Raw genomic sequence first — 115,343 nt, 5'->3', positions numbered from 1 at the left:
CAGTTCTACCCGACCGACGCAAAAATTATCCAGGTCGACCGTAATCCGCAGGCGCTCGGGCGTCGGGCCACGCTGGACCTGGGCATCGCCGCCGACGTCAGCGAAACCATCAACGCGCTGCTGCCACGCTTGACGCGCAAAACCGATCGCAGCTTTCTCGAGACTTCGCTTAAGCATTACGAAAAAGCCCGCCAAGGCCTGGACGACCTGGCGGAACCCTCAAAGGCCGACCGGCCGATCCACCCACAGTACGTTGCACGCTTGCTCAGTGAGTTGGCGGACGACGATGCCATCTTCACGGCCGACGTCGGCTCGCCCACCGTGTGGGCCGCACGCTACCTGAAGATGAACGGCAAGCGCCGCCTGATCGGCTCGTTCAATCACGGTTCGATGGCGAATGCGATGCCTCAGGCCATCGGCGCTCAGGCGGCCTTTCCCGGACGCCAAGTGATTTCGATGTCCGGCGACGGCGGTTTCGCCATGCTGATGGGCGATTTCATCTCGTTGGCGCAACTGAAACTGCCGGTAAAAGTCATCGTGTTCGATAACTCCTCACTGGGTTTCGTCGCCATGGAAATGAAAGCCGCCGGCTACCTCGACACCGGCACCGAGCTGAAAAACCCGGACTTTGCGGCCATGTCCAACGCCATGGGCATCCTGGGCATCCGTGTGGAGCAATCCGAAGACCTTGAGCCGGCCCTGCGTCGCGCCCTTGCCCATGACGGCCCGGTGCTGGTGGACGTGGTCACGGCGACGCAGGAATTGGTCATGCCGCCGAGCATCAAGCTGGAACAGGCCAAGGGTTTCAGCCTGTACATGCTCAAGGCAGTGATGAGCGGGCGTGGCGACGAAGTGATCGAGCTGGCGCGCACCAACTGGTTGCGCTGAGCTTTAGTCGCAGGGTGTTTCAGTGGCGCCGGGCAGCGCCATAGCGGAGCACCACCTGGGTGACGACCTCGACCATGCGCGGGTCGGCATCCGGCGCGCTGAACAGGCGAAACTCGGCATCGGGCAATGCGGGCAACCCGTGCTCGGCGCCGAGGACCGCCAAGCCTGGGCCCACTTGGCTTTGCGCCATCGGGGCCACGGCAAAACCGGCCGATGCCGCGGCGTGCAACGCTGCATAGCTGGCGCACTGCATGGCCGTACGCTGAGCAATTCCAGCTTGAGCAAGCCTTGACAGCGCCGCCTCGCGGTACGGACAGGGCTCGGGAAACAAGGCCAGTGGCAACGGCGTCGGCAATGCCGCCAGCGGTTGTACCGACCAGGCCCACACCAACGGTTCGCGCCATAACGCCAGGCCCGGCTCACTGGACTCGCACAACGAACCCACCACCACATCCAGCTCGCCCTGTTTCATCAAACTCAGCAACGAACCGGGAATGCCCACCTGCACGCTGATATGCAGGCCAGGGTACTGCGCGGCAACGTCCTGCAGCTCCCGCAGCAAACGCGCCTCGGCGAACTCCTCCGACACGCCTACGCGAAGGCTTCCTTCAAACGCCGAACGCGTCAGTTCTGCCCAGGCATCACGATGCAGCGCCAGGATGCCGCGCGCATAGGCGATCAATCGCTGACCATCCGGCGTCAACTGTTGGGAACGCGTGGTGCGCGTCAGCAGCGGTTTGCCGACCTGTTCTTCGAGGCGGCGCAAATGCCCGCTGACGGCCGATTGCGTCAGGTGCAGGCGCTCACCGGCGCGGCTGAAGCCGCCTTCGTCCACGACCGCGACGAAGGTCTTGAGCAGCAAGGCATCAAACATATTCTGATAGGTGATCAATAGACGATGGAAATACGATTTATATTTCATCGAGCGCTATGTTGCAATGTTCAGATCATCTTTCCTGAGACCTGTCATGACCACTCTTCTGCACATTGAATGCTCGCCGCGCAAACAGCGCTCTGCGTCGCTGGAAATCGCCCGACAATTCATCGCGCGTTATCAGCACAACGCCCCGGACACCCGCGTGGTGACGCTGGACCTTTGGGCTCTGGACCTGCCGGAGTTCGATGGCCCGATCATGGAGGCCAAATATGCCGGCCTCAGCGGCACAGCATTGACCGAGGAACAGGCGGCAGCCTGGGACGCGCTGAGATCGCTGGCGGCCCATCTGCATCAGGCCGACTTGCTGGTGTTCTCGGTGCCGCTGTGGAATTTCGCGCTGCCCTACAAGCTCAAGCACTTTATCGACGTGGTTTCGCAGAAAGGCGTGCTGTTCGAGTTCAGCCCGGAGCATGGCTTGCGCGGGTTGCTGCATGACAAAACGGCGGTGAATGTGTATGCGCGGGGCATGGATTTTTCAGCGCCTGACGCACAGGCGATGGACTTTCAGAAACCGTACATGGAGGCCTGGCTGGGGTTTATCGGCGTGACCGATGTGCACTCGCTGTCTGTGGAAAAAACTATCTTGGGGCCGCAAGTGGATCAGGCGTCTCGCCAGGCAGCCACCGAGCAGGCCCTGGCGCTGGCAGACCGCCTCGCTTGACCACGGGGCGGCGGCAGGCGCCAGCTTGCCGGCGAAGGCGATGTGATTGGCAGCGCCAGGCGTGAGGGCCAATCGCCGGCAGGCAGGTTCCTACACAGGCAGACGCATCAGGCTGACTGCTTTTCTACCCACTTGCCGTAGGCGTCGATAAACGCCTGCAGGAACGGCCTGGTCTTTTCCGAGAGTTTTCCTGCGTCATCAAACACGCTGCCCGCGCCCCCCAGGTACGCTTCCGGTTGCTGCATGCACGGCACATCAAGGAACACCAGCGACTGGCGCAGGTGATGGTTGGCGCCGAAGCCGCCAATCGCTCCGGGCGACACACTGATGACCGCCCCCGGTTTGCCGCCCCAGACACTTTGCCCGTAAGGACGAGACCCTACGTCAATGGCATTCTTCAACGGTGCGGGCACGGAACGGTTGTATTCGGGCGTCACAAACAACACCGCGTCGGATGAGCGTACTTGCTGACGGAAACTACTGTAGGCTGCGGGCGGCGATGCTCCCTCGAGGTCTTCGTTGTAGAGCGGCAAATCGCCAATTTCCACAATGTTCAATTTGAGAGTGGCAGGGGCCAGATCGGCCAGGGCCAGGGCGACCTTGCGGTTGATCGAGTCTTTTCTCAAGCTGCCAACCAGGACGGCAATCGTGTAGACCTTGCTCATGGAGGTTTTCCCGACGTTTGACTAAGGAGCTTGCAGTTATAAAGTCTTCGCCGCAGGTTCACCAGAAGGTTTTGATAATTCCGCAGACGTTTGCCGGGCAGTGACTTGCGTAGGAAGACTCTGAAAACATCAGCGAATAGTATTTTTTTTCCATAGGTAAACTACCCCGCTCCATGACGGTCTACAGAACCGCAAATCGAGTGTTTATCTCCAGAGGTTCTAAACAGATGGCTGCAGTACTTGTCGGACAGTTTCATGCCAGAGACGCGGAAGGACGCGTGTATTCGGTGCATGAGTTTCAGGAATCCAACCCGGTGCAAGGCGACCTGGCTGGCTCGGCGCCTACCACTACCTACAAGCTGGCCATTGGCGATCGTGTAGAGAAACTGGAAGGCGATGAATTCAAATTGATCCAGTCGGGGACCATTATCGTCCGCGAATCGCAAACGACCCTCGCGTCATAAGATCTCGGCTTATCGACCTGCTCAGTCCTGGCCATTGATGGCATTGACTGGGCTGGGTGATCACGGCCGGCGTAGCTGCGTGACTTCAACGCCCTGCTCGCCCTCCACCTGCTTGAGCGTCACCATCAAACGCCCCCGCTCGCCCTCAACCGCATACAGCGAACGCTTGTAGCCCGGCGCGCCGTTAGCGGGATAGGCCACCACCTGCCTGATCAACACGACCTCCAGCACCGCCCCCACCTGCGCATCCACCTGTTCCTGGGAACGGATAAACGCCTCGAGTGCGCGGCTTTCCGGCGTGTGTTCATCGTGATTATCGAAGAGATAAGCAGCCACGCAACCCACGGTCACCAGCACCAGGAGTTGCTTGGCCGTTACCCCGAAGAAACGTGAGGGAATAGGCATTCGAGACCAGACCTGTTTTTGTTGTATTGGTCGTTATTGATCAGCGCAGCCATTCTAATCAGGTCGATGGCTAATGCCAGATGAATCAGTTGTCGCCGTAGGTAATGTCCTTGTTATCGCCGACCCCGCCCAGCGTGCGGTCCTTGCCGAACGAAAACAGGTCGAATGCCGTGTTGGGCTGGGTCGCCGGGTAGTGGTACTGATAGGCAACGCCCCACGGGTCGGTCAACAACTCGTCACTGACGTAGGGCCCTTTCCACTTGGCGTCCTGCGCAGGTGGCGTGGTCAACGCCTCCAGACCTTCCTCATCGGTGGGGTAGCGACCCGTGTCTTGGTGAAACTGTTCGACCGCCTTGCCCAGCTCGGCCACCTGGGCCTTGGCCGTCGCGATCTCTGCCAGCGTCACATCACCAAACAAGCGCGGCCCCACCGCCAGGGCCAGCAAGCCAATGATGACCAGTACCACCAGCACCGCCCAGCATGTAAAACCTTGCTGGGGTTGCGGTTTGCCTGTGACTGCGGTGTATCCGGGCATTGGAAGGGCTCCCTGTTGAACCTCGGTTGATACGCTCTTTATATGACCCGCTCGTTGCAGCGCACGCAAGGTGAACGTTAGACGACTCGCATCAAGGCCCGCGCTGTTTTTTTCCCAGCCATTGAATCCCCGCCCCACTGACCCTAGACTCCGGCGATGCGTTTACGTCATATCGAAGTGATTCAGGCCATCTTGCAGACCGGACACCTCGGCACGGCCGCCGAGTGGTTGCAACTCCCCGTGGGCGATGTAGACGCAACGCTCAAGGATGCCGAGCAGCAACTGGGCTTCATGCTGTTTGCCAGTGTGCGCGGGCGTTTGCAAGCGACGCGCGAAACACTCGAACTGCAGGCACACATCAGTCACCTCTATGAGGCGCTGGAGCCGGTGCAACGCCTGGCCAGCCGCTTGAAACTCCATCACGCTCCGGCCTTGCGCGCGCTGTGCACCCCACCGCTGGCCAATCAGCTGTTGCCGCAAAGCATCGCCGTACTGCGCCGGCGCTTCCAGGACACGCCGTGCAACCTGTCGAGCCAGCCGACCCGCGAGATCGTCAGAAGCCTGCTGCTGCACGAAGCCGATGTGGGCCTGAGCCTGCATGACCCGCAACACCCGCAAATCCAGAGCAGCGTGTTGGCCGAGGGCAAGCTGCAATTGCTCGCCCCCCATGGCTGGCTGAAACCCAAACAAAAGTACATCGCCTTGCAGGACCTGGCCGGGCAATCGCTGATCGGGCTTGAAGGGCATGACCCGTTGAGCCGCTTGCTGGACGCCAAGCTGCAGGCCCTGCGCCCGCTGCCGGTGGTGCAGACGCGGGTGCAGACCTACCAGATGATGCGCAGCATGGTGGAAGCCGGCGAAGGCCTGGCGATTGTCGACCCGTTCACCGCGTCCGGTGCGCGCGAGGCTGGGCTGGATGCATGCCCGGTGTCGCCGCCGATCATGGTCAGCCTGTACGCGCTGACTCTCAAGGACGCGGAGACGTCACCGGCACTCAATGCGTTGCTGGACATTGTCACGCAGAAGGCTGATAGCCTGCTGGCGAGTTAAACCTGTTCGAGCTCGGTCTTGAACAACCGGTACCAGAAAATCGCCACTTCACGGGTCTGCGGATCGATGCCGCGATAACGCAGCTGATCAATCCCGCCCATGACATAGCCGCAACGCTCATACAGACGACAGGCGCCGAGGTTGTTGTTCTGGGTTTCCAGCATCATGCCCGGCAGGTTTTTCTTGCGACTCCAGAACTGCGCCACGTCCAGCAAGGCCTTGGCCACCCCATGACGGCGCGCAGGCAAGGCCACCGCCAGTTCGTCGACATGGGCAAAGCCGTTCCAATTGGTGCTGACCACGATATGCCCCACCGCACGGTCATCCAGGTACGCCATGAAGATCGCGCTGTCAGGCGCATCGCGAAAACTGGCGAACTCTTCCGGGTCGATGCCATAACACTTGCGGTACGGCAGGATGCGTTCAACGGCCCACTGGTCGACGCGTTTGCCCATCTCCGGCACGCCGTAGGCACTGACCTCAAAACTGAAATCATTGCCCCACACGTAGGCATCAAAACCTTCGTCGGCGACCCGTACGCTGAGCCCCGGGTACTTCGGGTTCATTACAGCTTGCATAAACATCCTTTACCCTTTGATGCAATCGACGGTGTAACAACGACCACCGCCGTCGTCTTCGTGTTGCAACCCATGAACATCGGCGACAAAACCGGGAAAACTGCTATCGAACGTCCTCGCGAACGCCAGGTAGTCAATGATCGATCGGGTCGACTCGGTAAAGCGCTCACCCGGCATGATCAACGGAATGCCCGGCGGATAAGGCACCAGCATCACGGCTGCGATGCGACCTGGCAAGGCGTCAATCGACACCGCCTCCACTTCACCCCTGACCAACTGGTCGTAGGCGTCAGCCGGTTTCATCGCGATTTGCGGCAACACCGTGTACATGCGCTTGAGGTGTTTGGCCGTGGCATTGCTGCGATAACAGCCGTGCAGCTGGTCACACAGGTCGCGCAAACCGAGGTTCTGATAGCGTGCCGGCCCTTGTTTAAACACCGAGGGCAAGCAACTGGCCAGGCTGACATTGGCGTCGTAATTGCGCTTGAACTCCAGCAGTTCGGTGAGCAAGGTACTCCATTTGCCTTTGGTGATGCCCATGGAAAACAGCACAAGGAAGGAATACAGGCCGGTTTTTTCCACCACCAACCCGCGCTCCCAGAGGAACTTGCTGACCACCGCGGCGGGAATCCCGCAGTCGCTCAAGGCGCCGCCAGCGTTCAGGCCGGGCATCACCAGGGTCACTTTGATCGGGTCAAGCAACACATAGTCCTCGGCCACGTCGCCAAATCCGTGCCAGTCGTCCTGTGGATGCAACAGCCAGTCCGCGGTGACAACCCGATCGATACCCGCCACCGAGGGCGGTTGCCAGATGGAAAACCACCAGTCCTCGGCAGCGATGTGCTGGCGCAGGTTGGCCAGGGCGCGCCGAAAACTCAACGCCTCATCAAACATTTCCTGCAGCAGTGAACGCCCGGCGGGGCCTTCCATCATCGCCGAGGCCACGTCCAGCGACGCGATGATGCTGTACTGCGGCGAGGTAGAGATGTGCATCATGAATGCTTCGTTGAAACGATCACGGTCCAGCTGCCGCGCGCCGCCGTCCTGCACATGAATCATCGAGGCCTGGCTGAAGGCCGCCAGCAGCTTATGGGTTGAGTGCGTGGTAAACACCAGAGGGCTGTCGGGCGCGCGTGAAGTGCCCATGCCGTAACGCCCGGCAAAGAACTCGTGAAACGCCGCGTAGGCGTACCAGGCTTCGTCAAAATGCAACACCTCGACACTGTTGCCCAATTGTTGCTTGACCAGCTCGGCGTTGTAGCACAGGCCGTCATAGGTGGAGTTGGTGACCACCGCCATCTTCACTTTCGGTGGCCGGCCACGCGTCAGAGGGCTGGCTGCAATTTTGGCGCGGATCGACTCGGGGCTGAACTCGCTCAAGGGAATCGGGCCGATGATCCCCAGTTCGTTGCGTTCCGGGCACAGGTACAGCGGGATCGCACCGGTCATGATGATCGAGTGCAGCACCGACTTGTGGCAGTTGCGGTCCACCAGCACCAGGTCGTCAAGGCCGACCATGGAGTGCCAGACGATCTTGTTGGCCGTGGAAGTGCCATTGATCACAAAGAACGTATGATCGGCGCCAAAGTTACGCGCGGCGCGGGCTTCGGCTTCGGCCAAGGGCCCGGTGTGATCGAGCAGCGAGCCGAGTTCCGGCACCGACACGGACAAGTCCGAACGCAGCGTGTTTTCGCCGAAGAACTGATGAAACGCCTGCCCCACCGGACTTTTACGATACGCCACGCCGCCGCCATGGCCGGGCGTGTGCCAGGAGTAATTGGAGTCAGCGGTGTGTTGCACCAGGGCTTTGAAGAAAGGCGGCAGCAAGCCATCCAGGTAAGTGCGCGCCGCGCGAGCCACTTGTCGCGCCAGAAACGGCACGGTGTCTTCAAACAGATAAAGAATGCCGCGCAACTGGTTGAGCTCACTCATGGCATCGGCGGGCGCGTTTTCCAGAGTGACTTGCTCGCCCAGTGCAAAGATCGGCAGGTTGGGCGCACGCACCCGCGCCAGGCGGATCAGTTCGACCATGTTTTGCAGCAAGTGGGTATTTTCCCCGGCACCTTCGGCGGCGATCAACATACACGCCAGCCCGTGATGGGTAGAAGCCACCAGGCGGCCCTCGGCGTAATCCACTGCAGAAAAAATACTGAAGCCTTCCTGTTCCAGCTCGTGGGCGATGCCTCGAACCCGGTCACCGGCAACGGTGTCGGCCTTGATATCACGGTGCACAATCAGAACAGGAAACTTCAGGTCTTTGTACATGAGTGCGGGCAGTCCCCAGGGCTATGTACTCAGGGTAGAAGCTGGGAGCGGATGTGGCGAATGAAGATTTCCAAGGCGCTGCAAATCAACAGTGGGAGCTGGCTTGCCTGCGATGACGGTGGATCAGTCACAGATATGTTGGCTGGCCTACCGCTATCGCAGGCAAGCCAGCTCCCACATTTTTTAACCGTGTTCGACCGAGGCTATTGCTGGGTCAGCTGCGACCACAACGCCGGCGCGCCCGCCGACTTGGCAATCGCTTCCAGCCGCGCCGCGTGCTCAGCCAGATCCTGCTCACTGGCACGGATGATGGTGGTCGGCTTGCGATCAGCCGGCAGGCGGCGGATTTCCGAAGGGCGATTACCCGAGCCCTCTGCCGAGCCGGTGCCGTCGGAGGCGTTACCGGCCAGGGACAGGCTGGTTTGCCCGCCGGTCATGGTCAGGTAAACGTCGGCCAGAATCTCGGAGTCGAGCAAGGCGCCGTGGAGTTCACGGCCAGAGTTGTCGACGCCGTAGCGTTTGCACAAGGCATCCAGGCTGTTGCGCTGGCCCGGGTGACGCTCGCGCGCCATCATCAAGGTGTCGAGGATCGAGCAATGCCGGGAAATATCCGCACGCTCGGTCTGCCCCATCAGGGCAAATTCGTTATTGATGAAGCCGACGTCGAACGCCGCGTTGTGGATGATCAGCTGGGCGCCGTTGATGAATTCGAAAAACTCATCGGCCACTTCGGCGAAGCGCGGCTTGCCCTTGAGGAACTCGTCGGTGATGCCGTGGACGCCGATCGCGCCCTCGTCACTGTCACGGTCCGGTTGCAGGTAGACGTGGAAGTGACGCCCGGTAAGACGGCGACCCATCAATTCGACACAGCCGATTTCGATGATCCGGTGACCATCGGTCACCGGCATGCCGGTGGTTTCGGTATCGAGTACAACAGATCGGATGGCCATCAGGGTTCAGCTCTCAACGGTGGTATGCAGTGTGGTGTGCGTCAAAGGGCGCGATGTTAACACGTCAGTCGGCTCAGCTCTGTTTGTAGCCGCGCACTTCATCCACACCCCGGTTGGCCAACTGGTCGGCGCGCTCGTTGCCGGGGTGACCGATGTGCCCACGCACCCATTTCCAGGTGATGTTATGGCGATTGCATTGCTCATCGAGCAACTGCCAGAGGTCGGCGTTCTTCACCGGTTCCTTGGCCGCGGTTTTCCAGCCGCGCTTTTTCCAGTTGACCATCCACTCGTTGATGCCCTTCATCACGTACTGCGAGTCGGTCACCAACAGCACGTCACAACGGCGCTTGAGCTCTTCCAGGCCACGAATGGCACCCATCAGCTCCATGCGGTTGTTGGTGGTATTGGCTTCGCCGCCCCACAATTCCTTCTCCACGCCCTTGCACACCAGCAAGGCGCCCCAGCCGCCGGGGCCGGGGTTGCCTTTGCAGGCGCCATCGGTGAAGAGTTCTACGCTATCGGTCATCGGTTGCATCCATCAAAACGGGCTGGCGATCATCGACCGACAGTATCCCGAGGCCGAAAAATTCGGCGGTCATCAAAAAGGAGGTTTACGGTTCGCTTTGCTTGCGATTGACCTTGGCCATCGGCATCGGCACCAGCTTGCCCATGGGCTGGCGCTGCACCTGACGCACCGGCCGCAGCCCGACCACGATCTTGCGCGCGACCAATAAATAGAAGCCGCCGCCCGACAATTGCCAGGCGCCCGCCCGGCGCTCCCAGCCCTCCAGACGGCCTTGCCACTTGGCCGACGCAAGCGGCGGACGATAGCACCCGAAGCGGCGTTTCTCCAGCGCAAAGCCCAGCAGGTTCAGCCAGTCGCCCACCCGCGACGGCGAGATGCAGCGTGCCTGGCGCAGGCCATCATGGGCGAACACATGGCGAAGGCCCCAGCTGCTCCAGGGGTTGATGCCGACAATCAGCAAATGGCCCCCCGGGCGCACACTGCTGGCGGCTTCGCGCAACAAACCATGGGGCGACAGGCAAAAATCCAGGCCATGCTGCAACACCACCACGTCGGCGGCGTGCTCGCTCAAAGGCCAGGCCTGCTCCTCGCAGACGATCTCCACACCCGGCAACGGCGCACCGAGGCGCACATTGCGCTGCACCTGAGGCGCAGAAGGCGGCGTCTGCGCAGACGGGCCGTAATGCACCAGATAGCCACCAAAGAACCGGCCCAGCTCGTCTTCGAGCATGCGCCGTTCTTCATCCAGCAAAAATTGCCCGATCGGCCCGGACAGCCATTCACGGGCTGCGCCGATCAGGGCCAGCCACTCAGGATCGGCCTGGGCGAACGCTTTATCAGTCATTGCATTCTCCAACTCGCCTAGACGTTCTAAGATGCACCAATGTGTTCAGCTTGGCGAATCGAAGAATGATACAGATCAGTGCCCTACCCGCCTTCACCGACAACTACATCTGGTTGTTACAAGACCCGCAAACCCTGCGCTGCGCCGTGGTCGACCCCGGCGATGCCGCGCCGGTGCTGGCCTGGCTCGAACAAAATCCGCAGTGGGCCCTCAGCGACATCCTGATCACCCACCATCACCATGATCATGTCGGCGGCGTCGAGCAACTCAAACGCGTGACAAACGCCAAGGTCTACGGGCCGGCAAACGAGAACATCCCGGCGCGGGACGTCGCGTTGCAGGACAACGACCGTGTCAGCGTACTGGGCCTGGACTTCGACATTTATAGCGTGCCGGGCCATACGCTCGGCCATATCGCCTTTTACCATCAAGGCTTGCTGTTCTGTGGCGACACGCTGTTTGCCGCCGGCTGCGGCCGTCTGTTCGAAGGCACGCCGCAACAGATGTACACCTCGCTGGAACGCCTCGCCGCCCTGCCAGCCGAGACCCTGGTGTACTGCACCCACGAATACACACAAAGTAACCTCAAATTTGCCCAGGCAGTGGAGCCTGACAACGCCGATATTGCCGAACAGGTCGAGCAGGTCAAGCAATTGCGGGCCCGCGGCGAGATGACGCTGCCGTCCAACCTCGCCCTGGAAAAACGTACTAACCCTTTTTTGCGTACCTCCGAAACATCCGTTAAACAAAAAGCGGACGAACGGAATGGGCGCGATAACCGCTCTGGGGCCGAGGTGTTTGCTAGCTTGAGGGCGTGGAAAGATAAGTTCTAAGCGGATGCAATCTGATACGGATTTTCTGAATGGTTGACCGGAACCAAAGCGCTTTCTAGAATCGCCCGACATTTTTGCCCGGAACTTACTTCCAGCCAATGTCGTCATCTATTCGTAAATCCATTTCTTCAGACGCATTGACCCGCCTGGCTCAAGCCGTGGCGGTGGCTGTGTCCGCTACTCTGGCGGGCTGCCAATCGACTCATTTCGCTGCACAATCCACCGTGCAACCCAAACCCAATCTTGCCGCCAAGATCAAGCAAAAACCTATTTGGCTCTCAGAGAAGCCCAGCCCCGAAGTGCCCCAGGATGTCTGGGAACGCATGCGACGGGGCTTTCAATTGCAGGACGGCCTGGGCGTCAACCCGCGCATCGAGCAACAGCGTTTGTGGTTCGCCAGCAACCCGTCCTTTTTGGAGAACGCCGGAGAACGCGGCAGCCTCTATATTCATTACATCGTCGAACGCCTTGAAGAACGCAACATGCCCCTGGAGCTGGCGCTGCTGCCAGTGATTGAAAGTGCCTACAACCCAATGGCCTACTCGCGCAGCGATGCAGTCGGCTTGTGGCAGTTCATTCCCTCCACCGGGCGCTACTTCAACCTGCGCCAGACCCGCGCCTACGACGGGCGCCGCGACATCACCGCCTCCACCACCGCCGCCCTGGACTACCTGACACGTCTGCATGACATGTTCAACGGCGACTGGCTGCTGGCCCTGGCGGCGTACAACGCCGGGGAAGGCACGGTCAGCCGGGCCATCGAGCGTAACGAAAAGCTCGGCCTGCCGACCGACTACTGGAACCTGCCCCTGCCCCAGGAAACCAAGGACTACGTGCCCAAGTTCCTGGCATTGTCCCAAGTGGTGCTGGCCCCCGAGGCCTATGGCGTCAACCTGAGCCCGATCGCCAACACCCCGTACTTCGAAGTGGTTGAAGTCAAGCAAAGCATGGACCTTTCACGGGTTGCCGCACTGGCTGAAATCGACGAAGACGAACTGTTCCAGCTCAACCCGGCCCTGAAACAACGCACCACCCTCGACGGCCCTCAGCACTTGCTGGTGCCGAGTTCCAAGGCGCATCTGCTCACCAGCACGCTTTCGATGATGAAGCCCGAAGAACTGCTGGCCATGCGCCCGAAAAAGCAGGTGTTCGACGAAGTTGAGACCGCGCGCGTGGCCGGGCGCAGCCGCAGCTACAAAGTGCGCAGTGGCGACAACCTCACGCTGATCGCCAAGGCGAACAGGGTCGATGTGCATGACCTGCAGCGCTGGAACAAGCTCAACGGCCAGGCCCTCAAGGTCGGCCAGACTTTGGTGATGCAGGACACGCGCAAGCTGGTGGCCAAGGCTGACAGCAAGAAGCCGGTGCAATACAAGGTCAAAAAAGGCGACTCGCTGTACATCGTCGCCAAGCGCTTCAACGTTGAGATGCAACACCTCAAGCGTTGGAACCCGCGCACCGGCCAGGCACTCAAGCCAGGCCAGATGCTGGTGGTTTCCGGGCCAAGGTAAACCTGCGTAAACGCTGGCCCGTGTGGGAGCTGGCTTGCCTGCGATGCAAACACCTCGGTGCATCAGTTGCACCGAGCTGATGCTATCGCGGGCAAGCCCGCTCCCACATTTGTTCTGCACACCGTTCAATACCTTATCAGCCCCTGACCAGGAGCTTTCCAACAGCCTTTTTCCAGCCGGAACAAGCTGTTACTGTACCGATCATAAAGCCCAAGCCGCCTGGATCGGATCTCTGACTTGAAGCGTCCCCTCCTTCTACTAATAAGTCTGGCCTTGAGCTTTGCGGCGAACGCGACGATTACCGAGAGCCACGGTTATACGCAGTTCGGCACACTCAAGTACCCGGCCAAATTCACCCACTTCGATTGGGTAAACCCTGCAGCGCCAAAAGGCGGGACACTGCGGGTCATGGCATTTGGCACCTTCGATACGCTCAACCCCTACACCTTCAAGGGCTCAAGCCCGGTTTCCACGCCCAATTTCCTGCAATACGGCGTCAATGAGCTGAACGAGCCGTTGATGGTCGGCACCGGCCAGTACGCGCCGTCCGGCGACGAACCCACCTCCAGCTACGGGCTGATCGCCCAGTCGGTGGAATACAGCGAAGACCGCAGTTGGGTGGTGTTCAACCTGCGCCCCGAAGCACGTTTCCACGATGGCAAGCCGATCACCGCCTATGACGTGGCGTTTTCCTATCGCACGCTGCTGACCGAAGGGCACCCGCAATACCGCACCAACCTGCAGGAAGTGGCGCGGGTCGATATCCTCAACCGCCATCGCATTCGCTTTGTGTTCAAGCGCGCCGGCAACCCGCTGCTGATCCTGCGCCTGGGCGAGCTGCCGGTATTGCCCCAGCACTACTGGAAAAACCGCGACTTCAAGGCCACGACCTTTGAGCCGCCGTTGGGCAGCGGGCCCTATCGCATCACCAAGGTCACGCCTGGCCGGCAGTTGGTGTTCGAGCGGGTCAAGGATTACTGGGGCAAAGACCTGCCGGTGAACCAGGGTTTCTACAACTACGACAACGTCGAAGTGGAGTTCTACCGCGACAGCGACGTGGCGTTCGAAGCCTTCAAGGCCGGCGAATTCGATATCTATATCGAGCACCAGGCCAAGAACTGGGCCACCGGCTATAACTTCCCGGCGGTCAACCGCGGCGACGTGATCAAGGCGCAGATCGCCCACCAGATCCCGACCCAGAGCCAGGGCCTGTTCATGAACACGCGGCGGCCGACCTTCGCCCAGACCAAGGTGCGCGAGGCCCTGGGGTTGATGTTCGACTTTGAATGGACCAACCGCACCCTGTTCAGCAGCGCCTATAAACGCACCCTGAGTTACTACCCCAACAGCGAGTTTTCCGCGACTGGCGTGCCGGTGGGCCATGAGTGGCTGATGCTCTCGCCGTACCGCGACCAGCTGCCGCCCAACCTGTTTACGCAAGCCTTCAGCCTGCCGCAGACCGACGGTCGCGGCATTCCGCGCGACACCCTGCGCCGCGCCCTGGCCTTGCTGGGTGAAGCCGGCTGGAAGCTGTCGGGACAGCGCCTGCTCAACAGTGACGGGCAACCGCTGCGCTTCGAGATCCTGCTGGTCAACCCGAACCTGGAGCGCATCCTGCAGCCGTATGTCGAGAACCTCATCAGCATCGGCATCGACGCGCGCCTGCGTACCGTTGACCGCGCGCAATACAAACAGCGCCTGGATCAGTTCGACTTCGACATGATCCTGATCACCCTCAACCAGACCTTGAGCCCGGGCCTTGAGCAGTGGCAGTACTTCCACTCCAGCCAGGCCGGTATCAAGGGCAGCAAGAACTACGCCGGCATCGCCAACCCGGTGGTCGACCGCCTGCTGGAACAACTGCTGGCGGCGCAGACCCGCGAAGAACAACTGGCCGCCGGCCGCGCGCTGGACCGGGTGCTGCTGTGGCAGCACTACAGTATTCCCAACTGGTACCTCAACTATCATCGCTTGGCGTACCGCAACCGGTTCGCCTTTGTCACCACGCCGCCTTACAGCCTGGGCCTGAGCGCGTGGTGGCTGAAAGCTTCGGAGAAAGCCCAATGATGAATTTGCGCAACGCATTCCTGAGCGGCCTGTTGCTGTGCAGCGCGGCCAACGCCGCGCCGCAACACGCGTTGACCCTCTACAACGAGCCTCCCAAGTACCCCGCCGACTTCAAGCACTTCGACTACGTAAACCCCGACGCGCCCAAGGGCGGCACCTTTCGCGAATCGAGCATGGGCGGCTTCGACAGCCTCAACCCCTACATCAGCAAGGGCGTTCCCGCAGACAACCTGCCGTTGATCTACGACACCCTGGCCATGCAAAGCCTGGACGAGCCTGTGACTGAATACGGGCTGGTGGCCGGCAAGATCGAAAAGGCCCCCGACAACAGCTGGGTGCGATTCTACCTGCGCCCCGAAGCGCGCTTTCACGATGGGCACCCGATCCGCGCCGAAGACGTCGTCTTCACCTTCCAGACCTTGCTCAAGGACGGCTCGCCGCTCTACCGCACCTACTACGCCGATGTTGATGAAGTTGTGGCCGAAGACCCGCTGCGCGTGCTGTTCAAGTTCAAGCGCACCAACAACCGTGAGTTGCCACTGATCCTCGGCCAGTTGCCGGTATTGCCCAAGCATTTTTGGGCCACCCGTGACTTTGCCAAGGGCAACCTGGAAATACCGCTGGGCAGCGGGCCGTACAAGGTGGCGCAGGTCAAGGCCGGGCGCATGGTTCGCTATGAACGCGTGAAGGATTACTGGGCCAAGGACCTGCCGGTCACCCAGGGTTTCTACAATTTCGATAACCGCATCACTGACTATTACCGCGACAGCACGGTGGCGCTCGAAGCCTTGAAAGCCGGGCAATTCGACTACTGGCTGGAATTCAGCGCGAAGAACTGGGCCAACGCCTACAACATCCCGGCCGTCACCCAGGGAAGGCTGATCAAGGAAGAAATCCCCAACGGCAACCCCACCGGCATGCAGGGTTTTGTGTTCAACACCCGCAAGCCGATGTTTCAGGATGTGCGGGTGCGCAAGGCGATCAGCCTGCTGCTGGATTTCGAGTGGAGCAACAAACAGCTGTTCAACGGCGCCTACACGCGTACCCGCAGTTACTTTGAAAACTCGGAAATGGCCGCCACCGGCCTGCCGGGCCCGGATGAAACGGCAATCCTGGAGCCGTTTCGCGACAAGCTTCCCGCCGAAGTCTTCACCCAGGCGTTCGAGCCTGCCAAGACCGATGGCAGCGGCATGATCCGCACCCAGCAGCGCGAGGCCTACCAGTTGCTGCAGGAGGCCGGCTGGAAGATCGTCGACGACAAGATGGTCGACACCACCGGCACACCGGTGACCATCGAGTTTCTGCTGACCCAGACCGACTTCGAACGCGTATTGCTGCCGTTCAAACGCAACCTGGCGGACCTGGGCATCAATCTGGTGATCCGCCGCGTTGACGTCTCGCAGTACATCAACCGCCTGCGCTCTCGCGACTTCGACATGCTGGTGGGCAGTTTTCCGCAATCGACCTCACCGGGTAACGAACAACGCGAATTCTGGGCCTCTTCCAGTGCCGACAAGCCCGGCAGCCGCAACTACATGGGCCTCAAGGACCCGGTCATCGACCAACTGGTCGAACAGCTGATCGATGCAGACTCGCGCAAAAGCCTGGTGGCCCACGCCAAAGCCCTCGACCGGGTATTGCAGTTCGGCTACTACGTGATCCCCAACTGGCACATCAAAACCTTCCGCGTGGCCTATTGGGATCACCTGGGCCACCCCAAAGTCCCGCCACGCTACGACGTCGGCATCGCCACCTGGTGGGCCAAACCTGACGTAAAACCAGCCGTTACCCTGGACACAAGCGCCGATCCGGCGAGCGGAGGCGATTAAATGCTGGCTTATATTGTTCGCCGTCTGTTGCTGATCATCCCCACGCTGTTCGGGATTTTGCTGATCAACTTCATCATCATCCAGGCCGCTCCCGGTGGCCCGGTGGAACAGATGATCGCCAAGCTCGAAGGGTTTGAAGGCGCCACCAGCCGTATCGCCGGCGGCGGCGCCGAGGTGTCGGTGGCCGGTTCCAGCTACCGCGGCGCCCAGGGCCTGGACCCGGCGCTGATCAAGGAAATCGAGAAGATGTACGGCTTCGACAAATCGGCGCCGGAACGGTTGTGGATCATGGTCAAGAACTACGCCCGGCTGGATTTCGGCGACAGCTTCTTCCGTGACGCCAAAGTCATCGACCTGATCAAGGAAAAGATGCCGGTGTCCATTTCCCTCGGGTTATGGAGCACGCTGATCATGTACCTGGTGTCGATTCCGCTGGGGATCGCCAAGGCCACGCGCCACGGCAGCCACTTCGACGTGTGGACCAGTTCGGCAATCATCGTCGGTTATGCGATCCCGGCGTTCCTGTTTGCGATCCTGCTGATCGTGGTATTTGCCGGCGGCAGTTACCTGGACTGGTTCCCCTTGCGCGGGCTCACCTCGAACAATTTCGACGAACTGAGCTGGAGCGGCAAGATCCTCGATTACTTCTGGCATTTGGCCCTGCCCGTCACGGCACTGGTGATCGGCAACTTTGCGACCATGACGCTGCTGACCAAAAACAGCTTCCTCGACGAGATCAACAAACAATACGTGGTCACCGCCAAGGCCAAGGGCCTGACCCACCACCGCGTGCTCTACGGCCATGTGTTTCGCAACGCGATGCTGTTGGTGATTGCCGGCTTCCCGTCCGCCTTTATCGGCATCTTCTTCACCGGCTCGTTGCTGGTGGAAGTGATCTTCTCCCTCGACGGCCTGGGCCTGATGAGCTTTGAAGCGGCGATCAACCGCGATTACCCGGTGGTGTTCGGCACGCTGTTTATCTTCACCTTGCTGGGGCTGGTGGTGAAACTCATCGGCGACCTCACTTACACCCTGGTCGATCCGCGTATCGATTTTGCCAGCCGGGAGCATTGAGATGAACCTGTCCCCCCTCAATCGCCGTCGGTTCGAGCGTTTCAAGGCCAACAAGCGTGGCTGGTGGTCGCTGTGGCTGTTCCTGATCCTCTTTGTACTGAGCCTGGGCGCGGAGTTGATCGCCAACGACAAGCCCTTGGCCGTGCACTTTGACGGTGACTGGTACTTCCCGGCGCTCAAGCGCTACCCGGAAACCGCCTTTGGCGGCGAATTCCCGCTGGAGGCCAACTACAAGAGCCCGTACATCCAGGAACTGCTCAAGGCCAAGGACGCCTGGACGCTGTGGGCGCCGATCCCGTTCAGCTACCAGAGCATCAACTACGACCTGAAAGTGCCGGCACCCGCCCCGCCCTCCTCGGTCAACCTGCTGGGCACCGACGACCAGGGCCGCGATGTACTGGCGCGCGTGATCTACGGGTTCCGCGTGTCGGTGCTGTTCGCCCTGACCCTCACCGTGCTCAGCTCGATCATCGGCGTGATCGCCGGCGCCTTGCAGGGGTTCTACGGTGGCTGGGTCGACCTCGCCGGGCAGCGTTTTCTGGAGATCTGGTCCGGCCTGCCGGTGCTGTACCTGTTGATCATCCTCGCCAGTTTTGTGCAGCCCAACTTCTGGTGGCTGCTGGGGATCATGCTGCTGTTTTCGTGGATGAGCCTGGTCGATGTGGTGCGCGCCGAATTCCTGCGCGGGCGCAACCTCGAATACGTGCGCGCAGCCCGCGCGCTGGGCATGCAGAACGGCGCGATCATGTTCCGGCACATCCTGCCCAATGCCATGGTCTCGACCATGACCTTCATGCCGTTCATCCTCACCGGCGCCATCGGCACCCTCACCGCGCTGGATTTTCTCGGCTTCGGCCTGCCAGCCGGCTCGCCGTCGCTGGGCGAACTGGTGGCCCAGGGCAAATCCAACCTGCAAGCGCCGTGGCTGGGCATCAGTGCCTTTGCCGTGCTGGCGATCATGTTGAGTTTGCTGGTGTTTATCGGCGAGTCCGCTCGCGATGCCTTCGACCCGAGGAAATGAGATGAATCAGGACAATCTGATCGAAGTCCGCGACCTCTGTGTCGAGTTCGTCACCGGCGACCATCACCACCGGGTGGTCAATAACGTCAATTTCGATATCAAACGCGGCGAAACCCTCGCCCTGGTCGGCGAAAGCGGCTCGGGCAAATCGGTCACTGCCCACTCGATCCTGCGCCTGCTGCCCTACCCGCTGGCCCGCCACCCGGCCGGCACCATCACCTATTCCGGGCAGGACCTGCTGACGCTCAAAGAAAAAACCATCCGGCATATTCGCGGCAACCGTATTGCGATGATCTTCCAGGAGCCGATGACCTCGTTGAACCCGCTGCATTCGATTGAAAAGCAGATCAACGAAGTGCTCGGCCTGCACAAGGGGCTCACTGGCAAGGTCGCCACCCGGCGCACCCTGGAATTGCTTGAGCTGGTGGGCATTCCGGAGCCGCACAAGCGCCTCAAGGCCTTGCCTCACGAGCTGTCCGGCGGCCAGCGGCAGCGGGTGATGATCGCGATGGCCCTGGCCAACGAGCCGGAGTTGTTGATCGCGGATGAACCGACCACGGCCCTAGACGTGACGGTGCAGTTGAAGATTCTTGAGTTGCTCAAGGAGTTGCAGGCGCGCCTTGGCATGGCGTTGTTGCTGATCAGCCATGACTTGAACCTGGTGCGGCGCATCGCCCACCGCGTGTGCGTGATGCAGAAGGGTTGCATCGTCGAGCAGGCTGACTGCGAGACGCTGTTCCAGTCGCCCCAGCACCCTTACACCCAGGAGTTGCTGGCGGCGGAACCCAGTGGCGGGCCGGCGGCCAATGACGTCGGGCCGCCCTTGCTGGAGGTTGATGACCTGAAGGTGTGGTTTCCGATCAAAAAAGGTTTTTTGCGTAACACCGTGGATTACGTCAAGGCGGTGGACGGTATCAATTTCAGCCTGCCTCAGGGTCAGACCCTGGGCATTGTCGGTGAGAGCGGTTCGGGCAAATCCACCTTGGGCCTGGCGATTCTGCGTTTGATCGCCAGCAAAGGCGGGATTCGTTTTGAGGGCCAGCAGCTGGACCGGCTTACTCAGCAGCAGGTGCGCCCATTGCGGCGGGAAATGCAGGTGGTGTTTCAGGACCCGTTTGGCAGCTTGAGCCCGAGGATGAGCGTCAGCGAGATTGTTGGCGAGGGGTTACGGATTCACAAGATGGGCACAGCTGTTGAGCAGGAGGCCGCGATTATTGCGGCGCTGCGTGAGGTTGGGCTGGATCCGGAGTCGCGGCACCGTTATCCGCATGAGTTTTCCGGGGGGCAGCGGCAGCGGATTGCCATTGCCCGTGCGCTGGTGCTCAAGCCGCGCCTGATTTTGCTGGATGAGCCGACCTCGGCGCTGGACCGTACGGTGCAGCGGCAGGTGGTGGAGTTGTTGCGCAGTTTGCAGGCCAAGTACAACCTCACCTATCTGTTTATCAGCCATGACTTGGCGGTGGTGAAGGCCTTGAGTCACCAGTTGATGGTGGTCAAGCATGGGCAGGTGGTGGAACAGGGGGAGGCTTCGGCGATTTTTGCTGAGCCGCAGCATGTTTATACGCGGCAGTTGTTGGAGGCGGCGTTTTTGGTGCCTGCAGGGGTCTCGGGGTGACGGGGTGTATATCCGTTACTGGGTGATGGCTGAGGTTGGTTTCGCCCTTACGGCGAGTCACTTTTGAAAAGAGCCCAAAAGTAACCAAAAGGCTCTTGCCCCACCACTCGGCACCTCGCTTAGGCTCGGTGTGCCCTCACGCAGGCATTACTCCGCGGGCCGCCGCGACGGGCCGTCCCTGCCCCGTCGCGGCTAAACCGGCGTCCTGCCGGTTTACCCGCTCCGTACTACCTGCGTTCGGCCAGCGTGGTTTAACGGGGCGCCTAAGATCAAGATCAAAAGCAAAAGCACGGCGGCCTGGTAGCCGACCTGAGTGGTTAGATCAAAAGCGGAAGCGAGGCGGCCTTACAGCCGACCTGGTCCTTGAAGCTGAACCCATTCAAATGTGGGAGCTGGCTTGCCTGCGATGGCATCAACCCGGTGTACCTGCTGGACCGAGGTGTCTGCATCGCAGGCAACCCAGCTCCCACAGAAAAGCCAAGCAGTGCGGGGCTGGCGGCTGAACTCGGTCAACTTGTGGGAGCGGGCTTGCTCGCGAAGGCGGTGGGTCAGTCAGCCCATGTGTCACTGACACACCGCCTTCGCGAGCAAGCCCGCTCCCACAGTTGGTTCTCGGTGCTTCAGGTTGAAGGGGTGTTACTCAGCTTTTACTTCTGCCACTCACGCCATGCTCTGCCTTTAACGCTGATCTCACGCGTCCCGTTACACCACGCCAGCCGTCATGACCGCAGCGATGTGTATGTCTCCACATCCACGTTTAAACATTCCTCACCTCTGGTTACAATTGCCGCCCTCTCCCACTCTCCCAAGGAACCGCCATGTCCGGGCTTGAATTGTTCGCCGCCGCCCTGGGGGTGATCGCTGTCTGGCTGACGGTCAAACAAAACCCTTGGTGCTGGCCTATAGGCCTGGTCATGGTGTTGCTCTACACCTGGGTGTTCTTCGACGTAAAACTCTATTCCGACATGCTCCTGCAAGTGGTCTACGCCGCCCTGCAACTTTACGGCTGGTGGCAGTGGACCCGCGCCGGCGAGGTCAAGCAAGGCCGCCAGGTCAGCAGCCTCGGCGTACCCGCGATCATGAGCAGCCTGGCCATCGGCGCTGTCTTCAGCCTGTTGCTCGGCGCGGCCATGGCCCACTGGACCGACGCCGCCCAGCCGTGGCTCGACGCCGCCCTCACCGGCTTCAGCCTGGTGGCGCAAATGTGGATGGCGCAAAAACGCGTGCAATGCTGGCCGCTGTGGATCGCCGTGGACGTGATCTTCGTCGGCCTGTTCCTGTACAAAGGCCTGTACCTCACCGCCGCGCTTTACGCCCTGTTCACCGCGATCGCCGTGCAAGGCTGGCGTGAATGGCGCAGCGATCCGGCGTTGCACGCATGAAAGTGGTGGTACTGGCAGGCCCCGAATCCAGCGGTAAAAGCTGGCTGGCGGCTGAACTGCATGCACACTTTGGCGGGCTGATGGTTGGCGAATACGTGCGGTATTTCATCGACCATCATCAACGCGACACCACCCTGGCGGACATTCCGGCGATTGCCCGCGGCCAACTGGCCTGGGAAGACGCGGCCCGCGCCGAACAGCCCAACCTGCTGGTGCTCGATACTCACCTGTTGACCAACAAACTGTGGAGCCAGACGCTGTTCGGCGACTACCCCGCCTGGCTGGACGACGAACTCCTGGCCCGGCAGTACGACCTGCACCTGTTGTTGTCCCCCGAGGACGTGGAATGGACCGCCGACGGCCAGCGCTGCCAACCGGAACTGGCTGATCGTCGGGCGTTTTTCCAGGCCAGCCTGGCGTGGATCGAACAGCACCAGCAGCCCGCCGTAATCATTGGCGGCCATTGGCAAGCGCGGCGTGCCAAGGCATTTGAAGCGGTGGCGCAGCTGCTGGCGTAAGGCCCAGTCCTGATTACCGACCATCGGGTCAACGCAGTCCATTTCCTTCGGCGCCAGTCAATCTTCTAAAGGAGATTGGCCTATGAACATGCGCATTGTTGCCCGCCTGATTAACTTGCCGGAAAACCGTGGCGTTCGCGTCACCGCGGCAAAGCATCCTGTCCTGCTGGTGCGTGTCGGCGACCGGGTGCGCGCCTTCCAGGCCGAGTGCCCGCACGCCGGCGCACCGCTGGAGGAAGGCGTGATCTGTAACGGGCGGATCATTTGCCCCTGGCACAAAGCCGCGTTTGCCGTGGACAGCGGCGCCGTGATCGAACCTCCGGCGCTGGTCGGGCTCAAGCAATACCCGGTGCAGGTGCACGATGGCGTGGTCAGTGTTGGCGACGAGCCCATGGCAGCCGAAGCCGCGCCGGCGCGGGATGAACAACGCTGCTTTGCGGTCATCGGCGCTGGCGCGGCAGGCACTGCCGCCGTGGCGACGTTGCATCAGCAAGGCTTCAGCGGGCGATTGCTGTGGATCGACCGTGAACAGGCTCCCGCCTACGACCGCACCGCCCTGAGCAAATTCGTGATCGCAGGCCAGATGACGCCCGAAGACACGCCGCCACTGCTGGATAAGCAGCCCATCGGCATTCACGGCGAAGTTCAGCGCCTGGACGCCAATGCCAAACGCATCGAACTCGCCGACGGTCGTCACTTTGACTATGACGCGGCACTGGTCGCCACCGGGGGCGAAGCGCAACCGCTGGACATCCCCGGCGCGGTATTGAGCCAAGTGTTTGTGCTGCGCAGCCGCGAGGATGCGGCGCGTATCGACGAAGCAGCGCAGTCGGCAGCGTGCGCGGTGATTGTCGGCGACAGCTTTATCGGCCTGGAAGCCGCGTCCGCCTTGCGCCAACGTGGCCTGGTGGTGCAGGTGGTCAGCCGCCATGACATTCCTCTCGCCGCGCAATTGGGCAAGCGTATCGGTGCGGCCATTCGCCAATTGCACGAAGACAACGGCGTGATCTTCCACTGCAACACCGAGCCCGAACGCTTCGACGGTCACGGCGCAGTGAGTACCGTGCTGCTTAAAAACGGCAAGCGCCTGGCGGCAGACCTGGTCGTGATGGGCGTTGGCGTCACACCCGCCACCGGCTTTATCCACGGTGTCGACAAAGCCGAGGACCAGTCGCTGAACGCAGACACTCATTTACAGGTGGCGACCGGGTTATGGGCGGCCGGCGACAACGTGACCTTTGCCTGGCGTCAGCAGCCAACACGCATCGAGCACTGGCGTGTGGCCCAGCAACTGGCCGTACTGGCCGCGCGCAATATGCTCGGCGATACGCAGGTGTACGCCGACGTGCCCTTCTTCTGGACCTACCACTTCGGCAAAACCTTTGAAGTGCTCGGCCACCCGCAGCATTGGAATCGCCTGCACGTGGAGGGTGAGGTGAATCGTCACGACTTCATTGCCTTGCTGTGCCGGGATGATCACGTGGAAGCCGTGATTGCCTGCGAACATCAGCAAGCCATGGCGCGCCTGTCACAACGCATGCAGCACCCTTTGGGCAAGGCCGAGGCCTTGGCCATTATTCGCGCCGATTAGCGCTTTTTGCGGGTGCTCAATTGAATCCACGTCGGCGCATGGTCGCTGGCGTGCGGCTCGTTGCGCACCCAGGCGTCCACGCCGGCGTCTTTGAGGTAAGGCTTGAGCGCGGGATTGAGCAGCAGGTGATCGATACGCAGCCCGGAATTGGTCTGCCAGTGCTGACGGAAGTAATCCCAGAAGGTGTAGACGCGCTCTTCGGGGTACAGATGACGCAGCGAATCGGTCCAACCCTGCTCCAGCAGACGCTGATAACACGCGCGGCTTTCGGGTTGCAGCAAAGCGTCCTTGAGCCAGGAGCGCGGGTTGTAGATGTCCACGTCGGTGGGCACCACGTTGAAATCCCCGGCCAGCAGCACCGGATGTTCGCTGGCTTGCAGCGCCTGGGCATAGGCGATCAGCCGTTCGAACCAGGCCAGCTTGTAGTCGAATTTCGGCCCTGGCTGCGGGTTGCCATTGGGCAGATACAGGCAGCCAACCAACACGCCATGCACCGCAGCTTCCAGGTAACGGCTTTGCGTGTCGCTGTCATCGCCCGGCAAACCGCGCCGGCTCGCCAGCGGCTGGGCATCGCGCGCCAAAATGGCGACGCCGTTCCACGAGGCCTGGCCCAGGCAAATCGCACCGTAGCCGGCCGCTTCGAAGTCGGCATAGGGAAACAGGCTTTCCGGCGCCTTGAGCTCTTGCAGGCAGACAATATCCGGCTGCTCGCGCTCAAGCCACTGCAGCAGGTTGGGCAGACGGGCACGGATGCCGTTGATATTGAAGGTGGCGATTTTCAGCGCTTTCATCGGTCCGGTCCTTTCAGGGCTCTTGGGATAGAGCCTGAAAGCCGCGCGGATGTTCAATCCAAACCACGCTCCAGGTTGGCATTCACGCGCAGCAATAACGCCAGCAGCGTCGCTTCTTCTTCAGCGCTGAAGCCCTGCAGCGGCACGCATGCATTCACGCACCGCGTCGGTCAGGGTGATCAAGCAGCTGCTGCGCCATGCTCGACTGCTCGGCAGCAGTGCAGGCCTATGAAAACCACATGTTCGAGCGTGTGATGCCGGCCGCCAGAGACAGCGCCGAAGGCGCCGCCACGCAGTTATCCCATGACAGCCTGGCGCTGTCCCTGGCCCACCTGCATCACCACCTCACGCCTCAGTAGCCCAGGGACAGGCCGGTATTGCGGCGCGGGTCGTTGGCCCCGTAGAAACGGTTGTTGCCCACCGGCTTGCCACCCAGGGACGGCGCGCCCACCAGGATTGCGGCCAGGTGGTTGGCATCCTGAGGCCCGGCAAACTTGTGGCCCCAACTCTCGAGGATTTTCTGCGTGTCGGGGCTCACCGCGAAGGTCTCGAGGTTGGTGGTCTCAGGCATCCACTGTTGATGGAAACGCGGCGCATCGACGGCTTCCTGGATGTTCATCTTGTAGTCGATGACATTCAGGATGGTCAGCAAGGTCGCGGTGATAATCCGGCTGCCGCCTGGCGTACCGACCACCATCACGGCCTTGCCGTCCTTGGTCACGATGGTCGGGCTCATCGACGACAGCGGCGCCTTGCCAGGTGCGATGGCGTTGGCTTCGCCCTGGACCAGGCCGTACATGTTCGGCACGCCGACCTTGACGGTGAAGTCGTCCATTTCATCGTTGAGGATCACCCCGGTCTTGCTCGCCATCACACCGGCACCGAACCAGTCGTTGAGGGTGTAGGTCACCGACACCGCGTTGCCCCACTTGTCGACGATGGAATAGTGCGTGGTGTTGTTGCCTTCATGCGGCGACACGCCCGGCTTGATCGCCTGGGAATCCCCGGCTTTCTGCGGTTCGATGGCAGCGCGCAGCTTGGCGGCGTAGTCCTTGTCCAGCAGGTGGGCAATCGGGTTCTTCACGAAGTCCGGGTCGCCGAGGTAACTGTTGCGGTCCACGTAGGCGTGGCGCATCGCTTCGATCTGGTAGTGCAGGCCTTGGGCCGAGTGATAGCCCAGGTCAGCCATCGGGTAGCCTTCGAGAATGTTCATGATCTGGCAGATCACCACGCCGCCCGAGCTCGGTGGCGGCGCCGACACCACGTGGTAGCCACGGTAATCGCACTCGATGGGCGCCAGTTCACGGGTCTTGTACTTGTCGAGGTCGGCCTGGGTGATGATGCCCTTGCCGGCCTGGCTGGAATCCACCAGGGCCTTGGCGACCCAACCTTTATAGAAGCCGTCGGTGCCCTTGGCGGAGATTTCCTTGAGGGTCTTGGCCAGGTCTTTCTGCACCAGTTTCTGGCCGACCTGCAGCGGTTGGCCGTTGTGCAGGAAGATCCCGCGCAGGTCTTTGTCTTTCTCGAACTCGCCGGTGGCGGTGTGCAGCAGGTCGATATCGCCCTGCTCCAGTTCGAAGCCGTTTTCCGCCAGTTTGATCGCCGGGGCAATCACTTGGGCGCGCTTTAGAGTGCCGTACTTGCTCAGCGCGGTTTCCATGCCGGACACGGTGCCAGGCACGCCGACCGCCAGGTGGCCCTTGGCGCTGAGGCCTTCGACGACCTTGCCGTCTTTGTCCAGGTACATGTCGGCGGTGGCCGCCAGGGGGGCTTTTTCGCGGAAGTCGAGGAAGGTCTTGCGCCCATCCGCCAGTTGCACGGTCATGAAGCCGCCGCCACCGAGGTTACCCGCCGCCGGGTACACCACCGCCAGCGCATAGCCCACGGCCACGGCCGCATCGACTGCGTTGCCGCCAGCCTTGAGCACATCCACCCCCACATGAGTGGCCAAATGCTGGGCGGTGACTACCATGCCGTTTTCACCGCCCACCGGGGCCTGGGAAGCGGCGTGCACACCGCTGACCGTCAGCACCAGAGCGGTGGCGATTAAGGTGCGGCTGAAGGGTTGGTATTTCATCCATGGCTACTCTAGTTATTGGGACGCACCAAAATAGCCCGACTCGGATCCAATCCCCAGCGCAATGGCGTTTTTATTACAGAACTTGTCGGTCACAGAACGGCCGCGAAAAAGCCCATGCTATATTTCGCGCCCAGACTGGCTGCAAGGCGCGTTGAGATGGTGATCAAGAAGACCGGTATTCGGGCTCAGCAGGCCGACCAGACACGCGCGCGCATCTTGCAGGCGGCGGTCAAGGTGTTCACCCGTGACGGTTATTCCGGCGGGCGCGTCGACACCATTTCCAAGGAAGCCGACTCCAACGACCGCATGCTTTATTACTATTTCGGCAGCAAGGAACACCTGTTCATCTGCGTGCTGGAACACATCTACGAGCAGTTCAACCAGGCCGAAAGCAAACTCAAACTCAACCTGGAGGCGCCCGTGCAGGCGCTGCAGGACCTGGTGGCGTTTATCTGGAATTACTACGTCAAGCACCCCGAGTTTGTGGCGATTCTGAGCATCGAGAATCTGCACCAAGGCAAACACGCTCAACAGTCCGGGGAGATGCGCCGATTGTCGGGCGAAGCGGTTGGCGTGTTGAAACCGATCATTGAGGCCGGCCAGGCCCAGGGTGTGTTTCGCCAGGACATCGACCTCAAGCACGTGTACTTGATGATCGCTTCGCTGTGCTATTTCTATAACTCCAACCGCCATACCCTCAGTTCGTTTCTGGGTGAAGACCTGGCGGATAAGGGGCAGCAGCAGGATTGGCTGGGGTTTATCACTGATTTGGTGCTGAGGGGCGTCTCCCCAAGCTCACTGTAGAAACCGGCTCTAATCCCTTTGGGAGCTGGCTTGCCTGCGATGGCGATGTGTCAGGTAGTATTTTCGGTGCAGACCCACCGCTATCGCAGGCAAGCCAGCTCCCACATTTGATCTTCACCGGTTTTGGAATATCAGTGGGTGCCCGGGTTGGCCCGCAGGTGCGCGACCTTCTGTTCCAGCCCGGTCCACTGTTCTGCATTCGGCGCAAATTGCCCACGCAAATAGGCGACCAAATCCGCCACCTGCGTATTCGACAAACTGTCCTTGAACCCCGGCATGTACCCCAGATCCTGGGTCGCCGGGTTGCTGATCCCTTGCAGAATCACCTTGATCAAATTGTCCGGTTGATCACTGTGCACATTGGTATTGGTCGCCAGTGACGGGCTGACCCCAAACAGCTTTGGCCCCAGGCCATCGGCGTGACAGGCCTTGCACGACCCTTCAAACACACGCCGACCATTGGGATTGGGCACCGTCGCTGCCGCCACGGTTTGCGCCTCAGCCGTCGCCTCGCCCTTGAGCGACGCCAGGTACACCGCCATCGCGCGAATGTCGGCCTTGGGCAACTTCGCCAACTCACTCACCACCGGGCCCATCGGGCCCGCCGCCACGCCATGGGCGTCGGAATAGCCGGTGCTGAGGTAGGTGAACAATTGATCTTCGGTCCATGGCGTCGGTGCCTTGGACACACCGTTCAGTGCCGGCGCCTCCCAGCCATCGACGCTGCCGCCGGCCAGGAAGGCCTTGCCGCCCTTCTCGGCCCCCATCAAGTTGCGCGGCGAATGGCACGCCGCACAGTGCCCCAGACCATTGACCAGATAATTGCCGCGATTCCATTGCTCGCCGCGCTCCGGTTGCAGCGTGATTTCACCGCGCCGTAGATTCAGCGCATTCCACCCCGCCATCAGCGGCCGGATGTTGAACGGAAAACGCATGGCATTCGTCGTCGGCGCCTGGCTCACTGGCGCTTGCGACATCAGGTAGGCATACAGCGCCTGCATGTCCGCCTCATTGATATTGCGAAACGCCGTATAGGGAAACGCCGGGTACAAATTGCGCCCATCACGGCCAATGCCCTCACGCATCGCCCGCTCGAATGCCGGGTACGACCAGGCACCGATGCCGGTGTTCACATCCGGGGTGATATTGCTGCTGTACAGGGTGCCGAAGGGCGTTTCCATCGCCAACCCACCGGCATTGGTCGCGCCGCCCGGTGCCGTATGGCACACCGCGCAATCGCCCACCGCCGCCAGCAAACGCCCGCGCTCCAGGGTGGCCTCGGACCACGTGCCGGCGCTGGGCGGGGCAATCGGTGCGATCGCGCCGTGAAACGGCCAGGCCGTGGCCATCACGGCGCCCAGCGTCGCAAACAGCGCGCCGAACCACCATTTTTTGCGTTTCTGTGGCGACGTGGCAGGCTCGCCGAGGGTGCCGGCATTCAGCGCTGCCAACACCCGCTCGGGGGTGATCGGCAACTCACGAAAACGAATCCCGGTGGCGTCATAGATCGCATTGGCAATCGCCGCCGCGCTGGGCACCGAGGCCGACTCACCGGCGCCCATCGGCGGCTGGTCCTGGCGCGGCATCATCAGCACGTCGATCTGCGGCACTTCAGGGAAGGTCAGGATCGGGTATCCGCCCCACTCCTTGCTGGCCACCGTCGATTCCTCAAAGGTCACCCGCTCCTTCAACACGCGGCTGGTGGACTGGATCACATTGCCGTGGATCTGATGCTGCACACCCGCCGGGTTGATCATCATCCCCGAGTCATGGCCGATCACCACCCGCGTCACCGACACGTCGCCGGTGTGTTTGTCGACGGCCACATCCGCCACCCAGGCGGCCCACGCCGCGCCAAAACCGGGGAATTTACTGTGGATGTAGCGCGCGTAAGCAAAGCCACGGCCCCGCAACAGATGGTCGTCGTTGGCGGTTTGCATGGGCGCGGTGCGCGGTGACCAGTTGGCGCGTTCGGCGGTGGATTTGACCAGGTCGATGGCGCGCTCGTCCTTGAGGTAGCGCAGGCGGTACTCCACCGGATCGACGCCGGCGGCAAATGCCAGCTCGTCGATATACGATTCGTGGGCAAAGGTATTGGGCAACGCCGACACGCCGCGCATCCACGAGGCGCGCACGATGGGCGCCATGTCGTTGATGGTCACCCGCATGTTGTCGATGTCATACGGCGGGATCGAGGTGCGGTCGCCCATTTCGAACATCGCCGCCACGGGTTCGACGCGGCCGGTCAGCAACAGCGCCAGGGTCGGCGCGCCATTGGAGGGGTAGCTGGTTTCAAAATCGTACGCCGCAATGCTGCCGTCGGCGTTGAGGCCGCCGTCCACGTCCATCAACTGCGCCGTGCCCTTGGGCTCCCACAGGTGTTCCTGTTCGCGGGTCAGTTGCACGCGCACCGGCTTGCCCACCCCGCGCGACAACAGCAACGCATCGGCGCAGACGTCATCGGCGCAATTGCGCCCATAGCAACCGGCGGCTTCCAGTCGAATCACGTCGATCAGCGCTTCATCACAGTCCAGCAACCAGGCCAGGTCGGCGCGCAGCAAATGCGGGTTCTGGCTGCCCGACCATACACGACTGCCTGCGGCCTGATAGTCGGCCACGGCGCAGGACGGGCCGATTGAGCCGTGCATTTGATAGGGCCACAGGTAACTGCGCGGCATCCGCTGGCTGGCACCCGCCAGGGCTGCATCGACATCGCCCTGATCGAGCACCGTGCGGCGTACCCGCGGGTTGTCACGGATCGCCTGCTCGACATCGCTCATGTCCGGCAAGGCGTTATTCCAGGGCTTCCACTGCACCTGCAACTCATGGGCGGCCTTGATCGCCTGCTCTTCGCGCAACGCGACCACGCCCACAAAATCGCGGATCACCACCACCGCAACAATGCCGGGGATATGTGCGATGGACGCCTCATCCACACTCAGCAGGCTATTGCCGACAAAATCCCCGCAGTCCAGACCCGCATACGGCGGGCGCACGACGCGACCGTGCAGCATGCCCGGCACGCGCATGTCGTGCACGTAGGTCAGCTCGCCCGTGGCCTTGCCGGGAATATCCACGCGCGCGGCGCCCTTGCCCACCAGGCGGTAATCCTCGATGGCTTTCAAGGGCGCATCGCCGCTGATACGCAACTGGTCATGCTGGCCGCTGACCAGCTCGCCGTAAGTGGTGGTGCGCCCGTCTGCCGCCTGGATAACGCCCGCTTCGACCTTGAGGCTGGCGGTGCTCACGCCCCAGCGCCCGGCCGCCCGCGCCAGCAAAAAACGTCGTGCTTCGGCGGCAGCGTTGCGCAGCGGGATCGCCGAAATCTGCAAGGTCGCGCTGGCAATCGTCGCGCCCTGGTTCGGCACGCGCTCGGTGTCGCCCAGCACCATGGTGACCTGGTCCATCGTCAGGTCGAGTTCTTCGGCGACGACCTGCGCCAGCGAGGTGCGAATGCCGGTGCCCAGGTCCACATGGCCATTGAACGCATAAACCAGCCCGTCATCGTTGACCGCGATAAACAGCCCCAGCTCTTTGGGTTTCACGGTCGGCGTGCCGCCCTTGGCCACCGGGCCGGAGGGCGGCAGTACATCGTCGACGATCAACAAGACGCCCGTCTTGGTCAGCCACTGGTCACGGGAAAGTGGGCTATCGGTCATGGTCGGCCATCCACGGTCAAGAGGTGAGCAGCACGCAATACGGCGCGCAGGATTTCGATATGGGTGCCGCAGCGGCAGAGGTTGCCCGAGAGTTCGTTGCGGATCTGGGCTTCGCTGGGGTTGGGATTGCGGTCGAGCAAGGCCTTGGCCGTCATGATCATGCCGTTGAGGCAATAGCCGCATTGCGCGGCTTGCTCGTCGATAAACGCTTGCTGCACCGGGTGCGGCGCCTGGCGTGTGCCGAGGCCTTCGAGGGTGACGATCTCACGCCCTGCCGCCCCCGCCAGCGGGAACACACATGAGCGTGCCGCAACACCGTCGATGATCACCGTGCAGGCGCCGCACTCGCCCAGGCCGCAGCCGTACTTGGGGCCGTTGAGTGCCAGGTCATTGCGCAGCACCAGCAACAGCGGCGTGTCCGCCATGGCGCTGACTTCGCGGGTGTGGCCATTGACCTCAAGGGCAACCGTGATGGAGGGACTGATCATTCGCTTCGCCTGTGTCAATTGGTGAAGTAGCTACTACACGAAACAGTCAAAAAAAAGCATCGCGGACCTGGGGTCTCGCGACACACTTGAATCGTGAAGTGGCTACTACATCAACACCGAGCAAAAACGATGCCAAGGGGTTGGGATTATCCTGACGTATGCAGGTTTATGGTGGTTGTGGCGAGCGGGCTTGCCCCGCGTTGGGGCGCGAAGCGGCCCCTCGTCCAGGCGATGGGGTTATTCAGGTAAAGCTCATGGCGGGTTTGGGGGCTGCTGCGCAGCCCAACGCGGGGCAAGCCCGCTCGCCACAACAAGCCCGCTCGCCACGACAAGCCCACTATTCCTGCGGGTCGTCGATCATTTTGCGCAGCAGGAACAACACCGCCACCCGTTCAGCCGGGTTGAGGTTGCTCAGGGTCAGTTCGCTGATCTGCGCGGCGCGCGGCGCGGTTTGCGCGACCAGGTCGGCGCCTGCGGCAGACAGGTCCACCACCACCTTGCGCTTGTCTTGCGGGTCCGGCTCCAGCGTGATCAGTTCCTTGGCCTTGAGCCGCTCGACAATGCCGCGAATGGTCGCCTGGTCAACGGCCGTGGCCTTGACCAGTTCGGTGAGGGAACTTGCACCCTGATCGCGCAGTGCACACAGGGTGACAAACTGCACGGCGGTGAGCTGGGAGTCGCCGACATTCTGCTGAAAGATCGCCAGGTGGCGCTGGTAGGCCTTGCGCAGCAGGTGGCCAACTTGTTCAGAGAAAACGTAGGAATCAGGCACGGCGGGCTCGGTGGGTGATTGGCGATGGGGACGCATGATGGCTGGCTTACCGGATCGACTCAAGTTTCTCATTGAGGAAACACGGTTAGAACTGTGGGAGCGGGCCCGCTCCCACATTGGGATCTTCAGCGGGCCAGAGAGGCTGCCGGGGCGACTACGTCACCGGCGATAACCACCGCCTCGTCATCCAGGTACACATCGCAATGACGCAGCGGAATGTCCATGTGGCACGGCGTCTTGCGCGTGCCGCCCACTTCGGTATTCGGCCCGGTGGAGAACAGGAAGTTGCCATAGAACGCCCGCGCGTCCATGCACATGCCGTCGTTCTTGTCATGCAACCCCATGGCGGTCCACTGCGCTTTTGGCTGCAAGCCCCAGCCAATGTGGGAGATGCCGTACACCTCCGGATCGTTGAAGTACTTCATGTAATCACGCAGGTACTCGGCCTCGAAACCACCGTGGATCCTGGTGATAAAGCCCTTCTCGATCTCCAGCGTGATCTTCTCGCGGGTGTAGGTCTTGAATGGCAGGAGGATGTCGCCGACGTCCAGCACCAGCACGCCCTCGGCGGTTTCCTCGTTGGGCCAGGAGAACAGGAAGCCGCTGGGCCAGTGGTCCCAGCGCCCAGGCTCATCGGCAAAACCGTATTCGGTCACCGACGGGTACTGCCCCAAGGCAGCGCGGAAATCACTGCCGGCGCGGGATTTGACGTGAATCGAACGCGCCTTTTTCAGTAATTGCTCGGCCGCCAGCACACGCACCTTGTCTTCTTCGGTGGGCAGCATGCGCGCCAGCACTTCCGGCGGCTCCACGGCCAGCAGGATGCGCGTGCCGGTCTTGAGGATCTGCTCCTGTTCCGGTGAATGCAGCAGCATCATCGTGTCAACCACCAGGTCGGCGGCTTCCAGCGCACGCTGGGCGGCGATGTTGCCGGTGAGCGCGGTGTCGCCGCAGTAGGCGGTCATGTCATTGCCCATTGCCCGCGGGTGATTGAACGACGGCAGCTCCACCGCATACACCTTGGCCCCCAGGCGCTGCGCCGCCTCCATCGCCGCACGCACGGTGCGTGCGTCGGAGTAATGACTCTTGAGCACGGCGACGCTCTGGGTCGGGTCGGCCTTCGACAGCTTCAGCACGTGTTCAAACATCTGGGTCAGTTCGCAATCGCTTACCGGCATTTTCCTGTCTCCTGTGGGACTGCACCAAGTTCAAGCACTGCGCTTCACTCTAGTGCATTTTTATAGCGTATACGCCAATTAATAACGATAAGACCTGAATTGCAAGCGGACTGCAAGCGGCGCGCCAAAATGTTACCTATCGAAACAAACCCAGCATTTATTGGGAATATCACGTTACGCAGGTTCAACGAGGCCAAAAAATAAATTTGCAGAAGCGGGCTTCCCATTTTAAAAAATGAGCGTATACACTTTAAAAACCTTGCAGGCAGACGCTGCCGACAATCACAAAGAAAGAGGATTACGCCCCATGGGAAGCACTCAAAAAATCGCCATCGTCGGTGCCGGCCTGGGCGGCGCCGCCGCCGCTACCCTGTTGCAGCAGGCCGGTTTTGACGTGGACGTCTACGAGCAGGCGCCGGAGTTTTCCCGGTTGGGCGCGGGGATCCACATGGGGCCCAACATCATGAAAATCTTCCGCCGCATGGGCATCGAAAAGCAGCTGGACCTGATGGGCTCGCACCCAGAGCATTGGTTCAGCCGTTGCGGCGAAACCGGCGACTACCTCTCGCGCATCCCGCTCACCGGCTACGGCGCCTCGTATGTCACCGTGCACCGCGGCGACCTGCATGCCCTGCAGATGTCCACTCTCAAGCCCGGCACCCTGCATTTCAACAAGCGCCTGGAAACCCTCGAAGAAACCGACACCCAGGTGCGCCTGACCTTCGCCGATGGTGAAGTGACCTATGCCGACATCGTGATCGGCGCCGACGGCATCAATTCGAAGATTCGTGAAGAACTGCTCGGCGTGGAAAAACCGCTGTACAGCGGCTGGGTCGCGCACCGCGCGTTGATCCGTGGCGACCAGTTGGCCAAGTACGACCTCACGTTCGAAGACTGCATCAAGTGGTGGACCGAAGACCGCCACATGATGGTGTATTACACCACCGGCAAACGCGACGAGTACTACTACGTCACTGGCGTGCCGCATGCTGAATGGGACTTTCAGGGCGCATTCGTGAACAGTAGCCGCGAAGAGATGTTCGAAGCGTTCAAGGGCTACCACCCCACCGTGCAGGCCCTGATCGAGTCCACCGAAAGCGTGACCAAATGGCCGCTGCGCAATCGCAACCCGCTGCCACTGTGGAGCCGAGGTCGCTTGGTGCTGCTCGGTGACGCCTGCCACCCAATGAAGCCGCACATGGCCCAGGGCGCCGGCATGGCCATCGAAGACGCCGCCATGCTCACCCGTTGCCTGCAGGAAACCGGCATCAGCGATTACCGCACCGCGTTCCAGCTCTACGAAGCCAACCGCAAGGAACGCGCCTCCCGCGTGCAGGCGGTGTCCAACGCCAACACGTGGTTGCGCACCCAGGAAGACCCGGATTGGGTGTACGGCTATGACCTGTACGCGCAGCCACTGAAATCGGGGGTGGCCGCGTGAGCACCTTTCTCTATGGCGGCAACGTCCAGGCCAACGGCATTCGCCAGCACTACCTGCGCTACGGCGGCAACGGCCCGGCGCTGATTTTGATTCCGGGCATCACCAGCCCGGCGATTACCTGGGGGTTTGTGGCCGAACGCCTCGGCGCGCAGTTCGACACGTACGTGCTGGATGTACGCGGGCGCGGCTTGTCGTCCACCGGACCCGAGCTGGACTACAGCGCCGACACCTGCAGCGATGACATTGGCGCATTCGCCGATGCACTGAATCTGGACCGTTACCACCTGGTCGGCCACTCCATGGGCGCGCGCTTTGCCGTGCGCAGTGCGGTCAAGCATCCGCAAGGCGTCAACCGCGTGGTGCTGATCGACCCGCCAGTGTCCGGCCCCGGCCGCCGTGAATACCCGAGCAAATTGCCGTGGTACGTCGATTCGATCCGCCAATCCCTGGTTGGGATGGATGCACAGGCCATGCGCGCCTTCTGCGCCACCTGGACACCCGAGCAACTGCAACTGCGCGCCGAATGGCTGCACACCTGCTTTGAGCCCGCCATCGTGCGCGCCTTCAATGACTTTCACACGGTGGACTTCCATCAGGACCTGCCTCACCTCAAGGCCCCTGCCCTGTTGATGGTGGCCGGGCGCGGCGGCGTGATCCTCGATGAAGACATCGCCGAAATCCAGGACCTGCAACCGGCCATTCAGGTCGTTCGCGTACCCAACGCCGGGCACATGATTCCGTGGGATGACCTCGAGGGTTTCTTCGACGCGCTCGGCGATTTCCTCACCCACTAAGAACGGAGACCACCATGCACAAGCCTTACCGCATCGGCCAGATCGTGCCGAGTTCCAACACCACCATGGAAACCGAGATCCCGGCGATGCTCAACGCGCGCCAGGCGATCCGCCCGGAGCGTTTTACGTTTCACTCCAGCCGCATGCGCATGAAGCAGGTGCGCAAGGAAGAACTGGCGGCAATGGACGGCGAGTCCGACCGCTGCGCCGTCGAGCTGTCCGACGCCAAGGTGGATGTGCTGGGGTACGCCTGCCTGGTGGCGATCATGGCCATGGGCTTGGGTTATCACCGCAAATCCGAGCAGCGCCTGCGCCAAGCCACTGCCGATAACGACGCCAATGCCCCGGTGATCACCAGCGCCGGCGCACTGATCGAAGGCCTCAACGTCATGGGTGCCAAACGCATCGCTATCGTCGCGCCGTACATGAAGCCGCTGACCGAACTGGTGGTGAATTACATCCGCGAAGAAGGCTTTGAGGTGGTGGACTGGCGGGCGCTGGAAATACCCGACAACCTCCAAGTCGCGCGCCACGACCCGGCCAACCTGCCGGCCATCGTCGCGGGCATGAACCTGGAAGGCGTCGATGTGATCGTGCTCTCGGCCTGTGTGCAAATGCAGTCGTTGCCAGTGGTCGCCAAGGTTGAGGCACAAACCGGCAAGCCGGTGCTCACTGCCGCCATCGCCACTACTTACGCGATGCTCAAGGCGCTGGATTTGGAGCCTATCGTGCCCGGTGCCGGCGCCCTGCTCTCCGGCGCTTATTGACTCACCGCGAGCGGGCTTGCTGTGGCGAGCGGGCTTGTCGTGGCGAGCGGGCTTGCCCCGCGTTGGGGCGCGAAGCGGCCCCTCGTCCAGGCAATGGGATTCGTCAGGCAAACCGCATGGCCGGTTTTGGGGCCGCTTCGCAGCCCAACGCGGGGCAAGCCCGCTCGCCACAACGAACCCGCTCGCCACAACACAGAGAATGAGGTGAAAAACAAATGAGCGAACAATCTGCCGACGCCAACTACCAAGGCGTCTGGGGCAACCGCATCGGCTTCGGCAAAAAGGCCGCGCTGCTGATGATCGACTTCATGCAGGGCTACACCACCAAAGGCGCGCCACTGTTCGCACCGGGCGTGGTCACGGCCGTGGCCGAAAGCGTCGAGCTGCTGGCCACTGCGCGCCAGCATGGGATTGCGGTGGTGCACACCAATATCCGCTACCATCGCGGCCATTTCGCCGATGGCGGCATCTGGGTCAAGAAAGCCCCGGTGATGAAAGACATGGTCGAGGGCAACCCACTGGCGGCGTTCTGCGCCGAGGTGCTGCCCCAGGACGATGAAGTGGTGATCACCAAGCAGTACGCCAGCGCGTTTTTCGGCAGCAGCCTGGCCCCGATGCTGCACGCTCAAGGCATCGACACCGTGGTACTGGCCGGCTGCTCCACCAGCGGCTGCATTCGCGCCACGGCGGTGGATGCGGTGCAACACGGGTTTCGCACCATCGTCGTGCGCGAATGCGTCGGCGACCGACACCCGGCGCCCCACGAAGCCAACCTGTTCGACATCGACAGCAAGTATGGCGACGTGGTGAGCAAGCAGGAGGCGATGAGCAAGTTCAGGGAGCAATAACGATTGACCAGGAACCACGACAAAGAGCGTGGTCCGGAAAAAACTGAGGTAGCCGCTTGGAAGGCACTCATCTGTAGAAGCCGATCCCTGTGGGAGCCGGGCTTGCCCGCGATGCAGGCGCTGCGGTGTTTCAGTGACACCGCGTCGATGCCATCGCAGGCAAGCCAGCTCCCACACACCCGGCCCACAGATGGATGACCTCCAGCAGGGAAATCTCAGTCTTCTGACACTGCCTTTGGAAGTCGCTTTTACAGCACTCCGAAGTGCTGGAACAAAAGCGGCTGTATAAAAACCATAAGTCACCGCCAGGAGACACCCCAATGCCCATTGCGAATGCAGCGCCCGCGACCACCGTCGCCGACCCCGTCACCACGCTCTACCACAAGATCACCTGGAAGCTGATTCCGTTTCTGTGTTTCTGCTACCTGGCCGCTTACCTGGACCGCATCAACATCGGCTTCGCCAAACTGCAGATGCTCGACCAGCTGCACTTCAGCGAAACCGCGTTCGGCCTTGGCGCCGGCTTGTTTTTTGTCGGCTACATCATCTTTGAAGTGCCCAGCAACCTGGTGCTGGAACGGGTCGGCGCGAAGATCTGGATCGCGCGCATCATGATCACCTGGGGCCTGCTCTCGGCCTGCACCATGCTGGTCACCTCCACCACGCAGTTCTACATCCTGCGCTTTCTGCTCGGCGCCGCCGAAGCCGGGTTTTTGCCGGGTGTGTTGTATTACCTGACCACCTGGTTTCCGACGCATCGGCGCGGCCGCATCATCGCGCTGTTCATGATCGGCCTGCCGCTGTCCAGCGTGATCGGCGGCCCGTTGTCCGGCTGGATCATGGGCCACTTCGACAACCTGGGCGGCCTGCGCGGCTGGCAATGGCTGTTCCTGATCGAAGCGGTGCCCAGCGTTTTGCTCGGCGTGCTGACCTTCTGGGCGCTGCCCAATACTTTCCAGCAAGCCAAATGGCTGTCGGACGACGAAAAGGCCCTGCTCGAAAGTGAGCTGCGCAAGGACGAAGCCGACGCCACCGGCAGCAAGCACAGCTTCCGCGACGGCTTCTTCAACCTCAAAGTGTGGATGCTCGGCGGTATCGACTTCTCGATCCTGCTCAGCGCCTACGCCATGGGTTTCTGGATGCCGACGTTCATCCGCAACGCCGGGATTACCGACACCTTCCACATCGGCCTGCTGACCGCATTACCCAGCGTGGCGGCGTTGCTCGGCATGCTGCTGATCGGCGCCAGCTCCGACAAACACCGTGAACGTCGCTGGCACATCATCGTGCCGTTTTTCATCGGCGCGGCGGCGATGGCCACCAGCACATTCTTTACCCATAACGTGGTGGCCACGGTGGTGCTGTTCGCCATCGCCTCGGCCGCGATCATCGGCGCCGTGCCGGTGTTTTTCAGCCTGCCGGCAACCTTTCTCAAAGGCACCGCAGCAGCCACCGGCTTTGCCCTCGCCTGCTCGGTGGCGAACATCGCCGGCCTGGTGAGCAACTCGCTGATGGGCGTGGCCATCGACGTCACCGGCAGCAGCGCGGGTGCCTTGTGGTTTTTCGCCGGCTGCCTGATCCTCAGCAGCTTCCTGGTCATCGCCTTGCCGGCGAAACTGGTGAACCGTTAACAACAACAATTTCTGCGGATGAATCACCATGCAAGGCTTCTTTAAAAGCTGTGCACTGCTTGTCGCGGTCGGCCTGTGTGCCGGCACCGCGCAAGCGGCCGAAAAAGTCATCTTCGACACCGATTTCAACGTGCTCAACGATGACGGCCAGGCCTTTATCATGCTCGCCCAGCTGCATGCGCAAAAACGCATCGAGCTGCTGGGCATGACCCTGGTCAGCGGCAACGCCTGGGTCGACCAGGAACAGGTCGATGCCCTCAAGGCCGTGGAACGCATGGGCGTGGAAAAAGAGGTGGGCGTCTATTCCGGCGCCGCCTACCCGCTGCTGCATGACTACGCCACGTACGAGGCAGAGAAAGCGCTGTTTGGCGCCGGTTGGCCGGGCGCGTTCAAAAACCCGCGCCCTGCCTCGCCCTCGCAGTTGATCGCGCCACCGGATGGCCTGGCGACGCACACCCAACTGCGCAGCGAGACCGCCGCGCAGTTCATCGTGCAAAGCGTGCGCGCCAATCCCCATCAAGTGACGATCCTCGCCGTCGGCCCCTTGACCAATATCGCCCTGGCGATTCGCTCGGCGCCGGACATCGTGCCGCTGATCAAGCGCATCGTGTACATGGGCGGTGCGTTCCAGATTCCGGGCAACACCACACCGGCGGCGGAATTCAACTGGTGGTTCGACCCGGAGGCGGCAAAGATCGTCCTGCGCTCACCGATCGAGCACGTGATTTTCCCGAATGACGTGTGCGAGAAAGTCACCTTCGACAAGTCGGTGTACCAACGCGTGGTGGCACACAAAGGCGCGATTGCCGAGCTGTACAAGCACGAGTTCGGCCCGCTGTTCGACAAAGACCCCAGCTACCACAGCTTTACCTGGGACAGCTTGCCGGCGCTGTTTCTGGTCAGCCCGGACATCGTCACCGAGTCCCGCGATTTGTGGGTGGATGTGGACGCAACGTTCGGCGCCGACTACGGCCGTGCGCTGGGCTACCAGAAAGGTGCACCGCTGGGCACGCAGAAAGCCAAGGTGGTATTTGGCGTCGATCAGCACAAATTCTGGGACGGCTACGTCGGCCTGGTGACGCTGCCGACTCCGGTCAAGCACTGATAAAGGGATCGCGCCCACCTTGCGTGGGAGCGCCCCTCACTCAACCCGCCAAGGTAAGGCCGCGCTGCAGATCCTCGATCAGCGCCGCCACATCTTCCAAGATATGCAAGCGCACCACCGGGCTCAACGCCCGCTCCGTCGCGCTTTCACGGTCGCGTGTGTCCGCCACGGTGACCAGGCTTTCATAGCCGCCCCACAAATCCCGACGCCGTATGAGGCAATCAGCGCTGGCCTATAAAAATAATGGCGCTAGAATCAGCGCCATTCTTGCGCCTGCCTCCCTGACACGAGCCTCCCATGAGCTTTGATTTCGACACGATCCACCCCCGCCTCGGCACCGGCAGCACCAAGTGGAACCGTTACCCGCAAGACGTCTTGCCGATGTGGATCGCCGACATGGATATCGCCGCGCCACCTGCCGTACTGCAAGCCCTGCACCAGCGTCTCGACCAACACATCCTGGGCTACAGCGTGGCCGGGCCGGATGTGCGCGACGCCATCGTTGCCGACCTGTGGGCCAAATACGCCTGGCGCGTACTGCCAGACGAACTGCTGTTTTTGCCCGGCGTCGAACCCGGCTTCAACATGGCGCTGCACGCGTTCGTGCAGCCGGGCCAGCCGGTGGTGCTGCAAACCCCGAACTATCGCCCGATTCGCCTGGCGCCAGCGAACTGGAACCTGCCGCGTATCGAAGTGCCGTTCGCGTTGAGCAACGGCGAATACCTCACGCCGCTGCCGGCCCTGCGCCAGGCGCTGACCGGCGCCGGCGCGCTGCTGTTGAGCAACCCGCACAACCCCATCGGCAAAGTCTTCCCGCGCGAAGAACTGCTGGCCGTGGCCAACGCCTGCCTGGAAAGCGGCGCGCTGATCATCAGCGATGAAATCCACGCCGAACTGTGCTTCGATGGCCGTCGCCATACACCTACCGCCAGCCTCAGCCCCGAGATCGCCCAGCGCACCATCACCCTGATGTCGGCGAGCAAGGCCTACAACGTCGCCGGTTTGAAGACCTGTTTTGCCGTGGTGCAAAACGCCCAGATGCGCGAGCGCTTCAATAACGCGCGTTGCGGCATGGTCGACAGCGTCAGCCCGCTTGGCCTGGAAGCTACCCGCGCAGCTTACAGCCAGTGCGGTGAATGGCTGGAGGCGCTGTTGAGCTACCTGCAGGCCAACCGTGACTACCTGCTCAACGCCGTGCAAACCCGTTTGCCCGGCGTGGTGATGCATGCCCCGCAAGGCACCTTCCTCGCGTGGCTGGATTGCAGCGCCCTGGGCCTGGACGATCCGCAGCAGTTCTTCCTGGAACAGGCCAAGGTCGGCCTGAGCGCCGGCATTGAGTTCGGCGATGACAGCCAGCAGTTTGTGCGCCTGAACTTCGGCTGCCCGCGTGCGATGCTCGAAGAGGGCTTGCAGCGTATGGAGCGCAGCCTGAGAAACCGCTAAGCGACTGGCCCCATCGCGGGGGCCAGTCCTCCTCGAATCTCGGGCTGTCGACTTACACAACCCAGCCGGATGAGCCCGTTGGCGCGGCTCGCCGGCGTTAATTCACAACGTTTCGCAACGAATGCCGAAACCCTGCTGTTACTGTTTTTGCCCATCCGTCCCACCGGCAACAGCAGGAGTTTCATGGCATGGCGACCCAGCCCCTTGATCGCTCGTCCGATCCCAAAACCCTTCCCCGCACGCCATCCAAGTCGGGCACCGCTTTTCATGTGCTGCTCAAAAACAGCGCCCACAAAAAAGTCGAGTCCCAGGACAAGACGCCATCGGGGCTCGATGCCAGCCAGCAACAGGGCTATACACTGGCCGCCAAGGACGCCACGCCACCGCCCGCCCTCGCCGACTACAAGGCCATCGGGCCGCCCGATGAAGTCGGCCCTGGGTTGATTCGTTATGAAACCCAGGATGGAAAGAAAGTCATCGTCAGCGAACAGGACAGCCCGGAGCTGTTCAAGCAAGTGAGTGCCGATTTCAAATCGCTCACGGGCGTGGTGGCCAGCCAGAACGCGGGTTACCAGAGCCTTGGCGCGGATGCAAAAGCGCCGGAAAAGCTCGCCGACTACAAATCCCTCGGGCCGCCCGACGAAACCGGCCCGGGCGTGATCCGCTATGAAACCCAGGACGGCACCAAAGTCGTGGTCAGCCAGCGTGACAACCCCGAAGCCTTCCAGAAAGCCAAGGATGACTATGCGAGCTTCACCGGCCTCTCCAGCAGCGAAGACGCCGGCTACAAACGCGCCAGCGACAACGAAGTGTGGCCGCCCTACGCCGGTACCACGGTCGGCCCCGAGGATGAAGTCGGCCCGGGCCTGATCCGCTTTGAGAGCAACGGCCAGAAGATGGTCGTGGCCCGTGACGACAACCCCAAGCTGTTCGACTACCTGGCGGGCCTGCACGAGGTCTACACCGACCCTGGCAAAAAGGCCGTGGTGGAAGGCGAGCTGAATAACGGGGCGGCCCTGGCCGACGCCAACACGCCGGTGCCGGGCCTGAATGACTACAAGACGTTCAGCTGGAACAACGACCAGAAAGACAGCATCCTCACCTACGAACTGCATGACGGCACCAAGGTGGTGGTGTCTTCCGACGTCAGCCCCGAGCTGTTCAAGAGCGTCGCCACCGCCCACGACACCTGGGACAAGATCCACACCAGCGAAAGCGAAGGCTATAAGTTGGCCGGGCCGAATGACTTCCTGAAAAACACCGACATCACGTTCGGCTCGCCCGACGAACTGGGCGATGGCCTGATCCGCTATGAAACCAGCGAAGGCAAGGTCATCGTCTCCAAGGAACTCAGCCCGCAGCTCTACGATGACGTCAAGGCCAAGTGGGACGCCTCCAGTGCCGGCGCGGTCGATGACACGCGCACCCAGCACAACCTGCCTAAGGCCGGTGACCTCGACGTGCTGAACATGGACACCGGCGTGCATGCCGATGAGAAAGACGACAAGTCGCCAACCTTGAGCGTCAGCGAGCTGGCCACCACCCAGTTGATCGACACCTACCGCGCCGGCGTCAAGGATGGCTCGATTCCCAAAGACGACCCGCGCGCCAAGCTGGTGCGCGCGCTGGAAGCCCAGGCCGCCTACCAGAACGGCCACGGCATTACCGGCTACGAAGAAGCCAAGCGCCCGTTCAACACCACCTGGCGCGAGTTCGATGACAAGCAGACCGAGCTGACCTCGGCCGATATGCACGACATCATCGACGGCAAGGCAGTGCAGGAGCAGATCGGCGAGCTGTTCAAAGACCCGACCGTGCAGGCCGACTACAAGTCGAAAATGGACGACGCGATCAATAAGCTGCCAAACAAGGACGAGATCAAACAAAAGCTCCTGGACCTGACGTCCAACCCGGATTACGTGCTGTACCTCAAGGACCTGCAAGACCAGGGCAATACCTCTGAGGCGCAGAAAGACCTGAGCGACACCCTCACCTCGCTGTCGTTGTTCGACCCGGAAGCGGCCAGCAAGGCGGCGCAGAACATTCAGGCCGACGGCTTGACCACCGACCTCAACGCGATCCTTTCGGACCCGAGCAAGATCTCCGACGAGAACAAGGAACTGGCCACCAAGGACCTGTTCGGCCTGCTCAAAGGCGTATTGAAAGGCACCCTGCTCGACCTGCCACGGCGCACCCAGGAAACCCTGGAGAAATTTCTCAACGAAGGCCTGCAGGGCAAGGAAAAGTCCGCTGGCGTGACCAAGGCCCTGGAGGAGTTGGGCGAGGTCTACAAGAACAATGGTTCGATCAGCGAGGCCGACCTGAAAACCGCGTTGAGCAAACCCTATATCCCGGTCGCCGACCGCGGCATGCTCGGTGAGGTGTTTCATACCCTCAACAGCAAGGGCATCCTGGGTTCTCTCGGCGCCGGCGTGACCCTGTTTTCGGCGATTTACCAATTGGTCGGCAAAGGCGGCAAGCTCGGTGAAACGCCTGCGCAGCGCATGTCCATCGCCAAGGACTTCTTGAGTTTTGCCGGCGGTTCCAGCCACTTCGTGCGCCTGGGCGACAAGATCGGCGAGACCCTGGGCAAAGGCGGCCTGGTGGACTTCCTTGGCCTGGACAAGACGCTGCCGGAAATCTGGGGCAAGACCGGTCTGCAGGAGCCGAACTTCGAATTCCGCGTCAACGACCTGCCCTCCGATGTAAAAGCCAAGATCACCAGCGCACTCGATGCCGTGCCCGACAGCCAGTACGACGGCATTTCGAAGATGTTTGGTGAAGGCGACAAAGCCGTCACCGAGGCCACCGAAGGCCTGGCGACTCACCTGGATGACGGCCTCGCCGCTGCAGGCGCGGCCAAGCTCGGCGCGTCCAAGTCCGCGAAAATTGCCGGCTCGGTCATCAAGGTGCTCGGCCCGGCCACGGACATCGCCGGCGGGTTCGCCGATATCGTGTTGGGCGCACTGGCGATCAAAAGTGGCGTGGACAGCAAAGACCCGCTGGCCCAGGCGGCTGGCGGCCTGCAGGTGGCGGGCGGTGCGTTCGGTGCGTCGGCCGGGGTACTCGGCGCGGCGGCACTGTTTGGCGCAGGCACGGCGGCGGCCTTGACCGGGCCACTGTTCCTGGTGGGTGTGGTGCTGGCGGTGGTGGGCGGGATCATCGGCTACTTTGTCGACCACAACAAAAAGCAGAAAGCCACCGAGAAAGAAAACGACTGGTACCGCGATCTGGCCGGCGACGGCTTATTGCAGGACAACTGGGCCGACAAGGTCGAGTACGCCCACTACGAAATCCACCATTACCACGGCCGCGACACGCCGACCGATGACAGCATCTTTCGCTTCCAGCAATCGGAATGGGAGCACTTCGACCAGACGCCGCAAAAAGGCGGGTCGTCGAGCAATCGGCTGGATGGGGACCTGCACAAGCACTACGAAGACCCCAACACGCCACCCAAAAGCCTGCCCAGCGATGCGCCCCCGGACAAACCGCAACCGCATCAACCGGGCGGCGGCGGCCCGCGCATCAACTGAGGTTCACTGGGCTGGCCTCTATCCATGTGGGAATGGGCGTGCTTGAGAAGGCGGTGTATCAGTGACAGAAAAGCTGAATGCCCCACCGCATTCGCGAGCAAGCCCGCTCCCACATTGGCAGCTGAGTACATCAGGCAGAGGGTGTACTGGGTCAAATGTGGGAGCTGGCTTGCCTGCGAAGGGATCAACTGGGTAGGCCTGATGCACCGAGGTGCCCGCATCGCCGGCAAGCCAGCTCCCACAGAAAAGCAGATCTGCACGTGGTCTGACAGGCTCCGATAACCACTAAGGCTGCAGCAATGGATAGGCACCCGGTCTCCCGAGTGACCTACCCAAGCAATCCAGCCCCCACATTAGATCTGAGTACATCAGGGTAATGGGTGTACTGGGTCAAATGTGGGAGCTGGCTTGCCTGCGAAGGGATCAACTGGGTAGGCCTGATGCACCGAGGTGCCCACATCGCCGGCAAGCCAGCGCCCACAAAAAAGCAGATCTGCACTTAATCTGCTTTTGCTTCAACCACGGGTTTACAGCTTGGCAATGGAAACTTCGGTCGACTTCACAAAGGCAATCACTTCGCTGCCCACTTTCAATTCCAGGTCGCGCACCGAGCGCGTGGTGATCACTGACGTCACGATGCCGGACGCAGTTTGCACGTCGATCTCGGACACCACTTCCCCCAGCAGAATCTCCTTGATCACGCCCTTGAACTGGTTGCGCACGTTGATCGCTTTAATGGTCATGTCGGCTTTCCTTTTGGCTGTTGGGTCAATCCGCACGAATGCGCAGGCCCTCAAAATGCGCCATCCAATCGAACATTAAAAGGAATATATAACTCTTTATTTATTCGATATGGGTATATAAGAAGTGTTCGCCTGGCAACAGTTGGATCAGCAAACTGCCCGCTGCCATCACAGCCACAGCGGCGTAAACCCGAGCAAATGCGCTGTAGAAGCAGATGGCACAGAGACTGCATATTCCGATAAAGCATGATGGGGACATATCACTCTGGAGCCCACGTTTGCCGGGCTGCGCTCGATCCCGAGCCTGGCGTGGATGTTCCTGGTGGCGGCCGAGTTGATCGCGGCCACCAAGGGTTAAAGCGTCAAACCAACGTGCGGCTCAAGGTCACCCAATACCGCGTCCGCGCTCGCACCTCAAACCCCAACGTCTGGGACAGCAGCGTGAGGATGCGGTCGGTGTCGTCCAGCCGGAAGCTGCCGGTGACGCGTAGCATTTCCAGGCTCGGGTCCCAGCGCAATACGCCTGGGCGATAACGCGACAGTTCGCGCAGAAAATCCCCCAGCGGCTGGTTCTGTGCGGTCAACACGCCGTCGCGCCAGCCCAGTTGCAGCGCATCGAACGCTACCCAGGCGCCAAGCCCTTTGGCCTGCAACGGCGCCTGCTGCCCGCTGCTCAATGACGCCACGTGCCCCTGCACGTCGCGCACCTGCACCACGCCCTTGAGCACCGAGACCAAACAACCGGACGCCAATTGCCGCACACACACCTCGGCCTGGCTGACGTGAACCTCGCCGTAGCGGGTGTTCACAGTCATCGACGCCGCGCCCGGCACATTCACGGCCAGCTCACCGTCTACCAACGTGATGCGCCGCTGCTGGAGATCAACATCCACTGCCGTGGCCGTGTTGAGTTGCACGCTGCTGCCATCGGCCAACGGCAGGCGCCGGCGCTCGCCGGTGGCGGTGTGCACGTCGGCCCGCCACGCCTCGATGGGCAACTGCCGGCTGACCAACCAGGCGGTTGGCACCAGCGCCGCCACACCCAGCGCACGCTTGAGAATGGCCCGCCGCGACGGTTGCGGGCGGTCGAGGCTGGCCATTGCCAATGCCGGCGGCACGTCGCTGAAACGCTGGCGCAGGGCCTGGGCTTTCTGCCAGGTCTGTTCGTGCTGGGGGTGGCTGTCGCGCCACTGCTGCAACGCAGCGTGATCACGTTCGGTGGCCGCGCCGGATTCCAGCAAGGCCAGCCACTGCGCGGCGGCGCGCGCGACCTCGCGGCTCACAGCTCGGCCAGCAAACAATGTTCGTAAGCGTGCGCCATGTAGCGCTTCACGGTGCGCTCAGAAACGTCGAGCCGCTCGGCAATCTCGCGATAACCCAGGCCTTCAAGTTGGCTCCACAAAAATGCGCGGCGCACCAGCACGGGCAAGCCGTCGAGCAACTCATCCAGCGCCTGCAGGGTTTCGAGCAGCAACCAGCGTTGCTCCGGTGACGGCACACAGGCGTGCGGAAGGCTTGCCAAGGCCGTCAGGTAAGCCTGCTCAAGACTGCGCCGCTGATGAAAGTTGACCAGCAAACGCTTGCCGACCGTCACCAGGTACGCGCGCGGCTCCTGCATCTGCGCAATCGGCTGGGCGCTGGCGAGCACGCGCAGGAACGTATCCTGGCTCAGGTCCGCCGCATCCCAGGCATTGCCCAGGCGCCGCCGCAGCCAGCTTTCGAGCCAGCTGCGGTGGTCGCGGTACAAACTCGACAAGGTGGGTTCGGCGGCGTGGGTCGGGACAACAGCATCATTCATGGCAAGCGACCTGCGCGGCGCGAGTGAGTCTCAAATGAGATTCATTCTATTTAATATCGTGCCGGTGCACCATGCCCTTTTCAACATTGCGTTTATACAGACGTTTCTGCGTCGAACACCTGCCCGCGCCCGATCACACTGGCAGGGGCTAACACGGCACCCGGCGCCAGCACCGCATTGGCGCCAATCCGGCACTGATCGCCCAGCAACGCGCCGAACTTGTCGCAACCGGTGCGCTGTAACTGCCCGTCAATGCGCACCAGCACCTCCTTGTCCACCCGCTCATTGCGGTAGTTGGCGACGATGCTGCCCGCCTCCAGGTTGATCCCGTGGCCAAGCACCGAATCGCCGACAAAATTGAAATGCGCCAGCTTGCTGCCCTTGAATACCAATGAGGTTTTCAGTTCGGCGCCGGGCCCGATGATGCACTGCGCCTCCAGCCAGCAGCCACCGCGCAGCAGCGAACCGCTGGCGATAAAACACTCGGCGCCGATGATCAATGGGCCCTTGAGCAAGGCGCCGGGTTCGACCGTCGCGGTACGGTGCACGGCGATTTCATCGCGAATGACGTAATCGTCAAGTGCCAGTTCGGTGAGCAATTGGCGCACGATGGCGGGCGCCCGGGCGACCAACACCCAGGGCGCCAGGTCGGCCCACGGCGCCAGCGGTGATTGGGCAAGGTTGGCGATGTAGTCGGTGAGTCTGATCAACGTCGAACCCTCGAGCATTCAGAGAAGCTCGAAACGCTAGCATGAACACAGCAAACTTTACTATTTGTCTTGATATGGATATTTTATCCAGACACGCACACAAGGTCCGTCGCATGCAATTGCCTACCTATCAAGACGTCATCGCCGCCGCCCAGCGCCTGGAGGGCTTCGCGCACACCACGCCGGTGTTCACCTCGCGCACCCTCAACGCCGAAACCGGTGCCGAAGTGTTCATCAAATGTGAGCACCTGCAACGCACCGGCTCGTTCAAGTTTCGCGGCGCGTTCAACGCCCTCTCGCAGTTTGATACGCAGCAGCGCACGGCCGGTGTGGTGGCGTTTTCTTCGGGTAACCATGCCCAAGGCATTGCGCTGGCGGCGCGTTTGCTGGGCATGCCGGCGACGATTGTGATGCCGACCGACGCGCCGGCCGCCAAGGTCGCCGCGACCCGTGAATATGGCGCCAGCGTGGTGCTGTATGACCGTTTCACCGAGGACCGCGAGCACATCGGCCGTACCCTGGCCATCGAGCAAGGGATGACGCTGATCCCGCCTTACGATCACCCGAACATCCTCGCCGGCCAAGGCACGGCCGCCAAGGAACTGCTGGAATTCACCGGCCCTTTGGACGCGCTCTTCGTCGGCCTGGGCGGCGGTGGCATGCTCTCAGGCACAGCGCTTTCGACCCGTGCACTGGCACCGGATTGCCAACTGTTCGGCGTCGAACCGGAGGCCGGCAATGACGGCCAACGCTCCTTGCGTGCCGGCAGCATTGTGCACATCGATACGCCCGCAACCATTGCCGACGGTGCGCAAACCCAACACTTGGGCAACTACACCTTCCCGATCATCCGTGATCAGGTGAACGACATCTTCACCGTCTCCGACGCGCAGTTGGTGGAGGCCATGCGCTTTTTCATGCAGCGCATGAAGATGGTGGTGGAACCCACCGGCTGCCTTGGCCTGGCTGCATTGCGCCAACTGGGCGAGCGGTTCAAGGGCCAGCGCGTGGGGCTTATCGTCACCGGCGGCAACGTCGATATCCAGCGCTACGCCGCCCTGCTCAGCGAGGCGCCATGAACATCATTCACACCGCAACTGCCGCGCCGCCAGCCGGGCATTATTCGCAGGCCGTCCGCCATGGCGACACACTGTATATCTCCGGGCAATTGCCAGTCAGCGCGCAGGGTCGCCACAACCTTGAGGCGTCGTTTGCCGAACAGGCGCAGGTGGCGCTGGACAATGTGTTGGCGATCTTGAAAGCCGCTGGCGGTTCGCCCCAGGACTTGGTGAAGGTCACGGTGTACGTGGCCGGGGTTAACCACTGGCCGGAATTTGATCGAATTTACGCCGCCGCGCTGGGCGAGCACCGCCCTGCCCGCGCGGTGGTGCCGGTGCCTGAGTTGCATCACGGGTATCTGGTAGAGATTGAAGCGCTGGCGCGTTACTTGGCGTAGGTGTAGACCGCCGCGCGCGACACGCCCAGGTGCGAGGCGACAGTTTCCATGGCCCGGCGAACGTCCATGCAGCCGGAGTCTTTGAGCTCTTGCAGAAGCAGCCGCCGATCCGCCGCCTTGAGTGCCCGCGGCGTGGTCGCCAGGCGTGCGGCGAACTGGTCGATTCGCGCACGAATCACATCGGCGCCGGACGGGTCGAGGGACTCATTGGGCTGGTCGCCACTGACTGAACCAAACTGCTCCAGCATGCTCTGCAAGCCCCGGAACAACGAGAGATCGACGTTCATGCACAAAGCCGCGACGTACTTGCCGCTGGTGTCCTTGATGCCGATCGATGTGCTTTTGACCTGGCGCCCATCGGCGAACTGGTTCTGGTAGTTGGCGAGGACCTGCGGGTAGTCCGGGTCGGCAATGCGCGCCAGGCCCAGTTCGGTGGCCGGGTCACCGGGTTGGCGCCCGGAGAGGTTGTTGTGGATCGCCAGAATCGCGTGCTGCGGGTCGCGCAAGTCGTGCAGCACCACTTCACAGAACGGGCTGAAGGTTTTGCTCAAGCCTTCGGCGATCTGTTCGAGCTGGCTGATCAGCGTGGTTTGTTCGGGAGAGGTCTTTTTCATGCGAGACAACATATCCAGTCCTGGACAGGACGTCAATTTGGCCGCGGTCTCTCATTGCGGCGTTTCAACCATGGAAGGGTTGCTTCCAGGTAGGCCGTGGCATGGCCCGCGTGTTGGATGTGCTGCAAGGCTTCACATAGCAAACGCGCACCAATGCCCTGCCCGGCCGCATCACCGCGCACGAACAATTTGCTGATTTGATGGCCGTCAATCTCGACGAAACCTTGCAGGCTATCGGTATACGCCAGCCACAGGCTGCCCGCGGCAATGGCCGCTCGGTACGTCTCAGGCGAGCGACCATCGAGCCACATTGCAATCTGCTCAGGGCCGTAATCGGCGTTGCACAGGTTTTCGACCGAGTTTTGATGCACGGCGAAGATGCTTTCGGCGTCTTCCAGGGTGGCTGCGCGGATCAGAATTTTTTTCATTCCCTTGAGTTTGCGTGTGTGGCCAGTGAACCCAGGCTTTATAGCTGAATGGGCGCCGGGCAGCGACCGATGACCGCACATCTTGTGCGTTGACCTACTTTGTTACACACCATATAGTGTGCCCACAAACAAAACAGACCACTACATAGTGTGCAGTATCGGTAATTACCGACCACACTATGCGCAGCATTTCAATGCCAGGTAGCCTGCAAACCGCATATTTTTAGACGGGTTCACACGCCGTCAGAACAGATCAGGAAGGAGTATTTCAATGCTGAGTTGGGATGAAGTCGACAACGAAGACACCGGTGCAGCGGTGATCAAGGGCGCCAACGCCGGGCATGCCAGCGAAGCCAACATGGACCGCCTTGACGGTGCCGGCGCCGCGGCCGCACTGGAAGCGCGCAACGTGACTGCCAACGACTCCGCCGCCATCGTGCGCGCCAAGGCCGCCCTGGACAAACTCGACGTCGCCGAAGGCCTCGCTGAGCTGGAAGGCTCCGCCGCCCGCGTCGCCGTCGACGAAAAGCGCATGATCAACTGCCGCGCCGACCTCAACCAACTCGTGCCCTTCAAGTACGACTGGGCCTGGCAAAAGTACCTCGACGGCTGCGCCAACCACTGGATGCCGCAAGAGGTCAACATGACCGCCGACATCGCCCTGTGGAAAAACCCCGAAGGCCTGACCGACGATGAACGCCGCATCGTCATGCGCAACCTCGGCTTCTTCTCCACCGCCGACTCCCTGGTTGCCAACAACCTGGTGCTGGCCGTGTACCGCCTGATCACCAACCCGGAGTGCCGCCAGTACATCCTGCGCCAGGCCTTCGAAGAAGCGATCCACACCCACGCCTACCAGTACTGCATCGAATCGCTGGCCATGGATGAAGGCGAGATCTTCAACATGTACCACGAGATTCCTTCGGTCGCCAAAAAGGCCGCTTGGGGCCTGAAGTACACCCGCTCGATCTCCGATCCGAAGTTCGAAACCGGCACCGTCGAAACCGACAAAGAACTTCTGCGCAACCTGGTCGCCTACTACTGCGTGCTGGAAGGCATCTTCTTCTACTGCGGCTTCACTCAGATTCTGTCGATGGGCCGTCGCAATAAAATGACCGGCGTGGCCGAACAGTTCCAGTACATCCTGCGCGACGAGTCGATGCACCTGAACTTCGGTATCGATGTGATCAACCAGATCAAAATCGAAAACCCACACTTGTGGGATGCCGAGATGAAGGAAGAAGCGACCCAGATGATTCTGCAGGGGACTCAGCTGGAGATTGAATATGCGCGCGATACCATGCCGCGTGGGGTGTTGGGGATGAATGCGGCGATGATGGAGGACTATCTGAAGTTCATCGCGAATCGTCGTTTGTCGCAGATTGGGTTGAAGGAAGAGTATCCAGGGACGACTAACCCGTTCCCGTGGATGAGCGAGATTATGGACTTGAAGAAAGAGAAGAATTTCTTCGAAACCCGCGTGATCGAGTACCAGACCGGCGGCGCGCTGAGCTGGGACTAACAATGTGGGAGCGGGCTTGCCCGCGATGGCATTGGGTCAGCTAAAGATGCATTGGCTGACACACAGCTATCGCGGGCAAGCCCGCTCCCACATTAGCAATCTGCGATCCATAGACTTTGCAAACAAACCCTTATGCCCAATCAAACCATCAAAACGCCCTGCGTCGGCCTGTGCTCCACCGTTTACGGGGACCTGGTCTGCCGGGGCTGCAAGCGTTATCACCATGAAGTGATTCAGTGGAATGGCTACAGCGCCGACGAGAAGCAGGCAGTGTGGCAGCGCCTGGAACAGTTGCTGGTGCAGGTGATGGCCAGCAAGCTGGAAGTGCTTGACCCGCAGCGCCTGCGCCAGCAGTTGGAAGACCGCAAAATTCGGTTTGTGCCCCACCAGTCGCCGTATTGCTGGGCATACCAGTTGATTGCGCGGGGTGCGCGGGTGATTTCCAGACTGGATGCGTATGGCCTGGCGTTGTTGCCGGAATTTCGGGAGCGCAACCTGACTGATTTACGCGACGCGATTGATCGCGAGTTTTTTCTGTTGTCCGAGGCGCACTATGAGCGTTACATCGCGCCGGGGTTTCTGAAGGAGGCGTTTGGGCCAGCCCTGATTGCCACTTTTTAACATCCACCACAAAACTCTGTGGGAGCTGGCTTGCCTGCGATGGCAGTGGACGAGTCAATAAATTTGTCGACTGACACTCCGCTATCGCAGGAAAGCCAGCTCCCACCTTTGATGTATGTGTGGTTCAGGACATCCAGGAACCCATCCGCTCCGTCTGCAAGCCATAGCGCTCAATCGCCTGCTGACACACCTCCCGCGCCACACTCCCCTGCTCCGCCAACGCCGTCAGCGCCGCCAGCACCAGGTGATGGCGATCTACTTCGAAGAAATCCCGCAACGCCGCCCGTGTATCACTGCGGCCAAAACCGTCGGTGCCGAGCACGGTGTAGCTGCAATTCAGGTAAGAAGCAATCATCTGCGGCACCGCCCGCACATAGTCGGACACCGCAATCACCGGCGCGCCGTTGGGCAAGCAGTCATTTACATGGCTGACGCGCTTGGCGTCCTGGGGATGCAAGCGATTCCACCGCTCCACTTCCCGCGCATCCCGCGCCAGCTCACTGTAACTGGTGACGCTGAACACCTCGCTCGCCACCTGCCAATCCTCGGCCAGTAAACGCGCGGCAGCCTGGGCCTCACGCAGCAGCGTGCCCGAACCCAGCAAGCGCACTTGGGCATCTGGCGCACCTTGCAAGCGGTACATGCCTTTGATGATCGCCGACTCCACGCCCTGCGGCAGGCTCGGCTGCGGGTAGTTTTCGTTCATCAGCGTTACGTAGTAGAACTCGTCCACATCGTGCTCGAGCATCTGGCGCATGCCGTGGTCGAGGATCACCGCAAACTCGCCGGCAAACGCCGGGTCGTAGGCGCGGCAATTAGGCACGCTGGCGGCGCTGAGGTGGCTGCTGCCGTCCTGGTGCTGCAACCCTTCGCCGCCCAGGGTGGTGCGCCCGGCCGTGGCGCCAAGCAGGAAGCCGCGGGCGCGCTGGTCGGCGGCGGCCCAGATCAGGTCGCCGACGCGCTGGAAGCCGAACATCGAGTAATAGATGTAGAACGGCAACATGCGCAGGCCGTGCACTGAGTAACTGGTGGCCGCTGCCACCCACGAGCTGATGGCACTGGCCTCGCTGATGCCCTCCTCGAGGATCTGCCCGTCGGTGGCCTCGCGGTAGCTGAGGATCGAGCCGATGTCTTCGGGCTCGTAGCGCTGGCCGACGCTGGAATAGATGCCGATCTGCTTGAACAGGTTGGCCATGCCGAAGGTGCGCGCCTCATCCGCCACGATCGGCACGATGCGCGGGCCGAGGGCCTTGTCCTTGAGCAGGTTGGTGAGCATGCGCACGAAGGCCATGGTGGTGGACATTTCCTTGCCGTCAGCCGCCTTGGCGAAACCGGCATATCCCGTCACCGGCGGCACCGCCACCGGCGCTGCGACCTGGCTGCGGCTCGGTACATAACCGCCCAGCGCCTGGCGGCGTTGATGCAGGTAACGCAATTCGAGGCTGTCGTCGGCCGGTTTGAAGAAGCTCAGCGATTCGGTCTGCTCGTCGGTCAGCGGCAACTGGAAGCGATTACGGAAGGCAATCAGCGCTTGCCGATCCAGCTTCTTCTGCTGGTGCGTGGTCATCCTGCCCTGCCCGGCTTCGCCCATGCCGAAGCCCTTTTTGGTTTGCGCCAGGATCACCGTCGGCTGGCCCTTGACCCGGCGCGCGGCGTGGTAGGCAGCGTGGATCTTGACCATGTCGTGGCCGCCACGCTTGAGGCGGTCGATTTGCTCGTCACTCATGCCCTCGACCAACTTGGCCAGTGATTCGCTCTGGCCGAAAAAGTGCTCACGGTTGTAGGCGCCGTCTTTGGCGGCGAAGGTCTGGAATTGCCCGTCGACGGTCTGCGACAGCGTGCTCACCAGCGAGCCGTCGCTGTCCTTGGCAAGCAAGGCGTCCCAGTCTGAACCCCAGACCAGCTTGATCACATTCCAGCCGGCCCCGGCAAACAACGCCTCCAGTTCGTCGATGATGCGCCCATTGCCGCGCACCGGGCCGTCAAGGCGTTGCAGGTTGCAGTTGACCACCCAGGTCAGGTTGTCCAGGCCTTCGCGGGCGGCCAGGGTCAGGGCCGACATGCTTTCCGGTTCGTCCATTTCGCCGTCGCCGAACACACCCCAGACGTGACGGTCGGTGGTGTCGAGCAGCCCACGATGCTGCAGGTAGCGCATGAAACGCGCCTGGAAAATCGAGCTGATCGGGCCGATCCCCATGGAACCGGTGGGGAACTGCCAGAAGTCCGGCATCAACCACGGGTGCGGGTAGCTGGAGAGACCCCGTGCGCCCGCTTGTTGCCCGCCGATCTCCTGGCGGTAGTGTGCGAGGTCGTCTTCGCTCAAGCGGCCTTCCAGATAGGCGCGCGCATAAATGCCCGGCGCGGAATGCGGCTGGTAGAACACCAGGTCGCCGCCAAAGTCTGGGTTGCGGGCGCGGAAAAAGTGGTTGAAGCCCACTTCGAACAAATCGGCGGCACTGGCGTAGCTGGCGATATGGCCACCCAGTTCGCCGTACGCCTGGTTGGCGCGCACCACCATGGCCAGCGCGTTCCAGCGCACCAGCGAGGCCAGGCGCTCTTCCGTGGCGAGGTCACCGGGAAACGCCGGCTGCTGCGCAACGCTGATGCTGTTGATGTACGGCGTGCCGTGGCGGGGTTTCCAGTCGATGTGCGGGGCGCTGCCTTCGCGGGCCAGCAGGTCGAGGACCTGCCGCGCTCGTTCGGGACCGGCGTTGGCCACCAGCGAGGCCAGCGCGTCACGCCACTCGTCCAGCTCTACTTGATCCAACGCCGTGTGATTGACTGCACTGGCGAAACCATTCATGCGCACCTCCGGGCTTTTTTTCCAGTTTATGCTGGTGCTAAAGGATTTTTTGCCTGTTATCAGGCGCAGGTTCGAGCATTTTGAGCATGAATCACTGCCAATCTGCTTTTTTCCAGCACGTTGTGCTCAAGCCACACGTAACACTGCAACTGTGTTTAAAATGCCGCCCGCTCAATGACCGACGCTGACCGATGACCCCAGACGCACTCGCCACCCTGCACGCCCACCTGCTCACCGCCCTGGCTAGCCCGCCCGCCGAGACCCGGCGACTGTTCCACGGCCGTGGCCGCTGCTGGCCGGACCTGGAACAACTGACGGTGGACTGGTTGCAAGGGGTGATTCTGGTGTCGCTGTTCAAAGCGCCGGAGGCCGAACAGCTGGACGCGTTGAAACAGATGCTCAAAGAACAGCTCAGCGCCTATACCGTCGCCCTGCAACACCGCTACCTGCCGCAAAGCACCACCGAATGGCTGGTGGGTGACGCTGTTGATGAGCTGACCATCACCGAAGGCGGCCTGCGTTACTTGATCGATCTGGGAAAAAAACAGAACAGCGGGCTGTTCCTCGACATGCGTTACGGCCGTCACTGGGTGCGTGAGCAGGCCAAGGGCCAGCGCGTACTCAATTTGTTCGCGTATACCTGCGGTTTCTCGGTCGCGGCCATCGAAGGCGGCGCCGACCATGTGGTCAACCTCGACATGGCCCGTGGCGCCCTCAGCCGTGGCCGCGACAACCATCGCCTGAACGGTCACGACCTGAGCAACGTTACGTTTCTGGGCCATGACCTGTTCAAGTCCTGGGCCAAGGTCACCCACAGCGGGCCTTATGACTTGGTCATCATCGATCCGCCGTCCTTCCAGAAAGGCAGTTTCCTGCTGACCAAGGACTACCAGCGCGTGCTGCGCCGGCTGCCGGATTTGCTCACGCCACAGGGCAGCGTACTGGCGTGCATGAACGACCCGGCGTTTGGCGAAGACTTCCTGATCGACGGCGTCACCCGCGAAGCACCGGGCCTGCGCTTTGTGGAGCGGCTGCAAAACCCGCCTGAATTTCCGGATATCGACCCCCAAAGTGGCTTGAAGGCGCTGGTGTTCCGTCAGGGTTGATGCTGAAACGTCCTGCGCTTGCTACGCTAAGTGGTACACCGGGGTGGTGAACCTTATCCCCCCCTTCCCGGTCGATACCTGCATTCCCTGGCCAGACTCGACGGCGTTACGTTGTCGGCTGCCCTGTTTGACCTTTTGGAGAACCGCCCGTGATATCGACCCTGCATGTAGCCAGACTCAAAGCCTGGGGCGCCCACGGCTTTACTGCCACTGGCGTGGTGCTGGCCTTTTTGGCCACGCTTGCGCTGCTGGAAAACTCACCCAAGGCTTGCCTGCTCTGGCTGGGCCTGGCACTGGTAGTCGATGGCGTTGACGGCTCCCTGGCCCGACGAGTGAATGTCAGCACGGTACTGCCAAGCTTCGATGGCTCGGTGCTGGACCTGGTGATTGATTACCTGACGTATGTGTTTATTCCGGCGCTGTTCATCTACCGCTATATCGACCTGCCGGACTTCACTCACCTGTTTACGGTGTCGGTGATTCTGGTGTCGTCGCTGTTCTGCTTTTGCAATGTGAACATGAAGAGCAAGGACAACTACTTTGTCGGCTTTCCCGCCGCCTGGAACGTGGTTGCCCTGTGCGTGTACATCATTCAGCCGGACGCCTGGGTCACCTTGCTGACGGTGATTGGCCTGGCGCTGCTGACCGTGACGCCGATGAAGTTTTTGCACCCGTTCCGGGTCAAGCGCTTTATGCCGATCAACATTGCCGTCACCACAATCTGGTTGCTGTGCAGCTTTTTGATGGTGGTGGACTACCCGAATACCAACCCATGGACGTTCGGGTTGTGGTCGCTGATGTCGGCGTATTTCCTCGGCATTTGTGTGTGGCGCACAGCGCTGGAGTGGCTGGGAACCCATAAATAGCAAGGCGGGCACGTTTTAAAGGTGGGAGCTGACTTGCCTGCGATGGCGCCGAGTCAGTTACAGCAGTTGGGCCTGCCCCACCGCTCGCAGGCAAGCCAGCTCTCACATTTGGATCTGTGTACATCCGGCAGGTAAGATGGCGACCTTTGGCGCAGCCCCTTTGCTGCGCCCTGCCAAGAATAAGCCCTGCCCATGCCCTTCGAACTCAGCGTAGACCTCACCACCCTCGCCATCCTGGCCATCGTGGCCTTTATCGCCGGCTTCATCGATGCCATCGCCGGCGGCGGCGGGCTGCTCACCACGCCAGCCCTGCTGACCGCCGGCATGCCGCCCCACCTGGTGCTGGGCACCAATAAACTCAGTTCCACCTTCGGCTCGGCCACGGCCAGCTTTACCTTCTACCGGCGCAAACTCTTTCACCCGCGCCAATGGGTGCATGCCATCGTCGGCACGCTGATCGGCGCCCTCGCCGGTGCGGTGGTCGCGCACTACCTGCCCGCTGAAACCCTGAACAAAATGCTCCCGGTAATCGTATTCGGCTGCGGTGTGTACCTGCTGTTTGGCGGCACGCCCAAGGCGCCGCTGGATGCCGACGCGCCGATCAAGAAAAAATGGCAATCCACCCAGGGCTTCGGCCTGGGCTTCTACGACGGCGTGGCCGGCCCCGGCACCGGCGCGTTCTGGACGGTCAGCACGATGCTGCTGCACCCCATCGACCTGGTAAAGGCCAGCGGCGTAGCGCGCAGCATGAACTTCGTCAGCAACGCGGCGGCGCTGTCGGTGTTCATCTTCAACGGCTCGGTGGACTGGATCGTCGGTCTGGCGATGGGCTTCTCGGTAATGTGCGGCGCATTCTTTGGCGCCCGCAGCGCGATCAGCGGCGGCGCCAAATTCATTCGCCCGGTGTTTATCACCGTGGTCCTCGGCCTGACCGTGCGCCTAGCCTGGCAACACTGGTTCAGCGTGGCCTAAACGACGGGCCAGGTAGAGGTCGATCAGGTAACGCGCAATCGACCGTGACGCCGGCAATGGCGGCAGGTCGTGGATGTTGAACCACTGCGCGTCCTCGATCTCGTCGGCTTGGGGCACGATATCGCCACCGGCATATTCGGCATGGAAGCCGAGCATCATCGAATGCGGGAACGGCCAGCATTGGCTGCCCATGTACTGGATATTCTTGACCTCCACCTGCACTTCCTCGCGCACCTCGCGGATCAGGCAGTCTTCGGCCGACTCCCCCGGCTCGGCAAACCCGGCCAAGGTGCTATAGACGCCCGTGACAAAACGCGGCGAACGCGCCAGCAGGATCTCGTCGCCCCGGGTCACCAACACGATCATGCTCGGCGAAATGCGCGGGTAGCTGCGCAAGTCGCAGGCCGGGCAATGCATCGCACGCTCACGCGGCACCTGGACCATGGCCTGGCCGCAGCTGCCGCAAAACCGGTGCTCGCGCGCCCAGGTGCCGATCTGCGCCGCGTAGCCGAGCACTTTGTACAGCGTGTGGTCGCCCTGCAGCATGAACGCGCGCAAACCCTGCCAGCTGCAGCCCGGCACGTCACTTGCCGAGTTCAGTTCCAGCAGGTACACCGGCTCACCGTCGAGGTGGCCGATGCCGTGTTCGGCGAACACCGACAGGTCCTGGCGCTTAAGCCATTCGCGCGGAAACAGCGGGCCATTGGTGTCATGCAAAAAGCCTTCACGGCTGCGGGCAACGGCCCAGCCACCGGGGGCGTCGTTGTCCAGCAGCGTTGTGGTAATCCAGCCTGGGGTCATGTCAGTCAATCCACGAATTCGGGTTTCTGCTTACTCATATGGGCCGCGATGGCCACGCGCAGGTCGTTGGATTGCAACATAGCCGAGTTCCAGGTGGCAACGTATTCCAGACCATCATTGACCGTATGGTCACGCATGTAGCTGATCATCGCCTTGGTGCCGGTCACGGCAATCGGCGACTTGGCGGCGATTTGCTGGGCAATGTCCATCACGCAGGCCAACAGGCTTGCATGGTCCGCATACACGCGATTGACCAGGCCGATGCTGCGCGCTTCCTCAGCCCCGAACTGGCGGCCGGTGTAAGCCAGTTCACGCAGCATGCCGTCGCCGACAATGCGCGGCAGGCGCTGCAGGGTGCCCACGTCGGCGGCCATGCCGATGTCGATTTCCTTGATCGAGAACTGCGCGTCTTCGGCGGCGTAGCGCATGTCGCAGGCACTGATCAAGTCGATGGCGCCGCCGATGCAGTAGCCGTGGATCGCCGCCAGCACCGGTTTTCGGCAATTGTCGACGGCGTTGAACGAGGCTTGCAGCTCGAGGATCTTGCGGCGCAACAAGCGCGCATTGCGGCCCACGTCCTTGCCGAACTCGTTGGCCACCGAGGCCAGCAGCATCAGGTCGATGCCGGAAGAAAAATGCTTGCCGGCGCCGCTGAGTACCACGGCGCGCACGGCGTCGGTGTCTTCGATCCATTGAAAAATGTCGATGATTTCGGTCCAGAACGCCGCGTTCATCGCGTTGATCTTTTCCGGGCGGTTAATCTGCACATGGGCGACGTTGCCGCTGAGCTCGACGACGAAAGCTTGGTATTCGGACATGGCAGTGATCCCTGACTGGCGAGTGATAAGGGCCGAACTATAACAAGGGAGCGCGGCGGCGCATCGGCCAAAAACGGGACTGGCAAACGTAATGAAATGTTGTGGGGCCGCGGTTCATGGCCTGCCGATACATTTCACCCAGGGACGCGACTTTATCGGCTATACAATCTGGGCCATTTCCTGGAGCCATCTATGCCGACCACGTTTCGCTCATCGTTGATTCTGGCCCTGGTGGTCGTGCTGACTGGCATTGGCGCCGGGCTTGGCGGGATGCTCCTGGCGTTGCTGCTGCACGCCATTCAGCACCTGGCGTACGGCTACAGCCTCGACAGCCTGATCAGCCATGAGACCTTTCTTTTGGGCGTGACCGCAGCCGCACCGCAGCGTCGGTTACTGGTCTTGGTCATGTGCGGCCTGGTTGCGGGTGTGGGCTGGTGGACGATTTATCGCTACGGCCGCCCGCTGGTGAGCATCAAGCAGGCGGTTGGCGAAAAGATGCCGATCATGCCGCCCAAGACCACCCTCGCCCACGCCATCCTGCAAATTGTCACCGTGGCCCTCGGCTCGCCGCTGGGGCGTGAAGTGGCGCCGCGTGAAGTCGGTGCGCTGGCGGCCACATGGTTAGCGCAACGGGCGCGACTGGAACCGTCGATGCATCGGCTGATCGTCGCCTGCGGCGCGGGTGCAGGCCTGGCGGCGGTGTACAACGTGCCATTGGGCGGCGCGGTGTTTGTGCTGGAAGTGCTGGTCGGCGCATTCAGCTGGCCAGCGGCGGTGATTGCGTTGGCAACGTCGGCGATTGGGGCTTCGGTGGCGTGGATCGGCCTTGGCGCAGAGCCGCAATACGTGGTGCCGCATTTTCTGCTGAGCCCGACGTTGATCGCCTGGGCCGTGGCGTGTGGCCCGGTGTTTGGCGTGGCGGCCTATGGTTTCAGCCGCTTTACCGGTGCCGCCAGGGCAAACGCCGCGCGCGGCTGGCGTTTGCCGGTGCTGGCGTTGCTCAACTTCACCCTCATCGGTGGGCTGGCCATGCTGCTGCCGCAGATCCTCGGCAACGGCAAGGGTCCGGCGCAACTGGGTTTCGACAATGAACTGACAATCGGCCTGGCCGCCATCCTGCTGCTGGTCAAAGTGCTGATCACGGCCAGCAGCCTGCGCGCCGGGGCCGAAGGTGGGCTGCTGACCCCGGCCCTGGCCAATGGCGCGCTGCTGGCGATCATGCTTGGCGGCGCCTGGAGCCTGGCGTGGCCCGGCGTGCCCCTGGGCGCATTTGCGATCATCGGCGCAGCGGCGTTCCTGGCGGCGAGCATGAGCATGCCGCTGACGGCAATTGTGCTGGTGGCGGAATTTACCCGGATCGAGCATGACTTTCTGGTGCCGATCATCCTGGCGGTGGTCGGTTCGCTGTGCGTGAGCAAACTGCTTGCGCGCTGGGAAAACGCTGGAAAAAAGCCCGCCTAAGCGCCATCCTTCGCGCTTTAAGCCGCCCCGAAGCGGCGCTCGACGCTCAAAGGAATTGCCATGCACGCCCAACCCCTCGCCCCCGCCGATTTCGAATTCATCGAAGAAACCCTGCTCAAGTACGGCGACGATCACTCGGTGCTGAACCTGGCCGAACTCGACGGCTACTTCACTGCGCTGGTCTCAAGCCCGGCGCAAGTGGACGTCGCTGAGTGGTTCCCGGCGATCTGGGGTGGGCAGAACCCGGACTGGGAAAGTGTGGAAGAGGCCCAACGTTTTCTCGAACTGTGCGTGCGCCATATGAATACCCTGGCCGCGCAGTTGGCAACCGACGCGCAAGGCTTCAAGGCTCGCTTTGATGACACGGAGCATCAGGGCCACGTCGTCACCCTGGCGGAGGAATGGTGCTTTGGCTATATCCGTGGCGCCGCGATCGGCCACTGGCCCGAATTGCCCGCCGAACTGGCCGGGCAACTGGAGAAAATTTCCTGGTGCGCCGAGCAGGACAACTTCGAATTGCCGGCGGACCTGGATGTAAACGCCCATCAACAGCGGGTCAGCGCAATCGAACCGGCTGCGCGGGCGCTACATGATTACTGGTTGAGCAAACGCTGAGCCGGGCTTATTTGAAGTCCAGGTCAAACGCCTGATAGAAGGCGTTGCCGGTGTTGGCCACGATCCACATCAACACCATCACGTGGCGACCCTTTTTGCCCTTGGGCAAAGTCACCTGGTGTTCGACCTTGGCTTTCATCTCATCGGCGTGCTGGTAATACGGCACCTGGGTGTAGAAGTCTTCAAAGAATGGCTTTGCCTCAAGCTGGGCGCGGCTGATGCGCTGTTTGGGGTCCCAGCCATCCTTGGTGATGAGCCAGCGATAACCCCGGGTGACGTGGGCAGCGGTGTATTCCCACTGCACCTTGAACACCTGGCCGGCCTCGACATTGAGCAATGGCCAAGTGAACGGGGTGTTGAGCTTTTTGCTCATTTCCTCGTCGGTAAAGTTGATGCAATCGCGCTCGTCGGTTTTGCCGCCGCTCAGGATGTGCCCGTCGGCCGGCGGCGTGACGCTTTGATCATCGGTTTGATATGGCGCAGGGAAAGGCCCGGCGGTGAGTGCCGGGAAGTTCTTGCCGCCTTCCATTTCGTTGACTTGCCAGTTGCCCAGCAGCCCACGTTCCACGGCCACCGAGCCTCGGCTGGCGGGGGTCACGACACGGCCGTGTCTGAGTTGCGTCTGAGGTTTGTTCATTTCATTCACTCCTTGATTGAAAGCGCCCCGTCATGGGGCGTGCCTCGAACTTACCGCGGTGGGTTTTATTGTCCAGTCGATGCTTCTTTCGGAACATTCGTACAGCGACGCCGTTTCGCGGAGTAAAGGCTGTTGTCCTGCACCGCGAGGGTTGCTTGTCCTACCCTGCTAAGGGCAGCAAGGCTACACGCCCTGTCCGCAAGTGGATCACGCCGTAATACGCGCCGTACAACGATCCCTGCTCGACAAGCGTGGCGTGTTTGGCTGATTATTCGGGTCCGCCCGTCGGCCACTCCACACCACCTTGCCTTGATCAGGAGCCTTGTACCTTGAGTTCGCAGAAAACCGTGACCGTTACACCGCCCAATTTCCCCCTGAACGGCAAGGTCGCTCCTCCCGGCTCCAAATCCATTACCAACCGCGCCCTGTTGCTGGCGGCGCTGGCCAAGGGCACCAGCCGTTTGAGCGGTGCGCTGAAAAGCGATGACACCCGCCACATGTCGGTGGCCCTGCGCCAGATGGGCGTGACCATCGATGAGCCGGATGACACCACCTTCGTGGTCACCGGCTCCGGCAAACTGCAATTGCCCGCGCAGCCGTTGTTCCTCGGCAATGCCGGCACCGCGATGCGTTTTCTCACGGCAGCCGTGGCAACGGTCGAAGGCACCGTGGTATTGGACGGCGACGACTACATGCAAAAACGCCCGATCGGCCCGCTGCTGGCCACCCTTGGCCAGAACGGCATCCGCGTCGACAGCCCCACGGGTTGCCCGCCGGTGACCGTGCACGGCGTGGGCAAGGTCCAGGCCAAACGCTTTGAAATCGACGGCGGTTTATCCAGCCAGTACGTGTCGGCCTTGCTCATGCTTGCCGCCTGCGGCGAAGCGCCGATTGAAGTGGCACTGACCGGCAAGGACATCGGCGCCCGTGGCTACGTGGACCTGACCCTGGACTGCATGCGTGCCTTTGGCGCACAGGTCGAAGTGGTCGACGACACCACCTGGCGCGTCGCCCCCACCGGCTACACCGCCCATGACTACCTGATCGAACCCGATGCCTCCGCTGCAACGTACCTGTGGGCCGCTGAAGTGTTGACCGGCGGGCGCATCGACATCGGCGTGGCGGCGCAGGACTTCACTCAGCCGGACGCCAAGGCCCAGGCCGTGATCGCCCAGTTCCCGAACATGCAGGCCAACGTGGTCGGCTCGCAGATGCAGGACGCTATCCCGACCCTTGCAGTCTTGGCCGCTTTCAATAACACCCCGGTGCGCTTCACTGAACTGGCCAACCTGCGCGTAAAGGAATGTGACCGGGTGCAGGCGCTGCACGATGGCCTCAACGAAATTCGCCCCGGCCTGGCCACCATCGAGGGCGATGACCTGCTGGTCGCCAGCGACCCTGCACTGGCCGGCACCACGTGCAACGCGCTGATCGACACCCACGCCGACCATCGCATCGCCATGTGCTTTGCACTGGCCGGGTTGAAGGTCGCGGGTATCCGTATTCAAGACCCGGACTGCGTGGCCAAGACCTATCCTGAGTACTGGAAGGCCTTGGGCAGTCTTGGGGTCGCACTGAGCGACTGAAGCAGCGGCGTCGGAATGGGGAGGGAATGCACATGACGATTCGCCCGCCCTGCCCACCCGGCGCCTGCGTGTGCGAGCGTGAGCAACTGCTGCAAGCGCCCGACGCCGACCTGCGCATTCTTCACCTGACACGCCAGGAAGAAAAACGCCTGCTCGAGCGCCTCGAAGACCTCAAAAGCCTGCAAGACCTGGAACACATGCAACAGCGGATGTACGAGCAATTGGGCATCCGCGTGCATGTCGCACCGGGGCACACCGAGGTCAAAAGCATGCGCGGGATTCAGATCGTCATCGACGACCTGCCGGGCATGTGTCGCAAGACCCGGCAATCGATTCCCGCAGCGATTCGTCGCGGAATGGAAAAACGCCCGGAGATTGCCTACCGCTTGCTCGATGCCCACGACCTGTTTCGCGAAGGTTGAATCACCCGGCTACGGTTTCGTCCTCAAACAGGCCCAGCCCCACGACCTTCGCCGCCTGTAAATGCGCTTGCGCCCCCCCGCTCTCGGATTCCAGCAGCAACTCGGACTTCACCACCTGAGCACCGCAATAATCAAAAATCCCATAGTCAATTTGCGTGCGCATCGCCTTGGCATAGCCGTGGCGATCAAATGCGCTTTCATCGGCTGCACCCACCGCCAGCAAGTGCACCTGCAAGTGCCGTAGTTTTTTCACCACCGGCGTATCGGGACCGTAGTCGATGGCCCAGCCGTTGACAAATACGCGGTCGACCCAGCCTTTGAGCAAGGCCGGCAGCGACCACCAGTAGATCGGGAACACAATGACCAGCGCGTCGGCGCGGTCGATGCGTGCTTGTTCAGCGAGGATGTCGGCCGGTGACGCGGCACGGCTGCGGTGCACGCGGTGGTCGGCAGCGGTGTAGCGCGGGTCGAAACCTTCGGCGGCGAGGTCGGCGATCTCGAACGTGTGGCCGGCCTCGGTGAGCCCTGCCGCCACTTGCGCGGCGAGGCTGTGGGTGAGCGATTGCGGGTCGTGATGAGCAACAACGATCAGAGCATGCATGACATTGACTCCCTTTGCGTTTAGGCTGGGCCAAACTACTTTTAGTAAGTTACTCCATCAAGTTACTTTTGGTATATAAGCATGTCAAGCACAGAATCCCCTGCTCCACGCCGGCGCCTTGCGCGCGAAGATCGTCTGCGCCAACTGCTCGACGTGGCCTGGCAACTGGTGCGCGAGGAAGGCACCGAAGCGCTGACCCTGGGCCGTCTCGCGGAACTGGCGGGCGTCACCAAGCCGGTGGTCTATGACCACTTCGTCACCCGCGCAGGCTTGTTCGCCGCGCTGTACGAAGATTTCGACGGGCGCCAGAACCAGCTGTTTGCCGAAGCCCTCGACAGCAGTGGCGCAACACTCGATGACCGCGCGCAGGTGATCGCCGCGTGCTATGTCGATTGTGTGTTGCTGCAGGGGCGGGAAATTCCGGGGGTGATTGCCGCGTTGAGCAGTTCGCCAGAACTGGAAACCCTCAAGCGCAAATACGAGGCGATCTTTCTCGACAAGTGCCGCGACGCCCTGGCGCCGTTTGCACCCGGCGCCACCGTGTCGCAAGCCGGCTTGCGGGCAATGCTCGGCGCGGCGGAGGCGCTGTCCCAGGCGGCAGCCAGCGGCGAGATCAGCCGCGATGAGGCGCAGCAGGAGTTGCTCGCGACGATCCTGGGCATGGTCAACCGCAGCCGCGGGTAAATCATTATTTGCGCCGCAGGAATAAAGCGTCGTGACGGGTGTTTACCTGAGTACGGCTTGTGAATACAGCACAAGGCCGGTACCCAAATCCAAAAACACCCAGGAGCTCGTCATGCTGAAAAAACTCTCCCTCGCTGCTGCCGTCCTGATTGCCTGTGCGGCCTCCATGGCGTTCGCCGCCCCGGCCAAGGTGGCCGACAGCGCCAAGGGCAAAGTGCTGGTGGACAGCCAGGGGATGACCCTTTACACCTTCGCCAAAGACAGCGCCGGCAAATCGGCGTGCAACGGCCAGTGCCTGGCCAACTGGCCCGCGTTCACTGCCCAGGCCGCGGCGAAAGAAGCCGACGGCTACAGCGTGATCACCCGCGACGACGGCAGCAGGCAATGGGCCTACAAAGGCCAGGCGCTGTACACCTGGGTCAAGGACAGCAAGCCGGGCGACATCACCGGTGACGGCGTTGGCGGTAACTGGAACCTGGCCAAGCCGTAAGGTTTGAGGCCAATACAGCGTACCGGTGGCAAGGGAAAGCGCTTTCGCCACCGGTTGGCCGTTTCACGCCAAGTGCTCATTCACATATAGCTGAACCTTGCGCGCCAGCTGATCGAGATGCCGGTCGCGCTGTTTTTCCGCATCCACCATCGCGCGCTTGCCGTGTTTTTGCAGCAGATAGGTATGAATCTGCCGCACCTCCAGCGAGCGATAGATCGCCGCCACGTCCAGCACGCCCATCAGGCCGTCAGTGCCGTAATCGCGCGTGTTCATCAGCACCTGCGTGTCGCGCGCGCCGCGTACCTGAAAGCCCATGGCCGTGAACGCCGGGACCTTTTCTACGGCACACGCCAACTCGGCGTGGGGATAACGCGCCAGCACGTCCTGCATCATTGCGCGCGCCACACCCTGGCGCCGCCTACCCGCCTGCACCGCCATGAACGCGATACCGCAGGCTTGCGGGTCGTCTTTCACCGGCAGATAGAGGCAAAAGCCGACCAGCGTGTCCTCATCCATCGCCACCACCAGTTCAACAGCGATGCCCTTCGAGCCATCCAGCGCTTGCAGGTACAGGTGCACCTCAAAGCCGGTGGTGTACTGGTAAATGTTGTAGAGCAGGTTGCTGGGCGGCAGCGCGACGCTGCTGATGTCGGTGAGGTTATCCACCACCATCTGCAGGATCTGGCTGTTGATCGACTCGGGGCACGGCGCGGTGTAGCGGGTAAGGCTGAACATGCAAATTCCTGGGGTTTCGCGTCAAGGCAGCGGCGATTGTACCTGCTGCGACCGGTTCATTGCCCGCACACCTCGCGCAAACAACCACGCAACCAGCGGTGGGCCAGGTCGGCATCCAGCTGCGGGTGTCAGAGCATGGCCACGGTAAACGACGCAAGCGTCAGCGGCAGCGTAAAGCTGTACAGCCCATCGCGCTGGTGGGCGGTGTAGCGTTCGGGCACGCTGGCGATCAGTCGGCACCTTGGGCCCGGGCGCAGTATTTGCCTGGGCCAGCCCCGATCTCACCCATGCAACCGCGCAAACCATGGCTAATGGCCTGCACGTGACCTTTGCCGTGGCACTGGTCTTGATCGTCCTCGCAAGCCGCTTTGCCTGGCGCCGCCACAGCGCCGTGAACGGCCCGCAGAACACCCGTTGAGGCAAAAAAACAAAAAAGGCGTTGCGCCAGACCGGGTTACATCGCGCATCATGGGCACTTTCAAGCTCAAGGGTAACGTCCATGCGCGTTCTGTCATTGATGATGGGTCTTACGACGCTGGCCGCCAGTCTGGCGTTCTGCGCCAGCGCGATGGCGAATGAAGAAAGTCAGTTGGTGCAACAGATCAACCAGTACCGCAGCCAGGTACAGCGCTGCGGTGACCAGGGTTCACAGGAACTGCCACCGCTGGCCAGCGACACGCGGCTGGTATTGCCGGCCACCAATGTCGGCGATTTGCAGCAAGCGCTCGCGCGGGCTGCGTACCCGATGGTCAACGTGCAAGCCATCAGCCTGTCGGGGCCCAAGGATGCCCAGGCGGCCATGAAGGCGGTGCGGGAAAGTTTCTGCCGCGTGGTGCTGGACCCGCAATTTGTCGACATTGGCGTGAGCAACAGCGGCGAGGACTGGCGCATTGTGCTTGCCCGCCCGCTGCTTTCCAGCGGTTTGGGTGATTGGCAGACCGAAGGCCGGCAGTTGCTCAACCTGATCAACGCCGCCCGTGAACAGCCGCGCCAGTGCGGCACCCAGGCATTTGCCGCGACCACGCCATTGTCGTGGAACGACGACCTGGCCAGCGCCGCCAACAGCCACACACGCAATATGGCCAACGGCAACTTCTTCGACCACCTGGACCACGACGGCCGCACCCCGGGTGATCGCGCCGAACTGGCAGGCTATATCGCGAAAAATATCGGCGAGAACATCGCCGCCGGCCTCGACACGCCGCGCAAAGTGGTGGATGGCTGGCTCGCCAGCCCAGGGCATTGCGCCAACCTGATGAACCCGCAATTTCGCGAGTTGGGCGCCGCTTATGCGATGGACCCAAAGAGTGACGCGGGCATTTACTGGACCGGTTTGTTCGGCACGCAATAGCGGTTGGGCAAGCGCCCAACCCGGCCGAAGCAAGCCTGTTCAAACGCGTAGGAAATCAAAGTGCCATCTTGCCGATAATTGCGCTGAACTGCTGACGATCAACTGTGTCTGTAGCTGGGCGCCATGAATGTTCAGGCGCGCTGAAGACTCTGGCAAACAAGGTGTTCTCCCAATGATGAATTGGCTGCAAGGCAGCAGCGACATGGCCGAACGCGTGCGTCAGCATGATTGGGCGAGTACGCCATTGGGTCCGCTGGAACACTGGCCCGACGTACTCAAAACAACGGTCGCGCTGTGCTTTGCCTCAAGCTTCCCCCAGTCCATCAGTTGGGGGCCACACTTGATCACGCTCTACAACGATGCGTTTGTCCCCATTCTTGGCGATAAACCCTACTCGTTGGGCCGTCCTTTCAGTGAAACCTGGCGCGAAGTCTGGGATGAAGTAAGCCCCATCGCCCACGCGGCCTTTGAAGGGCACGCGACCTATGTCGAGAATTACCCGCTGGTGATTGAACGTGGCAACGGCCCGGAGCAATCGTATTTCACGTTTTGCTACAGCCCTGTGCGCGACCCGCTGGGCGCGGTCGTGGGCATGCTCAATACCGTCACCGAAACCACCGCAACCGTATTCCTCAGCCGTCGCCTGGCCGTATTGGATGCGATTGGCAGCGCGGTGGCCAACGCCACCGACGCCGAAGCCATCATGACCCTCACCACGCGCCTGCTCGCCGAGCACATGCAGGTGTCCATCTGCGCCTATGCCGACATGGAAGCCGACGAAGACAGCTTCACCATCCGCGACAACTGGGCCGCACCGGGCTCGCCGAGTATTGTCGGGCGTTACAGCCTGGCGGATTTCGGCGAGCAGGCCGTAAAGTGCCTGCGTGCAGGCGAGCCGTTTGTGGTGAATGACAACCGCGTGGAGTTCAGCCACGAGGAAGCTGCCGCCTACCAGTCGCTGGGCGTGACGGCGACGGTGTGTTTTCCGTTGATCAAGGATGGGCGCCTGACGGCACTGATGGCCGTGCACCATAAATTCGCGCGCCTGTGGTCACCGTACGACCTGGCGCTGGTGGGTGAAGTCACCGAGCGCTCCTGGGCGCATATAGAACGTGTGCGCGCTGACGCCGCCGTACGCGACGGCCTGGCCGCGATCACCGAACTGAATGCCACCCTGGAACAACGCGTGGAAGAACGCACCGCCGCATTGACCCAGGCTGAAGCGGCGTTGCACCAGTCGCAAAAGCTCGAAGCGATCGGCCAGTTGACCGGCGGCGTGGCCCATGACTTCAACAACCTGTTGACGATCATTCGCTCCTCGGTGGATTTTCTGCGCCAGCCGGGGCTGTCCGAAGAGCGACGCACACGCTACATGGGCGCGGTTTCAGACACCGTCGAGCGCGCCAGCAAGCTCACCAGCCAGTTGCTCGCCTTCGCCCGCCGCCAGCCGTTGAACCCGGAAGTCTTCGATGTGTGCGAGCGGGTCAAGAACATCGGCGAGATGCTTGAAAGTGTGACCGGCGCGCGTATCACTGTGCAGATCGAACTGCCCCGCCTGCCATGCTATGTGCGCGTTGACCCGAGCCAGTTTGAAACCGCGCTGATCAATATCGCGCTCAATGCCCGCGATGCCATGGACGGCCGCGGCACCCTGACACTGCGCGTCGCCACGGTGGCAGCGTTGCCACTGATCCGTGGCGATGTGCAAGTACAGCAGCCGTTTGTGGCGATTGCGCTGGCCGACACCGGCAGCGGCATTGCCGACGACACTGTCGAGCGCATTTTCGAGCCGTTCTTTACCACCAAGGCGGTGGGCAAAGGCACGGGCCTTGGCTTGTCGCAGGTGTTCGGGTTCGCCAAGCAATCGAGCGGTAACGTCGACGTGTCCAGCACCCTGGGGCAAGGCAGCGTGTTTACCCTGTACTTGCCCGAAGCAGAAGCCGAGACGGTGCAGGCCAGCTTGCCCCAGGAGGACGGCTCGCTGGTCCACGATACCGCGCAGCGGCATATTCTGATCGTCGAAGACAACCTCGAAGTGGGCCGCTTTGCCAACCAGATCCTGCAGGACCTCGGTTACCAGACCACCTGGGCCACCGACGCCGAACAGGCACTCGCATTGGCCGGTGCCGATGTGTTGGCCTTCGACGCGATTTTCTCCGACGTGGTGATGCCGGGCATGACCGGCGTGGCGATGACCAGACTGCTGCGCCAGCGTCGGCCGGACCTGCCGGTGGTGCTGACCTCCGGCTACAGCGAAGAATTGGCCGACAGTGGGTACGAAGGGGTCGAGTTCCTGGCCAAGCCCTACTCCGCCGACCAGGTGGCGCGCGTGCTGGCCAAGTCGATGCAGCGCGCCTGACGCCTACTCCGCGATCGCCACCTGGTTACGGCCCATGGCCTTGGCGCGATACAGCGCCTGGTCGGCGGTGTTCATCAGGCTGTGCAGGTCCTGATCGAGGCTGCGGGTCGTCGCCACACCGAGGCTGGCGGTCAAGCCCTGCACCGGTTCGGCGGCGAGGCCGGAGATGGCCTTGATCAGTTGCTCGGCGATATCCCGTGCGGTTTCCAGCGAGGTATTGGGCAACAACACCGCAAACTCCTCGCCGCCGAGCCGCCCGTACACGTCGGCCTGGCGAAACGATGCGCTGATCACCCCGCCAATCTGGCGCAAGACCTGGTCGCCGGCCTGGTGACCGTAGGTGTCATTGATGGCTTTGAAGTGATCCATGTCCATCATCAGCGCGCACAACGGCTGCTGGTTATGGCGACATTGCGCGTACAGCACTTGGGCATGTTCGAAGAATGCGCGGCGGTTCATCAATCCAGTGAGTTCGTCGGTCTGGGCGGCGCGCGTCGAAATCGTGTGCGCACGTTCCATCTGCCGGGTCAGGCGAAAGGCTTTTTCCAGGGCATCCGCCAATTTACGCGTGGCGCTTGCCGCGAAGGTCGAGAACACCAGCACCACCACGCCCACGCCCACTTGCATCGACGAGGGCTGGAACAGCAGCCACAGCGTGCAGGGGAACAGCACCAGGGCCATGGAGCCCAGCGTCATGTAACGGTAAGCGGAATAACACGAGACGGCGCTGACCGACATGCCCACGGTGAACAACATGACCAGCACCTGGGAGACGCGGTCGTCGGTGGGCATCACCGCCAGGGCGCCAATGCCCCACACACCCGCGGATAGCATCAACGTCACCCAGTAACGGCGCTCCCAGCGGTCGGGAGTGCGTTCGCTGTTCGGGCAGCGAAACCATTGCATGAACATCTGCACCCGCAGCAGCGAGGTCACTGCCAGCACCGATAACCAGACCAGCATGACGGTGTGGTCAAAGCGGTCCCAGCACAACCAGCAGAGCATGACGGCGGCCAGGTAACTGCCGAAAATGGCAGCGAAGGATTGACGAAACAGCAGATGCAAACGGTCGGTTCGCACCAGTTCTTCTATCAAACCATCCTGGTCCTGCCCATGCTCTAGGCCGTTCATTCAATACGCCTGCTTCGACTGCCGCGACTAGGGCGCCATTGTGGCACCCTGCCAGTACTGCGGACAACAGAATCCAGCACCTTGGCGCCCTTAAAGCGTTTCCGGCCGCAGAATCAGCACACCCAATGGCGGCACATTCAACGAAAGTGACACCGGCTGCCCATGACGCGGTTCCTCTTGCGTGAAGACTTCCCCACCGTTGCCGTAGTTGGAACCGGCGTACATGTCGGCATCGCTGTTGATCACCTCGCTCCAGCGCCCTGCAAATGGCACGCCAACGGCGTAGGCTTCACGCGGCACCGGGGTGAAGTTAGCGACGACCAGCACCGGCTTGCCGTCCTTGCTCCAGCGCAGCCAGGCATAGACGCTGTTGATCGCATCGTCGCCGATCAGCCACTGGAAGCCTTGGGGCGCATCATCCTGCTCATGCAGCGCCGGTTCCTCACGGTACAGGCGGTTCAAGTCGCCAACCAGTTTCTGCACGCCCTGGTGTTCAGGGTATTGCAGCAGGTACCAATCCAGTTGCTGGTCGTGGTTCCACTCGCGCCACTGCCCAAACTCGCAGCCCATGAACAGCAGCTTCTTGCCGGGGTGCATCCACATGAAACTCAGGTAAGCGCGCAGGTTGGCAAACTTCTGCCAGCGGTCACCGGGCATCTTGTCGATCAGCGAATGCTTGCCGTGCACCACTTCATCGTGGGAGATCGGCAGGATAAAGCGCTCGGACCAGGCATACACCAGGCCAAAACTCAGCTCGTTGTGATGATGGGCGCGGTACACCGGATCCTGCTGGATGTAATGCAGCGAATCGTGCATCCAGCCCATGTTCCACTTGTAGTTGAAGCCCAACCCGCCCTGCTGGGTGCTTTGGCTCACACCCGGCCACGCGGTGGATTCTTCGGCGATCACCAGTGCGCCCGGTGCTTCCAGCGCCACCACGTCGTTCAAATGACGCAGGAAGTCGATGGCTTCCAGGTTCTCGCGGCCGCCATGGCGGTTAGGCACCCACTCGCCGGCTTTGCGCGAATAATCGCGATACAGCATCGACGCCACGGCATCCACGCGCAGGCCGTCGATATGGAAGTGCTTGAGCCAGTGCAGCGCCGAGGCCAGCATGAACCCGTGCACTTCAGTGCGGCCCAGGTTGTAGATCAGTGTGTCCCAATCCTGGTGGAAGCCTTCCAGCGGGTTGGCGTACTCGTACAGCGCGGTGCCGTCGAACTGGGCCAAACCGTGGGTATCGGTGGGGAAATGCGCCGGTACCCAGTCGAGGATCACGCCGATGTTGGCCTGATGGAGGGCGTTGACGAAGAAGCCGAAATCTTCCGGCGAGCCGAAGCGCGCACTCGGGGCAAACTGCGACAACGCCTGATAACCCCAGGAACCGCCGAACGGATGCTCCATGATCGGCATCAGCTCAACGTGGGTGAAGCCCAACTGCTGCACATACGGCACCAAGCGCTCGGCCAGCTCGCGCCAGCCGTACTGGCGGGAGACTTCACCGGCCTCGTCGAGCTCGCATTGCCAGGAACCCACGTGCAGCTCATAAATCGACAGCGGCGCCGAGGGTTTCTGCTTGTCGGCGCGCGACTGCATCCACTCATGGTCCTGCCAGTCCACCTGTAACGGGGCGGCGACTTTCGAGGCGGTGTCGGGCGGCAGCTGGGTCGCCAGCGCCATCGGGTCGGCCTTGAGCGGCAGGATGCCGTGGGCACCGAGAATCTCGTACTTGTAGGCCGCGCCCGGTTGCAGGCGTGGAATGAAGATTTCCCAGACGCCCGAGGGGTGACGCAACCGCATCGGATGGCGGCGGCCATCCCAGATATTGAAATCACCCACCACCGACACGCGCCGGGCGTTCGGCGCCCACACGGCAAAGCGCACACCCTGCACGCCATCGACACTGGTCACTTGCGCGCCGAGGCAACTGCTCAGGTCACGGTGATTGCCTTCGGCAAACAGGTACAAGTCCATTTCACCGAGCAGCAACTGGCTGAAACTGTAAGGGTCTTCTGTGATCTGCTCGCCGCCGGCCCACTGGATTTTCAGCAGGTAGTTCTGGCGTGTCTTGAAGTGGCCGACAAACAAACCTGGCACCGGGCTGGCGTCCAGGTTGCCAAGCGTCTCACCGCTGTCTCGCGCCAGCACCTGAACACTCAGGGCTTCGGGCAGAAACGCGCGGATGAACTGGCCGCCGTGCTCGTCATCATGTGGCCCGAGAATCGAGAACGGGTCATGGTGTTCGGCGCGTACCAGTGCTTCGACGTCCTTGGACGCCGGCATTGCAGTCAGTTTCGGTTGCAGCGGTTCTTTATTTGTAAAGCTCATGACGTCTCCCCACCGCGTGCATTTTTCGATATAGGTGTTAGCCCGCTGAGCAGACCGTGCAAACCTTGCAACGGCACCGGCAACCAGGTCGGGCGATTTTCCGCTTCGTAGGCCACTTCATACGCGGCCTTTTCCAGGCTGAACAACGTCAGCGCAGCGCTCTGGCCTTTGGCATCCTGCCAGTCATGCGCCAGTGTAGACGTCGCCTGATGATAAGCCTGGGTAAATGCCTGACGTGCTTCACTCAAGTACCGGTCGGTCACGCGCTTGCGGGCAATGTCCGCTTCGGGCGAGTGATCCACACCTTGCACATTCAAGGCCATGGCGGCGGCGTAATCGAACGAGCGCAGCACGCCACTGACATCTTTATAGGGGCTGTGCTTGCCGCGCCGCTCATGCAGCGGACGCGCCGGTTCGCCTTCAAAGTCGATCAAGTAAGCATCGCCCTTGACCACCAGTACCTGGCCCAGGTGCAAGTCACCATGAACCCGGATCCGCAACCCGCCGGCCGTGGCTTTCGCCAGGGCCTGAACGTGCGTGCCGATGGCTTTTTTCTGCGTCAGCAATTCACTGACCAACGCCTGATCGGCAGGGTTCAATTGACTTTGATGAAGCTTGAGCAAGTGCAGCGCGCGGTCGATCTGCGCGCCCACATCCTTGGCCCAGGCCTGGGTGTCCTTGACGCTCGTGACTTCAGGCTTGAAGTCCTTGTTGGTGGTTTTTGCCGCCAAGACTGCGTGCATTTCGCCCAGGCGCTGGCCGAGCAAACCAGCAAAGTCTTGCAGTTCGCCGAGGGCGTTGTAGTGCTGTTCCTGTTCGGACATGGCTTCGGCCAATTCGTCGCGAATCGCCCGCTCCAGGCTGTTTTGCGTCCAGGCCCATGCATCGCCCTGGTTGCTGAGGTAGCCCTGGGCAATCATCAGCAGGTTGTCTTGCCCTTCACCGTCACGACGCACCATCGAGCCCAGCAGCGGCGAGATGTTGGGGTAACCGGCTTCGGTCAGGTAAGCGCTCATTTCCAGCTCCGGGTGCACGCCAGCGCTGACTTTGCGGATGAGCTTGAGCACCAGGCTTTCGCCTACCACCACCGAACTGTTGGACTGTTCGGCGGCCAGGTAGCGCACCTGCGGCTCTTCGCCCAGTTGCAGCTTGGCCAGATGCGGCGTGGCCTCAAAGTGCAAATCACCTTCGCCGGTGTTCAGCACGGTGCCGGCTTGCAGGCCATGGATCACCGCACGAATAAAGTGCTCAAGGCTGAAGGCATCGGTCACCAAACCGACCTGACGCGCACGGCGTACACGGGCGAGCGCCAATTGCTGGGGCAGCGCACTGGTGAGCTGGTCTTCGCCGAGAAAGCCGAACGGGAGCTGATAGCGGCTGACCTGGCCAGCGCTGCTCACCTCGATCTCGCTGAGCAGCACCGGGTGCTGCGGGTCGCCAAAGCGCACGCCGTAGGCAATGTGCACGCTGTCGATGGCGGTGTCCTTGCCGGCAAACCAGCGCCGCTTGGGCAGCCAGGCGGGCAGCGAGGTTTGTTCCAGGGTGCTGCGGCACGGTTCTTCGAGCAGTTCTTCCATGCGTTTTTTCAATACCAGTGTGGTGAAGTCCGGGATGCTTTGCGCCGGTTCCACATGCCAGCTCGGCATCTGGTTTTCCGCCGCCAGTACAAACCAGTAGAAACCGTAAGGCGCCAGGGTCAGCAGGAAATTGAGCTGGCCAATCGGCGGGAAGGCATTCCCGCCGAGCATCTCCACCGGCACCATGCCGGCGAACGCCGACAGGTCCAGTTCGGCGGCCTGGGCACTGCGTGACACGTTGGCCACGCACAGGATGATTTCCGTGCGGCCGTCTTCGCCGGTGAATTCACGGGTGTAGGCCAGGATCCGGCGGTTGCTCGGCGAGAGCATTTTCAAGCTGCCACGGCCAAAGGCCTTGGACTGCTTGCGCACCGCGAGCATGCGCCGGGTCCAGTTCAGCAAAGAGTGCGGGTCCTGAGCCTGGGTTTCGACGTTGACCGACTGGTAGCCGTAAAGCGGGTCCATGATCGGCGGCAGCACCAGGCTCGCCGGGTCGGCGCGGGAAAAGCCGCCGTTACGGTCGATGGACCACTGCATCGGCGTACGCACGCCGTCGCGGTCGCCCAGATAAATGTTATCGCCCATGCCGATCTCATCGCCGTAATACAGGGTCGGCGTGCCCGGCATCGACAGCAGCAGGCTATTGAGCAGTTCGACACGGCGGCGATCACGCTCCATCAGCGGCGCCAGGCGTCGACGAATACCCAGGTTGATCCGCGCGCGACGGTCGGCGGCGTAGTAGTTCCACAGGTAGTCGCGTTCTTTGTCGGTGACCATTTCCAGGGTCAGTTCATCGTGGTTGCGCAGGAAGATCGCCCATTGGCAGTTGGCGGGAATCTCCGGGGTCTGGCGCAAAATATCGGTGATCGGGAAGCGATCTTCCTGGGCCAGCGCCATGTACATGCGCGGCATCAGCGGGAAGTGGAACGCCATGTGGCATTCATCGCCGTCGTCACCCTTTTTGTCACCGAAGTACAGCTGCGTGTCTTCCGGCCATTGGTTGGCTTCGGCGAGCAGCATACGGTCGGGGTAATGCGCGTCGATCTCGGCACGGATCTGCTTGAGTACGTCGTGGGTTTCCGGGAGGTTTTCGTTATTAGTACCGTCGCGTTCGATCAGGTACGGAATGGCGTCCAGGCGCAGGCCGTCGATGCCCATGTCCAGCCAATAACGCATCACCGACAGCACCGCCTTCATCACCTGCGGGTTGTCGAAGTTCAGGTCTGGCTGGTGGGAATAGAACCGGTGCCAGAAGTACTGGCCGGCGACCGGGTCCCAGGTCCAGTTGGATTTTTCGGTGTCGAGAAAGATGATGCGGGTGCCGTCGTATTTCTGGTCGTCATCGGACCACACATAGAAGTCGCGCGCGGCCGAACCCGGCTTGGCCTTGCGCGCACGCTGGAACCAGGGATGCTGGTCGGAGGTGTGGTTGATCACCAGTTCGGTGATGACCCGCAGGCCGCGTTGGTGGGCTTCGGCAATAAACCGCTTGGCGTCGGCCATGGTCCCGTAGTCGCTGTGCACGCCACGGTACTCGGCGATGTCATAGCCGTCGTCACGGCGTGGCGAGGGGTAGAACGGCAACAGCCAGATGGTGTTTACGCCCAGGTCGGCGATGTAATCGAGCTTGGCGATCAGCCCGGGAAAGTCACCGATGCCGTCGTTGTTGGAGTCGAAATAGGATTTGACGTGAACCTGATAAATCACCGCATCCTTGTACCAGAGCGGGTCTTTGATAAAGGTGGCAGCCTTGGGTTTCTTCGCCATTGGTAACTCCTGAAAATGCTGAAAAACCAACTGGTGGAGCGCGCTCCCTGAAGGCGCCGTGTACCGACGCCCGCAGGTGACTGGCTGGTTTCAGGAGGTGGTGATTCTCCAAATTCCAAACGGCATGTGCGGCTCCAGCCGCATCCACTGAGTCTTGCCGTACCAGGTCCAGCGATGCCCGTTCATCAAGTCTTCGCCTTGGGTCTGGGCATCATCCGGCAAGCCCAGTTCCCACAGCGGCAACTCGAAATGCGCTTCCTGGGCATTGAACGGGTCAAGGTTCACCGCGACGAGAATGAAATTGCTGCCATCTTCACTGCGTTTGCCGAAGTACAGGATGTTGTCGTTCCAGGCGTTGTAGAGCTTCAACCCCAAGTGCGTCTGCAATGCGGGGTTCTGCCGGCGGATACGATTGAGCTGCGCGATCTCGGCAATGATGTTGCCGGGCGCGGTGAAATCACGCGGACGGATCTCGTACTTTTCCGAATCCAGGTACTCTTCCTTGCCGGGCACGGGCGCGGCTTCGCACAACTCAAACCCTGAATACATGCCCCACAGGCCCGAGCCCATGGTGGCCAGTGCGGCGCGGATCAAGAAGCCCGGTCGCCCGGATTCGTGCAGGAAGCCGGGGTTGATGTCCGGCGTGTTGACGAAGAAATTCGGTCGGTAGCACTCGCGCCAGGGCGATTCGTTCAACTGCGCAAAGTACTCGCTCAACTCGGCCTTGGTATTGCGCCAGGTAAAGTAGGTGTAACTCTGCGAATAACCGACCTTGCCCAGGCGCGCCATCATTGCAGGCGTGGTGAATGCTTCGGCGAGGAAGATCACGTCCGGGTGTCTGCCGCGCACGTCGCTGATCAGCCATTGCCAGAAGGGCAGCGGTTTGGTGTGAGGGTTGTCGACCCGAAAGGTCTTCACGCCCTCTTCCACCCAGCCCAGCACGACGTCGCGCAGCTCAGTCCACAGGCTGGGGATCGCATCGGCGGCATAGAAGTCGACGTTGACGATGTCCTGATATTTCTTCGGCGGGTTCTCGGCGTATTTGATCGTGCCGTCCGGGCGCCAGTTGAACCAGCCCGGGTGCTGCTTGAGCCACGGGTGGTCCTGGGAGCACTGGATGGCAAAATCCAGAGCGATTTCCAGGCCGTGGTCGGCGGCGGCCTTGACCAACCGGCGGAAGTCATCGCGGCTGCCCAGTTGCGGGTGGATGGCTTCATGGCCGCCCTCCTCGCTGCCAATCGCGTACGGGCTGCCGGGATCATCGGGGCCGGCGGTCAGGGAGTTGTTCTTGCCTTTGCGATGGCTGCGCCCGATCGGATGGATCGGCGGGAAGTACAGCACGTCAAAGCCCATGTCATGGATCATCGACAGGCGCGAGTGAACGTCGTTGAACGTGCCGTGGCGGGCAGGATCGTCGGTGATCGAGCGCGGAAACAACTCGTACCAGCTGGCAAACTGCGCCGCTGTGCGCTCCACATCAACCGGGTAAACCGGGCTGACGCTCAAGTAGGCACGATGGTCGGCCTGGGTCATCAGGTGTGCACTGTCTTCGTGCAGAAACTGCGCGACCTGCTCGGTTTCCAGCAAGTCCGACAGTTCGTGGTGCAGCAGCATCAGGCGATCGCGCAGCTCGTTGTCACTGCGCTCGGCGGCCTGCAACACCAGGCTGCGACCTTCCTGCAGCTCAAGGCTGACCGGCACGCCGGCCTCGTGTTTTTTGCGCAGCTCATAACAAAAGCTGGCAAAGGTATCGATCCAGGCTTCGATGCAATATTCGTGGGGGCCTTGCTGCGTCACGGTGAACGCGCCTTCCCAGCCATTGTTGCCGACGTCGGCCATCACCACGCTGTGCCAGCTTTCGTCCTGCAACGGGCGCCAGCGGATCAGTACGGCAAGCTTGTCATGGCCATCAGCAAAGACCTTGCTGGTGACATTGATGCGCTGGCCGACCACGGCTTTCACGGCAAATTCGCCGCCGTCGATTACAGGCGCGGTACTTTCGATGGCGATCCTGGGCAATAACAACGCCTGGGATAGCGGCAAAATGGAATCGTCTGGAGCCAGTGTTTCAGCAGTCATCGAGCATCTTCCCCTTACGCCCTGTGGACGCTCTTTGCTTGATCCGAATTCTGATAGGGCAACGCTCTCCCTGAGCAAGGCCGTAATAGGTCCGAGCCTGGCGTCAGGTGAAAAGTTCAGGTGGATATGTCGCCATTGGGCGGGGAATCAATTCCCCCAGGCGGATGTCCACCGGTAGAGCAAAGCACAAAGGAGGCCACACCGATGAATATCCCGATTCCGGCTGAAACACCTGATCCGAACATCGACGACCCAACGTTACCGCCCGCTGAGCCGAAGCCGATTCCCGAACAGGAACCCCCTGAAAACGACCCACCGCCGGTGCAGGAACCGCCAACGAGCGAGCCACCGGTCATTCTGTGACGCAGATGTTGCAGATTCAGCATCCGCTCGCCGGGTCAGCCTGGTACTGCCGGCGCAGCACTGGCCGCTGAACCGTGACTCGCGAGCGGGCGTTGACGCAGAAAATTCCCACTCACTTAAAAGGCAAAGCCCTAACCCCAACTGACGTGGTCGTTCTCATACTGATTTTGCGCTGATTCCATATCCAAGCCCCTGACCCCAGCGCTCGTCCGATTTGTTTTTGAGGATCTATCATGTCGACCATCCATCAGCCGTCGCGCGCCCGCGCCGAAGTCACCCCAGGCCATCTTCACGCCCACCCCATTTCACCCTCACCCGTAAGCGTGTCTGCTCAAGCGCTGGACGCGTTGCTCCGGTCGGCACCAAGCACCACCCGCGAGCCGATGCGTGCAGATGGAGCCCCACCCCCAGCCGCCGACCGGGCTGCCCTGGAAAAACAGCTCAAGCAGCTCTGCGACCAGTTGGACCGCAAAACCGTTGAGCGCCTGATGCGCGACCCTGGGTCCAGAGAGTCAACAGCCAACTTCAACACCATCGACCGGCTGTTGACCCCAGACAACCTCAAGTGCCTGTTGAGCGGCCCCAACGCAACGTCCTGCTTCAAGATCCTTGCCAGGATCGAAACCCAACTCAACAAAGATTCGATCGACGCGGTCTTGAGCCCCATTGAAACCGAGCAGGTCGGCGCCTATCGCAATTACGTGGAGGCGGCGCTGTTCGCGTTGAAAGCCAGTTTGATGAAAGCCTCGCCGGGCAGTCGCTTTGATATGGTTCGCGCGTTCTCCCGCCAGGAGCACGCGCCCCTGACTAGCATTCAGGACTCCATGCGTAGTCTGGAGGCCAAGGGTAAACACCTCTGCGACATTGCCACTCAGGTTCGGAAGGTGACCGAGCCGTTGCAATATGCGCATCTTGAGGATTGGCAGCGACGGGATCACTACGAGTCCGACTGTAAAAACCACCCCAGGACCTACAGTTTCACTCACACGCTGGAGTCCACGCTCGACCACCCATGTGAAATCAGAAACTTCGTCACTGACCGGGACAAGCTGGACGTCACCGGCATTCGCCGGCAACTGAATAAACCGCTGCACTGGGTCAACCAGTTATCCGGCGCCAGTGGTGAGATGCAGTTGAAATACTCGCGTGCGCACAATGCCAGCGTGCTGGTGATTTCCGGCAACCAAGGGGAGCCTGCGCTGGTTGCGAAGATATTTGGCCAGGTGAAGGAAACCGATCTACTCACCTGATCGGCGGTCATCATCACTCTCGAACGCCCTGACGATCCGGGGCATCACGCTGAATACCGCCAAGGCCAGCAAGGTACTGAGCACCGCTGTCGATTCGCGGCCCATGCCGGCGGCAACCCCGATTGCCGCCGTCATCCACAGGCCGGCAGCGGTGGTCAGGCCTTTGACGTGCTGGCCCTGCTCATCTTCCTTGCCTTTGAGAATGGTGCCGGCGCCGAGAAATCCGATCCCCGCAATCACGCCTTGCAGCACCCGGCTCATCGCATCCGCCTGGCTGCCTGACGTCTGCGGCACCAATACAAACAGTGCGGCGCCCAACGCCACCAGCATGTGGGTGCGTACACCCGCCGCCTTGCCCTTTTGTTCCCGTTCGAACCCGAGAATGCCGCCCAGGAGCGCGGCGATCAGCAAGCGCACGGTGATCTGGGTGAGTTGTTTCGCATCGCCGATGTCTGCAAATTCGGCTTGCAGGGTTTGCCACACTTCGCTCCACCAGGCATCCATGGAAAGCGGTCCTTTGTGATTATGGGTTAAGCATGGACAACGGCGACCGCCAGTCAGTTGCCTGGAACGCCGGGCAACCGGGTGAACCCTAATGATCACCCGCCAATGGAAAAGGAGATCACCATGCCTGTATGTATCGATAACCAGACGTGCTACTTCAAGGTCGATGAAAACGGCCAGGAGCGCAGCCTGCCTGCGTCCGAGGTGACGGTCAGCACCGACAGCCTCAAGGCCATGTCTTTTGTGACGCTGGATAACGACAGGGTCTACATCACCGAGGCCGAAGCCGATGCCTTGACCGTCGCCGGTGCCGTGGATGGACGCAAACACTTAAAGGCGACCGACAGTGATTCGGTGATTTGATTGATCTGTATCAATGTGCGCTGATTAGCGCTGCACTCCTGGCACCACGGAGTGCAGCAACTGGCCGCAGCCTTGCTGAAAAACCCATCTGATCCGCTTTTTATCGCCCTAGCTGAGTCTGTTATGCACACAGAGCGGCGTCCATAGTTCATCCGCCTGATGGAGGCTGATGAGCGAACGACCATGAGCGAAAGAATCCCAACCGTGGAAACCTTTGAGCCCATACACCCAAAGAAGGTGAAGGCCAAATCCAGCGACACCCTGATCCACACCCGCAGCTTCTCCGGCCTGTTTCGCACCTTGCGCGTAGCCGGCGCGGCGGTGCTGTTCCTGGCTTTTTTCGGCACCGTATGGCTGAACTGGGGTGGGCGCCAAGCCGTGCTGTGGGACCTGGCCGAAAGCAAATTCCACATCTTCGGCGCAACCTTCTGGCCCCAGGACTTCATCCTGTTGTCGGCGCTGCTGATCATCTGCGCCTTCGGCCTGTTTGCCATCACCGTGTTCGCAGGCCGGGTGTGGTGCGGCTACACCTGCCCGCAAAGCTCGTTTACCTGGCTGTTCATGTGGTGTGAAAAGGTCACCGAAGGCGAACGCAACCAGCGTATCAAGCTGCACGCGGCGCCGTGGAGCCTGAACAAGCTGGCGCGGCGCTCGGCCAAACATACGCTGTGGCTGGGCATCAGCGTGTTGACCGGGCTGACGTTTGTCGGCTACTTCACGCCCATCCGGCCCCTGGCCTTGGAGCTGCTGACCTGGCAAATGGGCGGCGTCAGCCTGTTCTGGGTGCTGTTTTTCACCGCGGCCACGTACATCAATGCCGGCTGGCTGCGTGAGGCGGTGTGCATGCACATGTGCCCCTATGCGCGCTTCCAGAGCGTGATGTTCGACAAGGACACCCTGACCATTTCTTACGATGCGGCGCGTGGAGAACACCGCGGCCCGCGCAAACGAGACGTGACGCCCGCCGACGTCGGCCTGGGTGACTGCATCGACTGCCAGCTGTGCGTGCAGGTGTGCCCCACCGGCATTGATATTCGCGACGGCTTGCAGATGGAGTGCATCGGCTGCGCGGCCTGCATCGACGCCTGCGATTCGATCATGGACAAAATGGGCTATGCCCGCGGGCTGGTGAGCTATACCTCCGAGCACCAACTGCAGGGCGGCAAAACCCACCTGCTCCGGCCGCGACTGATCGGCTACAGTGCCGTGCTGCTGGTGATGATCGCCGCACTGGTGGTGGCCTTGGTAGGACGGCCGATGGTATCGCTCGATGTCACCAAGGACCGCGGCATGTTCCGCGAAAACAGCCAGGGCTTGATCGAAAACATTTACAGCCTCAAGGTCATCAACAAAACCCAGCAGCGCCAGCACTATCGGCTGGCGTTGGTGAACGCCGAGGGTTTCGTGCTGCAAGGCAAGACCGAGCTCAGCCTGGCGCCGGGGGAAATCAGCGATGTGCCGGTGTCGGTGGCGTTGTTGGCCGACAAGCCGGCGAGCAGTTCACAGACCCTGCGGTTCAAGGTGACGGACGTGGATGAGCCCTGGATCTACAGTGCTGCCGACAGCCGCTTTGTAGCGCCGATGAACCGCTGAGGCCTAACCGACACAGGCCCGCAGCCACTGTTTGCCCTGTGTTCATAATGAGAAAACTGTTTTTAAGGCCTTCATGAAACGCTACGAAAAATTCGCCGATGACATCGCAGAACTGATCCGCTCCGGCGTGCTCGGGCCCGGCCAGCGCGTGCCGTCGGTGCGCTATGCGAGCCAGACCTACGGCGTCAGCCCGTCCACGGTGTTCCAGGCGTATTACCTGCTCGAACGCCGTGGGCTGATCCGCGCGCGGCCGCGTTCCGGTTACTTCGTCAACACCCACGCACCGAGCCCGTTTTCCGAGCCGGTGGTGAGTGAGCATGTGCACGAATCCACCGAAGTCGATGTGAGTGAACTGGTGTTTTCGGTACTGGACTCCATCAAAGACCCCAACACCGTGCCCTTCGGTTCGGCCTTTCCCAGCCCGATGCTGTTCCCTTTGCCACGCCTGGCACGTTCGCTGGCCAGTGCCAGCCGCGAAATGGACCCACGCCTGGTCGTGACCGACATGTCACCGGGCAACCCGCAGCTGCGCAGGCAAATTGCCCTGCGTTACATGGTCGGTGGCCTGATGCTGCCGATGGAAGAGCTGCTGATCACCAACGGCGCGCTTGAGGCCCTGAACCTGTGCCTGCAGGCCGTGACCGAGCCGGGCGATCTGGTCGCCATCGAAGCGCCGGCGTTTTATGCCTGCCTGCAAGTGCTGGAACGTCTGAAGCTCAAGGCGGTGGAGATTCCGGTGCACCCACGCGACGGCATTGACCTCAACGCCTTGGCGCAAAGCCTTGAGCGCTACCCGATCAAGGCGTGCTGGACCATGACCAGCTTCCAGAACCCGATGGGCGCAACCCTGCCGGAGGCCAAAAAGCAGGCGTTGGTGGAACTGCTGCGCAGTCACCAGGTGCCGCTGATTGAAGACGACGTGTACGCCGAGTTGTATTACGGGCAGCACGCGCCCAAACCGGCCAAAGCCTTCGACACCGAAGGCCTGGTGATGCATTGCGGTTCCTTCGCCAAAAGCCTGGCCCCGGGTTATCGCGTTGGCTGGGTGGCCGCCGGGCGCTATGCGCAGAAGGTCGAGCGCTTGAAGCTGATGACCTCGTTGTGCCCTTCAATGCCGGCGCAGGCGGCGATTGCCGACTACCTGCAGCACGGTGGCTATGACCGCCATTTGCGCAAGTTGCGCTATGCCCTGGAAGAACAGCAAAGCGCGATGCTGGCGGCAATCGCCCGCTATTTCCCGGCCCAGACACGGGTCAGCCAGCCGGCTGGCGGGTATTTTTTGTGGCTCGAACTGCCGGAGCAAACCGATTCGCTGAAGCTGTTCCAGATGGCCCTGGCCCAAGGCATCAGCATTGCGCCGGGACCGATTTTCTCGGCGACCCAGCGCTTCAGAAATTGCATTCGCTTGAATTACGGCAGCCCGTGGACCGAGGCGTCGGAGAAAGCGATGGAAACGCTGGGGCGGATCGTGCGCTCGTTTTGAACGGGCTCGCCGGAGCCTGACCGCCGGGCAACGCTCATCCTGTTAGCGAAGGCGTTTGGGCCTTGTTACACTCGCCGCCCCTCAACGCTCATGGATGACGCCGATGCTTCGCCCACTGTTATCCGCCCTTTGCTTGCTGGCGCTTGCCAGCCAGGCCCAGGGCCAAACCACTGCCGCCACCCCCGATCAGCTGTTCAGCGATTTCTCCCGCTGTGACGCACGCTTTTTCGAAACCCTCAACACCGCCTCCCTGCCCGCCGGCACCCTGCGCGTGGCCAAACAGGGCAACGTCAGCGCTCCAGTGGTCATGAACCCATTGCAGGAAGGCGGTCGCTATCAGGCCTTTGAGCAACCGCTGGTGGTCAACGGCGTACGCCTTGTGGGGTATCACAATGAAGCCATGTCGCTGCCCAATGTCGGCAATTTGCTGTTCTGGGGATTCGTCGCCGAAGGTTCGGTGAGCGATGTTGCCGAGCGCCTCAAGCCCTTGATCGCCGACCACGCACGCCTGGTAGCAGAACGCGGCAACGTCAGCCGCGCCGATATTCGCCGGGTGGGCGACCCGATCGGCCAATGGCGCACCGAAGGCTTGGCGGGGCCGGGCGTGGCCACGCCCTTTGGCTTTGTAGAACGTACGCTGAGCCTGGAAAAAGGGCCGACCGAGGGCCGTACGAAGATCTTCTGCTCCTTGCAAGGCACCGTCACGCCTGCCCTGCTGCAAGTCTATCGCCCCGACCTCAACGCCAATCTGCTGGACTGACCAAGCATGCCTAACGCCTCTATTCGTGGTTTCGCCCTGCTGGCCGTTGCCGCAGTCGTCACCGGTTGCGCGCACCAGCCAACCCCCGCCGAACTCAACCTGCAGCATTGCGTCAACACCAGCAAGGCCATGAGAGCCGAGCAAAATCAGCAGGTGATTCAAGAGTCAGAGCTGTGCCTGACGAAGAACACCCTGCCGCCCAAAATCAAGAGCACCGTGTACCTGCTGCAGTCAGTGGCCTACACAAACCTCAAGCAGTATCCGCAAGCCATCAGCGCGCGCGAAAAATCCATCGCCACCAACCCGCACCCCGAACCGCGCGCGACCCTGGAGCTGAGCTACCTGTACCGCCTCAACGGCAACCCGCAAAAAGCCCTCGAACTGGTGCAGTCCAATCTGGATGCCGGCCTGGGCGAGAATGGCAAAGGCGCCGGGTTCAACATGCCGACGTTCTATCATTTGGGCCTGGCGCTCTACGATCTCGGCCAGTACCGCGAAGCCGCCGAAGCCTACAGCGCCGGACTGATCAAACAGCCTGACTACGCGTGGGCCTACTACCAGCGAGCGCTGGCCTATGACCGGCTGGGCGATAAGGAAAACGCCCGTCGCGACTTGACCCAGTTCGCCAAACGCGTCGACCCAAGCACGGTGGAGGCGCAACACAAGGCGCAGTTGGCGGCGTATCAGATCAAGCTGCCCTGAGCGTCGCAGTGAGGCGCCCCTTGGGTGCCTCACTCAACAGCCGGTCAACAGCGGTAATCAGCGACCGCCGCCCAGGTCCAGGAAGGTGCCGGTGGTGTACGAGGCCTTGTCCGACAGCAACCAGATAATCGCCTCGGCCACTTCGTCCGGGCGCCCGCCACGGGCCATTGGAATGCCGGACTCCAGTTTGCTGACCCGGTCCGGGTCGCCACTCAGGGCATGGAAGTCGGTAAAGATATAGCCGGGCCGCACGGCGTTGACGCGAATCCCTTCACCGGCAACTTCTTTCGACAGCCCCAGCGTGAAGGTGTCCAGTGCTCCCTTGGAGGCGGCATAGTCGACGTATTCACCCGGCGAACCCAGGCGCGCCGCCACTGACGACACGTTGACGATACTGCCACCCTGCCCGCCGTGCCTTGGCGACATGCGCAGCACGGCATGCTTGGCGCACAGGATCGGCCCGAGCACGTTGGTCTTCATGATCTTGAGGATGCGGAATTCGGACATCTCGTCGACCCGCGACTTATGCCCCACGGTGCCGGCGTTGTTCACCAGCGCGGTGACACGGCCCAGCTCGGCATCCACGCGACTGAACAGCGCAACCACTTCATCTTCGATGCTGACATCCGCACGCACTGCAATCGCCTGGGCGCCAAGGGCGCGAACCTGTTCGAGCACGCTGTGGGCGGCGTTTTCGTCGGACTGATAGTTGATGCAGATGCGGTAGCCCTCGCGAGCGGCCAGTAATGCCGTCTCGGCGCCGATGCCACGGCTGCCCCCAGTGATGATGACGACTTTGTCCATGCGTGCGGTCTCCTGACTCAACCTGATGGTTAGGGTTGGGGCCAAGAATACTCGTCACGCACGGCTTTTGTCAGGCGCTCCCGCCTCTTCGCCACGCTGGATGTCGGCCATGAAACCGTCAGCCGGCAAGGGATGCCCCAACAGATAGCCTTGCAGCGAGTTGCACCCCAGGCGGGTGAGGAAACTCTGCTGCACATCAGTCTCCACGCCTTCGGCGACAATCCGCAGCCCCAGGGCCTGGCCGAGGGCGACGATGGCGGAAACGATGGCGGCATCGTCGCCGTCGTGTTCCAGGTCGCGGACAAACCCGCGATCGATCTTCAGCTCATTGGCGGGCAGGCGCTTGAGGTACATCAGGCTCGAATAGCCGGTGCCGAAGTCATCGATGGACAGGTCGACGCCCATGTCCGACAACTGCTGCAACACCGTCATGCTCGCGTCGGCGTCACTCATGGCGGTGGTTTCGGTGATTTCCAGGGTCAGGCTATTGGCCGGCAACTGGTGACGGTCGAGGGCTGCGGCCACACTCTTGACCAGCCCGGCATGGCAAAACTGCAAGGCCGACAGGTTCACCGCAATGCGCCAGTCTTCATAGCCCAGCGCATACCACAGCCGCATCTGACGACAGGCTTCGTTCAACACCCACTCGCCGATAGGAATAATCAACCCGGTCTTTTCCGCCAGGTCGATAAACGTCGCAGGCAACAACAGACCCTGCTGCGGATGCTCCCAGCGCAGCAAGGCTTCGGCACCGACCGGGATGCCGCTCAACGCATCGATCTTGGGCTGGTAATACAAACGAAATTGCTCGTGCTCGAGGGCGTTGCGCAGGTCCTGCAATAACTGCAACTGCTTGCGTGCGTCGGTGTTCATCGACGCATCAAAGAAGCTGTAACCGTTCTTGCCCATGCCCTTGGCGTGGTACATGGCAGCGTCGGCGTTCATCAACAGCTCTTGCGGGTTATTGCCGTTGCCCGGAAACAGCGCGATACCGATGCTGGCGGAGATTTTCAGTTCATGCTTGGCAACCTTGAAGGCACGGTTGATCAGCCCGACCTGACGTTCGGCGAGGCCCACGGCGTCGTCCGGCTGCGTCAATTGCACCAGCAACACAAACTCATCCCCGCCGATACGGGCCAAGGTGTCATGGCTGCGCAAGTCCTCGCGCAAGCGCAGGCCCACCTCGCGCAACAACTGGTCACCCATGTGATGACCAAACGCGTCGTTGACCGGTTTGAACCCATCCAGGTCGATGAACATCAGGGCAAAGCAACCGCCCTGCTCCTTCACCGCCTGGATGGCTTGCTGAATACGGTCGGCGAGCAAGGTGCGATTGGGCAGTCCGGTGAGCATGTCGTGCAGGGCCAGGTGCGTCAGTTCCTGGTTGGCCAGGGTCAGGGAGTCGGCGAGTACGGCAGTGCGCGCTTCAAGGCGAGCGTCAAGCAACGAAGTCAGCAGCGCGATGATCAACACGGCCAGCGTGGTCACCAGCACCAGGTTGTCCAGGCCCTTGCCGCTCAGGCCCGTCAGGGCGGCGCCGCAGAAGCTGTTGTCATCAAAGCGCGCAGCGGCCATGCCGGTGTAGTGCATGCCCACGATTGCGATGCCCATCACCACGGCTGCGCCACCGCGTGCCAGGCGTACGTAAGGCGTGTTGCGACGCAGATTGAAGGCGATCCACAGCGCAGCGCCGGACGCGATGACCGCGATCAACAATGAAGCGCCGAACAGGGTCGGGTCATAGTCGATGCCCGGCGTCATGCGCATCGCGGCCATGCCGGTGTAGTGCATGCTGCTGATGCCCGCGCCCATGATCAGCGCACCGAACGCCAGTTGCCACGCCGGCAGGCGTGGCTGGCTGACCAGCCATAAGGCAAAGCCGCTGGACAACACGGCGATCAGCAGGGACAGCGCGGTGATGCCCAGGTCAAACCCGAGGGCAAACGGCAGGCGCAAGGCCAACATGCCGATAAAGTGCATGGACCACACGCCTACGCCCATCGCCAATGCGCCGCCCGTCATCCACACGTACACGGCGCGGCCCCTGGCGGTCGCGAGACGGCCGGCGAGGTCCAGCGCGGTGTAGGACGCCAGGATCGCGACGAACAGGGAAATCACGACCAAGGAGGGGGAATAGCTACCGATCAGCATGGAATGTCTCAGAACTGACGGGCCTGGAGCGCCCGTGCCAAGTGGCAAAGCGGGCGATTGTAGCGAGAATAATTATGGGCGCGTTGATTAATTACCATGGGGCAATTAGTGGCGCTTTGACGTCAATCTACTGGCTTAACGTTGCGGTGGTCGGGGCTTGAAGTGGCGTCTGGATCGGCGACTTCGGGAGGGGCTTGCCCCCTCCCGGCTCTAGAGGGCAGCAACGGACAGCGGCTCAATCACTCCTTGAACGCCACCTGCCCATCCCACCCACCGCCCAGCGCCGCAATCAACTGCACACTCGCCACCAACCGCGTCTGCAACAACGTCAGCACGGTCCGCTCATTGCTAAGGGCCGTGGCCTGCACCGTGACGACATCCAGATACGCAATCAAACCGGCCTTGTACTGATTCTGCGTCAACCGCAGCGATTCGCGCGCAGCTTCCAGCGCTTCATTGCTGACGACCGCCTCATCCTCCAGCACCTTCAACTGCACCATGTAGTTTTCAACCTCGCGAAAACCATCCAGCACCGTCTGGCGATACTTGGCGACCGTCTCGTCATACGAGGCCACGCTGCGATCAACCTCCGCCGACCGCTGCCCACCGTCGAACAACGTCATCGCCAACTTCGGCCCCACCGACCAGAAGCGGTTCGGCAAGCTGATCCAGTCGGCGTAGGTGCTGCTGGAATAGCCGCCGGCCAGACTCAAGGTCAAATCCGGATAATAAGCCGCCTTGGCCACACCGATATTTGCGTTCGCCGCGATCACCGCGCGCTCAGCCGAAGCAATGTCCGGACGGCGCTCCAACAGTTGCGACGGCAGGCTCACGGGAATCTGCGGCAAGGCTGGAATATCTTTGCTCACCGCCAGGTTGAAGTTGGCCGGTGCCTCGCCGATCAATACCGCAATGGCGTTTTCCAACTGGGCCCGCTGCCAGATCAAGTCGATCAGGCTGGCCTGGGTGGTCTTGAGCTGAGTTTGCGCCTGAGCGATCGCGTCCTTGCCGGACACACCGGCGCGGTATTGGTTCTCGGTCATTTGCAGCGAACGCTGATAAGTGTCCAGCGTGGCCTGCAACAACCGCGTCTGTTCATCCATGACACGCAGTTGCAAGTAGTCTTGCACCAGCTCCGATTGCTGGCTCAAGCGCATCGCCGCCAGGTCTGCCGAGCTGGCCTCGGCCGTGGCTTCATTGGCTTCCAGGCCGCGGCGCAATTTGCCCCACACATCCGCCTCCCAACTCACGCCCAGTTGCGCGTTGAGGGTGTCGCGGATACCGCTGCTGGAACTGCTCAGGCTGGCGTTACTGCTGCCGGTGCCCTGGCTGGCGCGGGTTTTTCCGGCACTCAGGTCCACCGTTGGAAAGAACGCACCGCGCGCGCTGCGCACCTGGGCCTGGGCCTGACGGAAACGCGCTTCGGCCTGGGCCACGGTCTGGTTGGCGTTGTTCAGGCGCGTCACCAGGTCATTCAGCTGGCGGTCGCCGTACAGCTCCCACCAGGCGCCTCGCGCCAGCGAGTCGCTGGGCGCGGCCTGGCTCCAGCCCTGGGCTTCTTTGAATTGCACCGGCTCGATGACATCCGGACGTTTGTAGTCAGGCCCGATGGCGCAGGCGCTGAGCAACGCGCCGCACAGCAGCAGGCTGGCAACGCGCAAACCACGGAGCATGCTCATGGCCAATTGGGTCAAGGTTGAATCGGTCATAGCGCAGTGTCCAAGGCAGCATCGGTACGCACGCCGCGCCAGGCGTTGAAGCGGTGGCGCGCGCGGTCAAGATAGAGGTAAACCACCGGGGTGGTGTAAAGGGTCAGGATCTGGCTGAACACCAGGCCGCCAATAATCGTCAGGCCCAGCGGCTGGCGCATTTCCGCGCCGTCGCCGGAGCCGAGCAGCAACGGCAAGGCGCCGAGAATGGCGGCCAGCGTGGTCATCAGGATCGGGCGCAGGCGCAACAGGCACGCGCTGCGGATCGATTCCACCGGGCTCATGCCGTCATGGCGCTCCAGTTGCAGGGCCAGGTCGATCATCAGGATCGCGTTCTTCTTCACCACCCCGATCAACAGGAACAAGCCCAGCAGTGAGATCAGGCTGAACTCGCCGCCCAACAGGTAGATCGAGAGCAACGCGCCGACACCGGCCGACGGCAAGGTCGAGAGGATGGTCAGCGGGTGAATGTAGCTTTCATACAGAATACCCAGCACCAGATAAACCGCCACCAGCGCGCCGAGGATCATGAACGGCTGACCCTTCTGGGTCGCTGCAAACGCGTCGGCAGTGCCGGCCATCTTGGCGATCACGTCTTCGGGCAAGCCCACCTTGGCAATCGCGCGCTCGATGGCGGCCGTGCCCTGCTCCACCGTGACCCCGGGCGACATATCAAACGCGATGTTCTCCGAGGCGAACTGGCCTTCATGGCTGACCCGGTCGTCGGCCAGGCTGTTCTCGTAGTGGGCAATGGTCGATAGCGGCACCCGCGCGCCGGTGGAAGTGATCACCTGCATCTGGTTCAGGGTGATCGGGTCCTGGGCGTATTTCGGGTTGACCTCCATCACCACCTGGTACTGGTTGAGGCTGTCGTAGATGGTGGAAATCTGCCGTTGGCTGTAGGCGTTGTTCAACACCGCAGTGACCATGCTCATGTCGATGCCCAGGCGCTTGGCCTGGTCGCGGTCGACCACCAGCGTCACCTGCGCTGCGCCACGGCCTTCACGGGCGTCGATGGCGGTCAGCTCCGGCAGCTCGCGCAACGCGGCGACCACTTTCGGGTACCACAGGCGCAACGCAGCCAGGTCACCGCTTTGCAGGATGTAGGAATACTGCGCGCTGGTCTGGTCGCGACTGCCGCCAAACTGCAGGTCCTGGTCGGCCATCAGGAACAAGCGCCCGCCCGGCACCAGCGGTACTTCCTTGCGAATGCGCTCGATCACCGCCTGGGCCGAGATCTTGCGCTCGGCGATAGGCTTGAGGCGCACCAGCATCACCGCGTTGTTGGTGCCGTTGTTGCCGCCGATAAAGCCGGCCACGCTGAGCACTGCCGGGTCCTTGAGCACCGCCTTGCGGAAGGTCTCCATCTTCGGCTGCATCACATTGAACGACAGCCCGTCGTCGCCGCGCACAAAACCGATCAACTGACCGGTGTCCTGTTGCGGCATGAAGGTTTTCGGCACCACCACGTACAGCGCGATGTTCACGCCCACGGTGAGCAACAGGCTCAGCAGGGTCAGGCGTCGGTGGCGCAGTACCCAGTCCAGGCTGGTGGCATACACCGCCACCATGCGCTCGTTGATCCTGTGGCTCCAGCGCTGCAAGCCGCTCATATGCCCTTTGATGTGCGGTTTGAGCCAACGCGCGCAGAGCATCGGGGTCAAGGTCAGCGACACGATCAGCGAGACGATGATCGCCGCCGACAAGGTGATGGAGAACTCACGGAACAGGTTGGTGACGATACCGCCCATAAACAGGATGGACAGAAACACCGCCACCAGCGACACGTTCATCGACAGCAAGGTAAAGCCGACTTCCTGCGCGCCCAGATACGCCGCCTTCATCGGCGGCACGCCATCGTCGATGTGCCGGGAAATGTTCTCCAGCACCACGATGGCATCGTCCACCACCAGGCCCGTGGCCAGAATCAGCGCCATCAGCGAGAAGTTGTTCAGCGAGAAGCCGAACAGGTACATCACCGCAAAGGTGCCCACCAACGACACCGGCACCGCCAGGGTCGGGATCAACGAAGCACGGAAATTACCCAGGAAGAGGTACACCACCAGCACTACCAGGGCCACGGCAATCAGCAAGGTCATCTCGGCTTCATGCAGGGTCGCGGTGATCACCGGGGAACGGTCCATCGCCAGGTTGAGCTTGACGCTGGACGGCAACACCGCCTGCAACGCCGGCAGCTGGGCCTTGATCTGCCGGACGGTCTCAATGATGTTGGCGCCGGACTGGCGGTTGATCACCAGCAGCACCGCCGAGTCATTGTTGAAAAAGCCGCTGTTGTAGCGGTCTTCCACGCCGTCGCTGATTTTTGCCACGTCGCCCAGGCGCAGGGCCGCGCCGTTCTGGTAGCGAATCAGCAGCGGCTCGTAATCCTTGGCCTTTTCCAGTTGGTCGTTGGCCTGGATCTGCCAGTTGCGCTCACTGTCTTCCAGCGAGCCCTTGGGCCGGCGCTGGTTGGCATTGGCGATGGTGTTGCGCACGTCGTCCAGGGCCACGCCGTACTGGTCGAGGGCCTTGGGTTCCAGCTCGATGCGCACCGCCGGCAGGGAGCTGCCGCCGATCTGCACTTCACCCACGCCCGGCACCTGCGACAGGCTTTGCGAAAGAATGGTCGAGGCCAGGTCGTACAGCTCGCCCTTTTGCAGCACGTCGGAGGTCAGCGACAGCACCATGATCGGCGCCTGGGACGGGTTGATCTTCTTGTAGGTCGGCATGCTGCGCATGCCGCTGGGCAGCAGGTTGCGCGAGGCATTGATGGCCGCCTGCACTTCGCGCGCCGCGCCGTTGATATCACGGTCGGAGTCAAAGGCGAGGATCACCCGCGTCGAACCCTGGCTCGACGAACTGCTCATGGTGGTGATGCCGGCAATCGCGCCGAACGAGCGCTCCAGCGGCGTGGCCACGGTGGACGCCATCACCTCGGGGCTGGCCCCGGGCAAACTGGCGGAGACCACGATCACCGGGAAGTCGATCTGCGGCAGCGGCGACACCGGCAGCAAGTTGAAGCTGACGCCGCCGAGCAACATGATCGCCAGGCTCAGCAGCATGGTCGCTACCGGCCGGCGAATGAACGGTCCGGACAGGTTCATGACTCAACCGGCTCCAGGCTTTGCGGCTCTTTGCGCCAGCGGCGGCCAAGGCGGTCGAAGTACAGGTAGATCACCGGCGTGGTGAACAGGGTCAATACCTGGCTCACCAGCAAGCCGCCGACCATCACCAGGCCCAGGGGCTGGCGCAACTCGGCGCCAGAGCCGGTGGCCAGCATCAACGGCACTGCACCAAACAGGGCGGCCAGGGTGGTCATCAGGATCGGCCGGAAACGCAGCAGCGCCGCCTGGTAGATCGCGGTCTGCGGGTCCAGGCCCTGGTTGCGTTCGGCGTCGAGGGCGAAGTCGATCATCATGATTGCGTTCTTTTTCACGATACCGATCAGCAGGATGATGCCGATGATCGCGATCATGCCCAGGTCATTGCCACTGAGCAGCAACGCCAGCAAGGCCCCCACCGCTGCCGACGGCAAGGTCGAGAGGATGGTGATCGGGTGGATGTAGCTCTCGTAGAGCACGCCCAGCACGATGTACATGGTGACCACCGCCGCCAGGATGAGCAGCAAGGTGCTCGACAGCGACGCCTCAAACGCCTGCGCCGCGCCCTGGAACTGGGTCTGCACGCCCACTGGCATGCCAATGTCTTTCTGGGTCTGGTTGATCAGCTCCACGCCTTTGCCCAGCGCGACGCCGGGGGCCAGGTTGAACGACATCATCACCGCGGGGAACTGGCCAATGTGCGCGATCGCCAACTGCGCCTGACGCTGCTCCACGTGGGCCAGGCTCGACAGGCGCACCTGGCCGCCGTCGGTGGTTTTCACATGGATCTGGTTGAGCGCCGCCGGGCCGAGGGTTTCACCGGATTGAGCCTGCAACACCACCCGGTACTGGCTGGCCTGCGTGTAGATGGTGGAAATCTGCCGCTGGCCGAAGGCGTCGTACAGTGCGTCAGTGATGGTCGATACGCTGACGCCCAGGCGCGAGGCGGCGTCGCGGTCGATCACCAGGAACACCTGCAGGCCTTTGTCCTGCAGGTCGCTGGCCACATCAGTGAGTTCCGGCAACTGGCTGAGGGCGTGTACCAGCTTGTCGCTCCACAGCGCCAGCAGGTCGGCGTCGGGTGACGACATGCTGAACTGGTACTGGGTGCGGCTGACGCGGTCTTCGATCGTCAGGTCCTGCACCGGCTGCATGAACAGGCGAATGCCCACCAGCTTGTCGATTTCCGGCTGCAGCCGTGTGATCACCTGGGCCGCACTCAAGTCGCGCTGGCCGTGCGCCTTGAGGTTGATCAACAGGCGCCCGCTGTTGAGGGTGGCGTTATCGCCATCCACACCGATATAGGACGACAGGCTTTCCACCGCTGGATCAGCCAGGATCACCTTGGCCAGCTCTTGCTGGCGCTGGCTCATCGCGGCAAACGAAATCGACTGTGGCGCTTCGGAAATACCCTGGATAACCCCGGTGTCCTGCACCGGGAAGAAGCCCTTGGGCACCACCAGGTACAGCACCACCGTCAGGCCCAGGGTGGCGATGGCCACCAGCAAGGTCAGCGGCTGGTGCCTGAGCACCCACTGCAACTTGCGCCCGTAGGCTTCGATCAGCCAGTCGATCCAGGCGCCGCTGGCCTTGTAGAAACGGCCCTGTTCTTCTTCCTTGGGTTCGCGCTTGAGCAGCCGTGCGCACATCATCGGCGTCAAGGTCAGCGAAACCACCAGGGAAATCAGGATCGCCACCGCCAGGGTGATCGCGAATTCGCGGAACAGCCGCCCCACCACGTCAGCCATGAACAACAACGGGATCAACACCGCGATCAGCGACAGGGTCAGGGAAATCAGGGTGAAGCCGATCTGCTTGGCGCCCTTGAGCGCGGCATTGAGCGGCGTCTCGCCCTCCTCGATATAGCGCGAGATGTTCTCCAGCATCACGATGGCATCGTCGACCACAAACCCGGTGGCGATGGTCAGGGCCATCAGCGTGAGGTTGTTGACGGAGAAGCCCGCCAGGTACATCACGCCAAAGGTGCCGATCAGCGACAGCGGCACGGCGATGGACGGAATGATCGTGGCGCTGACACGACGCAAAAACAGAAACGTCACCATCACTACCAGGGCAATGGCGATCAGCAATTCGTGTTGCACATCGGTGACCGAGGCGCGGATGGTCTGGGTACGGTCGGTGAGCACCGTCACGTCCAGGCCGGCCGGCAGGTTGTCGGTGATGCTCGGCAGCAACGCCTTGATACGGTCGACGACCTCAATCACGTTGGCGCCCGGCTGGCGCTGGATATTCAGCAACACGGCCTGGTTTTCGTTGGCCCAGGCGGCAAGGCGCTCGTTTTCGGCGCCGTCGACAATTTGTGCCACATCCTTGAGGCGCAGCGGCGCACCATTGTTGTAGGCCAGGATCAATTCGGCGTATTGCTGGGGCGAGACCAACTGGTCGTTGGCGTCCAGCATCGACACCCGCGTCGGGCCGTCGAAGTTGCCTTTGGGCTGGTTGACGTTGGACGCGGCGATCAGCGTGCGCACGTCCGACAGGTTCAAGCCATTGGCGGCCAGGGCCTCGGGGTTGACCTTGATGCGCACGGCCTGGCGTTGGCCGCCGGCGATGCTGACCATGCCGACGCCACTGATCTGGGCAATTTTTTGCGCCATGCGCGTATCCACCAAGTCGTTGAGCTTGGGCAGCAGCATGGTCTTGGAGGTAATCGCCAGGGTCAGCACCGGGGTGTCCGCGGGGTTGACCTTGTTGTACACCGGCGGTGCCGGCAAATCCTTGGGCAGCAGGTTGGTCGCGGCGTTGATCGCGGCCTGCACCTGTTGCTCGGCGACATCCATATTGATGTCGAGGTTGAAACGCAAGGTCAGCACCGACGCACCGCCCGAGCTGGTGGACGCCATTTGGGTCAGGCCGGGCATTTGCCCGAACTGGCGCTCAAGCGGCGCGGTGACCGCGCTGGTCATCACATCGGGGCTGGCGCCGGGGTACAGGGTCATCACCCGGATGGTCGGGTAATCCACCTGAGGCAAGGCCGATACCGGCAGCAAGCGATAGGAAATAATGCCGGCCAGGACAATGGCCAGCATGCTCAGCGTGGTGGCAACCGGGCGAAGGATAAACAGCCGCGACAGGTTCATGAACCGACCTTTTGCGCCTTGCCGGCGTTAGCGCCGGTCTCCCCTTTTGCCGCAGGCTTGCCTTGCAGGTGCTCGGTCGGGGTGGTCGGCACCTCGCTGCTGTCGTTGACCACTTCGATTTCGCTGCCATCCTTCAAGCGGTCGGTGCCTTCCATCACCACACGGTCGCCGGCCGCCAGGCCTTCCTTGATCACGGTGTTGTCGCCATCGGTATCGCCGACCACCAGTGGCTGGACCTTGACCTTCTTGTCGCCGTCGAGCTTGTAGACGAAGGTGCCGTTGTTGCCAAACTGAATCGCGGCAGACGGCGCCAGCACCACGTTGTGCAAGGTGTCGGCGAGCAGGTGCACGTTGACGAACTGGTTGGGAAACAGTGCCTGGTCCTTGTTATCGAAACGGCCCTTGAATTTCAGGGTACCGGTGGTCACGTCGATCTGGTTGTCCAGGCTTTGCAGCACACCCGCGGCCTGTTTTTTGGCGTCGCCACGGTCCCAGGCTTCCACCGGCAGCTTGTTGCCGGCGTGGTAACGGGCGAGGACGGTGTCCAGGGTGTTTTCCGGCAGAGTGAAGACCACGCTGATCGGCTGCGTCTGGGTGATCACCGCCAGGAAGGTCGTGTCGTTGGCTGCCACCAGGTTGCCCACGTCGACCTGACGCAAGCCCACCCGGCCACCGATAGGCGCGCGGATCTTGGTGAATTCGAGGTTGAGCTTGGCGTCGTCTACCGCGCCCTGGTTGGTCTTGACCGTGCCCTGATATTGCAGGACCAGCGCTTCGGCGGTGTCCAGGGTCTGCTTGGCGATACTGTCCTGGGCATACAGGTCGCGGTAACGCTGGACGTCAACCTGGGCGTTTTTCAACTGCGCCTGGTTCTGCAACAGCGTGCCCTGGGCCTGCAGCAAGGCATTCTGGTAGCTGCGCGGGTCGATTTCCGCCAGCAGGTCGCCGGCCTTGACCATCTGCCCCTCTTCAAAGGCAATCTTCACCAGCTCACCGCCCACCCGGCTGCGTACGTTAATGGTATTGAGCGCGGTGACCGTGCCCAAGGCCTTGTAGTACACCGGGAACTCACCCAGCACCGCCGGCGCCACGCGCACGGGAATCGGGCCGGTGGAACCGCCGAAGCCCGGGCGCATCATCCCCGACTTGCCGGCATGCCCGGCCGGTTTTTTCTCGCCGGCATCCTTATGGCTGCCGGGCCAGAATTTCCAGCACAGGACGGCGATAACCAGCAGCACGAGCAGGCCGAACAGCCAGCGGCGGGAGTTGCGGGGGGAGGATTGCATGGAGTGATCAACCATTGGGCGCGAGAGCTTCTACTTTGGGAGGCTGAAAGATAAGCACTGAGGCGCATTAAGAAAAGCGCCTTTACCGGCTATTTACCTTGGATTACAACTTTTAACTTCTGGCCTTAGTTTATGGGCTATTTAGCTAAGCCGCTGACTCTAAATGAAAACGGCCTGGACTAGGCCAGGCCGCAATCATCTATCAAGCGTGTTACTGCGAAAAGACAGTAATGCGCTGAAACAGTTACTTCAAAACAGCCAGGGCGGCTTCGTAGTTCGGCTCTTGGCCGATTTCGCTGACCAACTCGCTGTGCAGCACGTTGTTGTTTTCGTCCAGTACCACAACGGCGCGGGCGGTCAGGCCGCGCAGCGCGCCTTCGACAATCGACACACCGTAGTCAACGGCGAAGCCCGGGTCGCGGAAATCCGACAGGTTCTTCACGTTTTCCAGGCCTTCAGTGCCGCAGAAACGGGCCTGGGCAAACGGCAGGTCGCTGGAAATGCACAGCACCACGGCGTTGTTCAGGTCGTTGGCCTGGGCGTTGAACTTGCGTACCGAAGTGGCGCAGGTTGGGGTGTCAACACTTGGGAAGATGTTCAGTACTTTGCGCTTGCCGGCGAAGGTGGCCAGGGTTGCGTCCGACAGGTCGCCGGCAGTCAGGATGAAATCGGGGGCCCGGGTACCGGTTTGCGGCAGCTCGCCTTCAACCTTGATTGGGTTACCACGATGGGTGACTTGAGCCATGAAGAGAATCCTTATGCTGGGTTTATTGAAACGAATTCGAGACGCAGAAGTTAACCACAAACGGGCGAAGCTACCTATGGCCGAGCGTAAATTGTCACGCGGGCGCCCGATTAACAACGGCTATGGTTTAATTGCGCGCTTTTCGCCCGCCCTTCAAGGAACTCGTTGTTGATGAATCAGCCCGCCACCAAAGTCCTGGTCATTGGTTATGTCTGGCCGGAACCACGCTCATCGGCCGCCGGCGGGCACATGATGCAGATATTACAGAGCTTCCTGGACCAGGGCTGGGACATCACGTTCAGCAGCCCGGCAACCATGGGCGAGCACAAGGCCGACTTGCCGGCGCTGGGCATCACCGAATGCGCCATCGAACTCAATAACAGCAGTTTCGATGATTTTATTCGCGAATTGGCCCCGGATATTGTGGTGTTCGACCGTTTCATGATGGAAGAGCAATTCGGCTGGCGCGTGGAGAAATGCTGCCCCGACGCCTTGCGCGTGCTGGAAACGTCCGATTTGCAAAGCTTGCGTGACGCTCGCCACCAGCGTTTCAAGGACCACCTCAAGGCCCACCCCGAGAGCGATGACTTCAGCGCGCTGTTCAATCCAGCGTTAAAGGAAGAATTCCGGCGGATGGCCGACACCGACCTGGCCAAGCGCGAGATCGCAGCGATTTACCGCTGTGATATCAGCCTGGTGATCTCCGACGTGGAAATCCGCCTGCTCACCGAGCAGTTCAAGGTGCCCGCCGCCCTGCTCCACGGGTGCCCGTTGATGCTGGAACCGCCGACCGAACCCTTCGCACCGTTCGAGGACCGCGCGCACTTCCTGAGCATTGGCAACTTTCGCCATGCGCCCAACTGGGATGCGGTGTTGTGGATGAAGAGCAGCCTGTGGCCGCTGATCCGTCAGCAATTGCCAGGCGCACAGTTACATATCTACGGTTCCTACACCCCGCCCAAGGCCACGGCATTGCACAACCCGGCGCAGGGCTTTCATGTGATGAACTGGGCCGAAGACGCCCTGCAAGTCATGGGCACCGCGCGTATCTGCCTGGCACCGCTGCGCTTCGGCGCCGGGATCAAGGGCAAGCTGATGGACGCAATGCTCTGCGGCACGCCGAATGTCACCACGCCCATCGGCGCCGAAGGCATGGGTGATGAGCAACCGTGGCCGGGTGCGATCGAACATAGCGCGCCAGCCCTGGCAGCGGCCGCCGTGGCGCTGTACCAGGACCGCGAACGGTGGACCCAGGCCCAGGAGGATGGCCGCCGCCTGCTTGCCCGCCGCTACGACCAGGCCCTGCACGGCCCGGCGCTGGTGCAATGCCTGGAGCAGTGCCGCCTCCAGCTCGCGGCCCATCGCCGGGACAACTTCACCGGCAGCATGCTGCGCCACCATGCGCATAAAAGTACGCAGTACATGTCCCAGTGGATCGAGGCCAAAAACCGCAGCGTGTAAACACCGAGGCTGGCGAGGTCGCGCGCAAGGGGGCATTATCCTTGGCAGCAACCACAATAAAGCGACGGCAGCATGACCCGAGCAACGCGAATCACCGACCCTTCCTACGAGCTGATGGACGATCACAACGGTCTGTCCATCATCTATCGCCAACACGGCTTCCCGTGCCCGCTGGTGCGCTGGCATTTCCACAAGGAATACGAGCTGCACTTGATTGTCGCCAGTTCCGGCAAGGTGTTTATCGGCGACTACATCGGCAATTTTTATCCGGAAAGCCTGTTCCTCACCGGCCCCAACCTGCCCCACAACTGGATCAGCCAGGTGGAGGAAGACGAGGTCGTGCCCAAGCGCGACATGCTGGTCAACTTCACCGACGAGCTGTTTGAGGGCGGCAGTCAGATCTTTACCGAGCTCAAGAGCCTGGCGCCGTTGCTGGAACGTGCGCAATACGGCATCGAGTTCCGCTGCAAAAAAACCATCGCCCAGGCCGTGACGCTGATGCAGCGCATCGAAGACGCCCAGGGCATGGCGCGCCTGGGGCATTTCTTTATCCTGCTGGAAGTGCTGAGCGCGTGTGAGCACTACCAATTGTTGTCTGGCGTGACCACCCCGCAACTGGCGGACGAGCACAGCATCGACCGCACCAACCGCGCGGTGGACTACATTTTCGCCCACTACGCCCGCGAATTATCGCTGGAGGAAGTCGCGGAATACCTGGGGATGAAGCCGACGTATTTTTCCCGCGTATTCAAACAGGCCACGGGGCGCACCTTTATCGAGTTCGTCAACCGGTTGCGCATCAGCAAGTCCTGCGAGTTGCTGGCAGACGGCGATAAAGCCGTGACCGACGTGTGCTTCGAGTCGGGTTTCAACAACATCTCCAACTTCAACCGGCGCTTTCAGCAGCTCAAGGGCATGACGCCCTCCCACTACCGGCGCCTGGCGGTGCAGCGGCTGACGGAACAGAACCTGGCTTAACTGTTTCAGCAAGCAAAGTGATGAGTGCAAAAAAGTATCAGTCCAAGTGCGCCCAAGGATTTGTCATAACCCCATTTGAAGGCTGTAATCAACGCACACTCTTCCTGACTGTTCGTGGGAAGACACAACAACAATAACTGTCCTTCTGTAGCCCCTGGGCGCAGAAATGGAGTGCGCGATGAAGTTCACAGCAAAAACGCTGCTTGCCTGTTCTTGCATGACTGTATGCATGACCCTCAGCGCCGTCAGTTTTGGCGCGCAAACCCTGACTATTGCCACCGTCAACAACAGCGACATGATCCGCATGCAAAAACTCTCGAAGACGTTCGAGACCGAGCATCCGGACATCAAGTTGAACTGGGTGGTGCTCGAAGAAAACGTGCTGCGCCAACGCCTGACCACCGACATCGCCACCCAGGGCGGACAGTTCGACGTGCTGACCATCGGCATGTACGAAGCCGCACTCTGGGGCGCCAAAGGCTGGCTGGAGCCGATGAAAGATCTGCCGGCGTCCTACGACCTCGATGATGTTTTCCCTTCGGTGCGTGACGGTTTGTCCGTCAAGGGCTCGCTGTACGCCCTGCCGTTCTACGCCGAAAGCTCGATCACCTACTACCGCACCGACCTGTTCAAGGACGCCGGGCTGACTATGCCCGAGCACCCGACCTGGACCCAGATCGGCGAATTCGCGGCCAAACTCACCGACAAGACCAAAGAGCAGTACGGCCTGTGCCTGCGCGGCAAAGCCGGTTGGGGTGAGAACATGGCGCTGATCACGACCCTGGCCAACGGCTACGGCGCGCGCTGGTTCGATGAGAAGTGGCAACCCGAATTCAACGGCCCCGAGTGGAAGGACGCGCTGAACTTCTACGTCGACAACATGAAGAAATCCGGCCCGCCGGGCGCTTCCAGCAACGGTTTCAACGAAAACCTGGCGCTGTTCAACAGCGGCAAGTGCGCGATCTGGGTCGATGCCAGCGTGGCCGGCTCGTTTGTCACCGACAAGACTCAGAGCAAGGTCTCCGACCACGTGGGCTTCACCTTCGCCCCGCACGAGACGACCGACAAGGGCACGTCGTGGCTGTACTCCTGGAGCCTGGCGATCCCCACCAGCTCCAAAGCCAAGGACGCCGCCAAGGTCTTCACCAGTTGGGCGACGTCCAAGGAATACAGCCAGCTCGTGGCCAAGACCGACGGCATTGCCAACGTACCGCCAGGCACGCGCAAGTCGACCTACAGCGACGAATACATGAAGGCCGCACCGTTCGCCAAGGTAACGCTGGAATCGCTGAAAGTCGCCGACCCGACCAAACCGACCCTCAAGCCGGTGCCGTATATCGGTATTCAGTTGGTGACCATTCCTGAGTTCCAGGCCATTGGTACCCAAGTCGGCAAGTTCTTCTCGGGCGCGCTGACCGGTCAGCAAACGGTGGATCAAGCCTTGACCGCCGCGCAGACCACCACCGAGCGTGAAATGAAGCGGGCGGGTTATCCCAAGTAAAGCAGGCGTCCCCCTGTAAATGTGGGACCTGCTTTATGTGGGAGCTGGCTTGCCTGCGATACAGACACCTCGGTCTTTCTGTTTAAACCGAGTTGATGCCATCGCAGGCAAGCCAGCTCCCACACTGACCGCGCTTCGACTCTCGCTCTGCACGTACTTGACTGGTTCTGATCCTATGAATACCACCACTGCCAAAGTGCAAACCGCCGCGCCTGAAAAGCCGCGCAAAAGCCGCCTGGCCAACCCCGGCTGGTTCCTCGTCAGCCCCTCGGTGGCCTTGCTGCTGCTGTGGATGATCGTGCCGCTGGGCATGACCCTGTACTTTTCGCTGATCCGCTACAACCTGCTCTACCCCGGCGAAAACCAATTTGTGGGCCTGGAAAACTTCACGTACTTCATCACCGACTCGGGCTTCCTGCCCGGCGCCACCAATACCTTGCTGCTGGTGGGCAGCGTGCTGTTGATCAGCGTGGTGTTCGGCGTGTTGATCAGCGCCCTGCTTGAGGCCAGTGAGTTTTTCGGCCGTGGCGTGGTGCGGGTGATGTTGATTTCGCCGTTCTTCATCATGCCCACCGTCGGTGCGCTGATCTGGAAGAACCTGATTTTCCACCCGGTGTCGGGGATTCTCGCCGCCGTATGGAAGCTGTTCGGCGCCGAGCCCGTGGACTGGCTGGCGCACTACCCGTTGCTGTCGATCATCATCATTGTGTCGTGGCAATGGCTGCCCTTCGCCATCCTGCTGCTGATGACCGCCATGCAGTCCCTGGACCAGGAACAAAAGGAAGCCGCACGCCTGGACGGTGCCGGCGCCATCGCGATCTTCTGGCACCTGACCCTGCCCCACCTGGCGCGCCCGATTGCCGTGGTGGTGATGATCGAAACGATCTTTTTGCTCTCGGTGTTTGCCGAAATCTTCACCACCACCAACGGTGGCCCGGGTTACGCCTCGACCAACCTCGCCTACCTGATCTACAACCAGGCGCTGGTGCAGTTTGACGTGGGCATGGCCTCGGCCGGCGGCTTGATTGCCGTGGTCATCGCCAACATCGCGGCGATCATCCTGGTGCGGATGATCGGCAAAAACCTGACTGACAAGCCTTGAGGGCCGCGCCATGACGCTTCAACAATCTCGCCGCCTGCAAAGCCTGTTGCTCGGCACCCTGGCCTGGGCCATCGCGATCCTGATTTTCTTCCCGATCTTCTGGATGGTGCTGACCAGCTTCAAGACCGAAATCGACGCGTTCGCCACCCCGCCGCAGTTCATCTTCACGCCGACGCTGGAGAACTACCTGCACATCAACGAGCGCAGCAACTACTTCGCCTACGCCTGGAACTCGGTGGTGATTTCGTTCAGCGCCACGGCCTTGTGCCTGCTGATTTCGGTACCGGCCGCCTACTCCATGGCGTTCTACGAAACCCAGCGCACCAAGGGCACGCTGCTGTGGATGCTGTCCACCAAGATGCTGCCGCCGGTGGGCGTGCTGATGCCGATCTACCTGTTGGCCAAGAGCTTTGGCCTGCTGGATACGCGCATTGCGCTGATCATCATCTACACCCTGATCAACCTGCCGATTGTGGTGTGGATGGTTTACACCTACTTCAAAGACATTCCCAAGGACATCCTCGAAGCCGCCCGCCTGGATGGCGCCACGCTGTGGCAGGAAATGGTCCGCGTGCTGCTGCCGATTGCCAAGGGTGGCCTGGCTTCCACGGTGTTGCTGTCGCTGATCCTGTGCTGGAACGAGGCGTTCTGGTCGTTGAACCTGACCTCCTCGAATGCCGCGCCGCTGACCGCGCTGATCGCCTCTTACTCCAGCCCCGAAGGCTTGTTCTGGGCCAAATTGTCGGCCGTGTCGACCCTGGCCTGCGCGCCGATCCTGATTTTCGGCTGGATCAGCCAGAAACAGCTGGTGCGCGGTTTGTCCTTCGGCGCCGTGAAATAACGGTCTTTCAATAAAAAATTCAAAGCGGAGGCCCATCCCATGGCCAACCTGAAAATCAAGAATCTGCAAAAAGGCTTCGAAGGCTTTTCCATCATCAAGGGCATCGACCTGGAAGTGAACGACAAGGAATTCGTGGTCTTCGTCGGCCCCTCGGGCTGCGGTAAATCCACCCTGCTGCGTCTGATCGCCGGCCTTGAAGAAGTCACCGAAGGCACCATCGAGCTGGATGGTCGCGACATCACCGAAGTCACCCCGGCCAAGCGCGACCTGGCGATGGTGTTTCAGACCTACGCGCTGTACCCGCACATGAGCGTGCGCAAGAACATGTCGTTTGCCCTGGACCTGGCCGGCGTCGACAAAAAGCTGGTGGAAAGCAAGGTCAGCGAAGCGGCGCGCATTCTCGAGCTCGGCCCGCTGCTGGAGCGCAAGCCCAAACAGTTGTCCGGCGGCCAGCGCCAGCGTGTGGCCATCGGCCGCGCGATTGTGCGTAACCCGAAGATCTTCCTGTTCGATGAACCGCTATCCAACCTCGACGCCGCCCTGCGCGTGCAGATGCGCCTGGAACTCGCGCGCCTGCATAAAGAGCTGCAGGCGACCATGATTTACGTGACCCACGACCAGGTCGAAGCCATGACCCTGGCCGACAAAGTGGTGGTGCTCAACAGCGGCCGCATTGAACAAGTCGGCTCGCCGCTGGAGCTGTACCACCAGCCGGCCAACCTGTTTGTGGCAGGTTTTCTGGGCACGCCGAAAATGGGTTTTCTCAAGGGCAAAGTCACCCGCGTCGAAGGCCAGGGCTGCGACGTGCAACTGGACGCTGGCACCACCATCAGCTTGCCATTGAGCGGCGCCACCCTGAGCGTCGGCAGCGCGGTGACCTTGGGCATTCGTCCGGAGCACCTGGAAATCGCCTCGCCCGGCCAAACCACGCTGACCGTCACCGCCGACGTTGGCGAACGCCTGGGCAGCGACACCTTCTGCCACGTGATCACCGCCAACGGCGAGCCGCTGACCATGCGCATTCGTGGTGACATGGCCAGCCAGTACGGCGAGACCCTGCACCTGCACCTGGACCCGGCGCACTGCCATCTGTTCGACACCGACGGCGTGGCCGTGGCCCGTCCACTGCGCACTGCCGCCTGATTTCGCGAGATTTGTGATGAAACTGAATAAACAGAACCTGACCCAACTGGCGCCGCACGTGAAGATCCCGGCCTATGCGATTGCCAGCACCACGCAGGGCATCGCGCATATCGGCGTCGGCGGTTTCCACCGCGCGCACCAGGCGTATTACACCGATGCATTGATGAACACGGGCGAGGGCCTCGACTGGAGCATCTGTGGGGTCGGCCTGCGCGCTGAAGACCGCAAGGCTCGCGATGACCTGGCTGGCCAGGATTACCTGTTCACCCTGTATGAACTGGGCGATACCGACGACACCGAAGTGCGCGTGATCGGCTCGATCAGCGACATGCTGCTGGCCGAAGACAGCGCCCAGGCGTTGATCGACAAGCTGGCCGACCCGCAGATTCGCATCGTTTCGTTGACCATCACCGAAGGCGGCTACTGCATCGACGACAGCAACGGCGAGTTCATGGCCCACCTGCCGCAGATCCAGCATGACCTGGCGCACCCCGAATCGCCGAAAACCGTGTTCGGCTTTATCTGCGCGGCGCTTACCCAGCGTCGCGCGGCCGGTGTGCCGGCGTTTACGGTGATGTCCTGCGATAACCTGCCGCACAACGGCGCCGTCACGCGCAAAGCGCTGCTGGCCTTCGCCGCCCTGCACAACGCCGAGCTGCACGCGTGGATCAAGGCCAACGTGAGCTTCCCGAACGCCATGGTCGACCGCATCACGCCGATGACCAGCACCGCCCACCGCTTGCAGCTGCATGACGACCATGGCATCGACGATGCCTGGCCGGTGGTCTGCGAACCCTTTGTGCAGTGGGTGCTGGAAGACAAGTTCGTCAATGGACGCCCGGCCTGGGAAAAGGTCGGCGTACAGTTCACCGATGACGTCACGCCCTACGAAGAGATGAAGATCGGCCTGCTCAACGGCAGCCACCTGGCCCTGACTTACCTGGGTTTTCTCAAGGGTTACCGGTTTGTGCACGAGACCATGAACGATCCGGTGTTTGTGGCTTATATGCGCGCCTATATGGACCTGGACGTCACACCCAACCTCGCGCCGGTGCCGGGCATCGACCTGACCGAGTACAAGCAGACCCTGGTGGATCGCTTCTCCAATCAGGCGATTGCCGACCAGTTGGAGCGGGTGTGTTCGGACGGGTCGTCGAAGTTTCCCAAGTTCACCGTGCCGACCATCAATCGCTTGATTGCCGATGGGCGTGAGACCGAGCGCGCGGCGCTGGTGGTCGCGGCCTGGGCGCTGTACTTGAAGGGCGTCGATGAGAATGGCGTGAGCTACAAAATCCCTGATCCGCGCGCGGAGTTCTGTCAGGGACTGGTGAGCGATGATGCGTTGATCAGCCAGCGGTTGCTGGGTGTGGAGGAGATTTTTGGCAAGGCTATTCCCAACTCTCCCGAGTTTGTGGCAGCGTTTGAGCGGTGCTATGCAAGCCTTCGCGATAACGGCGTTACCGCAACCCTGCAGCACCTCCTGAAGAAACCGGCTTAACCCTGTGGGAGGGGGCTTGCCCCCGATGGCGGTGTATCAGTCAAATGCCCTTCACTGACCCACTGCTTTCGAGGGCAAACCGCTCCCACCGTTGATCGGGTTTTCAATCCAAAACAACAACACTGCTGAGCACTCCACCATGACCCAGCAAAACCTTTACCTTGGCATCGACTGCGGCACCCAAGGCACCAAAGCTATCGTCCTCGACACCACAAGCGGCAAGGTACTGGGCCTGGGCGCCGCCAGCCACACGCTGATCAGTGGCGCCAATGGCCGGCGCGAACAACATACCCAGGAATGGCTGGACGCCTTTACCGAAGCCACGCACCGCGCCTTGCAGCAGGCCGGCGTGGACGGCCAGGACATACTCGGCATCGGCGTTTCCGGCCAGCAGCACGGCCTGGTGCTGCTGGATGACCAGGGTCAGGTGCTGCGCCCGGCCAAACTCTGGTGCGACACCGAAACCGCGCCGGAAAACGACCGCCTGCTGCAACACCTGGGTGGCGAAAGCGGTTCCCTGGAACGCCTCGGCGTGGCGATTGCACCGGGTTACACCGTGTCCAAACTGCTGTGGACCCGCGAGCAGCACCCGGACGTGTTCGCACGCATCGCGCATATCTTGCTACCCCACGATTACCTCAACTTCTGGCTCACCGGCCGCGCCGTTGCAGAATTTGGCGATGCGTCGGGCACCGGCTATTTCAACGTGCGCACGCGCGAATGGGACGTGGCGCTGCTTCAGCACATCGACCCCAGCGGCCGCCTGCAAGCAGCCCTGCCTGAACTGATCGAGGCGAATCAAAGCGTGGGCACGATCCTGCCCACCATCGCCGAACGCCTGGGCATCAACCCCAACGCCCGCGTCTCCAGCGGCGGCGGCGACAACATGATGGGCGCCATCGGCACCGGCAACATCGCGCCCGGCGTGATCACCATGAGCCTGGGTTCGTCGGGCACCGTGTATGCGTTTGCCGATCAGCCGACTGTGAGCCCACAAGCGTCGGTGGCGACCTTCTGCTCCTCCAGCGGCGGCTGGCTGCCGTTGATTTGCACGATGAACCTGACCAACGCCACCGGCGTGATACGCGAACTGTTCGACCTCGACCTGGCCGCCTTCAACGCCTTGGTCGCCCAGGCACCGATTGGCGCCGACGGCGTCAGCATGCTGCCCTTTCTCAACGGCGAACGTGTGCCCGCCCTGCCCCACGCCACCGGCAGCGTGCACGGCTTGACCATGACCAACCTGACGCGCGCCAACCTCTGCCGTGCGGTGGTCGAGGGCACTACCTTTGGGCTGCGTTATGGCCTGGACCTGCTGCGCCAGACCGGCCTGCAAAGCCTGCGCATCCGCCTGATCGGCGGCGGTTCAAAAAGCCCGGTGTGGCGTCAGATGGTCGCCGATATCATGAACACCGAAGTCGTCTGCACCGAACAAAGCGAAGCCGCCGCCCTGGGCGCGGCGATCCAGGCGGCGTGGAGCCAGTCCGGCGAGTCCCTGGCCAGCTTGTGCGACAAATGCGTCAGCGTCGACCCGGCTAGCCGCACGCTGCCGGTGGCGGCCAGTGTCAGTGCCTACCAACACGCTTACGAGCGCTATCAACAACTCGTGGCAACCCTTTAAGAGCGAACGACTATGTATCTGGTGTGTGGCGAAGCGCTGTTTGATTTTTTCAGCGAGGAGGATGCCAGCGGTCAGGCGTCCAAGGTCAATTACAAGGCGATTGCCGGCGGCTCGCCGTTCAACGTGGCCGTGGGCTTGCGCCGTCTGGGCATCGACTCCGCGTTGTTCGGCGGGCTGTCCAATGATTTTCTCGGCCAGCGCTTGCTGCAAGTGCTCAAGGACGAGGGTGTGAGTGAGCAATTTCTGGTGGAATTCCCTGCGCCGACCACGCTGGCGATGGTGGCGGTGGGCGCCAATGGCTCACCGCAATACAGCTTTCGCGGCGAAGGCTGCGCCGACCGCCAACTGCGGGTGGTGCATTTGCCCACGCTGGGCCATGAAATTCGCGGGCTGCACATCGGTTCGTTTTCGCTGGTGGTGCAACCCATCGGCGACACGCTGCTGAACCTGGTCAAGCGCGAAAGCGGCAAACGCCTGATCAGCCTGGACCCCAACGTGCGGCTCAACCCGCAGCCGGATATCCAACTGTGGCGTGATCGGGTGAGCGAGTTGGTCAAGCATGCCGACCTGATCAAAGTCAGCGACGAAGACCTGCACCTGCTCTACCCCGACCAGTCACCGGAAAGCGTGCTGCAAGGCTGGTTGCAGCACCGTTGCCAACTGGTGTTTCTGACCCGAGGCGGCGACGGCGCAACGGTGTTCAGTCGCCAGCACGGCAGTTGGTCTGCACCAGCGGTCAAGGTGGTGATGGCCGACACCGTGGGTGCCGGTGACACCTTCCAGGCGGCGTTGATTGCCTGGCTGACCGAGCAGCAGCTTGACTCCGTAGAGGGCCTGCAGCAGCTGTCGCGCGAGCAGATCGACAGCATGCTCGACTTCGCCATTCGCGCCGCCGCCCTGACGTGCAGCAAGACCGGGCCGGACTTGCCGTACCGCGCTCAGCTGGGCTGATTGCCCATGACTGCAGGCCACGTATTTTCGTGGCTTGCAGTCAGCGTCAGGGCGAGCAAAGCCTGCCGACCGCGACGGGTACATCCAACGCGTTGGGCTGTATGTCGGCCAACACCGTGCGTTGGTAAAAAAGATGAAGGTTTTGTCAGCCAAGGCAAAATTAATCGATGGTTAATTCCGCGAGCCGAGAGTGAAGGTGTACCCACTTGCGGAGAACTACCATGAAACTGCGCACTTTGATGCTTGGCGGCGCATTGGCGCTGGCAACCGTCTCGGGCCTGGCCCAGGCAGATACCCAAGCCACAGCGTCCAAACCGGTGCCCTACCAGTACGGCATGCCGATGAACGTTAAAACGGTGATTGCGATGCATGAAACCGACACCAACGTTTGCAAAGTTATCAACGCCGATATCAAGTTTGTCGACACCGCGGGCAAAGTCGAAGACGTCGGCTACCGGAAAATGTCCGAAGCCTGCGATTTCCAGAATTGATTCCTCACACTGGCGACAGAACCGTATTGGGCCTGGCCTCTACCAGGCCCGCAGTTCCCCAGTGACTCAACCTCGCACAAGGCCTGATGACTAGCCGCGCCCTCCCACTCTTTGCAGAGCGGGCGAATGGGTGTGCTTGAGGTCTTCACGCAACCCGCTGATCAGGTTGCAAATGGCTCGACTGCTGTCGAGTTTGTCAGCGTTTATACCTTTTACTTCCAAATCCACTCGGTCGCGGTCACGGTCGTCATAGACTTTGATCGTCAACGAAGCATCTTCGGCTTTGGTGCATTCGCACCGTTTAGGCAGGAAACTTCCTTCAATAATACTGCGAAGTTCTAATTCCGAAAGCATGGCCAACCTCTCCTTTCATGAGACTGCCAACAGATTGTTATGTCCGGCAGATGCGTGTCTGCCACGTCTTACCGACCCTGGAAGACGCTTACAATCACCAGCGTACTCGGCAAAATCCATTCTCGTTGTAACTTTTCCTCATAAGCGGCACGCGCGGTTATATAAGTCTGGGAACTGCGTGCAAATTCTCGGCGAACAGCGTTGATTAAACGGTTATGCACTAATTTGAACCCTGCGCTGCGACTCTTTCTGCAACATGTCGCAAACTATCAAAGTTGATATTTGCCCCGGAATTCACCGCCACCAAGGTTTGCCCACGCAGCGCGTTTTGCGTCACGTACTTGCGGATGCCTGCTACCGCCAGGGCCCCGGACGGCTCGGTGATGGAACGCGTATCGTCATAGATCAACTTGATCGCGCTGCACAGCTGGTCGTTGCTGACAGTGATGACTTCATCCACCCAGTCGCGGCAGATTTCAAAACCATAAGCGCCGATCTGCGCCACCGCCGTGCCGTCGGCAAACCCGTCCACGCTGGGCAACACCACGCGCTCGCCCGCGCGCAGCGCCGCCAACAGGCAGCTGGAGCCTTCAGGTTCGACACCGACGATGCGCACCTGGGGCCGCAGGTATTTGACGTACGCCGCGATCCCCGCGATCAGACCGCCTCCGCCCACCGGCACGAAGATCGCGTCCAGCGCGCCCTGTTGCTGGCGCAGAATTTCCATCGCCACGGTGCCCTGGCCGGCGATCACGTCCGGGTCATCGAACGGCGAGACAAAGGTGCAACCCGAGGTCTCGGCCAATTGCAGGGCATGCGCCAGGGCAAACGCAAAGCTCTCACCGTGCAGCACCGCTTCTGCGCCTCGGGAGCGAACGCCGAGCACCTTCAGCTCAGGCGTGGTGCACGGCATCACAATGCTTGCCTTGATCCCCAATTCGCGCGCCGCCAGCGCTACACCTTGGGCGTGGTTGCCCGCCGACGCCGTCACCACGCCCCGCGCCTTTTGCGCCTGCGTGAGCTGCACCAATTTGTTGTACGCCCCGCGGATTTTGAAAGAAAAAGTCGGCTGCAGGTCTTCGCGCTTGAGCAACACCTGATTGCCCAGCAATGCCGAGAGCGCCGGTGCCGCTTGCAAGGGGGTGCGCACTGCCAGGTCATATACCGGGGCGGCGAGAATCTTTTTCACATAGTGTTCAAGCAATGCCGTATCAGCGGTGTGGGGGACGGGGCACATGCTCATGGGTATCTCCTGGCTTTTTTACAGGGCCCTGAGACGGAAAAACAAAACCCGCCTCTAGGGCGGGTTTGGGTACAGCCGTGTGCTATCCCGCCAAATGAGGAATGGCGGTAATAATGCTTGGCTGGCTGCGGAAGGCTTGAAATGTCATGTCACGAAATTAACCGCCACTCACCGGCCACGTCAATGCCCAACTACCCATTCTCCGGCAGGGGTTTACGGCCAGCATACGAAACGTATACGCTTTGTATATCAACACCACACAGTGAACGTCATGGGCATCGTCAAGATCACCGACCAATTGCACGAACAACTTCGCCTGGCCAGCGCTGCCATGGACCGATCCATCAACGCCCAGGCCGAGTTCTGGATCAAGATCGGCCTGCTCGCCGAACTCAACCCACACCTGCCCTACAACGAGCTGATCAACAAGCTGTTGCTGGACAAGCCCGACCTGATCCGGGGGCGCAGCTGATGATCAAGACCGCCGCCCAACTGGCAGTGATGCGTGAATCCGGACGCCTGCTGGCCCAGGTTTTCGACATGCTTGACGGCTTTGTCGCCGCCGGCCGCTCCACCCTGGAGCTGGACAGCGCCGTCGAGGCGTTCATTCGTAACGACCTCAAAGCCCGCCCGGCAAGCCTGGGGCAATATGACTATCCGTTCTGCATCAACACCTCGATCAACGAGGTGGTGTGCCATGGCATGCCCAGCGCCAAGGCTATTCTCAAGGACGGCGACATCATCAACATCGACATCACCCTGGAAAAAGGCGGCTTTATCGCTGACGCCAGCAAGATGTACATGATCGGCACCGTGGCGCCCAAGGCGCGGCGCCTGGTGGAACAGACCTTTGAAGCCATGTGGGCCGGCATTCGCCAAGTCAGACCGGGCGCGCGCCTGGGTGATATCGGCCATGCGATCCAGAGCCATGCGCAGGCCAACGGCTACAGCGTGGTGCGCGAATACTGTGGCCATGGTATCGGCCGCCAGATGCATGAAGAACCGCAAATCCTCCACTTCGGCCGCCCCGGCACCGGCCTGGAGTTGCGTGAAGGCATGGTGTTTACCATCGAGCCGATGCTTAACCAGGGCAGCGCCAAGGTGCGCGACTTGAAAGATGGCTGGACGGTGGTGACCAAGGACAACAGCCTGTCGGCGCAGTGGGAGCATACCGTGGCGGTAACGGCCGACGGGTTTGAGGTGCTTACCTTGCAGGTAACGGATTGAGGCGTGTAGATGTGGGTGTGGCGGCTGGTGCTGGGGCATACCCATTTTTGGGGTGACGGCAGTTGAGTGGTTAGATCACAAGCAAAGCCGAGGCGGCCTGATTTTGGAAGCTGAACCCACTCTAATGTGGGAGCTGGATTGCCTGCGAAAGCGGTGTGCCAGTGCCACATGAGCTGACTGAACCACCGCCTTCGCGGGCAAGCCCGCTCCCACAGTTGGATCTCTGTGCATCAGGTAGATGGGGGTCGTGTGTACTCGGCCAGCTCCCACAGAAAAGCCAAGCACTGCGGTGCTGGTAGGTGAACTCGGTCAACTTGTGGGAGCGGGGGGGGGGGGGGGGGGGGGGGGGGGGGGGGGGGGGGGGGGGGGGGGGGGGGGGGGGGCGGGGCG

General features: G+C 61.5%; 100 protein-coding genes and 2 pseudogenes (1 of these 102 running past the window's edge). 59 read left to right on the top strand and 43 right to left on the bottom strand.

All coding sequences use genetic code 11. From position 1 onward, the window contains the following. Positions 1–888 carry the 3' portion of a ubiquinone-dependent pyruvate dehydrogenase gene (gene poxB, locus NTD89_RS03560; protein WP_262206471.1) on the top strand. It extends 837 nt beyond the left edge of the window, so 888 of the gene's 1,725 nt are visible here — the last part of the coding sequence; its start codon lies off the left edge, out of view; its stop codon occupies positions 886–888. Positions 889–907: 19 nt separating this feature from the next. On the opposite strand, the gene NTD89_RS03555 is transcribed toward poxB, so the two are convergent. Beyond that, positions 908–1,762, bottom strand: a complete 855-nt coding sequence (locus tag NTD89_RS03555; RefSeq protein WP_242197924.1) for a LysR substrate-binding domain-containing protein — start codon at positions 1,760–1,762, stop codon at positions 908–910. Positions 1,763–1,856: 94 nt separating this feature from the next. Here NTD89_RS03555 and NTD89_RS03550 point away from each other — a divergent pair, with 94 nt between their 5' ends. Then, positions 1,857–2,486: an FMN-dependent NADH-azoreductase gene (locus tag NTD89_RS03550; protein WP_262206470.1), complete on the top strand. Its 630-nt coding sequence runs from the start codon at positions 1,857–1,859 to the stop codon at positions 2,484–2,486. A gap of 107 nt (positions 2,487–2,593) precedes the next feature. On the opposite strand, the gene NTD89_RS03545 is transcribed toward NTD89_RS03550, so the two are convergent. After that, positions 2,594–3,151: an NADPH-dependent FMN reductase gene (locus NTD89_RS03545; protein WP_145165974.1), complete on the bottom strand. Its 558-nt coding sequence runs from the start codon at positions 3,149–3,151 to the stop codon at positions 2,594–2,596. A gap of 227 nt (positions 3,152–3,378) precedes the next feature. Here NTD89_RS03545 and NTD89_RS03540 point away from each other — a divergent pair, with 227 nt between their 5' ends. Then, complete coding sequence (locus tag NTD89_RS03540; protein WP_106578721.1) at positions 3,379–3,615, top strand: hypothetical protein; 237 nt, start codon at positions 3,379–3,381, stop codon at positions 3,613–3,615. Between the two features lie 60 nt (positions 3,616–3,675). Here the strand turns inward: NTD89_RS03540 and NTD89_RS03535 are convergent, their stop codons facing one another. Together NTD89_RS03535 and gspG are read right to left on the bottom strand one after the other, a co-directional pair. Next, positions 3,676–4,020, bottom strand: coding sequence for a hypothetical protein (locus NTD89_RS03535; RefSeq protein ID WP_145165973.1), 345 nt, complete (start codon positions 4,018–4,020; stop codon positions 3,676–3,678). 85 nt (positions 4,021–4,105) lie between these two features. Further along, a complete protein-coding gene (gspG, locus tag NTD89_RS03530; RefSeq protein WP_262206469.1) occupies positions 4,106–4,555 on the bottom strand; it encodes a type II secretion system major pseudopilin GspG in 450 nt (149 codons plus the stop codon). A 156-nt stretch (positions 4,556–4,711) separates the two neighbouring features. Here gspG and NTD89_RS03525 point away from each other — a divergent pair, with 156 nt between their 5' ends. Further along, complete coding sequence (locus NTD89_RS03525; protein WP_145165971.1) at positions 4,712–5,605, top strand: LysR substrate-binding domain-containing protein; 894 nt, start codon at positions 4,712–4,714, stop codon at positions 5,603–5,605. Here the strand turns inward: NTD89_RS03525 and NTD89_RS03520 are convergent. The 5 genes from NTD89_RS03520 to NTD89_RS03500 all read right to left on the bottom strand — a co-directional run bounded on the left by NTD89_RS03520 (position 5,602) and on the right by NTD89_RS03500 (position 10,768). Continuing rightward, positions 5,602–6,183, bottom strand: a complete 582-nt coding sequence (locus NTD89_RS03520; RefSeq protein ID WP_119741603.1) for a GNAT family N-acetyltransferase — start codon at positions 6,181–6,183, stop codon at positions 5,602–5,604. The genes NTD89_RS03525 and NTD89_RS03520 overlap by 4 nt on opposite strands. Before the next feature lie 9 nt (positions 6,184–6,192). After that, complete coding sequence (locus NTD89_RS03515) at positions 6,193–8,448, bottom strand: Orn/Lys/Arg decarboxylase N-terminal domain-containing protein (protein WP_262206468.1); 2,256 nt, start codon at positions 8,446–8,448, stop codon at positions 6,193–6,195. 203 nt (positions 8,449–8,651) lie between these two features. Next, positions 8,652–9,392, bottom strand: coding sequence for a DNA polymerase III subunit epsilon (dnaQ, locus tag NTD89_RS03510; RefSeq protein ID WP_242197927.1), 741 nt, complete (start codon positions 9,390–9,392; stop codon positions 8,652–8,654). Between the two features lie 79 nt (positions 9,393–9,471). Continuing rightward, the gene (rnhA, locus tag NTD89_RS03505) at positions 9,472–9,924 is read right to left on the bottom strand and encodes a ribonuclease HI (protein ID WP_029291380.1); all 453 of its coding nucleotides are present in this window, start codon (positions 9,922–9,924) and stop codon (positions 9,472–9,474) included. A gap of 85 nt (positions 9,925–10,009) precedes the next feature. After that, positions 10,010–10,768, bottom strand: a complete 759-nt coding sequence (locus NTD89_RS03500) for a class I SAM-dependent methyltransferase (protein ID WP_262206467.1) — start codon at positions 10,766–10,768, stop codon at positions 10,010–10,012. Positions 10,769–10,833: 65 nt separating this feature from the next. Between NTD89_RS03500 and gloB the strand changes: the two genes are divergently transcribed. The 10 genes from gloB (at position 10,834) to NTD89_RS03450 (ending at position 24,209) form a co-directional block, all read left to right on the top strand. Further along, positions 10,834–11,601, top strand: a complete 768-nt coding sequence (gene gloB, locus NTD89_RS03495) for a hydroxyacylglutathione hydrolase (RefSeq protein ID WP_262206466.1) — start codon at positions 10,834–10,836, stop codon at positions 11,599–11,601. A gap of 98 nt (positions 11,602–11,699) precedes the next feature. Next, a complete protein-coding gene (locus NTD89_RS03490) occupies positions 11,700–13,112 on the top strand; it encodes a transglycosylase SLT domain-containing protein (protein WP_145165966.1) in 1,413 nt (470 codons plus the stop codon). Between the two features lie 237 nt (positions 13,113–13,349). Then, positions 13,350–15,179: an extracellular solute-binding protein gene (locus tag NTD89_RS03485; protein ID WP_145165965.1), complete on the top strand. Its 1,830-nt coding sequence runs from the start codon at positions 13,350–13,352 to the stop codon at positions 15,177–15,179. Next, the gene (locus NTD89_RS03480) at positions 15,176–17,008 is read left to right on the top strand and encodes an extracellular solute-binding protein (protein ID WP_262206465.1); all 1,833 of its coding nucleotides are present in this window, start codon (positions 15,176–15,178) and stop codon (positions 17,006–17,008) included. The genes NTD89_RS03485 and NTD89_RS03480 overlap by 4 nt, the downstream gene beginning before the upstream one ends. Continuing rightward, positions 17,009–18,082: a microcin C ABC transporter permease YejB gene (locus NTD89_RS03475; RefSeq protein ID WP_119741592.1), complete on the top strand. Its 1,074-nt coding sequence runs from the start codon at positions 17,009–17,011 to the stop codon at positions 18,080–18,082. It abuts the gene before it with no gap. A gap of 1 nt (position 18,083) precedes the next feature. After that, positions 18,084–19,103 carry an ABC transporter permease gene (locus NTD89_RS03470; protein WP_106578708.1) on the top strand — a complete coding sequence of 340 codons (1,020 nt, stop codon included), beginning with the start codon at positions 18,084–18,086 and terminating at the stop codon, positions 19,101–19,103. Between the two features lies 1 nt (position 19,104). Further along, positions 19,105–20,718, top strand: coding sequence for an ABC transporter ATP-binding protein (locus NTD89_RS03465; RefSeq protein WP_262206464.1), 1,614 nt, complete (start codon positions 19,105–19,107; stop codon positions 20,716–20,718). A gap of 818 nt (positions 20,719–21,536) precedes the next feature. Further along, complete coding sequence (gene pnuC, locus NTD89_RS03460; RefSeq protein WP_262206463.1) at positions 21,537–22,100, top strand: nicotinamide riboside transporter PnuC; 564 nt, start codon at positions 21,537–21,539, stop codon at positions 22,098–22,100. Then, positions 22,097–22,618 carry an AAA family ATPase gene (locus tag NTD89_RS03455; protein WP_242197906.1) on the top strand — a complete coding sequence of 174 codons (522 nt, stop codon included), beginning with the start codon at positions 22,097–22,099 and terminating at the stop codon, positions 22,616–22,618. Before pnuC ends, NTD89_RS03455 begins: the two co-directional genes overlap by 4 nt. Positions 22,619–22,700: 82 nt before the next feature. Further along, positions 22,701–24,209 carry an FAD-dependent oxidoreductase gene (locus NTD89_RS03450; RefSeq protein WP_262206462.1) on the top strand — a complete coding sequence of 503 codons (1,509 nt, stop codon included), beginning with the start codon at positions 22,701–22,703 and terminating at the stop codon, positions 24,207–24,209. Here NTD89_RS03450 and NTD89_RS03445 read toward each other — a convergent pair. After that, positions 24,206–25,000 carry an exodeoxyribonuclease III gene (locus NTD89_RS03445; RefSeq protein WP_262206461.1) on the bottom strand — a complete coding sequence of 265 codons (795 nt, stop codon included), beginning with the start codon at positions 24,998–25,000 and terminating at the stop codon, positions 24,206–24,208. The genes NTD89_RS03450 and NTD89_RS03445 overlap by 4 nt on opposite strands. Before the next feature lie 197 nt (positions 25,001–25,197). Here NTD89_RS03445 and NTD89_RS03440 point away from each other — a divergent pair, with 197 nt between their 5' ends. Next, on the top strand, positions 25,198–25,359 hold the full coding sequence (locus NTD89_RS03440; protein ID WP_262206460.1) for a hypothetical protein: 162 nt from the start codon (positions 25,198–25,200) through the stop codon (positions 25,357–25,359). Here NTD89_RS03440 and ggt read toward each other — a convergent pair. After that, complete coding sequence (gene ggt / locus NTD89_RS03435; RefSeq protein ID WP_262206459.1) at positions 25,353–27,077, bottom strand: gamma-glutamyltransferase; 1,725 nt, start codon at positions 27,075–27,077, stop codon at positions 25,353–25,355. The genes NTD89_RS03440 and ggt overlap by 7 nt on opposite strands. Positions 27,078–27,236: 159 nt before the next feature. On the opposite strand from ggt, the gene NTD89_RS03430 reads away from it, so the two are divergent. After that, the gene (locus tag NTD89_RS03430) at positions 27,237–27,884 is read left to right on the top strand and encodes a TetR/AcrR family transcriptional regulator (RefSeq protein ID WP_262206458.1); all 648 of its coding nucleotides are present in this window, start codon (positions 27,237–27,239) and stop codon (positions 27,882–27,884) included. Positions 27,885–28,015: 131 nt separating this feature from the next. Here NTD89_RS03430 and NTD89_RS03425 read toward each other — a convergent pair whose 3' ends face one another. The 4 genes from NTD89_RS03425 to NTD89_RS03410 all read right to left on the bottom strand — a co-directional run bounded on the left by NTD89_RS03425 (position 28,016) and on the right by NTD89_RS03410 (position 33,981). Continuing rightward, entirely contained in the window at positions 28,016–31,543 is a 3,528-nt protein-coding gene (locus tag NTD89_RS03425; RefSeq protein ID WP_262206457.1) for a molybdopterin-dependent oxidoreductase, read from the bottom strand. Further along, positions 31,540–32,031, bottom strand: coding sequence for a (2Fe-2S)-binding protein (locus tag NTD89_RS03420; protein WP_242197058.1), 492 nt, complete (start codon positions 32,029–32,031; stop codon positions 31,540–31,542). Before NTD89_RS03420 ends, NTD89_RS03425 begins: the two co-directional genes overlap by 4 nt. 337 nt (positions 32,032–32,368) lie before the next feature. Then, positions 32,369–32,803: a MarR family winged helix-turn-helix transcriptional regulator gene (locus NTD89_RS03415; RefSeq protein WP_315975600.1), complete on the bottom strand. Its 435-nt coding sequence runs from the start codon at positions 32,801–32,803 to the stop codon at positions 32,369–32,371. Positions 32,804–32,928: 125 nt separating this feature from the next. Beyond that, entirely contained in the window at positions 32,929–33,981 is a 1,053-nt protein-coding gene (locus NTD89_RS03410; protein ID WP_262206455.1) for a 2,5-dihydroxypyridine 5,6-dioxygenase, read from the bottom strand. A gap of 307 nt (positions 33,982–34,288) precedes the next feature. Between NTD89_RS03410 and NTD89_RS03405 the strand changes: the two genes are divergently transcribed. From NTD89_RS03405 to NTD89_RS03380, 6 genes are all read left to right on the top strand, one after another. Beyond that, a complete protein-coding gene (locus NTD89_RS03405; RefSeq protein WP_262206454.1) occupies positions 34,289–35,422 on the top strand; it encodes an FAD-dependent monooxygenase in 1,134 nt (377 codons plus the stop codon). Then, positions 35,419–36,216: an alpha/beta fold hydrolase gene (locus NTD89_RS03400; protein ID WP_262206453.1), complete on the top strand. Its 798-nt coding sequence runs from the start codon at positions 35,419–35,421 to the stop codon at positions 36,214–36,216. Before NTD89_RS03405 ends, NTD89_RS03400 begins: the two co-directional genes overlap by 4 nt. A 14-nt stretch (positions 36,217–36,230) precedes the next feature. Continuing rightward, positions 36,231–36,983: an Asp/Glu racemase gene (locus NTD89_RS03395; protein ID WP_262206452.1), complete on the top strand. Its 753-nt coding sequence runs from the start codon at positions 36,231–36,233 to the stop codon at positions 36,981–36,983. A gap of 215 nt (positions 36,984–37,198) precedes the next feature. After that, positions 37,199–37,831 carry an N-carbamoylsarcosine amidohydrolase gene (locus NTD89_RS03390; protein WP_262206451.1) on the top strand — a complete coding sequence of 211 codons (633 nt, stop codon included), beginning with the start codon at positions 37,199–37,201 and terminating at the stop codon, positions 37,829–37,831. 320 nt (positions 37,832–38,151) lie between these two features. Next, positions 38,152–39,462, top strand: coding sequence for an MFS transporter (locus NTD89_RS03385; protein WP_145165614.1), 1,311 nt, complete (start codon positions 38,152–38,154; stop codon positions 39,460–39,462). Between the two features lie 28 nt (positions 39,463–39,490). Beyond that, positions 39,491–40,567 carry a nucleoside hydrolase gene (locus tag NTD89_RS03380; RefSeq protein WP_145165615.1) on the top strand — a complete coding sequence of 359 codons (1,077 nt, stop codon included), beginning with the start codon at positions 39,491–39,493 and terminating at the stop codon, positions 40,565–40,567. 40 nt (positions 40,568–40,607) lie between these two features. Here NTD89_RS03380 and NTD89_RS03375 read toward each other — a convergent pair whose 3' ends face one another. After that, positions 40,608–40,766 (bottom strand): hypothetical protein, encoded by a 159-nt coding sequence (locus tag NTD89_RS03375; RefSeq protein WP_262206484.1) that lies wholly within the window; start codon positions 40,764–40,766, stop codon positions 40,608–40,610. 98 nt (positions 40,767–40,864) lie between these two features. Here NTD89_RS03375 and NTD89_RS03370 point away from each other — a divergent pair, with 98 nt between their 5' ends. Both NTD89_RS03370 and NTD89_RS03365 read left to right on the top strand, forming a co-directional pair. Beyond that, positions 40,865–42,010 carry a MalY/PatB family protein gene (locus tag NTD89_RS03370; protein WP_262206449.1) on the top strand — a complete coding sequence of 382 codons (1,146 nt, stop codon included), beginning with the start codon at positions 40,865–40,867 and terminating at the stop codon, positions 42,008–42,010. 188 nt (positions 42,011–42,198) lie between these two features. After that, positions 42,199–45,546 (top strand): hypothetical protein, encoded by a 3,348-nt coding sequence (locus NTD89_RS03365; protein ID WP_262206448.1) that lies wholly within the window; start codon positions 42,199–42,201, stop codon positions 45,544–45,546. Positions 45,547–46,073: 527 nt separating this feature from the next. Here the strand turns inward: NTD89_RS03365 and NTD89_RS03360 are convergent. Continuing rightward, a complete protein-coding gene (locus NTD89_RS03360; protein WP_003173733.1) occupies positions 46,074–46,289 on the bottom strand; it encodes a molybdopterin-binding protein in 216 nt (71 codons plus the stop codon). A gap of 277 nt (positions 46,290–46,566) precedes the next feature. On the opposite strand from NTD89_RS03360, the pseudogene NTD89_RS03355 reads away from it, so the two are divergent. Then, positions 46,567–46,644: pseudogene (locus NTD89_RS03355) on the top strand (hypothetical protein); the annotation flags it as partial. Positions 46,645–46,651: 7 nt separating this feature from the next. On the opposite strand, the gene NTD89_RS03350 reads toward NTD89_RS03355, so the two are convergent. The 3 genes from NTD89_RS03350 to NTD89_RS03340 form a co-directional block, all read right to left on the bottom strand. Beyond that, the gene (locus NTD89_RS03350) at positions 46,652–47,572 is read right to left on the bottom strand and encodes a FecR domain-containing protein (protein ID WP_262206446.1); all 921 of its coding nucleotides are present in this window, start codon (positions 47,570–47,572) and stop codon (positions 46,652–46,654) included. Then, on the bottom strand, positions 47,569–48,087 hold the full coding sequence (locus tag NTD89_RS03345) for a sigma-70 family RNA polymerase sigma factor (protein WP_262206445.1): 519 nt from the start codon (positions 48,085–48,087) through the stop codon (positions 47,569–47,571). The genes NTD89_RS03350 and NTD89_RS03345 overlap by 4 nt, the downstream gene beginning before the upstream one ends. Before the next feature lie 92 nt (positions 48,088–48,179). Beyond that, on the bottom strand, positions 48,180–48,797 hold the full coding sequence (locus NTD89_RS03340; protein WP_262206483.1) for an LpxA family transferase: 618 nt from the start codon (positions 48,795–48,797) through the stop codon (positions 48,180–48,182). A gap of 113 nt (positions 48,798–48,910) precedes the next feature. Between NTD89_RS03340 and NTD89_RS03335 the strand changes: the two genes are divergently transcribed. Next, a complete protein-coding gene (locus tag NTD89_RS03335; protein WP_262206444.1) occupies positions 48,911–49,876 on the top strand; it encodes a threo-3-hydroxy-L-aspartate ammonia-lyase in 966 nt (321 codons plus the stop codon). Continuing rightward, positions 49,873–50,253: a RidA family protein gene (locus NTD89_RS03330; protein ID WP_145165622.1), complete on the top strand. Its 381-nt coding sequence runs from the start codon at positions 49,873–49,875 to the stop codon at positions 50,251–50,253. Before NTD89_RS03335 ends, NTD89_RS03330 begins: the two co-directional genes overlap by 4 nt. On the opposite strand, the gene NTD89_RS03325 is transcribed toward NTD89_RS03330, so the two are convergent. Next, entirely contained in the window at positions 50,241–50,867 is a 627-nt protein-coding gene (locus tag NTD89_RS03325; RefSeq protein ID WP_145165623.1) for a transcriptional regulator, read from the bottom strand. The genes NTD89_RS03330 and NTD89_RS03325 overlap by 13 nt on opposite strands. Positions 50,868–50,899: 32 nt before the next feature. Beyond that, positions 50,900–51,295: a GNAT family N-acetyltransferase gene (locus NTD89_RS03320; RefSeq protein WP_262206443.1), complete on the bottom strand. Its 396-nt coding sequence runs from the start codon at positions 51,293–51,295 to the stop codon at positions 50,900–50,902. 271 nt (positions 51,296–51,566) lie between these two features. On the opposite strand from NTD89_RS03320, the gene NTD89_RS03315 reads away from it, so the two are divergent. Continuing rightward, positions 51,567–52,817 (top strand): ribonucleotide-diphosphate reductase subunit beta, encoded by a 1,251-nt coding sequence (locus NTD89_RS03315; protein WP_034108883.1) that lies wholly within the window; start codon positions 51,567–51,569, stop codon positions 52,815–52,817. 132 nt (positions 52,818–52,949) lie between these two features. Beyond that, positions 52,950–53,438, top strand: a complete 489-nt coding sequence (locus tag NTD89_RS03310; RefSeq protein WP_145165625.1) for a DUF1289 domain-containing protein — start codon at positions 52,950–52,952, stop codon at positions 53,436–53,438. Positions 53,439–53,562: 124 nt separating this feature from the next. Here the strand turns inward: NTD89_RS03310 and mdeB are convergent, their stop codons facing one another. Then, positions 53,563–56,241, bottom strand: a complete 2,679-nt coding sequence (gene mdeB, locus NTD89_RS03305) for an alpha-ketoglutarate dehydrogenase (protein ID WP_262206442.1) — start codon at positions 56,239–56,241, stop codon at positions 53,563–53,565. 191 nt (positions 56,242–56,432) lie between these two features. Between mdeB and NTD89_RS03300 the strand changes: the two genes are divergently transcribed. From NTD89_RS03300 to NTD89_RS03290, 3 genes are all read left to right on the top strand, one after another. Then, a complete protein-coding gene (locus NTD89_RS03300) occupies positions 56,433–57,347 on the top strand; it encodes a class I SAM-dependent methyltransferase (protein ID WP_262206441.1) in 915 nt (304 codons plus the stop codon). 149 nt (positions 57,348–57,496) lie between these two features. Next, positions 57,497–58,213, top strand: coding sequence for a phosphatidylcholine synthase (gene pcsA / locus NTD89_RS03295; protein ID WP_145165627.1), 717 nt, complete (start codon positions 57,497–57,499; stop codon positions 58,211–58,213). Positions 58,214–58,405: 192 nt separating this feature from the next. Further along, positions 58,406–59,185, top strand: coding sequence for a TSUP family transporter (locus NTD89_RS03290; protein WP_119741946.1), 780 nt, complete (start codon positions 58,406–58,408; stop codon positions 59,183–59,185). On the opposite strand, the gene nudC is transcribed toward NTD89_RS03290, so the two are convergent. Then, the gene (nudC, locus tag NTD89_RS03285; protein ID WP_119741944.1) at positions 59,153–59,986 is read right to left on the bottom strand and encodes an NAD(+) diphosphatase; all 834 of its coding nucleotides are present in this window, start codon (positions 59,984–59,986) and stop codon (positions 59,153–59,155) included. The two genes, NTD89_RS03290 and nudC, sit on opposite strands and share 33 nt — an antisense overlap. A gap of 5 nt (positions 59,987–59,991) precedes the next feature. Beyond that, entirely contained in the window at positions 59,992–60,804 is an 813-nt protein-coding gene (locus NTD89_RS03280; protein ID WP_262206439.1) for a crotonase/enoyl-CoA hydratase family protein, read from the bottom strand. A gap of 192 nt (positions 60,805–60,996) precedes the next feature. Here NTD89_RS03280 and NTD89_RS03275 point away from each other — a divergent pair, with 192 nt between their 5' ends. Then, positions 60,997–62,265, top strand: coding sequence for a chloride channel protein (locus NTD89_RS03275; protein WP_262206438.1), 1,269 nt, complete (start codon positions 60,997–60,999; stop codon positions 62,263–62,265). 60 nt (positions 62,266–62,325) lie between these two features. Beyond that, positions 62,326–62,880 carry a UPF0149 family protein gene (locus NTD89_RS03270; RefSeq protein WP_145165631.1) on the top strand — a complete coding sequence of 185 codons (555 nt, stop codon included), beginning with the start codon at positions 62,326–62,328 and terminating at the stop codon, positions 62,878–62,880. 7 nt (positions 62,881–62,887) lie between these two features. Here NTD89_RS03270 and NTD89_RS03265 read toward each other — a convergent pair whose 3' ends face one another. Beyond that, complete coding sequence (locus tag NTD89_RS03265) at positions 62,888–63,517, bottom strand: lytic polysaccharide monooxygenase auxiliary activity family 9 protein (protein WP_262206437.1); 630 nt, start codon at positions 63,515–63,517, stop codon at positions 62,888–62,890. Between the two features lie 329 nt (positions 63,518–63,846). Here NTD89_RS03265 and NTD89_RS03260 point away from each other — a divergent pair, with 329 nt between their 5' ends. Both NTD89_RS03260 and NTD89_RS03255 read left to right on the top strand, forming a co-directional pair. Next, positions 63,847–65,103, top strand: a complete 1,257-nt coding sequence (locus tag NTD89_RS03260) for a 3-phosphoshikimate 1-carboxyvinyltransferase (RefSeq protein WP_262206436.1) — start codon at positions 63,847–63,849, stop codon at positions 65,101–65,103. Positions 65,104–65,135: 32 nt separating this feature from the next. After that, a complete protein-coding gene (locus NTD89_RS03255; protein WP_145165634.1) occupies positions 65,136–65,525 on the top strand; it encodes a hypothetical protein in 390 nt (129 codons plus the stop codon). Position 65,526: 1 nt separating this feature from the next. On the opposite strand, the gene NTD89_RS03250 is transcribed toward NTD89_RS03255, so the two are convergent. After that, complete coding sequence (locus NTD89_RS03250) at positions 65,527–66,126, bottom strand: NAD(P)H-dependent oxidoreductase (protein WP_262206435.1); 600 nt, start codon at positions 66,124–66,126, stop codon at positions 65,527–65,529. Between the two features lie 81 nt (positions 66,127–66,207). Here NTD89_RS03250 and NTD89_RS03245 point away from each other — a divergent pair, with 81 nt between their 5' ends. Next, positions 66,208–66,810, top strand: a complete 603-nt coding sequence (locus NTD89_RS03245) for a TetR/AcrR family transcriptional regulator (protein WP_262206434.1) — start codon at positions 66,208–66,210, stop codon at positions 66,808–66,810. Between the two features lie 112 nt (positions 66,811–66,922). Next, a complete protein-coding gene (locus NTD89_RS03240) occupies positions 66,923–67,300 on the top strand; it encodes a hypothetical protein (RefSeq protein WP_262206433.1) in 378 nt (125 codons plus the stop codon). Between the two features lie 63 nt (positions 67,301–67,363). Here NTD89_RS03240 and NTD89_RS03235 read toward each other — a convergent pair whose 3' ends face one another. Both NTD89_RS03235 and NTD89_RS03230 read right to left on the bottom strand, forming a co-directional pair. Further along, positions 67,364–68,035, bottom strand: coding sequence for a GNAT family N-acetyltransferase (locus NTD89_RS03235; RefSeq protein ID WP_262206432.1), 672 nt, complete (start codon positions 68,033–68,035; stop codon positions 67,364–67,366). A 56-nt stretch (positions 68,036–68,091) separates the two neighbouring features. Further along, positions 68,092–68,268 (bottom strand): annotated as a pseudogene (locus tag NTD89_RS03230) (LysR family transcriptional regulator); the annotation flags it as partial. 266 nt (positions 68,269–68,534) lie between these two features. Between NTD89_RS03230 and NTD89_RS03225 the strand changes: the two are divergent. Next, positions 68,535–69,386, top strand: coding sequence for a CAP domain-containing protein (locus NTD89_RS03225; RefSeq protein ID WP_145165639.1), 852 nt, complete (start codon positions 68,535–68,537; stop codon positions 69,384–69,386). A gap of 172 nt (positions 69,387–69,558) precedes the next feature. After that, complete coding sequence (locus tag NTD89_RS03220; RefSeq protein WP_262206431.1) at positions 69,559–71,745, top strand: response regulator; 2,187 nt, start codon at positions 69,559–69,561, stop codon at positions 71,743–71,745. Positions 71,746–71,748: 3 nt separating this feature from the next. Here the strand turns inward: NTD89_RS03220 and NTD89_RS03215 are convergent, their stop codons facing one another. The 4 genes from NTD89_RS03215 to NTD89_RS03200 all read right to left on the bottom strand — a co-directional run bounded on the left by NTD89_RS03215 (position 71,749) and on the right by NTD89_RS03200 (position 80,627). Continuing rightward, positions 71,749–72,876, bottom strand: coding sequence for a sensor domain-containing diguanylate cyclase (locus NTD89_RS03215; RefSeq protein ID WP_145165641.1), 1,128 nt, complete (start codon positions 72,874–72,876; stop codon positions 71,749–71,751). Positions 72,877–72,966: 90 nt separating this feature from the next. After that, positions 72,967–75,204 carry a 1,4-alpha-glucan branching protein GlgB gene (gene glgB / locus NTD89_RS03210; protein ID WP_262206430.1) on the bottom strand — a complete coding sequence of 746 codons (2,238 nt, stop codon included), beginning with the start codon at positions 75,202–75,204 and terminating at the stop codon, positions 72,967–72,969. Next, a complete protein-coding gene (gene treS / locus NTD89_RS03205; RefSeq protein WP_262206429.1) occupies positions 75,201–78,548 on the bottom strand; it encodes a maltose alpha-D-glucosyltransferase in 3,348 nt (1,115 codons plus the stop codon). Before treS ends, glgB begins: the two co-directional genes overlap by 4 nt. Before the next feature lie 90 nt (positions 78,549–78,638). Further along, positions 78,639–80,627 carry an alpha-1,4-glucan--maltose-1-phosphate maltosyltransferase gene (locus tag NTD89_RS03200; RefSeq protein WP_262206428.1) on the bottom strand — a complete coding sequence of 663 codons (1,989 nt, stop codon included), beginning with the start codon at positions 80,625–80,627 and terminating at the stop codon, positions 78,639–78,641. A gap of 204 nt (positions 80,628–80,831) precedes the next feature. Between NTD89_RS03200 and NTD89_RS03195 the strand changes: the two genes are divergently transcribed. Further along, positions 80,832–80,990 carry a hypothetical protein gene (locus NTD89_RS03195; protein WP_178119749.1) on the top strand — a complete coding sequence of 53 codons (159 nt, stop codon included), beginning with the start codon at positions 80,832–80,834 and terminating at the stop codon, positions 80,988–80,990. Positions 80,991–81,223: 233 nt separating this feature from the next. Further along, positions 81,224–82,240: a M10 family metallopeptidase C-terminal domain-containing protein gene (locus tag NTD89_RS03190; RefSeq protein ID WP_262206427.1), complete on the top strand. Its 1,017-nt coding sequence runs from the start codon at positions 81,224–81,226 to the stop codon at positions 82,238–82,240. Here the strand turns inward: NTD89_RS03190 and NTD89_RS03185 are convergent. After that, the gene (locus tag NTD89_RS03185; RefSeq protein ID WP_262206426.1) at positions 82,229–82,744 is read right to left on the bottom strand and encodes an MgtC/SapB family protein; all 516 of its coding nucleotides are present in this window, start codon (positions 82,742–82,744) and stop codon (positions 82,229–82,231) included. The two genes, NTD89_RS03190 and NTD89_RS03185, sit on opposite strands and share 12 nt — an antisense overlap. A gap of 123 nt (positions 82,745–82,867) precedes the next feature. Here NTD89_RS03185 and NTD89_RS03180 point away from each other — a divergent pair, with 123 nt between their 5' ends. From NTD89_RS03180 to NTD89_RS03160, 5 genes are all read left to right on the top strand, one after another. Continuing rightward, on the top strand, positions 82,868–83,107 hold the full coding sequence (locus NTD89_RS03180; protein ID WP_262206425.1) for a DUF3203 family protein: 240 nt from the start codon (positions 82,868–82,870) through the stop codon (positions 83,105–83,107). Positions 83,108–83,290: 183 nt separating this feature from the next. Further along, entirely contained in the window at positions 83,291–84,700 is a 1,410-nt protein-coding gene (gene ccoG / locus NTD89_RS03175; RefSeq protein ID WP_262206424.1) for a cytochrome c oxidase accessory protein CcoG, read from the top strand. A 73-nt stretch (positions 84,701–84,773) separates the two neighbouring features. Then, complete coding sequence (gene mapR, locus NTD89_RS03170) at positions 84,774–86,183, top strand: GntR family transcriptional regulator MpaR (RefSeq protein ID WP_145165649.1); 1,410 nt, start codon at positions 84,774–84,776, stop codon at positions 86,181–86,183. A 103-nt stretch (positions 86,184–86,286) separates the two neighbouring features. After that, the gene (locus tag NTD89_RS03165) at positions 86,287–86,943 is read left to right on the top strand and encodes a hypothetical protein (RefSeq protein ID WP_256676516.1); all 657 of its coding nucleotides are present in this window, start codon (positions 86,287–86,289) and stop codon (positions 86,941–86,943) included. Positions 86,944–86,949: 6 nt separating this feature from the next. Then, positions 86,950–87,645, top strand: coding sequence for a tetratricopeptide repeat protein (locus NTD89_RS03160; RefSeq protein WP_262206423.1), 696 nt, complete (start codon positions 86,950–86,952; stop codon positions 87,643–87,645). Between the two features lie 57 nt (positions 87,646–87,702). On the opposite strand, the gene NTD89_RS03155 is transcribed toward NTD89_RS03160, so the two are convergent. The 7 genes from NTD89_RS03155 to tpx form a co-directional block, all read right to left on the bottom strand. Beyond that, on the bottom strand, positions 87,703–88,449 hold the full coding sequence (locus NTD89_RS03155; protein ID WP_106577891.1) for an SDR family oxidoreductase: 747 nt from the start codon (positions 88,447–88,449) through the stop codon (positions 87,703–87,705). Positions 88,450–88,503: 54 nt separating this feature from the next. Further along, positions 88,504–90,600 (bottom strand): putative bifunctional diguanylate cyclase/phosphodiesterase, encoded by a 2,097-nt coding sequence (locus tag NTD89_RS03150; protein ID WP_262206422.1) that lies wholly within the window; start codon positions 90,598–90,600, stop codon positions 88,504–88,506. Positions 90,601–90,839: 239 nt separating this feature from the next. After that, a complete protein-coding gene (locus tag NTD89_RS03145) occupies positions 90,840–92,309 on the bottom strand; it encodes an efflux transporter outer membrane subunit (protein WP_315975599.1) in 1,470 nt (489 codons plus the stop codon). Beyond that, entirely contained in the window at positions 92,306–95,413 is a 3,108-nt protein-coding gene (locus NTD89_RS03140; RefSeq protein WP_145165654.1) for an efflux RND transporter permease subunit, read from the bottom strand. Before NTD89_RS03140 ends, NTD89_RS03145 begins: the two co-directional genes overlap by 4 nt. Further along, positions 95,410–98,511 carry an MdtB/MuxB family multidrug efflux RND transporter permease subunit gene (locus NTD89_RS03135; RefSeq protein ID WP_145165655.1) on the bottom strand — a complete coding sequence of 1,034 codons (3,102 nt, stop codon included), beginning with the start codon at positions 98,509–98,511 and terminating at the stop codon, positions 95,410–95,412. Before NTD89_RS03135 ends, NTD89_RS03140 begins: the two co-directional genes overlap by 4 nt. Continuing rightward, complete coding sequence (locus tag NTD89_RS03130; RefSeq protein ID WP_262206421.1) at positions 98,508–99,812, bottom strand: MdtA/MuxA family multidrug efflux RND transporter periplasmic adaptor subunit; 1,305 nt, start codon at positions 99,810–99,812, stop codon at positions 98,508–98,510. Before NTD89_RS03130 ends, NTD89_RS03135 begins: the two co-directional genes overlap by 4 nt. Before the next feature lie 229 nt (positions 99,813–100,041). Further along, positions 100,042–100,542 carry a thiol peroxidase gene (gene tpx / locus NTD89_RS03125; protein ID WP_262206420.1) on the bottom strand — a complete coding sequence of 167 codons (501 nt, stop codon included), beginning with the start codon at positions 100,540–100,542 and terminating at the stop codon, positions 100,042–100,044. Between the two features lie 171 nt (positions 100,543–100,713). Between tpx and NTD89_RS03120 the strand changes: the two genes are divergently transcribed. The 10 genes from NTD89_RS03120 to NTD89_RS03075 all read left to right on the top strand — a co-directional run bounded on the left by NTD89_RS03120 (position 100,714) and on the right by NTD89_RS03075 (position 112,129). Beyond that, a complete protein-coding gene (locus NTD89_RS03120) occupies positions 100,714–102,003 on the top strand; it encodes a glycosyltransferase (RefSeq protein ID WP_262206419.1) in 1,290 nt (429 codons plus the stop codon). A gap of 72 nt (positions 102,004–102,075) precedes the next feature. Beyond that, positions 102,076–102,981: an AraC family transcriptional regulator gene (locus NTD89_RS03115; RefSeq protein ID WP_262206418.1), complete on the top strand. Its 906-nt coding sequence runs from the start codon at positions 102,076–102,078 to the stop codon at positions 102,979–102,981. Positions 102,982–103,198: 217 nt separating this feature from the next. Further along, positions 103,199–104,482 carry an ABC transporter substrate-binding protein gene (locus tag NTD89_RS03110; RefSeq protein ID WP_371924143.1) on the top strand — a complete coding sequence of 428 codons (1,284 nt, stop codon included), beginning with the start codon at positions 103,199–103,201 and terminating at the stop codon, positions 104,480–104,482. Between the two features lie 175 nt (positions 104,483–104,657). Then, positions 104,658–105,584 (top strand): carbohydrate ABC transporter permease, encoded by a 927-nt coding sequence (locus NTD89_RS03105; protein ID WP_106577881.1) that lies wholly within the window; start codon positions 104,658–104,660, stop codon positions 105,582–105,584. Positions 105,585–105,594: 10 nt separating this feature from the next. Then, on the top strand, positions 105,595–106,425 hold the full coding sequence (locus tag NTD89_RS03100) for a carbohydrate ABC transporter permease (RefSeq protein WP_016968929.1): 831 nt from the start codon (positions 105,595–105,597) through the stop codon (positions 106,423–106,425). A 39-nt stretch (positions 106,426–106,464) separates the two neighbouring features. Next, positions 106,465–107,568, top strand: a complete 1,104-nt coding sequence (locus NTD89_RS03095; protein ID WP_262206417.1) for an ABC transporter ATP-binding protein — start codon at positions 106,465–106,467, stop codon at positions 107,566–107,568. 16 nt (positions 107,569–107,584) lie between these two features. Beyond that, complete coding sequence (locus NTD89_RS03090; RefSeq protein ID WP_262206416.1) at positions 107,585–109,066, top strand: mannitol dehydrogenase family protein; 1,482 nt, start codon at positions 107,585–107,587, stop codon at positions 109,064–109,066. Positions 109,067–109,205: 139 nt separating this feature from the next. Further along, complete coding sequence (gene xylB / locus NTD89_RS03085; RefSeq protein ID WP_262206415.1) at positions 109,206–110,687, top strand: xylulokinase; 1,482 nt, start codon at positions 109,206–109,208, stop codon at positions 110,685–110,687. 12 nt (positions 110,688–110,699) lie between these two features. After that, positions 110,700–111,638, top strand: coding sequence for a carbohydrate kinase family protein (locus NTD89_RS03080; protein ID WP_262206414.1), 939 nt, complete (start codon positions 110,700–110,702; stop codon positions 111,636–111,638). Positions 111,639–111,859: 221 nt separating this feature from the next. After that, entirely contained in the window at positions 111,860–112,129 is a 270-nt protein-coding gene (locus NTD89_RS03075; RefSeq protein WP_262206413.1) for a DUF2790 domain-containing protein, read from the top strand. Between the two features lie 90 nt (positions 112,130–112,219). On the opposite strand, the gene NTD89_RS03070 is transcribed toward NTD89_RS03075, so the two are convergent. Further along, positions 112,220–112,483, bottom strand: coding sequence for a DUF1652 domain-containing protein (locus NTD89_RS03070; RefSeq protein WP_145165664.1), 264 nt, complete (start codon positions 112,481–112,483; stop codon positions 112,220–112,222). Between the two features lie 220 nt (positions 112,484–112,703). Then, positions 112,704–113,726, bottom strand: coding sequence for a threonine ammonia-lyase, biosynthetic (gene ilvA / locus NTD89_RS03065; protein ID WP_262206412.1), 1,023 nt, complete (start codon positions 113,724–113,726; stop codon positions 112,704–112,706). A gap of 271 nt (positions 113,727–113,997) precedes the next feature. On the opposite strand from ilvA, the gene NTD89_RS03060 reads away from it, so the two are divergent. Together NTD89_RS03060 and map are read left to right on the top strand one after the other, a co-directional pair. Further along, positions 113,998–114,198, top strand: a complete 201-nt coding sequence (locus tag NTD89_RS03060) for a ParD-like family protein (protein ID WP_003190946.1) — start codon at positions 113,998–114,000, stop codon at positions 114,196–114,198. Continuing rightward, on the top strand, positions 114,198–114,953 hold the full coding sequence (gene map / locus NTD89_RS03055) for a type I methionyl aminopeptidase (RefSeq protein ID WP_145165666.1): 756 nt from the start codon (positions 114,198–114,200) through the stop codon (positions 114,951–114,953). Before NTD89_RS03060 ends, map begins: the two co-directional genes overlap by 1 nt. Positions 114,954–115,343 lie beyond the last annotated feature (390 nt).

The organism is Pseudomonas sp. 14P_5.3_Bac1 (assembly GCF_025466135.1).
Classification (GTDB): domain Bacteria; phylum Pseudomonadota; class Gammaproteobacteria; order Pseudomonadales; family Pseudomonadaceae; genus Aquipseudomonas.
Note: the sequence above shows the minus strand (reverse complement) of the source record. Positions and strands in the feature narration are given on the sequence as shown.

Bases quoted from the DNA above. Each gene is read 5' to 3' on its own strand.
- NTD89_RS03555 (WP_242197924.1), bottom strand. From the start codon at position 1,762: ATGTTTGATGCCTTGCTGCTCAAGACCTTCGTCGCGGTCGTGGACGAA.
- NTD89_RS03550 (WP_262206470.1), top strand. From the start codon at position 1,857: ATGACCACTCTTCTGCACATTGAATGCTCGCCGCGCAAACAGCGCTCT.
- NTD89_RS03545 (WP_145165974.1), bottom strand. From the start codon at position 3,151: ATGAGCAAGGTCTACACGATTGCCGTCCTGGTTGGCAGCTTGAGAAAA.
- NTD89_RS03540 (WP_106578721.1), top strand. From the start codon at position 3,379: ATGGCTGCAGTACTTGTCGGACAGTTTCATGCCAGAGACGCGGAAGGA.
- NTD89_RS03535 (WP_145165973.1), bottom strand. From the start codon at position 4,020: ATGCCTATTCCCTCACGTTTCTTCGGGGTAACGGCCAAGCAACTCCTG.
- gspG (WP_262206469.1), bottom strand. From the start codon at position 4,555: ATGCCCGGATACACCGCAGTCACAGGCAAACCGCAACCCCAGCAAGGT.
- NTD89_RS03525 (WP_145165971.1), top strand. From the start codon at position 4,712: ATGCGTTTACGTCATATCGAAGTGATTCAGGCCATCTTGCAGACCGGA.
- NTD89_RS03520 (WP_119741603.1), bottom strand. From the start codon at position 6,183: ATGCAAGCTGTAATGAACCCGAAGTACCCGGGGCTCAGCGTACGGGTC.
- NTD89_RS03515 (WP_262206468.1), bottom strand. From the start codon at position 8,448: ATGTACAAAGACCTGAAGTTTCCTGTTCTGATTGTGCACCGTGATATC.
- rnhA (WP_029291380.1), bottom strand. From the start codon at position 9,924: ATGACCGATAGCGTAGAACTCTTCACCGATGGCGCCTGCAAAGGCAAC.
- NTD89_RS03500 (WP_262206467.1), bottom strand. From the start codon at position 10,768: ATGACTGATAAAGCGTTCGCCCAGGCCGATCCTGAGTGGCTGGCCCTG.
- gloB (WP_262206466.1), top strand. From the start codon at position 10,834: ATGATACAGATCAGTGCCCTACCCGCCTTCACCGACAACTACATCTGG.
- NTD89_RS03490 (WP_145165966.1), top strand. From the start codon at position 11,700: ATGTCGTCATCTATTCGTAAATCCATTTCTTCAGACGCATTGACCCGC.
- NTD89_RS03480 (WP_262206465.1), top strand. From the start codon at position 15,176: ATGATGAATTTGCGCAACGCATTCCTGAGCGGCCTGTTGCTGTGCAGC.
- NTD89_RS03475 (WP_119741592.1), top strand. From the start codon at position 17,009: ATGCTGGCTTATATTGTTCGCCGTCTGTTGCTGATCATCCCCACGCTG.
- NTD89_RS03470 (WP_106578708.1), top strand. From the start codon at position 18,084: ATGAACCTGTCCCCCCTCAATCGCCGTCGGTTCGAGCGTTTCAAGGCC.
- NTD89_RS03465 (WP_262206464.1), top strand. From the start codon at position 19,105: ATGAATCAGGACAATCTGATCGAAGTCCGCGACCTCTGTGTCGAGTTC.
- pnuC (WP_262206463.1), top strand. From the start codon at position 21,537: ATGTCCGGGCTTGAATTGTTCGCCGCCGCCCTGGGGGTGATCGCTGTC.
- NTD89_RS03455 (WP_242197906.1), top strand. From the start codon at position 22,097: ATGAAAGTGGTGGTACTGGCAGGCCCCGAATCCAGCGGTAAAAGCTGG.
- NTD89_RS03450 (WP_262206462.1), top strand. From the start codon at position 22,701: ATGAACATGCGCATTGTTGCCCGCCTGATTAACTTGCCGGAAAACCGT.
- NTD89_RS03445 (WP_262206461.1), bottom strand. From the start codon at position 25,000: ATGAAAGCGCTGAAAATCGCCACCTTCAATATCAACGGCATCCGTGCC.
- NTD89_RS03440 (WP_262206460.1), top strand. From the start codon at position 25,198: ATGCTCGACTGCTCGGCAGCAGTGCAGGCCTATGAAAACCACATGTTC.
- ggt (WP_262206459.1), bottom strand. From the start codon at position 27,077: ATGAAATACCAACCCTTCAGCCGCACCTTAATCGCCACCGCTCTGGTG.
- NTD89_RS03430 (WP_262206458.1), top strand. From the start codon at position 27,237: ATGGTGATCAAGAAGACCGGTATTCGGGCTCAGCAGGCCGACCAGACA.
- NTD89_RS03425 (WP_262206457.1), bottom strand. From the start codon at position 31,543: ATGACCGATAGCCCACTTTCCCGTGACCAGTGGCTGACCAAGACGGGC.
- NTD89_RS03420 (WP_242197058.1), bottom strand. From the start codon at position 32,031: ATGATCAGTCCCTCCATCACGGTTGCCCTTGAGGTCAATGGCCACACC.
- NTD89_RS03410 (WP_262206455.1), bottom strand. From the start codon at position 33,981: ATGCCGGTAAGCGATTGCGAACTGACCCAGATGTTTGAACACGTGCTG.
- NTD89_RS03405 (WP_262206454.1), top strand. From the start codon at position 34,289: ATGGGAAGCACTCAAAAAATCGCCATCGTCGGTGCCGGCCTGGGCGGC.
- NTD89_RS03395 (WP_262206452.1), top strand. From the start codon at position 36,231: ATGCACAAGCCTTACCGCATCGGCCAGATCGTGCCGAGTTCCAACACC.
- NTD89_RS03390 (WP_262206451.1), top strand. From the start codon at position 37,199: ATGAGCGAACAATCTGCCGACGCCAACTACCAAGGCGTCTGGGGCAAC.
- NTD89_RS03385 (WP_145165614.1), top strand. From the start codon at position 38,152: ATGCCCATTGCGAATGCAGCGCCCGCGACCACCGTCGCCGACCCCGTC.
- NTD89_RS03380 (WP_145165615.1), top strand. From the start codon at position 39,491: ATGCAAGGCTTCTTTAAAAGCTGTGCACTGCTTGTCGCGGTCGGCCTG.
- NTD89_RS03370 (WP_262206449.1), top strand. From the start codon at position 40,865: ATGAGCTTTGATTTCGACACGATCCACCCCCGCCTCGGCACCGGCAGC.
- NTD89_RS03365 (WP_262206448.1), top strand. From the start codon at position 42,199: ATGGCGACCCAGCCCCTTGATCGCTCGTCCGATCCCAAAACCCTTCCC.
- NTD89_RS03360 (WP_003173733.1), bottom strand. From the start codon at position 46,289: ATGACCATTAAAGCGATCAACGTGCGCAACCAGTTCAAGGGCGTGATC.
- NTD89_RS03345 (WP_262206445.1), bottom strand. From the start codon at position 48,087: ATGAATGATGCTGTTGTCCCGACCCACGCCGCCGAACCCACCTTGTCG.
- NTD89_RS03335 (WP_262206444.1), top strand. From the start codon at position 48,911: ATGCAATTGCCTACCTATCAAGACGTCATCGCCGCCGCCCAGCGCCTG.
- NTD89_RS03330 (WP_145165622.1), top strand. From the start codon at position 49,873: ATGAACATCATTCACACCGCAACTGCCGCGCCGCCAGCCGGGCATTAT.
- NTD89_RS03325 (WP_145165623.1), bottom strand. From the start codon at position 50,867: ATGAAAAAGACCTCTCCCGAACAAACCACGCTGATCAGCCAGCTCGAA.
- NTD89_RS03320 (WP_262206443.1), bottom strand. From the start codon at position 51,295: ATGAAAAAAATTCTGATCCGCGCAGCCACCCTGGAAGACGCCGAAAGC.
- NTD89_RS03315 (WP_034108883.1), top strand. From the start codon at position 51,567: ATGCTGAGTTGGGATGAAGTCGACAACGAAGACACCGGTGCAGCGGTG.
- NTD89_RS03310 (WP_145165625.1), top strand. From the start codon at position 52,950: ATGCCCAATCAAACCATCAAAACGCCCTGCGTCGGCCTGTGCTCCACC.
- mdeB (WP_262206442.1), bottom strand. From the start codon at position 56,241: ATGAATGGTTTCGCCAGTGCAGTCAATCACACGGCGTTGGATCAAGTA.
- NTD89_RS03300 (WP_262206441.1), top strand. From the start codon at position 56,433: ATGACCCCAGACGCACTCGCCACCCTGCACGCCCACCTGCTCACCGCC.
- NTD89_RS03290 (WP_119741946.1), top strand. From the start codon at position 58,406: ATGCCCTTCGAACTCAGCGTAGACCTCACCACCCTCGCCATCCTGGCC.
- nudC (WP_119741944.1), bottom strand. From the start codon at position 59,986: ATGACCCCAGGCTGGATTACCACAACGCTGCTGGACAACGACGCCCCC.
- NTD89_RS03280 (WP_262206439.1), bottom strand. From the start codon at position 60,804: ATGTCCGAATACCAAGCTTTCGTCGTCGAGCTCAGCGGCAACGTCGCC.
- NTD89_RS03275 (WP_262206438.1), top strand. From the start codon at position 60,997: ATGCCGACCACGTTTCGCTCATCGTTGATTCTGGCCCTGGTGGTCGTG.
- NTD89_RS03270 (WP_145165631.1), top strand. From the start codon at position 62,326: ATGCACGCCCAACCCCTCGCCCCCGCCGATTTCGAATTCATCGAAGAA.
- NTD89_RS03265 (WP_262206437.1), bottom strand. From the start codon at position 63,517: ATGAACAAACCTCAGACGCAACTCAGACACGGCCGTGTCGTGACCCCC.
- NTD89_RS03255 (WP_145165634.1), top strand. From the start codon at position 65,136: ATGACGATTCGCCCGCCCTGCCCACCCGGCGCCTGCGTGTGCGAGCGT.
- NTD89_RS03250 (WP_262206435.1), bottom strand. From the start codon at position 66,126: ATGCATGCTCTGATCGTTGTTGCTCATCACGACCCGCAATCGCTCACC.
- NTD89_RS03245 (WP_262206434.1), top strand. From the start codon at position 66,208: ATGTCAAGCACAGAATCCCCTGCTCCACGCCGGCGCCTTGCGCGCGAA.
- NTD89_RS03240 (WP_262206433.1), top strand. From the start codon at position 66,923: ATGCTGAAAAAACTCTCCCTCGCTGCTGCCGTCCTGATTGCCTGTGCG.
- NTD89_RS03235 (WP_262206432.1), bottom strand. From the start codon at position 68,035: ATGTTCAGCCTTACCCGCTACACCGCGCCGTGCCCCGAGTCGATCAAC.
- NTD89_RS03225 (WP_145165639.1), top strand. From the start codon at position 68,535: ATGCGCGTTCTGTCATTGATGATGGGTCTTACGACGCTGGCCGCCAGT.
- NTD89_RS03220 (WP_262206431.1), top strand. From the start codon at position 69,559: ATGATGAATTGGCTGCAAGGCAGCAGCGACATGGCCGAACGCGTGCGT.
- NTD89_RS03215 (WP_145165641.1), bottom strand. From the start codon at position 72,876: ATGAACGGCCTAGAGCATGGGCAGGACCAGGATGGTTTGATAGAAGAA.
- glgB (WP_262206430.1), bottom strand. From the start codon at position 75,204: ATGAGCTTTACAAATAAAGAACCGCTGCAACCGAAACTGACTGCAATG.
- treS (WP_262206429.1), bottom strand. From the start codon at position 78,548: ATGGCGAAGAAACCCAAGGCTGCCACCTTTATCAAAGACCCGCTCTGG.
- NTD89_RS03200 (WP_262206428.1), bottom strand. From the start codon at position 80,627: ATGACTGCTGAAACACTGGCTCCAGACGATTCCATTTTGCCGCTATCC.
- NTD89_RS03195 (WP_178119749.1), top strand. From the start codon at position 80,832: ATGAATATCCCGATTCCGGCTGAAACACCTGATCCGAACATCGACGAC.
- NTD89_RS03190 (WP_262206427.1), top strand. From the start codon at position 81,224: ATGTCGACCATCCATCAGCCGTCGCGCGCCCGCGCCGAAGTCACCCCA.
- NTD89_RS03185 (WP_262206426.1), bottom strand. From the start codon at position 82,744: ATGGATGCCTGGTGGAGCGAAGTGTGGCAAACCCTGCAAGCCGAATTT.
- NTD89_RS03180 (WP_262206425.1), top strand. From the start codon at position 82,868: ATGCCTGTATGTATCGATAACCAGACGTGCTACTTCAAGGTCGATGAA.
- ccoG (WP_262206424.1), top strand. From the start codon at position 83,291: ATGAGCGAAAGAATCCCAACCGTGGAAACCTTTGAGCCCATACACCCA.
- mapR (WP_145165649.1), top strand. From the start codon at position 84,774: ATGAAACGCTACGAAAAATTCGCCGATGACATCGCAGAACTGATCCGC.
- NTD89_RS03165 (WP_256676516.1), top strand. From the start codon at position 86,287: ATGCTTCGCCCACTGTTATCCGCCCTTTGCTTGCTGGCGCTTGCCAGC.
- NTD89_RS03160 (WP_262206423.1), top strand. From the start codon at position 86,950: ATGCCTAACGCCTCTATTCGTGGTTTCGCCCTGCTGGCCGTTGCCGCA.
- NTD89_RS03155 (WP_106577891.1), bottom strand. From the start codon at position 88,449: ATGGACAAAGTCGTCATCATCACTGGGGGCAGCCGTGGCATCGGCGCC.
- NTD89_RS03150 (WP_262206422.1), bottom strand. From the start codon at position 90,600: ATGCTGATCGGTAGCTATTCCCCCTCCTTGGTCGTGATTTCCCTGTTC.
- NTD89_RS03145 (WP_315975599.1), bottom strand. From the start codon at position 92,309: ATGACCGATTCAACCTTGACCCAATTGGCCATGAGCATGCTCCGTGGT.
- NTD89_RS03140 (WP_145165654.1), bottom strand. From the start codon at position 95,413: ATGAACCTGTCCGGACCGTTCATTCGCCGGCCGGTAGCGACCATGCTG.
- NTD89_RS03135 (WP_145165655.1), bottom strand. From the start codon at position 98,511: ATGAACCTGTCGCGGCTGTTTATCCTTCGCCCGGTTGCCACCACGCTG.
- NTD89_RS03130 (WP_262206421.1), bottom strand. From the start codon at position 99,812: ATGGTTGATCACTCCATGCAATCCTCCCCCCGCAACTCCCGCCGCTGG.
- tpx (WP_262206420.1), bottom strand. From the start codon at position 100,542: ATGGCTCAAGTCACCCATCGTGGTAACCCAATCAAGGTTGAAGGCGAG.
- NTD89_RS03120 (WP_262206419.1), top strand. From the start codon at position 100,714: ATGAATCAGCCCGCCACCAAAGTCCTGGTCATTGGTTATGTCTGGCCG.
- NTD89_RS03115 (WP_262206418.1), top strand. From the start codon at position 102,076: ATGACCCGAGCAACGCGAATCACCGACCCTTCCTACGAGCTGATGGAC.
- NTD89_RS03110 (WP_371924143.1), top strand. From the start codon at position 103,199: ATGACTGTATGCATGACCCTCAGCGCCGTCAGTTTTGGCGCGCAAACC.
- NTD89_RS03105 (WP_106577881.1), top strand. From the start codon at position 104,658: ATGAATACCACCACTGCCAAAGTGCAAACCGCCGCGCCTGAAAAGCCG.
- NTD89_RS03100 (WP_016968929.1), top strand. From the start codon at position 105,595: ATGACGCTTCAACAATCTCGCCGCCTGCAAAGCCTGTTGCTCGGCACC.
- NTD89_RS03095 (WP_262206417.1), top strand. From the start codon at position 106,465: ATGGCCAACCTGAAAATCAAGAATCTGCAAAAAGGCTTCGAAGGCTTT.
- NTD89_RS03090 (WP_262206416.1), top strand. From the start codon at position 107,585: ATGAAACTGAATAAACAGAACCTGACCCAACTGGCGCCGCACGTGAAG.
- xylB (WP_262206415.1), top strand. From the start codon at position 109,206: ATGACCCAGCAAAACCTTTACCTTGGCATCGACTGCGGCACCCAAGGC.
- NTD89_RS03080 (WP_262206414.1), top strand. From the start codon at position 110,700: ATGTATCTGGTGTGTGGCGAAGCGCTGTTTGATTTTTTCAGCGAGGAG.
- NTD89_RS03075 (WP_262206413.1), top strand. From the start codon at position 111,860: ATGAAACTGCGCACTTTGATGCTTGGCGGCGCATTGGCGCTGGCAACC.
- NTD89_RS03070 (WP_145165664.1), bottom strand. From the start codon at position 112,483: ATGCTTTCGGAATTAGAACTTCGCAGTATTATTGAAGGAAGTTTCCTG.
- ilvA (WP_262206412.1), bottom strand. From the start codon at position 113,726: ATGAGCATGTGCCCCGTCCCCCACACCGCTGATACGGCATTGCTTGAA.
- NTD89_RS03060 (WP_003190946.1), top strand. From the start codon at position 113,998: ATGGGCATCGTCAAGATCACCGACCAATTGCACGAACAACTTCGCCTG.
- map (WP_145165666.1), top strand. From the start codon at position 114,198: ATGATCAAGACCGCCGCCCAACTGGCAGTGATGCGTGAATCCGGACGC.